Origin of the sequence: Candidimonas nitroreducens (assembly GCF_002209565.1) — a bacterium.
GTDB classification, from domain to species: domain Bacteria; phylum Pseudomonadota; class Gammaproteobacteria; order Burkholderiales; family Burkholderiaceae_B; genus Candidimonas; species Candidimonas nitroreducens.
Genome location: NZ_NJIH01000020.1, coordinates 1 through 81334, shown reverse-complemented (window position 1 = coordinate 81334; position 81334 = coordinate 1). Strand labels below are relative to the sequence as shown.

The window sequence follows — 81334 nt, the reverse complement described above, 5'->3', positions numbered from 1 at the left end:
GCCGGCAAGACCACGCTCATCAGCCTGCTCAGCGGCACGCTCGCGCCCACCGAGGGCGAGGTGTATTTCAAGGGCCAGCCGATCAATGCCATCCCCGCCTACAAGCGGGCACGGCTGGGTATCGGGCGCACCTTCCAGATCATGCGCCCCTTTCCTGGCCTGTCGGTGCTGGACAATGTGGCGGTGGGGGCGCTGTTCGGGCGCGGCGGCGGCGAGAAGAAGCTGCGCGTGGCGCGCGAGAAGGCGCGCGAATGCCTGGACTTCGTCGGCCTGGGCCGGCACATCGAGCAGCGCGCCGAAGAACTGGGCGGGCCCGACCGCAAGCGGCTGGAACTGGCCAAGGCCCTGGCCATGCAGCCGCAGGTGCTGCTGTGCGACGAAGTCATGGCGGGGCTGAACCTGACCGAAATCGACGAAGTCATCGAGGTCATCCGCAAGGTGCGCAGCCAGGGCATCAGCGTGCTGGTCATCGAACACGTCATCAAGGCCATCAAGACGCTGTCGGATCGCATCATGGTGCTGCACCACGGCGAGAAGATCGCCGACGGCGCGCCCGCCGAGGTGCTGGCCAACCAGACCGTCGTCGAAGCCTATCTGGGAAAGAAACGCGCATGAACCCGAGTCCGCAAAGCAATGCCCCGCTGCTGCAGATGAGCGGCGTGTCGGCCGGCTACGGCGAGATGCTGGCGCTGGAAAACGCCAACCTCGAAATCCGCGAATCCGAGATCGTGGCCCTGGTGGGCAGCAACGGCGCGGGCAAGACCACCCTGTTGCGGGTGCTGTCGCGCCTGCTGCCCTGCAGCGGCGAGATCCGCTACCAGGGCCGGCCCATCAACGGCAGCACGCCCGACCAGGTGTTCGAGCAGGGCATGGTGCAAGTGCCCGAAGGGCGGCAGCTGTTCGACCGCATGTCGGTGCAGGACAACCTGCTGATGGGGGCCTACCACCGCAAGAACCGCAGCGAGGTGGCGCAAGACCTGGAACGCATCTACGGGCTGTTCCCGCGCATGGCCGAGCGGCGCAAGCAGCTGGCCGGCAGCATGTCGGGCGGCGAGCAGCAGATGTGCGCCATGGCGCGGGCCATGATGGCGCAGCCCAGGTTGCTGATGGTCGACGAGATGAGCCTGGGCCTGGCCCCGATCATCGTCGACCAGCTGATGGAAGTGCTGCTCAGCATCCGCAGCCAGGGCGTCACCGTGCTGCTGGTCGAGCAGGACATCCACCTGGCGCTGGCCACCGCCGACCGCGGCTATGTGCTGGAAACCGGCCACATCGTGCGCAGCGGCCCGGCCAAGGAACTGATCGACGACCCCGAGCTGCAGAAGGCGTATCTGGGGCTGTAGGCCGGCGAGCGGCGGCGCACTAAGCCCGGCGCTCATCGACCCGCAAATGCGGCCCCTGTTAGTGTGAACAGGCCCTAGAGCACTTTCAGTTCAGGCCTTTACACCCTTCGAGGCATTGCTTCAGACGAGTACCGCGGGAAATCCGTAAACATTTGAGCCACAATCGCTCTAGCGGCCGCCACGGGCCTCGTCCCCAGCGGACTGCGCGTTCAGCAGCAACGCACTGTCCCACAGCGACATGCCGCTTTCATCTTCCATGCCGCGCTTGCGGAACAGCCGGACATCGACCGGCACATCCCAGCTCACATCGCCGGCACGCTGCAGGACACCGTGCTGCAGATCGTCCTGGATGATGCTGGCAGGCAACCACGCTATGCCGCGGCCCTCACGAACCATGGTCAGCAGCAGCACAGCCAGATGCGAGGTGAATACCGTGATCGTCGATACGCGGCCGCGCTTGAGGACGCCGGTGCTCGCCAGAATTCGGTGCAGCCCGGACTCGGGCGCATAGGCCAACAGCGGCAGAGGCTCAGTCGGCTTGCCAGGCAGCTGCCATGCGGCGCTTTGCTGCCCGGCCAACACGGGCACCAGGCAGTCGGTCGCTACGGTCAGAGACTCAAACCGGTGGCTATCCAACAGGCTGGATGCAGAATCATGATGATGGCAGAGCAGGAACTGAACCTCGTCCGCCGCCAAGGCTTCTTCACATTCCTTCATGCTGTGCGAAACGAGGCGGACAGCGCCCAGGCTAGTGAGCCGCTCGAGCCTGCTCAGCCACGTAGGGAAAAAATTGAGCGACAAGGAATGAGTCGCAGCGAAACGCAGCGCCGGCATCGCAGCGCCGGCCAGGCGGCGCGCTTCGAGCCGGCCTTCTTCCAGACGTGACAGGCACTCGTCCACGAAGGTACGGAAGCGCTCGCCGCCCGCAGTCAGGGCAACCGGCTGCACGCCCCTATCGAACAGCTTTGCGCCGACCCATTCTTCGAGGCTTCTGATACGGCGGCTGAACGCTGGCTGCGTCACATTGCGCAGGTCGGCCGCCCTGGAGAAATTCCGAACCCGGGACAGAGTCTCGAAGTCTTTCAAGCTCTCAAGATCCATCCTTCCTCATCCCATGCATCGATTGGATAAAAAATCGGCATTGGCCTTGCAGGATCCAAGCCGACTAGAATTTCCCGCAATATCAAGCGTTGAACGGGAATCCACAAGCTCAGATCGACCATGAAAATTATACACATCCGCGAAAAAACTCTGTCCATCGGCGCCGACATCGCCAACGCCTACATCGATTTCAACAAAATGACCTGCTCGGTCGTCGCCGTCGTCACGGACGTCATGCGCGACGGTCGACCGGTGATCGGTTATGGATTCAACTCCAACGGCAGGTATGGACAGGGCGCCATGATGCGCGAGCGGTTCATCCCCCGCCTGCTGGAAGCGGCCCCGGATGCGCTGGTCTCCCGGACGGAAGACAATCTCGACCCGTTCGCCGCCTGGGATCTGATGATGTCCAACGAAAAACCCGGCGGCCACGGCGAACGTTCAGTGGCCGTGGGAACCATCGACATGGCGATCTGGGACGCCGTGGCCAAGATCGCCGGCCAGCCGCTGTATCGCTATCTGGCCAACAGATACCGCAACGGCGTGGCCGACGACAAGGTCTGGGTCTACGCCGCCGGCGGATACTACCGGCCGGGCAAAGGACTGAAGGGGCTGCAGGACGAAATGCGCAGCTATCGCGACAGAGGCTACAAGGTCGTGAAAATGAAGATCGGCGGTGCGCCGCTGGATGAAGATCTGCGGCGCATCGAAGCCGTGCTCGAAGTCGTCGGAGACGGCAATTGCCTGGCCGTCGATGCCAACGGGCGCTTCGACCTGCAGACCGCATTGCGCTATGCCGAAGCATTGAAGCCCTATGGCCTGTTCTGGTATGAAGAAGCGGGCGATCCGCTGGACTATGCACTGCAGGCGGAAGTAGGCCGCAGCTACGGCAGGCCGATGGCAACGGGCGAGAACCTGTTCTCGCACCAGGATGCAAGAAACCTGCTCAATTACGCCGGGCTCGACCCGGCACGGGATTGGCTGCAATTCGACTGCGCATTGTCGTACGGCCTGGTTGAATATACCCGTACCCTCGAGGTACTGCGGGAGCGGGGCTGGTCGCCGCGCCGCGTGGTGCCGCACGGCGGCCACCAGATGTCGTTGAACATCGCCGCCGGACTGCACCTCGGAGGCAATGAGTCGTACCCGGACGTGTTCGCACCCTTCGGCGGATTCTCGGACGACGCCGCCGTGGTCGACGGCTACGTGGGTTTGCACGACGTTCCGGGCGTAGGCTTCGAAGCCAAGCGCAACCTCTACGAGGTTCTGTCCACGCTCCATCCGGACATCGGCCGAGGCCCCATCATCAGCCTGCCCTCCTTTCCGGCATGAACAGCATACACATCGTCGACACCCACTGCCACGCCTGGGACGATACTTGCAGGTACGTGACGGGCACGGCCTACACGCCGCGGCAAGCCGTGCCGCTGGATGCGCTGCTGGCGCAATGGGACAAACATGGAGTGGCATCCGGGGTACTGGTGCAGCCGAGCTTCCTCGGCACCGATAACGCGTACCTGCTGAACGCCTTGAGCCTCAACCAGAAACGGCTGCGCGGAGTGATGGTCGTCGATCCCTTGCGCGACCTCGCCCGCATCGACTCCCTGCACCAGGCGGGAGTACGCGGCTTCCGCTTCAATCTGATCAGCAGTGGCGCAGCACTGCCCAATTTCACTCAGCCACCGTGGCGCGCATGGATTCGTGCCGCGCAGGGTTGCGGATGGCACATCGTCATGGCCGGTTCATCCCGGCAGCTCGCCGAGACCCTGCCGCAAACGGCCGACACGAATCTGCCCGTCGTCATCGACCACTGGGGGCTGCCCGACCCGCTGTCAGGCACGGCCTGCACACATTGGCGCCGATGCCTCGATCTTGCACGGCGCTACCCGATCTGGTTCAAGCTGTCGGCCCCCTACCGCCTGAACGGGCTGCGCCCCGACGCGCTGCTGCCCGAGATCATCGCCGCGGTGGGCCTGCAGCGCGTGCTGTGGGGCAGCGACTGGCCCTGCACGCGCCACGAAGATCAACGCGACTTCACCGCACTGCTGCGCTTGCCGGATCTTCCGGGTCATGACGCAGTGCCGCTCCTGCAGCACTGCGCCGCCAACGCTGCAACGCTATACCGGATATGACTTCATATCCCGAATGATCTCAGCGGCATCCGCCCGGCCATCGGGGCCGGATGCCACGCCAACCCAGTACAGGAGACAAGCCATGGATATAAGAAAATGGAAACATTGGATGGGGATATCAGCGCTGCTGTTCGCGTGCGCAGGCGCGTACGCGCAACCGCAACCGTATCCGACGCGATCGATAACGCTGGTCGTGCCCTTCAACGCCGGCGGGCCGACGGACACTCTCGCCCGCATTCTCGCCCAGTCCTTGGGCAAACAGTTGGGCCAGAGCGTAGTGGTGGAGAATATCGGCGGGGCCGGTGGTACGCTGGGCGCGGCACGCGTCGCCAAGGCGAACGCCGACGGCTATACCTTGTTGATGGATCACCTCGGGCTGGCCACAGCGCCCACACTCTACAAAAACCTGCCCTACGACACGCGCACCGCCTTCAGCGCAGTCGGCCTCATCACCGAAGCGCCCATGGCGATCATAGTTCGCCCTGCCCTGCCGGCACATACGCTGAAAGACCTGGCAACCCTGATGAAAGAACGGCCCGGCGATATAGTTTTCGGCCACTCGGGCCTGGGCGGAGTCGATCAATTGTGCGGCCTGCTCTTGATGACGGCGGCCCACAGCCGTTTTCAGCTCATTCCCTACCGCGGCAACGCGCCCGTGATGGCGGACATGCTGGGCGGCAGGGTCGACGTCACTTGCAGTCAGCTTGCAAGCGCCGCGGGATACATCACATCGGGCAAAGCGCGCGGCCTGGCCATGACCGCGGCCAAGCGTTCGCCCGTGTTGCCCGACCTGCCCACGACCCGCGAGGCCGGCCTGCCGCAAGTGGATATCACCGTCTGGAATGGACTGTTCGCCCCCCATGGAACGCCCGCGCCCGTCATACAGCGGCTGGCTCAAGGGCTGCAAGCCGCGCTCAAAGATCCCGAACTGTCCGCCCGGTTCCTCAAACTCGGTACCGAGCCCGAAAGCGCTGCCCTGGCCACGCCGGCGGCACTCACGCAGCGCCTGAATCGGGAGATCGACCGCTGGGCTCCCGTCATCCGATCCGCCCAACAGTATGCCAACTGACCAGGGCAGGCGGGACGTTCACCCAAGCGCAGGCGAGACCATGCACGCCTGCGCGGGCACCAGCAGGCTTTCCCGCTATGACGGCCGCACCAGCACCGGATCCGGGCGGTACAGCTTCGGGTACATCTGCTTCAGGGCCCGCACCTTGGGCAGGTCGTTGATCACAATATACGGATAGCTGGGATGGCGCACCAGGAAATTCTGGTGATAGGCCTCGGCCGGATAAAAGCTGCGGCCGCTTTCCAGGCGCGTGACGATGGGCTTGCCGTACACATGCGCGGCGTCCAGCTGCGCAATATAGGCCTGCGCCACCTGGCGCTGCGCCGCATCCACCGGGAACAGCGCCGAGCGGTATTGCGTGCCCGTGTCCGGCCCCTGGCGATCGAGCTGCGTCGGATCGTGCACCACCGAAAAGAAGATGCGCAGCAACGTGCCGTAGCTTACCTGTTGCGGATCGAACGTGACCTCGACTGATTCAGCGTGGCCGGTGCCGCCCTCGCTGACGACCTCGTAATGCGCGGTGTCCGCGGCGCCGCCGGCATAGCCCGAAACGGCGTCGCGCACGCCACGTACATGCTGGAACACGCCCTGTACGCCCCAGAAGCAGCCGCCGGCAAAGACTGCATGCTCTACCGTGGCCCCGCCCGCGGGCTCGTCCTGGGCGGGCTTGGGTACCGCCACTGCACGCTCGGGCATGCCAAAGGAATAGGCCGCGCCCTGCCACGCCAGCAGGCCGGCGCCGGCCGCAATCGCCCCGCCTAGGGCCACACGCAAGAAGCCGCGCCGGCCCACCGGGGCCGCGCCACGCCGTATCGAATCAAAGTTACCCATGGCCATGTACTCCCATGCTTTCAGCCTGCGGCGGCCGACCGGCACGCCTCCTTTGCCCAGACTCTTCAGTGCGGGCCGCAACAAGCGCCGGCCCGCTCCCCGCTAACATACTTCCCTCAACCAGCCTGCCCGCTCCCCCACTAACATACTTCTCTCAACCAGCCTGCCCGCCGACGATTCAACCGAAGGTGAAGGCATACGCCGATACACCCGGATCGAGAAACTCGATGGTGAAAGTATGGTTGGCCACCTCGCCCGGCTGGCGCAGCAACTGGTACAGGCGCTGCTCCGTCACCACACCCGTGCCGTCCGCCGCCACATCGACCCCGTGCGCGGCGCCCGGCGCATGGCCGTCCAGCATTACCTTGAAGCGCACCGGCTTGCCATCGCTGCCCGGCCCCAGCACCAGGTGCAGGTCGCGTGCATGAAAGCGGTACACGATGCGGCCGGTGCCGCCTACCAGCGTCGCGCGCTCGCCGCCTATATTCCACTTGCCCTGCAGCCCCCAGCGATTCAGCCCCAGCAACTGCGGCGTATCGTACGAGGCCGCCACGTCATGCTCGGCCGGCCCCGAGGCAAAGCCGCGCGCCCGTTCGTAGCCCAGATAGGTCTCCGGCGACTTGACGTCGTTCATGTCCGCGGCCTGCTCGATGCCCTGGCCGCGTACCTGGCTCGTGCCCGACGGCACAGCCTGCGCCCCGGCCTCGCGCAGCAGCTGCTGGATCACCTGTTCCGACTTGGCGTAATCGCCCTCGCCGAAATGGTGATAGCGGATACGCCCCTGCGCATCGATGAAATAATGCGCGGGCCAGTACTCGTTGTTGAAGGCGCGCCAGATCGCGTAATTGTTGTCGATCGCCACTGGGTAATCGACCCCCAGCTTGCGCACCGCCCGCTGCACATTGCCGATATCGCGCTCGAAGGCGAATTCCGGCGCATGCACGCCTATTACCACCAGCCCCTGGTCGCGATAGCGATCCGCCCAGGCCTTGATATAAGGCAGGCTGCGCAGGCAATTGATGCATGAATACGTCCAGAAATCGATCAGCACCACCTTGCCGCGCAGGCCCTGCGCGGTCAGCGGCGGCGAATTCAGCCACTGCACCGCCCCGTCCAGCGACGGCATCATGCCCTCGACCGGCAGCGTCAAAGCGGGCGCCGGTGCCGCGGCACGCATCGCGGCGCCACCTTGCATCGCCATCTGCATGGCGGGCGCCGCACCGCCTTGGCCGCCTTCTTGGCCGCTTTGGCCAGCCTGGCTGCCCACCGGATCGCCTGCCTGGCCTCCAGCCTGGCCCGCTGCTTGAGCGCCCACTTGGCCGCCCGCCCGACGCACGCCATGCCCGTCCGCCAGACGGGTCACCAGCGACTGCTCCAGCCCATTGGTAGATGCCAGGGACACCTGCGCCAGCACGCCGGTATCCAGGCCCAGCGCAATCGCCAGCACCCCCGCCAGCACGGCGCCGCCCAGTATCCGCCGCAACCATTCTCCGGCGCCCAGAAAACGCTTCAGTGCCGCCAGCACCCGTCCGCCCAGCAGCAAAGCCACCGCCAGCGACGTCGCTGCTCCCAGCGCATAAGCCAGCAGCAAAGCGGTCGACCCCAGGTTCGCCCCCTGCAGCGCCGCCCCCGTCAGCACCAGCCCCAGAATCGGCCCCGCGCACGGCGCCCACAGCAAGCCCGTAGCTACCCCCAGCAGCAGCGAGGCCCACACACTCGGCTCGCCCCCGCCCTGCCCCGGCCGCGACAAGCGGTCTCCGGCCCGCACCAGCGGATGCGCCAGGCGATCCGCCAGGCGCGGCAACAGCAGTGCCAGGCCGAACAAAGCCAGCAAGGCCAGCGCCAGCCAGCGCCCGTACTGATTGGCCGACACCACCCACGACCCGCCCACCGCGGCCAGCGTCGCCACCAGCGCGAAAGTCAGCGCCATGCCGACCAGCAGCGGCAGGCCGCTGCGCGAAAAACGCTGGCCGCTGCGCGTGAACACAAAAGGCAGCACCGGCAAGATGCAGGGGCTGAGTATGGTCAACACACCGCCCAGATAGGCAAGCAACAGAATCAGCATGGCTTTACGCAGCTCCCGGCTTGAAACTCAGCGCCAACCCATCCATGCAATAGCGCAGCCCCGTCGGCTTCGGGCCATCGTCGAACACATGCCCCAAATGCCCGCCGCAGCGCGCGCAATGCACCTCTGTGCGCAGCATCCCGAACGTCCTATCCTCGTGCGTACCGATCGCACCATCCAGCGGCTTCCAGAAGCTGGGCCAGCCCGTATGGCTTTCGAACTTGGTGCGCGACGAATACAAGCGATTGCCGCAGCCCGCGCACGAAAAAATACCGGCGCGATGCTCATCATTCAAAGGACTGGAATAAGGCGGCTCGGTGCCTTCCTGGCGCAATATCTTGTACTGCGCCGGCGTCAGCCGCGCACGCCACTGCGCATCGGTCAAAGTAAACGGAAAGCGCTGGGCCGGCGCCCCGTCCGCAGCCCGCGCCGCCCCCGGCACCAGCCCCGGAAACAGCACCGCTGCCCCCGCCGCCACCGCGGCCCCTGCACCCGCCAATACAAATTGCCTGCGTGTCGCCATGACATCCTCCGTCGAAACGATGGATCGCGCCCAGTGCACAGGTCGTAGCCAGCGACCTATAGAAACCAGCGATCCCGATGCCCATAATGTACCGCCGCGGCCATTACGAAAACCTCATCGAATATTAAACATTTCGTGATAACTGGCCGCCCCATTCAGGAATTAGCCGCCGGATAGGCGATGATGGGCTGGACACGGGGAACGAGGTTTCGCGCCATAGCCGGGTCGAGCCCTCGGCCAGCAGGAACTTCTGGCCCACACCCGCGCCTCGATCCCCCACGACCGCGGCTGCATCTCCCGAACATATCGGTTGGCGACCGCGGCGGTGCCTTCTGCTGTCGCAGTGGACGTTATTTTCATGGCATGACGCTACTCGCCGGGCCGACTGATCGCGCGTCAATGGCCGCCGCGCTATGTTTGGACGTTATGTTTGGACGTGTACGAAACGGTTGATTCAGGTTAATCTAGCCATAGGGGGATTTTGGGGAAACGTTGGGGAGCCGAAAAAATGCAATGTCCGAAATGCCAGTCGGGGAATGTCCAGCTTTGCTCAATGGCCTATGAACAAGGCACGACTACGACCACAACAAGCGGCACGGCGACGGGCCAGAGCATGGGGTCTTCGACGCAGGGAGGTTTCGGCGTCGCCCAACATAATATCCAGACGTCATCGACCAGCACGACCAGAACCCGCTTTGCCCAAAGGGCTGCGCCACCCAACAACTGGATAGCCGCACCCTTGGTGCTGCTGGTTCTGCTCGGCGGCATCTACGGAATCCTGCTGATTCCCGGCACGCTTCCACCCCAGAACTGGCTGTTGCTGCTCATGAGTCTACCGGCCTATTGGCTGTATCGCCTTATCCGCAGCCCGAAATACCGCGAGGCGCGCGCGTTGGGAAAAGCAGTGGATATGCGCGGCTTGCGGCAATATTTTCGTCCCCGACGACGGTCAATGAGCAGCGGCAGAAACTATCGGCAAGAGCGGAGGGCGAAAATGCTGCAGATTTCAACATTGGCGGCGGCCGCCGTCGGACTGGCTTTTGGAACGGCGACGCAAGCAGCCCCGCCGCATTACCCACAGACAGCGGCAGTCGGCGGCCAGCCGACCGCTGCCGAGACTGCAGTGGTTCGCGGCGTCCTTGGCCGCTCCTTCGGCAAGGAATGGACGGATTACGAAAAGACGGGCCAGCACATCCGTTTCACCGTGGGCCATGCCGATCTCAACGGAGACGGACGGCCCGACCTGCTGGTTTCACTGAACGATTCCGGCTTCGGCTATTGCGGTTCGGGCGGATGCGCGGGCTATGCGATCTTGGCAACGCCGCAAGGCTATGCGCCCAAGGCTATCGAACTCGCCTATTTCTTTGAGAAAGCCATCGTTCTGCCGACCGTGCATAACGGGATGCACGACCTTCGCTATGACAATGCCAGCAAGACCTTCAGGTGGAACGGCAAGGGTTACTCCTGAACCCTTTATGCAGGGCGGGTGCCAAGCCATGGCGGCACAGTGACAAGTGCTTTTCGATCATCCCGACGGGCAAGCCAGAGGGGGCCCCAAATCCAGGCCGCACCGAAAGAACCCGGCCCCCGACGCACCAAAGCATCAGTCCTGCACCCGTCTACAAAACCAGCGGAGAGAACGGGGTGCCTCCCGGAGGTGAGTAGGGTATCGAACCGGAGGGAGACACCCCGTTCTAGGCCGCGTCTGAAGAACCCGGCGCCCCGACGTACCGAAACCCCAAACTACACACTACGACGACTAAACCGACCAAACAAAATCCCAGCCAAAAAACTACGGCCCGTCCAAGAACGGGCCGCAACGCAAAACCACACACCGCCCGCCAGGGCGGTAAAGGCAAACCCTCACTCCTTCCGCACCGCATTATCCACCGCCTCCTGCACCACATCCCGGGTCAGATTCGGCGCCAGCATCTCCAGCAGCACATACACATAATCCCGCAGGAACACCCCCGCCTTCACCGCCACATTCGTCACATGCGTGCCGAACAAATGCCCCGCCGGCAGCCCCACCAGCCCCTTGTCGCGGCGCGGGTCGAACGCCATCCCGGCGATGATTCCTATCCCCATCCCTACGCCCACATACGTCTTGATCACATCCGCGTCGATCGCCTCCAGCACGATATCCGGCGTCACCCCCTTCGCCGCGAACATCTCGTCGATCGTGCAGCGCCCCGAAAACGCGTGGTCGTACGTCACGATCGGATAGCGCCCCAGCTGTTCCAGCGTCAGCTTCTTGGCCGCGCTGGACGTCAGTTCGGCCAGCGGATGATCCGGGCGCACCACAATCACATGTTCCCAGGAATACACCGGCAGCGCCGCCAGCCCGGGCGTCACATTCAGCGTCTCGGTTGCGATCGCCACGTCGGCCTGCTCGTGCAGCAGCATCTGCGCCAGATGCGGCGGATTGCCCTCAGCCAGCGACAGGCGCACCTTGGGGAATTTTTCGCGGAAGGCTGGAATCACCCGCGGCAGAATATAGCGTGCCTGCGCATGCGTGCAGCCGATTACCAGCCCGCCCTCGTCGCGCCGCGCGAACTCGTCGCTGACCTTCTTCAGATTGTCGACCTCGCGCATGATGCGGTCGATCACGTGCGACACCACCGCTCCCGGCTTGGTCAGGCCCTTGATGCGCTTGCCGTGCCGCTCGAAGATCTTGATGCCGAGCTCGTCCTCGAACTCGATAATCGCCTTCGAGACGCCCGGCTGCGAAGTGAACAGCGTGCGCGCCGCTTCCGTCAAGTTGAAATTGCGCCGTATGGTTTCACGGACGAAGCGGAATTGCTGTAAGTTCATAAAAATGGCCCTTTAGGAAGGGCCATTATATGTTATATAAGAATAAATATTAATTATTTTTAGTAATATGTTTACTTCATCGAGATCGTAGTATTCACCTCTTTGTGATGCGCCGCCCAGCGTGCCGTCACCGTCTTGGTCTGCGTCCAGAACAGCACCGCCTGCTTGCCGTTGGGCCCCAGGTCGCCCAGCTTCGACGCGCGCGAGCCCGTGAAGCTGAACCATGCCACTGGCACCGGAATCGGCAGATTGATGCCGACCTGGCCCACGTCGATATTGTTCTGGAAGTAGCGCGCCGCGCCGCCGTCTTGCGTGAAGATCGACACCCCATTGCCGTTCGGATTGCGGTTGATGAATTCCACCGCCTCTTCCAGCGTGTCCACCCCCACCACGCACAGCACCGGCCCGAACACCTCTTCCTTGTAGATCGCCATATCGGCGGTCACATTATTGAACACCGTCGGCCCCACGAAATTCCCCTGGGCATAGCCGGCGACCTCGATACCGCGCCCGTCCAGTACCAGTTCCGCGCCTTCCTTCGTGCCCTGCTCGATCAGCGCCTCGACCCGCTTGCGCGCATTGGGCGAGACCAGCGGCCCCAGGTCGGCGCCGCGATCGACGCCCGCGCTGACCTTGAGCTTGCGCGCCCGCTCGACGAAGTCGGGCAGCCAGTCGCGCGCCTCGCCCACCAGCACCGCCACCGAAATTGCCATGCAGCGTTGCCCGGCCGCGCCGAACGACGCCCCCAGCAACTGATTCAGCGCCGCCTCGCGGTCGGCATCCGGCATCACGATGCTGTGGTTCTTGGCACCCATCATCGCCTGGCAGCGCTTGCCGGCCTCGGAGGCGCGGCGGTAGATATGTGTACCCACGTGCGTCGAGCCGATGAACGACAGCGCCTTGATGTCGGGATGGTCGCAGATGGCGTTGGCCATGTCGGGGCCGCCATGCACCACGTTCAGCACTCCGGGCGGCAGTCCGGCCTCCAGCGCCAGCTGCGCCAGCAGCAGCGAAGAGCTCGGATCCTGCTCGGACGGCTTGAGGATGAAAGTATTGCCCGCCGTGACCGCAACCGGGAACATGAAGCTCGGCAACATGATGGGGAAATTGAAGGCGGTGATGCCCGCGCACACGCCCAGCGGTTGTATCAAAGTATATACATCTATGCCCGTGGCGGCATTCTCGGCATACTCGCCCAGCTGCAGCGTAGCCATCGAGCACGCATGTTCGATGACTTCCAGCCCGCGGCCCACCTCGCCTTCGGCATCCGGCAGCGTTTTGCCGTGCTCTTGCGTGATCAGCTCGGCCAGCCTGGCGGTATTGTCGCGCACCAGCTTCTGCAGGTTCAGCATGACCCGCACCCGCGCGCTCTGGCTGGTATTGCGCCAGGCCTGGAACGCGCGCTTGGAATCGGCCACGGCCAGGTCGAGCTCTTCGCGGGTGGCGAACGGCACCTGCGCCACGACTTCCTGCGTGGCGGGATTGACCACGTCACGCCATTCGCTGGTCTTGGATTGAACCAGCTTGCCTCCGATCAACAGAGGGACACGGGGTACGGCACTCATCAGGGTCTCCTTCGCGCATCGGCGACGCGCTCATCTAGTAGTTGGCGGCGGGGGCCCCAGGGCGGGGCGCCCAGGCTGCACCCCACGCGCTGTGGGATCAGCTCTTCTTCACCAGCGGGCAAGTCGATTGCGACAGCGGTTGGAACGCATCCTTGGCGGGAATGGTCGCCACCAGCTTGGAATAGTCCCAATCGCTCTTCGATTCGGCCGGCGCCTTGACCTCGTACAGGTACATGTCGTGTATGACACGCCCGTCGGGCCGTATCGAGGCGTGGTGCATGATCGGATCTTTGATCGGAAGCTTGCGCATCTCGGCGGCGACCACGTCGCCCTTGGTCGAGCCCGACGCCGCCACGGCCTTCAGGTAGTGCAGCACACTTGAATATACACCCGCCTGGGTCATGGTGGGCTTCAGGCCCTTGTAGGCCTGGGCGAAGCGCGCCGACCACTTGCGCGACGCAGCGTCGAAGTCCCAGTAGAAGCCATCCACATAGGTAAGGCCCTGGGCATTGGCCAGGCCCAGCGCGCGCAAGTCGGACAGGAACACCAGCAGCGCCACCAGGCGCTGGCCCCCCTTGACGATGCCGAACTGGCGTGCCTGCTTGATCGCATTGACCGTGTCCTGGCCGCCGTTGGCCAGGGCCACCACCTGCGCCTTCGAGCTTTGCGCCTGCAGCAGGTAAGAGGCGAAGTCGGCCGTGTTCAGCGGATGCAGCACCGAACCCACTACGGTGCCGCCCAGCTGCTTGACCATCTCGGCCGCGCCCTTTTCCATCGAGTGGCCGAAGGCATAATCGACCGTGAGGAAGTACCAAGACTTGCCGCCCTTGCGCACGGTCGCCTTGACGCCCCCTACCGACTGCGAATAAGTATCGAACATCCAGTGGAACCCCACCGGCGAGCAACTCTTGTTGGTCAAGTCGGTGGTGGCCGGGCCCGAGAACATCGCCACCACGTTCTTTTCCCTGGCCACTGCCTGCACCGCCAGCGCCACCGCCGAATTGGTCAGGTCGGCCAGCGCCGTGACGCCGTCGCGGTCTATCCATTCGCGCGCCTTGGCCGCGCCCACGTCGGCCTTGTTCTGATTGTCGGCCGACACCAGCTCGACGTGCATGCCCTTGCACTCGGCCTTCAGGCAGTCGTCTATGGCCATCCTGGCCGCCGCCACCGAGCCCGCTCCGCCCATAGAGGCATAGGGCCCGGACATGTCCGTGAGCACGCCGATCTTGACGGGTGGAATGGTCTCGGCCTGCGCGCCGGCCGCAAGGCCCAGGCACAGCGCCGCCGTCAATGACAGGGAAAATTTCTTCATGGGTAGTCTCCGTTGTAGCGTTATAGGTCTTGGCAGTACATACCGGACGCCGCCCCGGGAAGGCAGCCGTTATGCCGCAACGGCTCGCCACTGGCCGGCCTGGCGCCCCGCCCGGGCGATCCACAGGTTCGCCGGACAGGACACAGCCGCAGTGTAGTTGTCTAAAAAACTTATGACCATGCAAATATTTGCACATTCCTTGCTAATATTTGCACAAGCAACGCGCCCCCGCGACGCCCCCGGACGGCCCCGCCGATCCGGGCACTGCGGGCGCCATGGCGCCGGCCCGCGGCCGGCATCGGAGACCTATGCTGGATTGGGACGGCCTACGCTATTTCCTGGAAGTGGCGCGCACCCAGCGCGTCAGCGCCGCCGCATTGCGGCTGGGCGTGCAGCACAGCACGGTCTCGCGCCGCGTGCAGGCGCTGGAACAGAGCCTGGACACCGTGCTGTTCGACAAGTCCAAGAGCAGCGGCTTCACCCTCACCGAAGACGGGCAGCGCCTGTTCGCCTATGCCGAGCAAATGGAGGGCGCCCTGCTGTCGGCCCGCGAAGAGCTTTCCGGCATCGGCCAGACACTGTCCGGACACCTGCGTGTGGGCTGCACCGAAGGCTTCGGCAACTACGTGCTGACGCCGCTCATGACCGACTTCCTGGGGCGCTATCCGGGCCTGACCCTGGACATCCTGCCGGTGCCGCGTTTCATCAGCCTGTCCAAGCGCGAGGCCGATCTGGCCATCGCCCTGGAGCAGCCGCAGCGCGGGCCCTACATCTGCACCCGGCTGACCGACTATGAACTCAGGCTCTACGGCACCCACGGCTACCTCGAACGCTGCGCCCCCATACGCGAGCGCGCCGACCTGGCCGGACACATCTTCATAGGCTACGTGGAAGAGCTGGTGTTCAGCGACAAGCTGCGCTACCTGGAGGACGTGCTGCCCAACAGCCGCGTGGTATTCAAGAGCACCAGCGTGATCGCCCAGTACCACGCCGCCTTGCGCGGCGGCGCGCTGGCCGTGCTGCCCTGCTTCATGGCAGCCCAGGACAACCGCCTGCGGCCGGTGCTGCAGGATCAGGTGGTGATTACCCGCAGCTTCTGGATGTACTGCCACGAAGACCTGCGCCGCTCCAAGCGCGTCATGGCGTTGTGGGATTACCTGAAGAGCGCGGTGCAGCTCAATGCGCCGCTGCTGCAGGGCCGCGCCGACCGGCTGCAATACCCGCAGGCCTAAGGCCCGTCGACGCCAAAAGGCCCTAGCCCGCCGGCTCCGCGGCCGGCCCCGGATCCTTCGGTGCCTTGATGCGCAGCTTGCGCCACATCATGTAGATCATCAGCGCGGTGAACAGGGCATGCACCAGCCAGACCCCCAAGCCGAAGCTGAGCTGGCCCTTGCCTATCCAGCCGCGGCATAGATTGATCAGGTTCATGTACAGCAGCGCCACCAGGCCGGCGATCAGCACATCGCCCGAGCGCCCTAGGCGTGGATTCACGGCACCCAGCGGAATCGCCAGCAGCGCCAGGTTCAGCGCCGCCAGCGGCAGCGCCAGGCGCCACATGAGCTGCGAGCGCGCATCGTCGGTATGATCGCTCACCAGCTGTTCGGTGGGCCGCGCCTTGATCTGGCGCTCGGCCATCTCGCGCGCCACCTTCAGCGAGCCCGAATCGTTCTTGCTTTCCAGGCGGAACCCGTAGCGCTTGAAGTCGAACAGCCGCAGATCGGGCTTGCCCGGCTTGAGGTCGTAGCGGTGGCCCTGGCTCAGGATCAGGAAGCGGTCGCCGTCCGGCTCGGTTTCGACGCGCGCGCTGTCGGCCGAGATCACGCTGAGCCATTCGGGGTCGATGACGCGGGCGATCACCTTGCCCAGCTGGTCGCCCGGCTTGGTGGGGTCTTCGGCGAAGAACACCCGCTTGCCGTCCTCGGTCTCGATGAACTGCCCAGCCGTGACCTTGGACAGGTCGGAGCGCTGTTCATAGCGCTGGCGGTACTCGGCGATCTGCCGATAGGCCCAGGGCGAGGCGACCAGGGTCAGGATGGCGATGAGTATCGCGGCCGGCACGGCGCAGCGCAACACCGGCGGCACCCAGTCCTTGAGCGACAGGCCGCTGGTGAACCACACCACCATCTCGGACTCGCGGAAATTGCGGGTGACCGCGGTCAGCACGGCGATGAACAGCGACACCGACAGGATCACGGGCAGCGCCGTGATGCTGGAAAATGCCGCCAGGCCCAGCACCACGTCGGCGCCGATATTGCCGTTGGCCGCCTCTCCGAGCAAGCGCACCAGCAGTACACTGAGCCATACGATCAGCAGCGTGGAAAACACCACGCCGGCATGGCTCATGATCTCGGAGACTACGGAACGCTTGAATAGAGACATGGGAAAATATGCGAGATAATCAACAGCATCTTACAGGCAACCCGCAGCATTACTTGGAAAACGCGCATGGAATTTAGCACACTGACCACCGCATCACTGCACCAGATCAAGACGGCCGCGCTGGCCGTGGGCGCCTACACCGACGGCATGCTGACCCCCGCCGCCGACGTCATCGACCGCGCTAGCCACGGCGCTCTGCGCGAAGTACTGAAAAGCGAATTCCAGGCCAAGCCCGGCAGCCACCTGGTGCTGCGCAAGCTCGAAGGCGTCAGCGCCGCACGCGTCATTTTAATCGGCCTGGGCAAACAGCAGGCATACAGTGCCGCCGTGCATGCCAAGGCCGAGCAGGCCTTCGCCAATTACTGCGTGCAGGCCCGCCTCACCGAAGCCGTGTCCACGCTCGCCGCCACGGAATGCGCCACGGCCGGCCTGGCGCAGCGCGCCCAGGCCGCCGCCGCGGCCGCCGGCCAGGCCGCCTACCACTACGACGCCACCTTCGGCAAACGCGAGCGCAACGATGCGCCGCGGCTCAAGAAGTTCGCGCTGTCGGTCACCCGCGCCCAGAACGCCGAGGCGCAGCGCGGCCTGCACCTTGGCGCCGCCATCGCGCAGGGCGTAAACCTGGCGCGCGAACTGGGCAACCTGCCCGCCAATGTCTGCACCCCCACCTACCTGGGCGGCGTGGCCCGCAAGCTGGCCCGCGAATTCAAGAGCCTCAAGGCCGAGGTGCTCGACCGCAAGCAGATCGAATCCCTGAAAATGGGTTCGTTCCTTTCCGTAGCGCGCGGCTCCTACGAGCCGCCGGCCTTCATCATCCTCAAGCACACCCCGCCGGGCGCCAAGGGTGCCGGCAAGTCGCGCAAGGCGCCGATAGTGCTGGTGGGCAAGGGCATCACCTTCGACGCCGGCGGCATCTCGATCAAGCCCGCGGCCAGTATGGATGAGATGAAGTACGACATGTGCGGTGCGGCCAGCGTGCTCGGCACCCTGCGCGCCGTGGCCGAGATCGGCCTGGAACAAGAAGTCATAGGCCTGATCCCGGCCTGCGAGAACCTGCCCAGCGGCCGCGCCAACAAACCGGGCGACGTCGTCACCAGCATGTCGGGCCAGACCATAGAAATCCTCAACACCGACGCCGAAGGCCGCCTGGTGCTGTGCGATGCCCTGACCTACGCCGAACGCTACAAGCCCGCCGCCGTCATCGACATCGCCACGCTCACCGGCGCCTGCATCATCGCCCTGGGCCACGTCAATTCGGGCCTGTTCAGCACCGACGACGCGCTGGCCGACAGCCTGCTGCAGGCCGGCCGCCAAGCCCAGGACACCGCCTGGCGCCTGCCGCTGGAAGACGCCTACCAGGAACAGCTGCAGTCGAACTTCGCCGACTTCGCCAACATCGGCGGCCGCGCGGCCGGTTCGGTCACCGCGGCGTGCTTCCTGTCGCGCTTCACATCGGCCTACCCCTGGGCCCACCTGGACATCGCCGGCACCGCCTGGCGCAGCGGCGGCAAAGAAAAAGGCGGTACCGGCCGCCCCGTGCCGCTGCTGGTCCAGTACCTGTTGAGCCAGGCCTAGGAGGGCCCATGGCGCGGGTGGATTTCGCCTTCGGTGCGCCCGACCGGCTGCGCATGGCCTGCACGGTGGCGCAGCGGCACTACACGGCCGGGCGCGCCCTGGTGGTGTACAGCCGCGACGCGCTCACGCTGGCACGCATCGACCGCCTGCTGTGGGGCTTCGAGGCCACCGCCTTCCTGCCCCATGTCGCGGCCACGGATCCGCTCGCCCCGGCCACCGTGGTGTGGCTGGCCGACCAGGTACCGGCCACGCCACCGGCCGGCGCCGCCCTGCCGGCCTGGCTCATCAACCTCGACGCCGATTGCCCGCCTGGCATCCAGGCCTACGAACGCGTGCTGGAAATCGTCTCCGACGACCCCGACGACCGGCAGGCGGCGCGCGCCCGCTGGCGCGTGTACCAGGCGGCCGGGCACGATCTGCACGCCCACGACGTGTCGGGCCGGGCCTGACCGCGCGCGGCGGGACGCCAGTGCGCTGCAGCAAATATCGGGAACCAAACCCGCCCGCCGCCCTCTAAGTATTCAAGGGCGGGGACGGCGCACGCGCGCCTCGCGGCCGGTTGCCCGCCGGCACGCAGCCGACGCCTGTCGGCCGTCTCCCGACCCCCCTTCGTTCTTTTGCTGGCTCTCATGCCGGCTGCCGACCATCCGGCCTCGGATGCCGAGGCACAGCCATCGTCGCGGCGCTTGATTGTTCAGCTATTTGTCAGCTATTCTATAGACCATAGCAGCCAAAGTAATAAGTTGTAGACTACGGGGTTGACATGGCGGCACCTCGCCGCTTGCGCACAGCCCCCCACACAAGGACTCACCATGAGCGATTTTCGGCAAGCCCCCCTTCCCTCCCGCAGCGGCTATGGCGCCGCGCCGGGCGAAGTCGTGCGCAACCGGGTGTTGCGCAATACGTACTGGCTCCTGACGCTGTCACTCATACCCACGGTGCTCGGCGCGCTGGTTGGGCTGTATACCGGCGTCAACCAAAGCATGGGGGCCAATCCTGGCACCAGCGCCATCATCTTCCTGATCGGCGCCTTCGGCCTCATGTTCCTCATCGAGCGCAACAAGAACAGTTCGCTGGGCGTGGCCCTGCTGCTGGGCTTCACCTTCTTCATGGGCATCATGCTCTCGCGCCTGCTGGGCGCGGTCATGGGCCTGGCCAACGGCACCCAGCTCATCATGCTGGCCTTCGGCGGCACCGCCGTGGTGTTCGGCGCCATGGCCAGCATCGCCAGCACCACCAAGCGCGATTTCTCGCACCTGCAGAAGTTCCTCTTCATCGGCGCCGTGGTGCTCATCGTGGCGTCGCTGGCCAATATCTTCCTGCACCTGCCGGCGCTCATGCTGACCATCTCGGTCATGGCCATCGTCATCTTCTCGGCCTTCCTGCTGGTCGACCTGCAGCGCGTCATCAACGGCGGCGAAACCAATTACGTCAGCGCCACGCTGGCCATTTACCTCGACCTGTACAACGTGTTCGTCAACCTGCTGATGCTGCTGGGCGTGCTGGGCGGCAACAACCGCAACTAGGGCCGGGCCGGGCGCGGCCCGGTTCGAATACGGCCCCGCCTGCAAGCCCATCCCAAAACGAAGAAGCCCGCATTGCGGGCTTCTTCGTTTCGTGCCAGCACATGCTCGAGACACTATGCGGCCAGGCGCCGGGGCCATGCTGGCCGCTTCAAGCCGGCCGGTGCCGCGCCTCCTTCAGCCACAGCAGCCCGCCCTCGCCGGCAAGCAGCAGCACCGCCATCCAGATGGGTATGTAGGTCAGCCAGGCGCTGGCGGCCACGGGCTCGCCCAGCAGCAGGAAAGCCACCCAGAACAGCAGTACCGGCTCCACATAGCCCAGCAGGCCGAACAGCGCCAGGGGCAGCATGCGGCTGGCCGACAGATAACAGGTCAGAGCCACGGAGCTGAGCACGCCCAGCAGCGGAATCAGCACTAGCAGCCGCGGCGCCGCCACCAGTTGCACCCACAGGCTCGGCTGCTGCGTGGCGATCACGAACAGCGCCGCCGGCGTCAGCAGCAGCATGTCCGACCACAGGCCGGCCAGCGATCCCAGGCGTATCTTGCGCCGCAACATGAAATACGGCGGATAGCCGAACATCACCAGCGCGGTGGCCCAGGAAAACGTGCCCAGGCGCAGCACCTCGTGCACCACGCCCACGGCGGCGGCGGCCACCGCCAGCCACTGGGCGCGGCTGAGGCGCTCGCCGTAGAAGCAGCGCCCCACCAGCACCATCACCAGGGGCATCAGGAAATAGCCCAGCGATACGTCCAGGGCCATGCGATGCAGCGGCGCCCAGGTAAATAGCCAAAGCTGCACGCCCAGCAGCGCGGCGCTGACGAGCAGCGCGCCGCCATAGCGCCACTGCGCCCGGGCGCGCTGGGCGCAGCGCGCCACCTCGCCCCAGGCGCGGCCGCGCGAAATCAGCACGGCCAGGAAAGGCACGGCCAGCAGCACGCGCCAGGCGAAGATCTGCGTGCCGGTGACCGGCGGCAGCACCGTCGAGTAGTAGTACAGCAGGGCGAACAGGCTCGAGGACGCGATCGCCAAGGCTATGCCCTGCTTCATCACGACTGGCTCCTCGTGCGTTTTTGCTGGGCTTGGGCTTCCCCCGGCCTTGCTGCGCCTGGCGGCTTCGGCCGCATTTCGTCCTGCCTGGCGTGGCTGCCTTGTCCACCCTGCCCGCCCTGGCCGTGCCACAGCTTGCGCAGGCGGTACAGGCGCTCGCGCCCCAGCACCTCGTGCAGCGGCGGCGCAGCCTCGATCTGCGCCAGTTCCTGCGCCAGCGATTCCAGGGCGTCGCGCAGCGGCCCGCCATGCGCCGCCCAGCACAACTCCAGGTAGCGGTCGGGCTCGTACAGCTGCAGGCCCAGGCCGCGCAGCTCCCGGCGGTCGAAGTCCTTCAGATTGCGGGTCAGGATGGCGGCAGGCTGCCCTGGCCAGCGGGCCAGCGCGGCGCGGCCCGCGGCGACCACGTGCCAGTCTTTCGGGTCACTGTAGCGCAGGCCTTGCTTGTAGGCCTCGACCTCGCCCAGGTCGGCCTGCGGGAAGTCTCGCTGCAAGGCCTGCCATTGCGCCGCCACCTCGTCAGCCGGCACATCCCAGAGGCGCGCCGCGTTGCGCCGCCACTCTTCACCGATGACACGGCTCCATGCCGGCCGCAGGCAGCCCTGCGCCGCCAAATGCAGCAGCAGCCGACGCAGCACATTGGAAATCAGCACGCAGGTATCGAGCAGCAGCACCGCCGGCGGCGCGGCGCCTGCGGCCGCCCCGTCCGGGGAAGGCGTATCCGGGGCCGGCACGGATATGGCCGCCGGGCGCGCGGCCTCGCGCGGCGTACCGCCTCGCTGCGCCTGGCTGCGCGGCATATCGGGGTTTCGGGCCGGTGACATCGTCGGCATCAGTAGCGCTGCAGTTCCATCAGCACCTTGCGGGTGCGCAAGGGCCGGCCGGCCAGCAGTTCGTCGAGCCGCTCGCGCAGCATGGAGCGCAGGCGCGGCTCGCTGCGCGCGTCCTCGAAATCGGGCTCGGGCGCATCGATGCCGTAGCCGGTCTCCTGCAGCAATATCCATTCGAAGCGGCGCAGCGCCCCGGCCGCCGACGAACCCTGCCGGGCCAGCAGGTCGAGGGCGGTGTCATAGGCGCCGTACAGAACCGGATGCGGATCTTCGCGCGGCAGCAGGCGCAGCAGCAGTTCGTTCATGTACCAGGCCGACATGTGCGCGCGCCCCGCCAGCGGCCTCACGCCCGCGCACTCGGCGCGCGTCAGCGTCTTGACCTCGCCGGCGCCGCTCCAGGACAGATCCAGCGGCTGGAACATGGACAAGACGGGACGCAGCACCGAATACGGCCGCTTGGCGCCCTTGGCCACCAGGGCCACGCAGCCATGGTCGCGGGTGAACGCCTGCAGTATCAGCGAAGTCTCGCGCCAGGGCGCCGTGTGCAGCAAATAGCCCGCGGCCTCGTGCACCCGCGCGCCGCGGCTACTCATAGCCCAATTCGCGCAGCGCCCCTTCGCGGTCGGACCAGCCCTTGCGCACCTTGATGTAGACCTCGAGGTGCACCGGCTTCTCGAGCAGGCGCTCGATGTCCTGGCGCGCCTCGGTGGCGATGCGCTTCATGTGCGCGCCGCCCGTGCCCAGCAGTATGGGCTTGTGGCTGTCGCGTTCCACCACCACGCAGGCGGCGACTCTTGCGCCCTTGTCGGTTTCTTCCCATTGCTCGATGACGACCGTGCAGCCGTAGGGCAGCTCGTCGCCGACCAGGCGGAATATTTTTTCGCGCAGCAGCTCGGCGGCGATGAAGCGCAACGGCCGGTCGGTAAGCGTATCGGCCTCGAACATGGCCTCGCCTTCGGGCAGCCGGGCGGCGATCTCGCCCAGCAGATTGTCCAGCTGCACCCCGCGCAGCGCGCTGACCGGCACCACCGCATCGTAGGGATACTGGCTCATGATCTTGCCCACGTACGAGAACATCTCGTTCTTGTCGCGCAGCGCGTCCACCTTGTTGACGGCCAGGATGGCACGGCGCCCCTTGGGCAGCAGCGGCACCAGCTGAGCATCGCCCGCCGACCATTTGCCGGCCTCGACCACGTGCACCACGACGTCCACGTCGGCCAGCGCCTGGGTCACCACGCGGTTCATCATGCGGTTCATGGCGCCGCCGTGACGGGTCTGGAAGCCCGGGGTGTCGACGAAGATGAATTGCTCGTGGTCGCGGGTCAGCACCCCGTGGATGCGATGGCGCGTGGTCTGGGCCTTGCGCGAGACAATGGAGATCTTGCTGCCGATGAGCGCATTGGCCAGCGTCGACTTGCCGACATTGGGCCGGCCCACGATCGCCACGAAGCCGCAGCGAAACCCTGCGCTCTCGGACGCCGCGGAAGACGAATCGCCTTCGTGCCGCTGCGCGGCGCTCTCTACCTGCGAGGGCGCGCGCCCTGCGGGCGGCCGCACATCACCTTCTTTCATGTACCGCTTTCCTGCGAAACCGCCACCGGCAGGGATAACTGCGCCGACTTGCGGGGGCGGCCGCGCCGCGTCCCCTTGCCCGGGCCCAGGGCCTCGACCGCGGCAATGGCCAGGGTGGCGGCCGACTGCTCGGCGGCGCGGCGGCTGGTGCCGCCAGCCGTCACCTTGATATCGAGCTTGGCGATGGCGCATTCGACCTCGAAGGTCTGATTGTGCGCCGCACCATGCGTCGCGACTACGGTATATACCGGCAGGTCGATCCGGCGCCCTTGCAGCAATTCCTGCAGCAGCGTCTTGGGGTCTTTGCCCAGCGTCTTGGGGTCTATGTGAACCAGTATGGGGGCATACAGCCTGGCTATTACCCGATGCGCGGCATCGAAGCCCGAATCGAGGAACACCGCGCCGAAAACCGCTTCGAGCGCGTCGGCCAGAATGGAAGGACGACGAAAGCCGCCGCTTTTTAGCTCGCCCTCGCCCAGCCGCAGGTACTGCGACAGCGAGAGCTTCTGGGCGATATCGGCCAGCGAGGCCTGCTTGACCAGGGCAGCGCGCAGGCGCGACAGATCGCCCTCGTCGATGCGCGCAAAACGCTTGAACAGCAGCGCGGCAACGGTGAAATTCAGCACCGAATCACCGAGGAATTCCAGGCGCTCGTTGTGGCGCGCGCTGTGGCTGCGGTGAGTCACGGCCTGCTCGAGCAGCGCAATGTCCTGGAACGAGTATTCCAGGGCCGATTCGAGAGAGGCTAGACTGCTGGTCATCTGAAAGTTAGTGAAAAAAGCCTATGCGGCTGGGCTTGCCGAAGTTCATCCAGATGAAAAACGCGCGCCCGACAATGTTGCGATCGGGGACGAAGCCCCAGTACCGGCTGTCGAGGCTGTTGTCGCGGTTGTCGCCCATCATGAAGTAATGGCCCGGCGGCACCTTGCAGCGCACTCCGTTGACCAGATATTGGCAATTGTTACGATAAGGATAATCCGAAATCGGCATAAAGTCTTGAGGGGCCTGCTTGTTCAGCAATATGCTGTGGCTGACCGTCCCCAATTGTTCGGTATAGCGCCCCACGTAGGCCGAGCGATCCGGCTCGAAATAATCGCCGTTGCGCACGTGCGCCACTTCCTTGCCGTTGATCGACAGCACCTTGTTCTGGTAGAAGACCTCGTCGCCAGGCAGCCCCACCACGCGCTTGATGTAGTCCACGCTCGGGTCTACCGGGTAGCGGAACACCATCACGTCGCCGCGCTTGGGCGAGCCGATGTCGATGATCTTCTTGTCGATGATGGGCAGGCGTATGCCGTATTCGAACTTGTTGACCAGGATCAGGTCGCCATCCTCCAGCGTGGGCAGCATCGAGCCCGACGGAATGCGGAAAGGCTCGACCACGAAAGAGCGCAGCACGAACACGAACAAGATCACCGGGAAGAAGCTGACCGAGTATTCCACCCACCAGGAAGGCCGCAGCGCCTTGTCGCGCGCTTCCTGGCGCAGCTGCTCGGCGGCCTGCGCGTCCATGCCCGCGGCACTGTACTGTGCATTGGCCACGGCCTGCTCGGCGGCGGCGCGGCGGCGCGCCCGCAGCACGAATATGTCCAGGCACCAGACCAGGCCGGTGACGACCAGCAGCACGAAAAGAATCAGCGCGAAATCCCAGCTCATACCAAACATATCGTCCTCGTTATTTTTTATACGGGCTTGCAGGCGTGGCGGCGACCGCGTCGACAGAGCCAGGCGCGCAGCCGCAGCCCGTACGACCGGCACGGCCTGCGGCTGCGCCGCCATCTTGGCGATCGAGTATCCGCATTATTTGTCTTCGACCTTCAGGATCGCCAGGAAAGCCTCCTGGGGAATCTCCACGCTGCCGACCTGCTTCATGCGCTTCTTGCCCGCCTTCTGCTTTTCCAGCAGCTTCTTCTTGCGGGTGATGTCGCCGCCGTAGCACTTGGCCAGCACGTTCTTGCGCAGCGCCTTGACGTTTTCGCGGGCGATGACCTCGGCGCCGATGGCCGCCTGGATGGCGACGTCGAACATCTGCCGCGGGATCAGCCCGCGCATCTTCGAGACCACCTCGCGCGCCCGGTAGCGGGCGTTGGCGCGGTGCACGATCATGGACAGCGCGTCCACCCGGTCGCCGTTGATCAGCAGATCGACCCGCACCACGTCGGCGGCGCGATATTCCTTGAATTCGTAATCCATCGAGGCATAGCCGCGCGACACCGACTTCAGCTTGTCGAAGAAGTCGAGCACGATCTCGGCCAGCGGGATCTCGTAGGTCAGGTGCACCTGGCGGCCGTGATAGGCCATATTGATCTGCACGCCGCGCTTGTTGGTGCACAGCGACATCACCGGGCCGACGTATTCCTGCGGCATGAACAGCGTGACACTGACGATGGGCTCGCGGATCTCGGCGATCTGCCCCACCTCGGGCATGCGCGAGGGGCTTTCGATCATCAGTTCCGTGCCGTCGCGCTGCACCACCTCGTACACCACCGACGGCGCGGTGGTGATGATGTCCATGTCGAACTCGCGCTCCAGGCGCTCCTGCACGATTTCCATGTGCAGCAGGCCGAGAAAGCCGCAGCGGAAGCCGAAGCCCAGGGCCTGTGACACCTCGGGCTCGAACATCAGCGAGGAATCATTGAGCTTGAGCTTTTCGAGCGAATCGCGCAGTTGGTCGTATTCGCTGCTTTCCACCGGATACAGGCCGGCGAAGACCTGCGGCTTGACTTCTTTGAAGCCAGGCAGCGCCTGCGCGGCGGGCCGCGCCGCCAGGGTCAGGGTGTCGCCGACCTTGGCATGCTCGAGTTCTTTGATGCCCGCGATCACGAAGCCCACTTCGCCGGCGCGCAATTCCTTGCGTGCCTCGGACTTGGGCGTGAACACCCCGATCTGCTCGCACAGGTGGGTGGCGCCGGTGGCCATCAATAGCAGCTTGTCCTTGGGGCGCAGCGTGCCGTTGACCAGGCGCACCAGCATCACCACGCCCACGTAATTGTCGAACCACGAATCGACGATCAGCGCCTGCAGGGGCGCATCGGCATCGCCCCGGGGGGCCGGCACACGCGCCACGATCTGCTCGAGGATGTCGTCGATGCCCATGCCGGTCTTGGCGCTGGCCAGCACCGCGTCCGAGGCGTCGATGCCGATCACGTCCTCGACCTCCTGGCGCGCGGCGTCCGGGTCGGCCGAAGGCAAGTCCATTTTGTTCAGTACCGGGATGACCTCGACGCCCAGCTCGATGGCCGTATAGCAATTGGCCACGGTCTGCGCCTCGACCCCTTGCGAGGCATCGACCACCAGCAAGGCGCCTTCACAGGCCGACAGCGAGCGGCTGACCTCGTACGAGAAGTCGACGTGGCCCGGGGTGTCGATCAGGTTCAGGTCGTAGGTGCGCCCGTCTTGCGCGCGGTATTGCAGCGCCGCCGTCTGGGCCTTGATGGTAATGCCCCGCTCGCGCTCGATTTCCATGGAATCGAGCACTTGCGAGGACATTTCGCGGTCGGCCAGCCCTCCGCAACGTTGGATCAGGCGGTCGGCCAGGGTGGATTTACCGTGATCTATGTGGGCGATGATCGAAAAGTTGCGGATATGATCCATAAACCGTAAGGGAAAACCCGCAGGCCGCGGGCATAGATTGTGTCGAAGCAAAAAAAGGAGCGCATAGAGTTGCGCTCCTTGCGGCTGATTACAGCATTTTAGCCGTTTCCGACAACAGGGATCATTTTCCTGGCACGATGGTGACCCATTGAGTCTGATCGCCGCGCAGAACCAGCAGCGCCGCCGTGTGGCCGTTCTTCAGCTGCGACACCAGCTTGGAGAACTGCTCGGTGCCGGTGACGTCGACATTGTTGACGGTAAGGATGATGTCGCCCGTCTTCAGGCCTGCGGTGACCGCGGGCTCTTCGACTTCGGCAACCTGCACGCCGCCCTTGAGCTGATCCTTGCTGCGGATGTCGGCCGGCACGGGCTTGACCTTCAGGCCCAGGGAATCGGTGGGTACCGGCTTGGCCTCTTCCGGAACCGCCTTGGCCTTGCTGGGCGTGGCGGGCATTTCACCGACCTTGACGTTCAGATTGACGCTCTTGCCCTTGCGCCACACCTCCATGGCCACGCGGGTGCCAGGCTGGGTCGAGCCGACCATGCGCGGCAGATCGGTCCAGTGCGCGATGTCCTTGCCGCCGAAACGGGTGATGACGTCGCCCGGCTGCACGCCGGCCTGGTCGGCGGGGCTGCCGCGTTCCACGTTGCTGACCATGGCGCCTTCGGCCTTGCTCAGGCCTATGGCCTTGGCGACGTCGTCGCTGACCTGGCCGATCTGCACACCGATGCGTCCGCGCGTCACCTTGCCGTGGGCCTTCAATTGGTCGACCACGCGCATCACCTCATCGATGGGGATGGCCAGGGAAATGCCCATGAAGCCCCCGCTCTGCGAGATGATCTGCGAGTTGATGCCCACCACCTGGCCCGCCAGGTTGATCAGCGGCCCGCCGGAATTGCCGGGGTTGACCGCCACATCGGTCTGGATGAAGGGCAGATAGTCGCCGGTGTCGCGGTTGATGGCACTGACGATGCCGGCCGTGACGGTGGAATCCAGCCCGAAGGGCGAGCCTATGGCCAGCACCCACTGGCCCTTCTTGAGCTGGTTCGAGTCGCCGATGGTCAGCGGCGGCATGTCCTTGGCGTCGATCTTGATCAGCGCGATGTCGGTACGCGGATCGGTGCCGATCACCTTGGCCTTGTATTCCTTGCCGTTGGTGAGCGTGACGAAGATGCCGTTGGAATCGGCGACCACGTGGTTGTTGGTGAGAATATAGCCGTCGGACGAAATAAAGAAGCCCGAGCCGACGCCGCGCGGAACGGTGCGTTCCTTTTCTTTGGGCGTGGGCATCTTGTGGCGGCGCTGCTGCGGCATGCCCGGCATCTGGAAGTCGGGGCCGAAGAACCAGCGGAACATGTCGTACGGGTCGTTGCTGTCGGGGCCTATGCCCTGCGGACGCACCGGCACGGCCTCGGTAGTGCGTATGTTGACCACCGACTTCTCGGTCTTGGCCACGACGGAAGTGAAATCGGGTAGCGCCAGCGTAGGTGCCGCCGGCTGGGCCTGCGCCGCGCCCGCGGCGGAAAATGCCAGCAGCGCGGAGAGCGATGCCGATGCCATTATTCGTCTGATTCTACGGTCGGCTGCTAGGGAGGGAAACATCATAAGACTCCTTTGACTATCAAGGTTGAGGAGCAATCAACGGCACGTATTCGGTGCTCTGGGCGATGCCCCGCAGGGTATCTACCGGAACTTCGCCTATGGCGGTAAGCCAATGGTCGCCGATTCTCGTGCCAAAAATATTCATTGCTCCCTTGTGCACGGCCCCTTTGGGCGGAACCGCGTCGTGCGCGGAGCCCGTGGGCTCGATGAACACCGAAATGGCCGCCAACCCGTCGGACAGCACCAATTGGCTGACCTGCCGGCCCGCCCGCATGGAACGCGTGACCTGGGTGATGGCCTGAAACCCGGGCGGCGCGGGGATGCGCCAGCCCTGCTTGGACAGATCCACGGGCTGCACCGAGGCGCGATGCACCTGCCAGCCCTGGGTCTTCCAGCGTGAATTCAATTCGTCGGCCGAGATGCCGTGGCCGACGCGCAGCGAAGTAAAAGAGACCTGGTCGATGACGGTGCGCTGCGGGCTCAGTGTCTGGGCCTTGAGCAACAGGCTGGTGGTCGCATCGGTGCACAGCCTGTAGCCATAGCGCGCCGCATCCCGGGGGCGCAGCTCGAGCATGTGGCACTCGCGGCCCGCCACGCGGGCCTCGTGGCCCTCTCGCGTCAAGGTGTAGTTGGCCGGGATCGATTTGCCGTCGCCCAGCAGCACGCCGGGAAACTGGTCGGCGCGGCGCGGCAGCATGACGATGAGTTTTTTCTCGGGGATCAGGTACTGCACCTGCTCGTTGTGCCGGATGAACTCGCGCGGCGGGCCGTCCAGCGTATCGAGCAGCTCGCGCTCGCCGGTGCCGTCGACCAAGTGCACCACCCTAGTGGACTGCAGCTGCGCGCCTTCCTGGTAGGTGAACACGCCGGCATAGTCGGTGGATCGCGCCGCATCCTGCACCTTCTGCAGCACGGCGATGATGGAATCGGAATCGCCGCCCGGCTCGGCGGCCGCGGCGCAGGGCCCGGCCAGTGCGCCGGCCAGCGCCAGCAACAGCAGCGGCAGGCAATGGCGCCCGGCCGCGGCCTGGGGCGTACGCCGCGTGGCGCCGGGCTGAAGGTAAGCCGCGTCCGTCATTAGCGGGCGTCCCCGGCGTCGAAGGAAACCTGGCGCACCGGGCCGACACCGGCTATCTGGCTGTGGGCCGCCAGGTAGTCGCGCAGGCTGGCGTCATCGCCGGCGCTGGCCACGACCGGGGCCGAAACCGCCGGCTGCGCCGCCCCGCCGCTGAAATACGGCAGCGCCACCCAGGCCACGGAGGCCACTGCGGCGGCCACCGCCAGCCCGGACAAGCCCAGCCGCACAGGCGTGTAACGGCGGCGCTGCGGCGCCACGATGGCAGGCTCGGCGTCCAGCGCCTTGGACAGGCGCGCGTAGAACAGATCGGTGGGCTTGACCGCCAGCTCTTCGCTGCGCAGCACATCGCCGATCAGATGGTAAGTGTCCCAGACCTGGCGGCCATAGGGGGAATCCAGATCTTCGGGGCGGATCTCGCCGCCTTCACCGTCCATCCACACTGAAACCGACGATTCCCAGGAAAGCTGCTCTTCGTCCCGTATGGTTTTAGCCGCGATTTGCATGTTCATCTCCTTACCAGCGACGTTCGGCATCGTTACCCAGAACGGGACGCAATTGGGCTGCGATGGCCTCGCGGGCACGGAAAATGCGCGAACGCACCGTCCCGATGGGACAGTCCATGCTCTGGGCGATATCTTCGTAGCTCATGCCTTCAATTTCTCGTAACACGATAGCCGTACGCAATTCCTCGGGCAAGGCGTCGATGGCCGCATTGACCGTGTCGACGATCTGGCGGCTTGCCATCATGGATTCCGGCGTACTGATATCGGTTAGGTTGTCGATTTGGCTAAAAGTTTCACCATCTTCGGTTTCAATTACGCTGGGCGCGCTGGGCCGGCGGCCATTGGCGGCCTGCCAGTTGCGCGCCGTATTGATGGCGATACGGTACAGCCAGGTATAAAAAGCGCTGTCGCCGCGGAATTGCGGCAAGGCCCGGTAGGCCTTGATGAAAGCCTCCTGGGCGACGTCTTCGACCTCGCCGGGCTCGCGTATCATGCGCGACAGCAGGCGCATGATCTTGCGCTGGTACTTCAGCACCAGCAGATCGAAGGCCCGCTTGTCGCCACGGCGCACGCGCTCGACCAGTTCGGCATCCACGTCGCGCTCGCTCATGAGGCGCCGCCCTCGGCCCATGCTGCCGGCTGCGCCGGCAGGCAGACGAGCGACAGGCGCAAACGGCGCCAATCGTCGGCCGGCAAGGCAGGTTTCCAAACGGTCAGATCAAGCATGTTTTCCTTTGAGCCGGATCCGCAATCGAGAGATGGGGAAATTGCGCCGCCTCGCCCTGTTGCAGCCGCCGCCCGCGGTTTGGCGCCCCGCCCTTGTTTGCTCGCGGATTCATGTGAGTCGGCCGGCGCCGCGGATGCGAAGCGCAAGGTCAGCCAGCCGCTGGACGGCCAGGCGAGCACCAGCCGTAGCCGGCGCCGCTCGTTACCGCGTTGCAGCATCCAGCCGTGTACCGGGTGCAGTTCCAGATGAGCCCGCTGCCAGGGGCTGCGCCAAGGCCGGCGCAGGCCTAGCCAGGCGGCCGTCGGCACCAGCAGGCAGGCGGCCGCCTGCGGCCCGCAGGCCAGCCCGACCGACGCGAAAGCCGCCGCGCCCACGCCCGCAGCGCCCAACGTCGCCCAGAGCGGGCGTCGCAACGGCCATCGCACGGTACGGGCCACGGTGCGGTTCGGCCTCAGAACCGCCGAACCACCATCGACCCGTTGGTTCCGCCAAAGCCGAAGGAATTCGACAATGCCACGTCGATCTTCAGGTCGCGCGCCTGGTTGGCGCAGTAGTCCAGATCGCACTCTGGATCCTGGTTGAAGATGTTGATGGTCGGAGGCGAAATCTGGTGATGGATAGCCAGGGTAGTGAAAACCGCTTCGATGCCGCCCGCCGCGCCCAGCAGGTGTCCGGTCATGGACTTGGTGGAATTGACCACCAGCTTGTAGGCGTGTTCGCCGAAGGCGAGCTTGAGCGCTTCGCTTTCATTCTTGTCGCCCAGCGGCGTAGAGGTGCCGTGCGCATTGACGTAGCTGACCTGGTCGGCATTGACCCCACCGTTGCGCAAGGCGTTGAGAATGCCATGGCGCGGCCCCTCGCGGTCGGGCGCGGTGATGTGGTGGGCGTCGGAGCTCATGCCGAAGCCGGCGAATTCGGCATAGATGCGGGCGCCGCGCTTGCGCGCGTGTTCGTATTCTTCGAGCACCAGCACCCCGGCGCCCTCGCCCAGCACGAAGCCGTCGCGGTCGCGATCCCAGGGGCGCGAGGCGGTGGCCGGATCGTCGTTGCGTGTGGACAGGGCGCGCATGGCGGCAAAGCCGCCGATGCCCAGCGGCGAAACCGTGGATTCGGTGCCCCCCGCCAGCATGACGTCGGCGTCGCCGTATTCGATGAGGCGGGCCGCATCGCCTATGGAATGCAGGCCCGTGGTGCAGGCCGAGACCACCGCGTAGCTGGGGCCCTTCAGGCCCAGCTGGATGGACAACTGCCCCGCCGCCAGGTTGATCAGGGAGCCCGGTACGAAAAACGGCGAAATGCGGCGCGGGCCGCGTTCCAGATATTCGACCTGCGTATCTTCGATGCGCGGCAGGCCGCCTATGCCTGAGCCCACGATGACGCCGATGCGATCGGCGTTGGCTTCCGTGACTTCGAGGCCGGAGTCATGCCAGGCCTGCTTGCCCGCCGCCAGGCCGTAATGGATGAAGGTATCCATCTGCTTGGCTTCTTTGGCGGAAATGATCTGCGTGATGTCGAAATCCCGGACTTCACCCGCGATGTGGGAAGTGAGTGCCGAAGGATCGAAACGCGAAATGCGCCGGATGCCCGAACGGCCATTGACGATGTTGTCCCAGGCGCTATCGATATCGTTTCCGACCGGGGATACGATGCCCAGGCCGGTAATGACGACGCGTCGCTTCACGTATGACTCCTCTTGAAAGACCAAGGCGGTTCGCAGCGAATATGCGGCCGCCCGCGCAAGGCGCGGTGCAGCGACAGACATATTCTCCGGAAACCGCCCCGGTGAGGCCCGGTCGACCACCGGGCCCGCGCCACGAATTTATTAGACTTACTGCTTGCTATGCGACGAGATGTAGTCGACAGCCTGCTGCACCGTCGTGATCTTTTCGGCCTCTTCATCGGGAATCTCGGTTTCGAATTCGTCTTCGAGTGCCATCACGAGCTCGACCATATCGAGCGAATCGGCACCGAGGTCGTCAAGGAAGGAAGACTCGTTTTTGATCTCGGCTTCGTTCACGCCAAGTTGTTCAGCGACGATCTTCTTGACGCGCTGTTCGATGCTTTCCATGCAGTTCTCCAAATGGGGAAAATTCCCGCGAATTATAGCCAAACGCAAAAATTTATAGTTGTTGGCCTAGATAAAAAAACGGCACTCCGGGCTTGCCCGCCGCGGGCGCCGATAAGGCCCGCCGTCCACCCGGAACCACCCCTTTGGGACGAATTTTACCCCGTCCCGTCCATATCCGGCCGCTGCCGCTTGCAAGCTGCAGCCGTTGCGCGGCGGCGCTGGCATCCAGGACGCCAGCGCCGCCGCATGTCTTACATGTACATCCCGCCATTGACGTGCACCGTGGTGCCGGTGATGTAGGCGGCCTGCGGGCCGGCCAGGAAGGCCACGGCCTGCGCCACGTCGGCGGCCGAACCCAGGCGTCCCAGCGGGATCTGCGCCAGGATGGCCGCCGTCTGCGTCTCGTTCAGCGCGCGCGTCATGTCGGTTTCGATGAAGCCGGGCGCCACGCAATTGACCGTGATGTTGCGGCTGCCCAGTTCGCGCGCCAGCGCCCGCACCATGCCGGCCACGCCGGCCTTGGCCGCGGCGTAATTGGCCTGGCCCGGGTTGCCGCTGGAGCCGATCACCGAGGTGATGCAGATGATGCGCCCCCAGCGGGCCTTCATCATCGGCTTCATGACCGCGCGCGACAGGCGGAAGACCGCCGTCAGATTGGTCTCGAGCACCGCGTTCCAGTCGTCGTCCTTCAGGCGCATGGCCAGGTTGTCGCGCGTGATGCCGGCGTTGTTGACCAGGATCTGCGGGCCGGCGCCGTCTTGCGCCAGCTCGGCCACCAGCCGGTCGCAGGCAGCCGCGTCATTGACGTTGAGCACCACGCCGCGCCCGCCCGAGGCGGCCAGCATTTCGGATATCGATTCGGCGCCCTCGGCAGACGTGGCGGTGCCCACCACCCGCGCGCCGCGCGCGGCGAGTTCCAGCGCGATGGCCTTGCCTATGCCGCGGGTGGCTCCGGTGACCAGGGCCAGCTTGCCCTCGAGTTGTTCGTCGTGCATGGCCTTATCCTCGTAAAGTTTCCAAAGCCGCCTGCAGGGAAGCCGGGTCGCTGATCGCCAGGCCCGTCAGGTCGCGGTCTATGCGCTTGGTCAGGCCATTGAGCACCTTGCCCGGGCCGCATTCGACCACGTGCGTGACGCCGCGGGCCTTCATGGCCTGGATCACCTCGACCCAGCGCACCGGGTGCCAGGCCTGGCGCACCAGCGCGTCCTTGATGGCGGCGGGCTCGGCCGGACTGGCCACATCGACGTTATTGATCAGGGGAACGCGCGGCGCGGCGACCTCGATGCCCTGCAGCGCGCGCTGCAATACGGCCGCGGCGGGCTCCAGCAGCCGCGAATGGAACGGCGCCGACACGGGCAGCACCAGGGCGCGCTTGGCGCCGGCGGCGCGGCATAGTTCGCAGGCGCGCTCGACCGCCGCCTTGTGGCCGGCGATGACCACCTGCGCAGGCGCATTGAAATTCACGGCTTCGACCACTTCGCCCTGCGCCGCCTCGGCGCAGGCCGCCAGCACGGCGGCATCGTCCAGGCCCAGCACCGCGGCCATGCCACCCGTGCCCACCGGTACCGCCGCCTGCATGGCGTCGGCGCGCACGCGCACCAGCGACACGGCGTCTTCCAGGCGCAGCGAGCCGGCCGCGGTCAGGGCCGAGTATTCGCCCAGGCTGTGGCCGGCCAGCACTTCCGGGGCCGGGCCGCCGGCCGCGATCCAGGCCTCGTAGACGGCCATGGCGCTGGCCAGCATCGCCGGCTGCGTATTGGTGGTGAGGTTGAGCTGCTCGGCCGGCCCCTGGGCGATCAGGGCGCCGAGATCCTGTCCCAGAGCCGCCGAAGCGCGATCCAGCACCCCGGCGACGGCTTCGTTGCCGGCCCAGGCGTCGAGCATGCCGACCGACTGCGAACCCTGCCCGGGGAAGACGAAGGCGATTTTCATAGCGTAGCGTTCCGTTGGGGGGCGGTTCACTTATATATTGATATCGTGTCCGGCACGGCGGCGCAGACCTGCAGCGCCCGCGCGGCCGCCCCTGCGCCGCGCCAGGCTTGCCATTCTACATGCGGGCCAGCACCGAGCCCCAGGTGAAGCCGCCGCCCACGCCTTGCATCAGCACCAGGTCGCCGCTGCGCACGCGGCCGTCGCGGCGCGCCGCATCCAGCGCCAGCGGTACGCTGGCAGCCGAGGTATTGGCGTGCTTGTCCAGGGTAACCACGACTTTCTCGGTGGGGATGCCCAGCTTGCGGCTCAGGAAATTGAGGATGCGTACATTGGCCTGGTGCGGAATCATCCAGTCCAGGTCGGACAGCGCCACCCCGCCCTGCGCGCATACGTCGCGCGCCGATTGCGCCAAAGACGTGACCGCCAGCTTGAACACTGCCTGCCCGTCCATGCGCAGGAAGGGGTCGCCTTCCACCTTGCCGTGCGATACATTGCCCGCGGCGCTCAGTATCTTCATCTGGCTGCCATCGGCATTGAGCTGGGCGGCCATTATGCCCGGCTCGTCGCTGGCCTGCAGCACCACCGCGCCGGCGCCGTCGCCGAACAGCACGCAAGTACCGCGGTCGTTCCAGTCGAGGATACTGGAGAAGACCTCGGCACCGATCACCAGGGCCGTGCGCGCCCGGCCGACGCGTATCAGGGCCTCGGCCGTGGCCAGGGCATAGACGAAACCGCTGCACACCGCCTGCACATCGAAGGCTGCACCACCCTTGATGCCCAGGTTGGCCTGCACCAGGCAGGCCGTGCTCGGAAACACGAAATCGGGGGTGGACGTGGCCAGCACGATCAGGTCGACGTCGCCGGGCTGCACGCCGGCGTCCTGCATGGCCAGGCGCGCGGCCTCGGTGGCCAGCGCGCTGGTCTTGACGCCGGGGGCGGCGATGTGGCGCTGGCGGATCCCGGTGCGCTCGACGATCCACTCGTCCGAGGTCTGTACGCCCCGGCTGGCCAGTTCCGCGGCCAGTTCGTCATTGGACACGATGCGGGGCGGCAGGCAGCCCCCCGATCCCGTTATCTTGGCATAGGGCATGTGCGGTCTCATGTCGGCTTGCGCACGCGCGCCCGGAGCAAAATGGAAAAGCCCGGATACGGCGCAGTTGCTGCCGCCCGCGCCGCACCCGGTGTATCGGGGCGGCACGCAGGCAGCGAACGTAGGGATTGTTGCATGTCAGGTGCCCACCCGGGGCACGGGGGATTGCGCCAGCCCGGCAGTGCCGGACAGCGCAGCGGACTGATCCGCGGCGTCCTGCAGGCTCTGGCGCAGATGGCCGATGGCGCTGGTGGTGCCCGAAAGCAGGCCATTCTGCACCGCCTCGTGGGCGCGCTTCAGGGCGCAGCCGAAAGCGTAGACATCGGCCGAACCGTGGCTCTTGATCACAATGCCACGCAGGCCCAGCAGCGCCGCGCCGTTGTAGCGGCGATTGTCTACTTTGTCGCGGAAGCGGTTGAGCACCGGCGTCGCCAGCGCCCCGGCCACCAGCGACAAGGGGTCGCGCTTGAATTCCTGGCGCATCATGTTGGCAACCATGCGGGCCAGCCCTTCGAGCGACTTGAGCACCACATTGCCCACGAAGCCGTCGCAGACGATCACGTCGACAGTGCCCTTGCAGATGTCGTCGCCTTCGACGTTGCCGTAGAAGTTCAGGCCGCTGGCGCGCAGCAGCTCGGCGGCCTGCTTGACCACTTCGTTGCCCTTGATGACTTCTTCGCCGATGTTCAGCAGCCCTATGGTGGGCTGCTCGCGGCGGTCGACGGTCTTGGCCAGGGCGGCGCCCATGATGGCGAACTGCAGCAGATGCTCGGCCGTGCAGTCGACATTGGCGCCCAGGTCGAGCATGGTGGTCGCCCCGCCCGTCTGGTTCGGGATGGAAGTGGCGATGGCCGGACGGTCGATGCCGTCCAGCGTCTTGAGCACGTAGCGGGTGATGGCCATCCAGGCGCCGGTATTGCCCGCGGATATGCAGGCGTCGGCCAGCCCGTCCTTGACGGCCTGCGCGGCAACCCGCATGGACGAGTCTTTCTTGCGGCGCAACGCCACCTCTACCGAATCGTCCATCAAGACGACTTCGGACGCGGGCAGTATCTGGCACCAGTCACCGCTGTCGCGGCCATGCTGGTCGAGCATGGCGCGTATGCGGGCCTCGTCACCGACCAGCAGGAAACGCGTATCCGGATGCTGCTGCGCGAACTGGCGCGCAGCCGGAATCGTGACCGGCAAGCCGATGTCCCCACCCATGCAATCGATAGCGATTCGAATCACGGTTGTAGCCATCGGAAGCGCGTACCGTTGCCGTGTCTCGAAAAGGACACTATGGCCGCGCTCGCGACGTGATTACTCGTCGTTCTTGGTCTTGACGACCTTGCGGCCACGATAGATGCCGTTGGGGCTGATGTGATGGCGCAGGTGTATTTCGCCCGAGGTCGGTTCGACAGCGGTGGCCGGATTGGACAGAAAATCGTGCGAGCGATGCATGCCGCGCTTGGACGGACTTTTCTTGTTTTGTTGAACAGCCATGATGACTCCTGGAAAACAGGCCGCAATTGTACCTGCAAGTTGATCGAAAAAACTCAATTCTTTTTCAGCCTGCCCAGCGCCGCGAACGGCGAGGGCCTGCCTAGACTGCTATCGGGTGCGGCACTGGCCGCGCCGTCGCCGGACGGCTTCGGCGCATCGGGACACTGTTCGTGCTTGGGCACATAAGGCACCGCGAGGATCAATTCGTCCTCGACCAGCGCCAGTACGTCCAGCCGCCGCGAGGCGACGATGCGTTCGACGGGCTCCGCCCCTTCGTCGCCGCCCCCGTCGTCGAGCTGGGCCGCGCTGGCCACCACTTCCAGGGTGCTGGAAGCATCCAGCGGCCACACGAAAGGCGACAGGCAGCGCTGGCATTCCAGCACGATCCCGGCCGCGACGTGCAAATGCAGGAAACGGCGCCCCAGCGCATCCTGCTCGCCGCGCAGCGACCAATCGGCCTGCGCATCGCCCTGGGCGGGCAGCCCTTCGAGCAGACGCGCAAACCGCCGCAACGGGACACGGCCTTCCAGCCGCTGCCCCAGGCGCGTCAGTTCATACGTATCGATATAAGGGTCGGAAACACCCATGGCAGTACTCTGCCTCCCCTGTTTTCTGCCGCCCCGAACTTTTTCAGAAAGAAAGCGGCAAAAACCCAAAGTGGCAAAACCATAGCCATAGCTGCAAAACATATCGCAGCCAAATCGGCAGAAACATTAGATAATAGCCTTTTCCGCCTTTTGCAGTCAAACCAAACCCCCCAGCTTACCCACACCGCATGCATCTCATCCTGGCCTCCAGTTCCCGCTACCGTCAAACCATGCTGGCGCGCCTGCGCGTGCCCTTCGAAGCCATCGCCCCCGAAGTCGACGAGACTCCGCGCCCGGGCGAGCCTCCGGCCAAGCTGGCGCTGCGGCTATCGGCCGCCAAGGCCGATGCGGTCGCCGCGCGCCACCCCGGCGCCCTGGTCATCGGTTCCGACCAGGTGGCCACGGTCGACGGCGAACCCATCGGCAAGCCCGGCGACTTCGAGCGCGCCCGCGCGCAGTTGCAAAGGCTCAGCGGGCGCACCGTCGAATTCCACAGCGCCTTGTGCGTCACCGACGGTCGCCGCCGCGAAATCTCCGACGTGGTCACCCTGTGCCGTTTCCGCACGCTGGACGAGGCCGCCATCGACACCTACCTGCGCCTGGAAGAACCCTACGACACGGCCGGCAGCGCCAAGGCCGAGGGCCTGGGCATCGCGCTCATGGAAGAAATGCGCTCCGACGACCCCACCGCCATCATCGGCCTGCCGCTCATCGCCCTGGCCGGCATGCTGCGCTCGTTCGGCTTCGATCCCCTGCGGGAGGCCCGGTGAACCAGTCCGCGCCGCAGCCCGCACAAGACGCCCCGGCCGCCAGGCAAGACAAGCCGCGCGGCACCCTGCACCTGATTCCGGTCGGCCTGGGCGAGGCCGCGCCGGAACTCTGGCTGCCGCAGGCCGCCCGCGAACTCGCCGCGGGCCTGAACACCTATATCGCCGAAAACGCCAAGACGGCGCGCGCCTTTCTCAAGCTCATCGGCACCCACGCGCCGCTGCAGGACATCACCATCCACACCCTGGATCGCAAGACCGATGCCGCGCAGATGCGCGCCTGGCTGCAGCCCCTGCTGGCCGGCGGCGACATCGGCCTGGTGTCCGAGGCCGGCTGCCCGGCGGTAGCCGACCCGGGCGCGCGCGTGGCCGCGCTGGCGCATGGCATGGGCCTGCGCGTGCGCCCCTGGGTCGGCCCTTCCTCCATCCTGCTGGGGCTGATGGCCAGCGGCCTGGACGGCCAGCGCTTCGCCTTCCACGGCTACGCGCCGGTCGACGCCGCCGAGCGCGCGCAGCGCCTGCGCGCCTGGGAAGACGCCTCGCGCAAGCAGGAACAGACCCAGATCATGATCGAAACCCCCTACCGCAACGCCGCGCTGTTCGAGGCGCTGTGCCACACCCTTAAAGGCAGCACCCGGCTGTGCGTGGCACGCGCCCTGACCACCCGCGACGAATGGATCCAGACCCGCGCCGTGTCCGACTGGAAGAACCGCCCCGCCCCGGAACTGAGCAAGCTGCCCACTCTGTTCCTGTTCCTTGCGGCGCGCTAGGGCCTGTTGACGCTAAGGAGGCTATCCATGGGTAAGGGCACGCCGGCCATGCTCGCCCGCGCACTGCGCGGCCTGGCGGCAGCCGGCCTGGCGGCACTGCTGGCCGCCTGCGGCACCGTACACCAGCCCGCCCTGCGCATAGACCACAGCATCCAGGCCAAGAGCCAGGACAGCCGCGTCAGCGTCATCGTCCTGCACTACACCGTGGCCGGCAACGCCGCCGCGCTGGACATCCTGTCGCGCGGCAACGTCAGCAGCCACTATCTGATCACCGACGCGCCCACACCCCACGTCTACCAGCTGGTCGACGAAAACCGGCGCGCCTGGCACGCGGGCGTAAGTTCCTGGTACGGCCGCAGCGACCTCAACGCCAGCTCCATAGGCATCGAGATCGTCAATCGCGGGCCGCTGGGCGACGGCCGCTGGGCGCCCTATAGCCGCGCGCAGATAGCCACCCTGACCACCCTGCTGCACGGCATCATCCGGCGCCACCAGATCAAGCCCTTCAACATCGTGGGCCACAGCGACATCGCCCCGCAGCGCAAGACCGATCCGGGCCCGGCCTTTCCCTGGGCACAGCTGGCCCGCGCTGGCATAGGCCGCTGGTACGACGCCGACCAGGCACGCCAGTACCGCCTGCGTTTCGAACAAGAGGGGCTGCCGCCCATCGACTGGGTGCAGCGCCAGCTGCGCCGCGTCGGCTACGACGTGCCCGACAGCGGCCGGCTCGACCCGGCCACGCGCCGCGTCATCGCCGCCTTCCAGATGCACTACCGCCCCGCCGACTACAGCGGCGAGCCCGACGCCGAGACCCTGGGCATATTGCAGGCGCTGCCATAGCGCCGTAGACACCTGAGTCAGAGTCTGTTGACATCCAGGCCCTGCAGGCACCGGGGCCTGCCCCCCAAAAGCAGCACCCCACTAGGACGAACAGGCCTCAAGACGGATCCGCGGCCGGAAGGCTTCGTGCAAACCCCATGCGCTCGAAGTGCGCGCGTGTTTCGGCGCTGCCCAGGAACTCCCCGAACTCGCGCGCCGGCTCGCTACTACCCGTGGCCAGGCCGGCGGCATAGGTCGTCAAGCGCTGCAGGCCCTGCGGCAGCATGCCGGCCAGGGCCACGTCGGCGCTGGCAAGAATGATGGAAGACTGCGTCGCCCCCATTTCAACACTGCCCTGGGCGACCTTTTCCACGACCTCGACGCCCAGGCGGGCCAATACCGTCTTGCCGGCCAGCTCGGGGCCTATGCCCAGTTTCTCGATGACCCAGGAGAAATGGGTGCCGCTGGAATCGCCGTGGGCGGGATCCCCGTATGTCAGCGAGCCCGCGCCCAGCAAGGCCTGGCGCAAGGCCGCCGGGCTCGATACGTCGGGCAAGGGGCGGCCTTTGCGCACGACCACCCCGACCCCGGTCGTGCCTATGTCGAAAATCGTTCCAGGCTCGACCAGCCCGGCCTGCTCCAGCTCTTCCAGGGTTGGACGGCTGAGTATGAACATGTGCACGCGTTCGCCCGCGAGAGCCTTGCGCTTGAGCCCGCCCGCTGGGCCGAAAGTGCAATTCAACTTGAGCCCGCGCCGGCCCTCGAACTCCGCGGCCGGCGCGGCCAGCGCCGCCTTCGCCGCACCGGCGCAAAATACTTCGATCTGTTCCACGGATACTCCTGTGTAGTGTGCCCCAGGCACCCGGCATGGCGGGCCGCCCCAGCCCCGCACGGCCGCAGCCAGGCTCATGAGCTATAGACTGGGAATCTTGGGCTATAAGACTGGGAATCCTGGGCTATAGACTGGGAATTTTGGCGTCGTCGACGATCTTCGCATACTTCTGGATTTCATCCCGCAGATAGCGTTCGAACTCGCCACGGCTCATCGACATGGCGCGCACGCCCACGCCGGCCCAGGACTGGCTGAGCTTTGGCGAGCCGGTAATCGACGTCACCGCGGCGTTCAATTTGTCGAGTATTGGCGCCGGCGTGCCGACCGGCGCCGCCAGGCCGACCAGCACGGTTGCCCGATAGCCCTTCAGGCCGGCCTCGTCCAGGGTGGGCACGTCGGGCAGCACCGCGGAGCGCGACGGGCCCGCGGTCGCCAGGGCGCGCACCTTGCCTTGCTTGATGGACGAAGCCATGGTTGCGACCGAATCGAACATATAGGCCACCTGGCCCGACAACACCGCCATTCTGGCTTCGCCACTGCTCTTGTAGGGCACGCGCGTAACGTTGATGTGCGCCATGGACTTGAACAGCTCGCCGGCCAGGTGATAGGGCGTCCCGACGCCCGCGCTGGCGTAATTCAGCTTGCCCGGCTCGGCCTTGGCAAGAGCGATCAGATCGCCCACGGTATGCACCTTGAGCTTGCTGTTGACCACGAGCACCAGATCGGCCTCGTTGATCGGCGCCACGGCCGTGAAGTCGCGCAAGAAAACATAAGGCCGGTTTTTCCTTAAAGACTCGCCGATGAGCTGGGCGTTTCCGGTCGTCAACAAGGTGTAGCCATCCGGCTTCGCGTGCGAGGCGTAAGCGGTGCCCACCACGCCCCCGGCCCCCACTTTGTTTTCGACAATGAAAGGCTGGCCCAGCTTGCGCTGCAGTTCAGCCGCCACCACACGCGTGTACTCGTCGGCGGAACCGCCGGCGCCGAACGGCACCACGATCGTCACAGGATGATCGGGATAAGGCCCCGCCGCATGCGTGGGCGCCGACAGGACAGCCGCCCCGGCCGCTAGCGACGCAAACATCAAATTCCGGAATTTCATGTGCATCTCCTTTAGATCCGTATGGCCGGCTCGGGCCATTCATGCTCACAAGACAGGTGCAGCCTCGTGGAAACCCGTGGCCTGCTCGAAAGCGTGGGCGACGTGAAGCAACTTCCCTTCCTGAAAAGGGTGGCCAAGCAATTGAAATGCAAGCGGCAGGCCGGCGCGGCAAAAACCCGCGGGCACACTGAGCGCGGGCAGGCCCAGAAGATTGACGGGCCGGGTCAGCAGATTCATCTGCGCCCGAATCCGCATCGCCCGGGCATCATTGGCGCCGGCGTCGAGATCTGCGATTTTCTGTACCGGATCCGGCAAGACCGGCATATGCAGTACATCCACGCCGCCCATGGCCGAGCGCAGGAACTGCGCCAGCAGGCGCGGACGCAGGCGCAAGGCATCGAGATACAAGTGCACCGGAACAAAGAAGCCCGCCTCGGAGCGGGACAGAACCTGCGGCGTATAACTGCTTCGGTACTCGCCTAGCCAGGGCCGGTGCATGCTGGCCGCCTCGCATTTACCGATCAATTCGGCAATGCGGAACATGGGTTCCATGTCGACCGCCCCCAGCGGGACGATCACGGCCCCCAAGCCCTTCAGAACCTCGAGGCTCGCATCCAGCGCCCCCTGAACCTGCGGATCTATGGAAATTGCGGACATATCCGGCACTCCCACCCGGATACCCTTGATCGGCCCATCGAGCTGCGCAAGATAATCGGGAACCGGCCTGGCGCTGGCCGTCGCATCGCGCGTGTCGCCCCCCGCAATCAGGCCGAGCACCAGGGCACAGTCGGCGGCGCTGCGCGCCAGCACGCCTATGTGATCCAGGCTCCAGAACCGGGGCATGCAGCCATAGCGGCTCACCCTGCCGTAGGTGGGCTTCAGGCCGAGCACGCCATTGGCCGCCGCCGGCACGCGCACGGATCCCCCCGTATCCGACCCGAGCGCCGCATATACCAGCCTGGCGGCAACCGCCGTCGCCGATCCGCTGGAGGAGCCGCCCGCGATATAGTCTTTATTCCAGGCATTGCGACAATGGCCGTAATGCCCGTTATGGCCGGTCGGATTGGCGGCGAACTCCGACATATTGAGCGTGCCCACTTGTATGGCCCCGGCCGCGTCCAGGCGAGCCAGTACGGTGGCCGTTCTATCGGCGCGCCAATTGCGGCGGATCGCGCTGCCCCCCGTCGAAACCTCTCCTGTGCGATAGAACAGGTCTTTGTGGGCCAGCGGCACGCCATGCAGCGGCCCCAGCGCTGCGCCGCCGGCCTCGCGCAATCGATCGCATTGCTGCGCGCGTGCCAGTGCCGCGTCCCGATCGAGGCGAATGAAGCAATTGCGGGATGGCTGCCAGGCATCGATGCGGTCGAGACTGGCCGCCAGCACGTCTTGCGCCCGCAGCGCCCCCGACGCGATCAGGCGGGACACCGACACCAGGTCGAGGCTGGTCGCGTCGCTGTCTGCGGAGCTCACGGCGCATGCTCCTCGAGCATGCTCAAAAAGGCGGCAGGCTCGTCATCGAATTCCAGGGGCGATTCCATCGATGCGGCAGCGCTGGCCACCGCCTCGCACAGCGGCCCAAGCTCTTGCGCAAGCTGGGCGGCCCGTTCAGGCAAAATCGCATAGCCCAGCACGCCCTCGGCCATACTGCTTATGGTCGCGGCATCGGGCGCCACGCTGGCACGGGAATCAGGCCGCGTCATAGCCTTGGCGCCTCGGCCGCCTTCACGTAGACGCGATAGCCGGAACGCACGTGCGGCCAGAAGTCGGAAATGACCTTGTGCAGCGTGCACCGGTTGTCCCAGAACGCGATCGAATGGGGCTGCCAGCGGAAGCGGCACGACCATTCCACGCGTACGCAGTGATCGAACAGGAATTGCAGGATGTGGCGGCTCTCTCTGTCGGACAGGCCGTTTATCTTCGTCGTGAAGCCAGGATTGACGAATATCGCCTTTTTGCCGCTGTCGGGGTGGCGCACGATCACCGGATGCGAAGTGGCCGGCGAACCTTCGCCGTACGAACGCGCGCCGTCATGCACGGCCGTCAAGCCTTCCAGATAGTGCTGCATGCGCTCGGACAAATCGTCGTATGCCGCATACATGTTCATGAAGAGCGTGTCTCCCGCCCCGTCGGGCGGAATCGTGTGGTTGTAGAGCACGCTCACGGCCGGGGGAATCTCGGCACAGGACTGATCGCTGTGGAATTCACGCTCGGTGACGCGCTTGGACGTTTCGTCGAAATGGTAGCGCCTGACGAACGGATTGTCGGTAGGCTTGCTGTTCGACCTGACGCCGACGTGGCCGGCAAGCTCGCCGAAGTACTGGCCGGCCCGCACCAGATCGTCGAACGAAATTTTCTGGTCGCGCAGGAAAATGACCTGGTAGCGCACAAGCGCGCGCCGCAACTCGTCCCGCTGCGCCGGCGACAAGGGCCGGGTAAGATCGACATTGCCTATCTCGGCGCCTATCTTGGGCGACATCGGGGTCACGGATATCAATTCGTATTCCATTTTTCCCTCTCTTGCCGGCCGGGCGCACGCCCATCGGGCACGCGTGAACGAACAGGCAGCACGATGGGCGCCGCACCCCGGCCTTTCGGCCAGGCCTAGCGAACCCGGATGTGATACGACGTGGCCGCCGCCACATTGCCGGCAATACTGGCATCGACCAAAGCGGCAAAATCCTTGCCCACAAGGTCGCCAGGCGTCGAAGACAGGTTGGCAATCAGCTTGCGCATCGCGGGCGTCTTGAGCGCCGCCGCGGCCACGGCTTCGAGGCGGTGCTTGACATCCTCGGGCACCTTGGACGGCGCAAACAGGCCCCACCACTGCTCCGCGGCAAACCCCGGCACGCCCGCCTCGGCCACTGCCGGCACCGACGGAATCAAAGGCGAACGCTCGCGCGTGGAAATCGCAAGAGGCCTGACCTTGCCCGCTTCGATCAGCGGTATCGCGTTGGACATGGGAGCAAAGATGAAATCCACGCTGCCGTTCATGACCGCGTTCAAAGCTTCGGGGGTTCCCTTGAAGGGAACGTGGACAGGGTCGTTGATATGCGCCATGGCCGAGAATGTGGCGGCCTGCATGTGCTGCGCGCTGCCGACCCCCGCCGTGGCAAAGCTCAGTGCATGAGGCTTGGCGCCGGCATCGATGAGCTGCTGCAGGGAATGATAGGGGCTGTGAACCGAAACCAGCACCACGTTTGCCGTGCGGGCAAGCAGCGCCAGCGGGGTGAAATCTTTCTTGACGTCATAGGGCAGCTTGGAATAAATAGCCGGCGCAATAGAGTAGCCGTCGGAATGGACAACCAGCGAATAGCCGTCCGGGGGCGCCTTCAATGCCTCGTTCAGCGCCAGGATGCCCGCGGCTCCGGGCCGGTTTTCCACCACGACCGACTGCGACCAGGTCTGCGTCATGTATTTGGCCAGGCCGCGCGCGAGCAGGTCAGTGGAGCCTCCCGGCGAGAACGGGACACTGATGCGGATGGGCCTGGACGGATAGCCGCCCTCGGCACCCGCCGGGCCCGCAACACAGATCAAAGCCGCGGCGAAAGCGCCCGCCGCTACGCACTTCAAGATAGAAAAACAATTCGTCGACATTGCTACCCTTTCCTCCTGAAAGACAAGCACGCCCTCGCACGGGCGGAAAATTTACGTATCCTTCTCCATCAATTTGCGGATCGGCTTCGTCCAACGGCCTGCGGGCACTATCTCCAGCATGGGGAGATTCGGAATCCGGAATTTCACGCGCACGTCTCCCGGAGGGCTGATGACTTTGCCGCCCCAGCTTTCGACCTTCTGAATGAATTCATCGGGGTTCTCTACCTCCATCCCGAAGTGATGGATATGGGGCTGCGCGTTCGGGGACTTTTCCGACCCGCCGCCTTCGCCGTAATAAAGCAGCGTCAGATCCAGATTGCCATCGGTCAGGTGGCAGGAAATATGGTCGCCGTCGAAGCCGGTCGTATGCGCGGTTCTTACATGCCGGTAGCCGCATACTTCCTCATAAAATGCCCGCGCTTGCTCCAGGTCGGTAACGTTGACTGAAATATGTTTGATAAGCATCGACATGACTGCACTCCGGATTGCACATCGGGGATCGGCGGCCCGCCCGCCTCGGGCGGGGCTCTCGCCGCACATACACTTGACTTGCTACTTGGCTACCGCACCGCTCCTGTTTATCAGGCGTTCGGCCACCTGGCTCTCGGAATCGATGAACTTTTGGAACTGGGCCGGCGAGCCGCCGCCGGCGTCCATCGACAGGTTCTTGAAGGCTTTTTCCGTCTTGGGCTCTTTCAGCACGCGCGCAATTCCGGTATTCAATTTTTCGATGACGCTGTGCGGAGTGCCCGCGGGCGCGAATACCCCGAACCAGGAGTTGACTTCGAACCCCGGAAAGCCCAGCTCGGCAACCGTCGGTATATCGGGCACAGTCGGAGAACGTTCGGCCGAAGATACCGCCAAGGCCCGGATTTCCTTGCTGCTGAGCATCGGCAGCGCCGTGGAACTGAGCACGAACATGGCGTTGATCTGATTTGCAAGCAGCGCATTGGCCGCGGGGCCTGCCCCCTTGTACGGAACGTGGATCATTTTGATGCCCGCCACTTCCTGGAGCATTTCGCCCGCCAGATGGCTGGGCGTGCCGAAGCCCGAGGAACCAAACGTCACCGTGCCGGGCTTGGCCTTCGCCATGGCGATGAGCTCGGCCAGGCTCTTGATGTCGGACTTCGCATTCACGGCCAGGATATTGGGCAGCTTCGCAACCAGCGCGACGGGAACCAGATCCTTCAAGGGCTTGTAAGTCAGATGCTTGTATATATAGGGGGCGGCCACAATGCTGGCGGCCTGCGCCATGATCAAGGTGTAGCCGTCCGGCTTGGTCTTGGAAACCATGCTGCCGGCGATGGTGCCAGAAGCGCCGGGCTTGTTTTCGATCACGATGGGCTTGCCCAGCAAACGGGCAAGCTCGGGGCTTATGAAGCGTGCCAGGAAATCCGCCCCGCCCCCCGGCGACGAAGGCACGATCAGGGTGATCGGCCTGCTGGGATAAGCCTCTTCCGCTTGTGTGTAGCCGCCGCTCAGCATCGCGCAGACGCACAGGGCCGCCAATATGCATTTTTTCATGTCTCCTCCGATGGGCTTTGTAGCCACATTTGGGTACTACACTCGCCGGCTCGCCACGACGTGCCCGGGAGTGTTTCCCAAGCACTTCACACGAGGCGCGGCTCGGCCGGAATTGCATGCCGCGCAGGCCCCGGGCCGCTGTCCGGGGCGCCTTGCACCGTCACCCTTTTTTATAGGGTAGATAGTCGTAGACCCCCACCCCCTGGATGATGACGAAACGACAGACGCCAGGGCCAGGGTTGATGGGCCGGTGGGCCGTTCCCACGTCGACCCTGGCCGAATCGCCCACCCCCAGCTCCAGGCTGGGCAGCGGCTCGCTCGTGCGCAGGTCTATGCAGTCGACACGCAGCTGTCCCTGCACACAGTAGAAGACGTCGAAGACTTCCGTATGGCTATGCCACGGCACCTCTTCGCCTTCCCGTAGCGTGAACTCTTTGACATAGACGTCGCTGCCCTTGGCGATCCACTTGCGGGATGACACCGAGTAATAGGTGCTCTGCTCTTCTCGAGCAGTGAAATTTTTTGCTGTAGCCATGTGCTCACCTTGCCGGATAGGGGCTCGAACCGTACGGATTCAATTGCTTGCCTGGGCGGGCAGCCGATTCGCGTCTCTGCGCTGCTCGTAGGCCTTCAAATGGGTATAGGCAACGCGGTGCAGCAGATCCGGCAGGCCGGCTTCCCGGCACTTGCCGAGCATGTAGCCGATGATCTGCTCGGACTCGATGCGGCCGCCGCGTTCCAGGTCACGCTCCATCGAGGCCTCGTACATGGAGTCCTTCTGGGCGAACAGTTTGTGGTAGTTCTGCAAGAAACTTGCATCGGGGCGATACCCCGCGTGCGCCGCGATGTCCGCATTGAGCTGCAGGAAATCATTCAGCAGCTCGGTACCCTCGGGGGTGCGGGCGATTTCCCCGAGATTGGCGCGCATCAGGCAGGTCATGCCGGCAACCGTGGACAGGTGCACGAGCTTCATCCACAGATCCCGCAGGATGTTGTCCGACACCTTTACCTCGACCGGCGTCTTGGCAAACAGCGCCGCAAGTTCCGTTACGCGCGGCGACGGGGTGCCGTCCTGCTCGCCGAAAGTGATGGTCTGCCAGTCGTTCAATTGGCGCACCACCCCTTCGGGTGTCAGCTTCAATTGAATGCGCGCCGAACCGGGGACGACACGCCCGGCGCCGAACTCGTGATTAAGCCGCTCGACATGCGCCAAACCGTTGAGCAGCGGCAGCACCGCGGCCGAACCCGCCATCGCGGGACGTATGGCCTCGATGGCCGAATCCAGGTCATAGGCCTTGCACGCCAGCATGACGAGGTCGTAGTCGGGCCGCAGTTCCGACGCCAGCCGGGTTTCGACCGCCAGCGTCGCGTCGCCGAACTGGCTCTCGATGCGCAGGCCCTGCTCGGCCAATTGCCGCTTGCGGTTCTCGCGCACCAGAAAGGTGAGATCCGCGCCCGCCTGCACCAGGCGGCCGCCGAACAGGCCGCCGATACCGCCGGCGCCGAGAACCAGTATTTTCATTTTTGAACCCATTATCTCGCTTCCTTGATTTGCGATGAGGCGGTCTCCGCCGCGTCTGCCGCGGAGTTCTCGATGGTGTTTTTGGCCGCCCGCGGCTCTATGGCGGAATTGGCCTGTCGGAATACGGCCGGCGCCATCGGCCTTTCATCGACCAGCAAGGTGAAGACATCGGGCCGTGCATAGTGCCCGGACACGTCGAAATCGAACTTGCCGCGGGCGATGTCGCCCAGATCCAGAGTGGCGGTCAGCACGCACTCGCCTTCGTAATCCGGCCCGGCCAGGATGTCCCCCATGGGATTGATGATGCAGCTGCCGCCGCGCGACATCACCGTCTCGGCGCCATCGCCGAACTCGGAGTCATACTCGGCCGGATAATCGCCGCGCCGCGCGAACTGGTTGCACGACAGCACAAAGCAGCGCCCTTCCACCGCAATGTGGCGCACCGTGGCCAGCCAGGTATCGCGGCTATCGGCCGTGGGGGCGAGGTAGATCTGCACCCCTTTCGCATAATGGGCGGCGCGCATCAGCGGCATGTAGTTTTCCCAGCAGATCAGAGCGCCCATCCTGCCCAAAGGCGTGTCGAAGACCGGCATCGTGGATCCGTCTCCATAGCCCCAGATCAGGCGCTCGGAGCCAGTCGGCATGAGCTTGCGGTGCTTGCCCAGGTAACTGCCGTCCGGGCCGAAGAACAACACGGTGCAATAAAGTGTGCCGCCGCCCCGCTCTATGACCCCGGTTACCAGATAGACGGAATGGCGCGCCGCGATGTCCGCCAGGCGGGACACGGCCGGGCCCGGAACGTCGATGGCGCCTTCCCAGTACCTGCGGAATTCCTCCCGCCCCTGCGCGCTGCGGCTGCCCACCGTGGCCCCGAAGGACAGGCCGCGGGGGTAGCCGCCGACGAAAGCTTCCGGGAACAGCACCAGCCGGGCCCCCTGCCCCGCGGCCTCTGCGGTTCTGGCTTCGACTTTGTCCAGTGTCCTGGCCGGGTCGAACGCGATCGTGGCCGCCTGCACCACTGCTACCTTGACCGAGTCTTGCTTTTTCATATGCACCTTGATCCAGCGATACTTTTATTAATCTGTATACAATATACTGGATAAGATACTCTCAGGCATGTAAATCGTCAAGCATGCGGGCGCGGAATCGCCATTGCCTCGCGTCCACCCGGCTTGGCTCTGTTACGTATGCGGTATATTAGATAAAGCGCGCCAAGCTAAAATTGCCATGGTGGAATCGACGGGAAGCCGAGGAGAAAATGTCTTGAACCTGGATAGCTACGCGGTGGGGGTGGCGCGCAACGCGCCGACGGTAACCGAACTCATAGTCCAGGCGCTGCGCCGGGCCATACTCGAGGGCGCGCTGCCGGGCGGAGCCACCGTGCACCAAGAGAAAGTCGCGAAGCAGTTCGGGGTCAGCCGCGTTCCTATCCGCGAGGCCCTGCTCAAGCTCGAAGGCGAAGGCCTCGTCGAGACGGTGCCGCGGCGTGGCGTAGTGGTCACGACGCTGTCGGCCGAGGGGTTCGAAGAAATCCTTGAAATGCGCATTGCCCTGGAATCGCTGGCGCTCGAGCGCGCGGCGCCGCGTTTCACCGACGCCGACAAAGAAGCCGCGCTGATGTGGGTACAGAAGGCGCGCGACGATATGCTCGCGTCGGCAAATCCGGACACCAACAAGGAACTTGCCTCACGCTGGGGCGAATTGAATTGGGAATTCCACCGGCGCCTGTACGAACCCGCCGACCGGCCACGACTGCTGGCAAGCATCGAAAACTTGCAGCAATTGTTCGCGCGCCATCTACGCATGCGCATGTCCATCGACTGGGAAACCCCGCAGGAAGGCGAGTCCTCCGACGCGGCGCCGCATAAGAAAGTCGCCGCCAATTTGCGGGATTGGGCAACCGTCCTGGAAGAGCACGAGCAAATGGTGCTGGCCTGCTCGAGGCACGACGCGGCGGCGGCGATCGCCCTGCTCAAGCACCATATCGCCGATCACGGCGCCCGGCTCTTGCAGCGGCTGCGCGATGTAGGCCAGGGCGGCAAAACCTCGGCGAACTGAAGCAGGCCAGGCCAGCCTAGGGCCTGTACCTGCACACACTGGTGCCGGCCGCGCTCATGCCTGCGACATGTCGATGGCCTGGATGGGCTTCGTCCACCGTCCGGCCTGGACGATCTCCATGGTGGGCAGGCCCGGGACTTTGAACTTCACCCGCGCGGCGCTGTGGCGGATCAGAACCTTGCCGCCCCAGGGTTCGATTTTTCGCAAGAACGCCTCGATGTCTTCGACTTCCATGCCGAAGTGATCAATGCCCGGGGTAGCGCTATGCGCGGCTTCGGGCTCGGCGGACTCGCCAAAATACTCGAGCGCCAGATCGACGCTGCCGTCCGTCATGTGGCAGACGACATAATCGCCATCCAGCCCGGTCGAATTTCCTGTCCTGATGTGCTTGTAGCCGAGCACTTCTTCATAAAACGCACGTGCCCGCTCAAGATTGCCAACCTTGAGCGACACGTGCTTGATAAGAATCGCCATGCGTTTTCTCCGGTGTCAAACACCCGGCGCCCACGAGTCATACGTCGGCAGCCATAAAAATGCGCGCAATACGGGATGAATTGCGCGCACGGCCATTTTCAGCCGCCTCACCATACAATATTCTGAACACAGTATACAGCTCTGGACAAGCGTGCTCAAGCACACTAACATACCGTATTAAATATCCCGTATACAAATTTTATAGCTGCTTTCGGCGGCGCCAGCCGCCGGGGCGGATCAAGGAAGAGACATGATCAAATCCTTTTTACTGGCCCTGAGCGCCTGCGCGACGCTGCTGGGCGCAGCCGCGCAGGCGCAAGAGTCGTACCCAGACAGAACGATCAAGCTGATCGTTCCCTCTTCGCCGGGCGGCGCCGCCGATTTCCTGGCGCGCATCATCAGCCCGGGCCTTTCTCACCTGCTGGGCCAGACGATCGTCGTGGAAAACAAGCCCGGCGCCTCGGGCACTATCGCCGGCAGTATGATCGCCAGATCGAAACCGGACGGCTATACGCTGGACATGGCGCAGGCCGCCAGCATCGTGGCCGCCCCCTATATATATAAGCAGCTGCCCTACGACCCCTCCAAAGATCTGGCCCCTGTCGCGCTGGTTGCGAAGTTTCCCTACATTCTGGAAGTCAACGCCAAGTCCGATATAAAAAGCCTGGCCGACCTCGTTGCGAAAGCGAAAGCCAAGCCCGGCACGATAACTTTCGGCTCGGCGGGCCTGGGCACCCCCAGCCACCTGGCCGGGGAAATGCTCCAGGAAATGGCGGGCATCAAAATGATCCACGTGCCCTACAAAGGGGCCGGCCCGGCGTCCAATGCGCTGCTCGCCAACCAGATCAATGCGGTGTTCGTCGTCAGCTCATCGGCCATACCCATGCTGAAAGGCAAAGAAGTCCGGGCCCTGGCGATATCCACGGCACAACGCAAAGCCAGCGCGCCCGGCATACCGACGATAGCCGAGCTGGGCTATCCGGGCTTCGACATCACCTCGTGGTTCGGGGTGTTCGCGCCGGCGGGCACTCCGCCCGCCGTCATCGCGAAGCTGAACAAGAGCATTGCCCAGACGCTGAAGGATCCGAAAGTGGACGAATACTTCAAACGCTTGGCCATCGACGCCGGCGGCGGCTCGCCCGCGCAATTCGCCAAATTCATCGAAGCCGAGGGCCGGACGGCCAAACGCCTGATCGTCGGAGACAAGGCCGCCGGGGCCAAATGAGGCCAGCCGCCGAAGCCGCCCGCATCCAGCCGCTGCGAACCCTTGTTGGCCGCCGCGGGCTGCAGTTGCGGCCTCGGCCGCAGCAACTGTGACCCGGCGCGATTCCCGCAATACACATATCCCAGTTCTACCAACAAGGAGCAAGGCCAATGGCCGCAACACGCAAGACCTACCGCATCGCCGTCATCCCGGGCGACGGTATAGGCAAGGAAGTCGTTCCAGAGGGTATCCGCGTCCTGAACGCCGCCGCCCGGCGGCACGGCTTCACGCTGGATTACACACACTATCCATGGAGCTGCGAATACTATCAAGAACAAGGCATGATGATGCCGGCCGACGGCCTGGATCAACTGCGCGCGGCCGATGCCATCTACCTGGGAGCCGTCGGCTTTCCCGGGGTTCCGGATCACGTTTCGCTGGGCGGGCTGCTGCTGCCCATACGCCGGGGCTTCCAGCAATACGCCAATGTGCGGCCGGTACGCCTCATGCCTGGCATAACCGGGCCCTTGCGCGGGCGTTCGTACGGCGACATCGACTTCATTGTCGTGCGCGAAAACACCGAGGGGGAATATTCCTCGATCGGCGGCATGATGAACGAAGGCACGGACGAGGAAGCCTGCCTGCAGGTTTCGACATTCACTCGCCGCGGCGTCGACCGCATCCTGCGCTACGCCTTCGAACTGGCCGGCACGCGCCCCGCCCTGCACGTCACCTCGGCCACCAAGTCCAACGGCATCGCCATCACCATGCCCTATTGGGATCAGCGCTTTGCGGCCATGGCGGCGCAGTATCCGGACGTGCGTACCGACAGCTACCACATCGACATTCTCAGCGCACACTTCGTCCTGAACCCGGATCGTTTCGACGTGGTGGTCGCCTCGAACCTGTTCGGCGACATTCTGTCCGACCTCGGCCCGGCCTGCACGGGAACCATCGGCATCGCGCCCTCTTCGAACCTGAACCCCGAGCGCGAATTCCCGTCGATGTTCGAGCCGGTGCACGGCTCCGCGCCCGACATCTACGGTCGCAATATCGCCAACCCCATCGGGCAGATCTGGTCCGGCGCGCTGATGCTGGAGCACCTGGGCGAAAAGGAAGCCGGCCAGGACATTGTCCGGGCAATCGAAGAAGTTCTGAAGAACGGCCCCCGCACCTTCGACCTCGGAGGTTCGGCCGACACCACCGCAGCCGGCCAGGCCATCGCCGAGATCGCCGGCAAGGCCTAGCGTCGTGACGCATTATTTGCGTCACACAAGAATAGAACAGCGCCCTCCCCCGTGCAGCGTTGCTGACGCACCTCGGACGGCATGCTGGCCCATGTGCAATGAGCCAGCATGCCGCCCGATTTTGTGCGGCGGGGCGCCGCCTATTGGGCCTGGATGTGGGCCTGCTTGATTACCTCGCCCCAGAGCGCGGCATCGTGCGCCATATCGTTCCCTAGTTCCTGCGGCGTCGACGTGCGGGCGTTGACGCCCAGGGCGGCCAGGGCCTTGATGGTTTTGGGCATGCGCACGATCTTGTTGACGGCCGCGTTCAGGCGCTGGACGATGTCCGGGGGCACGCCCGCCGGCCCGGCAAGCGCGAGCCATACCGCGGAATGATAGTCGGGCACCCCGGCTTGTTCCATGGTCGGCACGTCGGGCAGCTGGGGCGCCCGTTTCGCGGCGATCAAGGCCAAGGCGCGGATCTTTCCGGCCCGGATCTGCGGCAAGGCATTGGAAAGCGCAGCGAAACTGCTTTGCACGAACCCGGAGGCCAGGTCTTCCATCGCGACCGCGCTACCGCTGTAGGGAACGTGATTTATGGGTGCCCCGGTCTTGGAGGCAAACAAGGCCCCCATCAGATGCTGCGAACTGCCGATGCCCGAGGAAGCGAAGTTGATGGTGTGGGGCTTGCTTTTGGCCAATGCCACGAACTGCTTCACGGTATGCACGGGAAGCTTGGCATTGACCACCAATACGTAGGGGGCCTCGGCAAACTCGACGATGGGCGTAAAGCTCTTGATGGGATCGTACGGCAGGTTTTTGTGAAAATAATTGCTGATCACATTGGTGGTGGTCAACATGACCAAGGTATAGCCATCGGGCTCAGCCTTGGCGGCGTAGGCCGCGCCGCGCACCGTACCCGCCCCCGGCTTGTTCTCGACAATGAAAGACTGGCCCAGCATGGTCGTCAGCTCGTGCGTGACGACCCTGGCGCCCACATCGGCAAAGCCGCCCGCGGCAAAGGGCACAATGACCCTCACGGGTTTGTCCGGGTACGTGCCCGCGGCCCACGTACAGGCCAGCGGCCCCCACGAACCTATTACCACGCATGCTCCGCAAAGCAGCGGCTTCCATCGCATCACATTCATTATGGGCTCCTAGGCCAGACAATCGAATTTGCCGGAAAACCTGCGCTTAATACCCGCCGCGGCGTGCTCAGGGATACTGCGACTCGGGCATCGAGAAGAAGCCATGCAGCAGGTGATAGACCCGTTGATAGTTTTTCTGCTGGAAGCTTGCGTGTGAAATTCCGGACATCACCGAGAATTGCTTGTCCATATTCGGCAAGCGCTCGAAGAAGCGAACCAGATCGTCCATGCCGGCGATCCCGTCGTATTCGCCGCGCAGGATCAGCGTCGGCGCAAGGACTTTTTCCGGATCGACCAGGGGCAGCTTCGAACACATGTCGACATAAGTGCCGGTGGGCACGGAATCGTCCAGTGTGAGTATGGCGTCGGCAAATGCATCCACGACCCGGTCTTCGGCCGTGCCCGGATGGTCGCGGGTGAAAATACTGTGTACGAAGGCCTGGTCTATGGGCCGCCGGTTCTTCTGCCGGAATTCAGGCAGCTTCTTGGCGCGTTCCTTCAGCGTCGGGCTGCCTTCGCCTGTCCATACGAAAGCGTCCAGCGCCAGGCGTGCAACCCGCTGCGGATGGCGCTGCGCGAACAGCGCCGCCTTCAAGGCTCCCGATGAGATGCCGTACACCAGCAAGGGGCGCCCGCCATTGTGGGACAAGATGTATTCGCTGCCCGCAGCGAGGTCGTCGGCGCCATTGCTGATGTCGCAATTGATAGGCCGGCTCTTGTCCGAGCGGCCATAGCCTTCGTTGTCCATGCACCAGGTGTCGAAGCCGCGTTGCGCGAACCAGTCCATCACCGAAGAGTCCGGCCTGCCCGGTACGCTTAAGTCGAACGTGGGCTGCGAAGCCATAGAAGAACCGTGCACGAAAAGAATGGTTCCTTTCGACGGAGCATCGCCGGCCGCCTTTTTCTCCCAAAGGAAAAGCTTTATGTCGCTTTTCTTGGCCCAGTGCTCGACACCGCCCGACCATACAACTTTGCCCACAGATTGTCTCCTAATTGGTATAATTTGTATCGTATATTGTATACAAATATTAGCAAATTAGCTAGACAATATCAATACCTTTCTAGAACCAAAATAGATCCACACGTACTTTTTGGCATCTTCGGCAGTTCGCGGCCGGCCAGGAACGGCGCGCGGGCGGCCCAGCGCGCACCATAGCTCCGGCCCGCAACCGCACGCATCCCTACGGTGCTTGTGCCGGACGCGATATCCGAAGCGTGAAACTATCTGGAAGCCTGGCCAGAGCATTTTCAGTTCAGGTATTTACATGCTTCGAAGCATTGCATTAATGTGAAAGAAGCCTCTTTCATCCTCGGGGGTGGCCGCAACTGCCATCCTCGTTAGGCAAGCGCCACGAAAACCCGGTAAACACTTGAGCCAAACTTGCTCTAGAGCCTGTGCACACCCAAAAGAGCGGCGCCCACTTTTTTTATTGTTTTAGTGTGCAGGCCTGGCCAGGCTACTGTCGTACCGTTCCAGTGTGAACAAGCCTGACAAGGGTGCTCAAACCCGCTGCAGCAGCCAGGCTTGTAGATCCGCTACGCTGGGCAGCATGGCCAGCGGCCGGGATAGAAGCAGGGTTTCACGGTCGTGGGCACCGTACTCGACAGCCACACCGTCGACCTGGGCCGCGTGCGCCATCTCGATGTCGTGCGCCGTGTCGCCCACCATCACCATGTGCTCGGGCGCCACATCCAGTTCCTGCATCAGTTCCAGCAGCATGCCGGGATGCGGTTTGCCGTAAGATTCGTCGGCGCAGCGGGTCGCGGCGAAGGCTTCCCGCAGGCCCAGCTTGGCCAGCGCGCGATCCAGGCCCACCCGGCTCTTGCCGGTGGCCACGGCCAGGCGCACGCCGCGCCCGCGCAGCGCCTCGAACAAGGCGGCAATGCCGTCGAACAGGGCCAGATCGGGGTCGAGCCGCAGGAAATGAGCCCGATAGCGCTGCAGGAACAGCGGGTATTGCGCGGCGGTAAGCCGCGGCACGGCGCGGCGCAGGGCACTTTCCAGCGACAGGCCGATCACCCAGCGTGCCTCGGAGGCAGGCGGAATCGGCAGTTCGAGGTCGGCGCAAGCCCCCTGGATGGAGGCCACGATGCTGTGGGTGGAGTCCATGACGGTGCCGTCCCAGTCGAACACCACGACGCGATATGGCTTCACGAATGGGGCTCCAGGTGCTGCAGACGCGCCAGCACCTGCTCGCAGGCCGGCGGCAGGCTGGCTTCCAGCGCCAGAGGCGTGCCGGTAATCGGATGCGGGATCTCCAGGCGCCAGGCGTGCAGGAACATGCGCCGCAGCCCGAGCCGGGCGAATTCGGCGCGCACCTCGTCCGGCCCGTATTTTTCGTCGCCGACGATGGGATGGCCCGCGTGCGCCAGGTGCACCCGGATCTGGTGCGTGCGGCCGCTGCGCAGTTCGGCCTGCACCAGGCTGTAGGCGCCGTAGCGCCGGCGCAGGGTGATAATAGTGTGGGCCGGCCGGCCCTCGGGGTCGACCCGCACGCGCCGCTCGCCCGAGGCGGTCAGCCACTTCAGCAGGGGCTGGCGCAGATGCTGCTTGTCGTTGACCCAGTCGCCGCAAACCAGCGCCAGGTACTGCTTATGGCCCAGCCCCTCGCGCAGCATGGCGTGCAGCGCCACGAGCGCCTTGCGCCGCTTGGCGATCATCAGCAGGCCGGAGGTTTCCCGGTCGAGGCGGTGGGCCAGTTCCAGGCTTGCTCCCGGGTATGCCGCGCGCAGCTGTTCGATGACCCCGAAAGACACCCCGCTGCCGCCATGCACGGCGACGCCGGCGGGCTTGTCCACCACCAGCAGGCTGTCGTCTTCGTAGACCACCGGAAAGACGGCCGGCGGCACGGGCCTGGCCGCGCCCGGCGCGGGCAGGCGCATGGGCGGCACGCGTACGCTATCGCCCTCTTGCAGGCGATAGTCGGCGCCGATGCGTCCCTTGTTTACCCGCACCTCGCCATTGCGCACCGCCTTGTAGACGTGGCTTTTGGGCACGCCCTTGCACAGGCGCAGCAGGAAATTGTCGATGCGCTGCCCGGCCTGCTCGGCGTCGACCCGCAGCATGCGCACGGCGGGTAAAGACACTGCGGTCGGGTCTGGTTTGCGCATAGACGAAAGCGGAAATATAATCACGTCAGCCTATAGAAGCTGAAAAATGCCGGCGTAGAGATGCAACGGATGCGTCTCCGTCAGGCAAAGAAGGGCCATTGTACTGCTTGTATTTCAGCTTCTGGGTCATTAGGTCGCCGGGGTAATTCAGCCTTGCCCGACGGCGGCGCGGCATAGCGCCGCGCCCGTCATGGCAGGCATCTGCACCCCGCGTGCGACGCTGAAAGCTACGCAAGTCCAGTCTCGTTTTATGCACCAGTCGCGTCCAATCCATCGCGCCTGTCGTTCCAGCACTCGCTTCGTCAACCACAAATACTGTGAACCTGACCATTCTGCTGATTGAACTGCGTGCCCTGCGGTACGCCGTGCCTACCTGACTCCCGGTGGGCCACGCTGACATAATCAGCCTATCCCCCCTTGTTCTGCTCGCTTGCAGCGTCACACACCGAGTGACCCGCGGTCGCGCGCCGATGAACGGCGCGCCATGACTACGGAGAAAACCACTCATGAAACGGATGCTGTTCAATGCGACGCACCAAGAAGAATTACGCGTCGCAATCGTCGACGGCCAGAAACTCATAGACCTCGACATCGAATCCGCCGGGCGTGAACAACGCAAGGGCAACATCTACAAGGGGATCATCACTCGCATCGAACCGGGCCTCGAGGCCTGCTTCGTCAACTACGGCGAAGACCGCCACGGCTTCCTGCCCTTCAAGGAAGTGGCCCGCGGCTACTTCAAGGAAGGCGTGGACGTGCGCAGCGCGCGCATCCAGGACGCCCTGGCCGAAGGCCAGGAACTCATCATCCAGGTCGAAAAAGAAGAACGCGGCAACAAGGGCGCGGCGCTTACCACCTTCATCTCGCTGGCCGGACGCTACCTGGTGCTGATGCCCAACAACCCGCGCGGCGGCGGTGTCTCGCGCCGCGTCGAGGGCGAAGACCGCCAGGAACTGCGCGAAACCATGGAGCGCCTGGAAGTCCCCTCGGGCATGAGCATCATCGCGCGCACCGCCGGCATCGGCCGCAGCGTCGAAGAACTGCAGTGGGATCTTTCCTACCTGATGCAGCTCTGGAACGCCATCGACAGCGCCGCGCGTGACAACGCCGCGCCGATCCTGATCTATCTGGAATCCAGCCTGGTCATCCGCGCCATACGCGACTACTACTCGCCCGAAATCGGCGAGATCCTCATCGATACCGACGACATCGCCGATCAGGCCAAGGCCTTCATGAGCGTCGTCATGCCCGACAACGTGCAGCGCGTCAAGGTCTACCGCGACGACGTGCCGCTGTTCTCGCGCTTCCAGATCGAGCACCAGATCGAGACCGCCTATTCGCGCACCGTGCAGCTGCCCTCGGGCGGCGCGGTGGTCATCGACCACACCGAAGCGCTGGTGGCGGTGGACGTGAACTCGGCGCGCTCGACGCGCGGCGCCGACATCGAAGAAACCGCACTGCGCACCAATCTCGAGGCCGCCGACGAAGTAGCCCGCCAGTTGCGCCTGCGCGACCTGGGCGGCCTGATCGTCATCGACTTCATCGACATGGAAGAAGGCAAGAACCAGCGCGCCGTCGAAACGCGGCTGCGCGACGCCCTGCACTTCGACCGGGCTCGCGTACAAATGGGCAAGATCTCGCGCTTCGGCCTCATGGAGCTGTCGCGCCAGCGCCTGCGCCCGGCTCTGAACGAAGGCTCGCACATCACCTGCCCGCGCTGCAACGGCACCGGCGTGATCCGCGACGCCGAATCCAGCGCCCTGCACGTGCTGCGCCTGCTGCAGGAAGAAGCCATGAAGGAAAACACCGCCGCCCTGCATGCCCAGGTGCCGGTGGACGTAGCCACCTTCCTGCTCAACGAGAAGCGCGCCGACATCACCAAGATCGAATCGCGGCTCAAGGTCAACCTGGTGCTGATTCCCAACAAGTACCTGGAAACCCCGCATCACCACATCGAGCGCCTGCGCCACGACGACCCGCGCCTGGAAGAAATCAAGACCAGCTTCGAGCTCGCGCAAAGCCCCGATACCGAAGTGGTCTGGGCACCCAAGGAACACGAAACCAAGCCGCGCCCCGAGGCGCTGGTCAAAGGCATCACCCCGGCCCAGCCGGCGCCCACTCATGTCGAGCCCCCGGCGCCCGCCGCACAGCCCGCACCCGCAGCTACGGCTGCAGACGGCGCCGGCGGAGGGCTGTTCCGCCGCTTCATGAACTGGGTTACCGGCGCGGCGCCCCAGCAGCCGGCAGCCGCCGAGGCCCCCGCCGTCGAGCCAGCCCGCAGCGAACGCCCGTCCGGCTCGCATTCCCGCGGCCGCAACGCACGCACGGGCGACAGGCGCGAGCGTAGCGACGGCGAACGCGGTCGCCAGCGCCGCGGCGCTGGCAGCCGCCGCAGCGAATCTTCGGAAGGCATGGAAGAAATCCGCCGCCCGCAAGGCCGCAATAACCGGCGCGCTGACACCGAAGCGGCAAACGCCAACGCCGCAGCCGGCTCCGAACGACAAGCGCCCTTCGCCGAAGGCGAAGAGCGCGGCGACGCCGGTCAGGCAGGCCGCGGCTCGCGCAATCGCCGCGGCCGCAGTCGCCGCCGCGAAGACGCGGCACCCGAAACTCAAGCCCAGGAAACCCAAGAGCTGGATAGCGCCACGGTGCCGGCCGCAGCCGCTGTCGCGGCAACGGCAGCCACGGCGGCGGTCGTAGCCGAACTCACCGCTGAGGCCCCCGCGGCCGCTCCGGCCACCCTGGCCACTGAGCCGGCCATGGCCGATGACGCAAGCCAAGCCACCGCGGTCGCCGCAGAAGGTGCGTCCGAGGCCGAAGGCGAACAGTTCGACCCGGAGCGCCGCCGCCGTCGCCGCCGCAGCCGTCGCGGCCGCCGTGGCACCGATGCCGCAGGCACCGAGGCCAGCGAGACCGATACGCAAATCGCCGCGTTCGTGCCGCACGAAACCCCCGCATTCGATCCGGCCACCCTGCCGGCAGCGGCCGAAACCATGGGCGCCTTCCCCGAACCCGCCCATGAACCTGCGCCGCTCGCGGTCGCCGAAGGCGAGCCCGTGCGGGAAGTGGCGCCAGCCGCCGAGGCACAGGAAGCCGTCCAGCAGGCCCAAGCCACCGCCGACCTACCAGCCGCATCCGGGCAGGGCCACGAGGCACACGCCGAGACCGAGGCCGTGGCCGATGCCGGCAGCGAGGTCGCTGCAGAAGCCGTATCCGCGACAACGGCCGTGGCCGCCGGTGCCGAGCCGGCTCCAGTCGCAGCAGCCGAAGAGTCCGTGGCCCAGGCAGACGCAGCCCAAGTAGCCCAGGCTCAGGAGGCAGCGGCCCAGGCCCCCGCAGAGGCCGAAGCCCAGCCCGTGGCCCAGGCACGGCCTGCTGCTGTCGAGGACGCGCCTATCGCCCCCGCTGCTATAGACGCAGCGCCGCCTCAGGCAGAACCTCAGCCCGAAGCCGTTGCGGCCGAGCCCCAGCCTGTCGCTGCGGTACAGCCGCAGGCGGCCCCGGCCACCCAGCCGCAATCGCGCAGCCCCTTGCGGGAAATCATCGAGGCCGCGGGCATGGAATGGATCGAAACGCGCCAGAGCCTGCCCGCTGCGCCCCCGCCCGCCCCTGTCAAGCTGGGCCGGGCTCGCAAGCCGGCACACGTGGCGGCGGCCGAGCCTCTGGAACAGGTCGAAACCCACCACGCGGGTTCCTGACCGGCTCCTCGGTTCGTACAGCCCAGCCTGCCCGGCCAGGCTGTGCGCTTTCTTTGGCTTCGGGCCGCCTGCAAACACATGCAGGCGGCCCGAAGTCGCATCAGCATGCAGCGCCGTGACGCCTGATGCGGGTTTGCGCTCAGAACGACAACCGTGTTGAGCAAACAAGGCGCGAAGCCCGAGAACAATACAAAAATACGGCAAGGCGAAGCAACGCCGTTATATTTTTGATCGAGAACCCGTATCGGAGAATGCTCAGGCCCGCGCCAGCGGCTCGGCCAGGCGCGCCTGCAAGGCAAGCGCGCGAGCGCCGTCCCACCAGAACACGCGCGTCACCGGCGCCAGCCGGGCGATCTGCGCGGCCTGCGCCGCATCGCTCTCGATGAAATGGGTATGGCAATGCGCCAGTATCGACTCGGCCTTGAAGCGCGCGGTGTCGGTCGTGGCATAGCGCGCCGGGTCGCGCATCAGCAGCGCCCCGCCAAAACCGTGCCGATCCAGCCACGCGCGGGTACGCTGCCGATCCTGCTCGGGCCTGCCGGTGATTACCGCGGCATGCGCCAGGTTCAGCGGTGGCAGCACCGAGCTCGGGGCCAGCAGGTCGCGCAGCGACAGGGCCAGGCCCAGATCCTGCTCGTACAGCCGCACGGGCAGATCGGGCACGAGTATTCCGTCCAGATCCACCGCCCAGGAAGCGTATTCATGTTCGGGGCGCGCCGGCATATTGCCGGTGGCCGCGAAAGCCGGCGTCACCGACTCGCGCTCCCAGGGGAAATGAGCGCCGTACCCCGGCGGCACGCGCAGGCCGAAGTCCGGCACGATGCGCGACTGCTCGTCGTGGGCCAGCGTGAATATGCGCAGCTCGTGGCCCTGCGCCAGCAGATAGTCGCGGCAGTCCAGCAGCGTGGTACCGCGCCCGGCCACGTCTTCCACCAGCAACAGCCTGGCCCCCGGCTTGGGCCGTTCGGCGGTGAACCAGCCCACCTTGCGCCCGCTGCGCGCATAACTCAGCGCGTACAAGGGCAGCGACAAGGCGCTGGCCGCCATGCAGCCGGGCATCAGTCCGCCGCGCGCAATCGCCACCACGGCATCAAAGCCCATGCCGCGCCAGGCCGGTACATAGGCCATGACCTCGGCCTCGACACGGCCGTAATCGTAGGGAAAGGCTATACGCATGGCAGGCGCGCGCCGGGCAGGGCCGGCCCCGCGTCAGGACGCCTTGGCCACCGCGTCGGCCGGCTGGCGGGTCAGCAGCGCCAGCAGGTGCGCCAGTTCGGTGCGCATCTGGCGGCGGTCGACCACCATGTCTATGGCGCCCTTCTCCAGCAGGAATTCAGAGCGCTGGAAGCCTTCCGGCAGCTTCTCGCGCACGGTCTGCTCGATCACGCGCGGCCCGGCGAAGCCGATCAAGGCCCTGGGCTCGGCCATGACGATATCGCCCATGAAGGCGAAGCTGGCCGACACCCCACCCATGGTCGGGTCGGTAAGAATGCTGATGAAGGGCAGGCCCGCCGCCGACAAGCGCGTGAGCATGGCATTGGTCTTGGCCATTTGCATCAGCGAGAACAGGCTCTCCTGCATGCGTGCGCCACCCGAAGCCGCGACACAGATGAAGGGCGTACGGTTTTTCAGCGCCGCCTGCACCCCGCGGGCGAAACGCTCGCCCACCACCGAGCCCATGGAGCCGCCCATGAAATCGAATTCGAAACACGCCAGCACCACCGGCATGGCCAGGATGGCGCCGCTCTTGACCACGATTGCGTCGGTCTCGTCGGTCTGCTTGGCGGCCTCGGCGACGCGTTCGGGATACTTGCGCGTGTCCTTGAACTTCAGCGGATCGACGGGACGTATATCGGCGCCGATCTCGACCTGGCCCTCGGCGTCCAGCAGCGCGGCAATGCGCGCCCGCGAGCCGATGCGCATGTGATGGCCGCACTTGGGGCAGACATGCAGGGTCGCGGCCAAGTCTTCGTTGTACAGCACCGACTCGCAGGACGGACATTTCACCCACAGGCCTTCGGGCACGCGGCGCGCGCCCGGATCGGTGCTGCGATTGATGCGTGGCGGCAGAATCTTTTCAAGCCAGGTCATTCTTCTGTGTCCCTCTGTATAGCCGGATGCCCGAGCGCATCCGCCCCATGATTATTTCGTAGCGCCGCGGCGCGGGGGCAGCCAAGCGCCTGCCACGGCGGCAGGATCATGCCGCATCCAGCGCGCGGCGTATGCCGCCCAGCCATTCCCCGGCGGCCTCGACCGCTGCCCGGTCGCCGTCGGCGCCCGGCCCGGCCGCGGCCGCCGCGGCCTCGATCGTCTCGATCAGCTTGGTGCCTATCACCACCGCGTCGGCTACTGGCGCCAGCCGCGCCGCGCTCTGCGCGTCGCGTATGCCGAAGCCCACGCCCACCGGCACCGAGACATGCCGGCGTATGGCGGCAAGATGCCGGGCGACATCGTCGGTGTCCAGGTGGCCCGCACCCGTGATGCCCTTCAGCGACACATAGTACACATAGCCGCGCGCGATCTGGCCGACACGGCGTATGCGCTCTTCGGTGGAAGTGGGCGCCAGCAGGAAGATCGGCGCCATGCCCGCCTGCGCGAGCCGCTCGCCGAAATCGCCGAATTCCTCGGGCGGGTAATCCACCACCAGCACGCCGTCGACCCCGGCGGTCTGAGCCGCGGCGATGAACGCATCCTGCCCCATGCATTCTATGGGGTTGGCATAGCCCATCAGCACCACCGGCGTGGCCGCGTCGCCGCGGCGGAATTCCGCCACCATGTCCAGCACCTGGCGCAGGCCCACGCCGCGGGCAATGGCCCGCTCGCCGGCGCGCTGTATCACCGGCCCGTCGGCCATGGGATCGGAAAACGGCACGCCCAGCTCGATGATGTCGGCGCCGGCTTGCACCAGCGCGTGCATCAGGGCCGGCGTGACCTGTACCGACGGATCGCCCGAGGTGATGTAGGGAATCAGGGCCGTGCCGCCGGCGCGCCTGGCAAACGCGGCCTGGAAGCGATCGGTCTTGGTGTTCATTTCACTGCGTCCTTGTGTTCTGCTTGTGTCTGCCTGCATCTGCTTATTTCCGACGGCCTGCGGCTTGCAGGCCAGCGCCTGCCACAGCCCCGGCCCACTTGCCCTACAGGGTGATGCCGCTGAATTCAGCCACGGTGTGCATGTCTTTGTCGCCGCGCCCCGACAGGTTGACCAGAATGATCTTGTCCTTGCCTAGCGTGGGCGCCAGGCGCACCGCATAGGCAATGGCGTGGGACGATTCCAGCGCCGGCATGATGCCCTCGGTGCGGCAGCAGTCATGAAAGGCGGCCAGCGCTTCCGAGTCGGTAACCGAGTCGTACTGGGCCCGGCCGCTGTCCTTGAGCCAGGCGTGCTCCGGCCCCACACCGGGGTAGTCCAGCCCGGCCGAAATCGAATGCGTGCCCATGATCTGGCCGTTTTCGTCCTGCAGCAGGTAGGTACGGTTGCCGTGCAGCACGCCCACCACGCCGGCGTTCAGCGAGGCCGCATGGCGGCCCGTGGCCAGGCCTTCACCGGCCGCCTCGACGCCCACCAGGCGCACCGCCTCGTGCTGGATGTAGGGGTAGAAAATGCCCATGGCGTTCGAGCCGCCGCCCACCGACGCCACCACGTAGTCGGGCTGGCGCCCGGCGCTCTCGGGCATCTGCTGCAGGCATTCGTCGCCGATCACCGACTGGAAATCGCGCACCATCATCGGATAAGGATGGGGGCCGGCCACGGTGCCGATCAGGTAGAAAGTATTCTCGACATTGGTCACCCAGTCGCGCAGCGCCTCGTTCAGGGCGTCCTTGAGCGTGCGCGTGCCCGATTCCACCGGCACCACCGTCGCGCCCAGCAGCTTCATGCGGTAGACATTGGAGGCCTGGCGGCGCACGTCTTCGCTGCCCATGTACACCACGCATTCCAGCCCGTAGCGCGCCGCCACCGTGGCGGTGGCCACCCCATGCTGCCCGGCGCCGGTCTCGGCGATGATGCGCGGCTTGCCCATGCGCCGCGCCAGCAAAATCTGCCCGATGCAGTTGTTGACCTTGTGCGCGCCGGTGTGGTTCAGGTCCTCGCGCTTGAACCAGATCTGCGCCCCGCCCAGTTTCTCGGACCAGCGCTTGGCGTGGTAGACCGGGCTGGGCCGCCCCACGAAATGCTTCAGCTCGTACTCGAATTCGGCACGGAACTGCGGATCGGCGCGGCAGGCGTCGTAGGCATCGCGCAATTCATCGAGCGCATACGCCAGCGTCTCGGCGACGAAAGAGCCGCCATACGGGCCAAAATGCCCCTGGCTGTCGGGCAAGCTGTAAGGTTTCAAGGAAACATCCCCTGGTTTTGCATAGAAGGCGTGGCGCGCCGGGCAAGTGTACGAGACCTGCCCGGCGGCGCAGCCAATCGGCCATTTTAGCAGCGTGCGGGCCGCGCAGCAGAGCCGCCGCGTCGATCGGCACTGCACAGGGGCCTGTCGTCGGAAGCGTTTTTTCGGCTCGCGTCGGCCCCCAGGGCCCCTTTTTTCCAATCCGCGCAGGCTTCCGAAGGCCCGTACGCGCCGCGGTTCCAGGGCGCCGAGGGCTACTGGCGGCTGGCGCTCACCCCCGCCAGTTCGTTCAGCGCGGCCAGCGCCCGGCCGATCTGCTCGCCGTTCTTCACCTCTACCGTGAAGACCATGTGCGCCAGCGAACGGCGGCTCTGGGTATTGACCCCGACCACGCTCAGCCGCAGGCGCGCGAACACCTCGGAAATATCGCGCAGCAGGCTGGGGCTGTCGTTGGCCCGTATGCTGATGTCCACCGGATACACCGTATCGCCGGTATCGCCCCAGTCCACCTCGATGGCCCGTTCCGGCTGGCGCTCGACCAGGGCCGCATACGCGGGGCAGTCGCGGCGGTGGATCGACACCCCGCGCCCGCGCGTCACGAAACCGGCAATGTCGTCCGGCGGCGCCGGACGGCAGCAGCGCGCCAGCTGGGTCATGAGCGAATCCACGCCCACCACCAGCACCCCGCTCTTGCCCGCCGGCACCTCGCGCGCCTGGGCACTGGGGTAGGCCGGGCGCGGCGCCGCCTCGGCTGCCGCCTGCACCGGCTGGTTCAGCACATGGTCGATCTGCCGCAGGCTGAATTCTTCCTTGGCCACCGCCACATACAGATCGTCGGCGCGGGCAAAGCCCAGCTGCTGCGCCAGCTGCTCGAGATTGACCGCCGTCTTGCCCAGCCGCTGCAGCTCTTTTTCCACCAGCGCCTGGCCTTGCGCAATACGCTGTTGCAGCTCGACCGCGTTGAACCACGCCCGCACCTTGGAACGCGAACGCGGGCTGGCCAGGTAGCCCAGCTGCGGATTGAGCCAGTCGCGCGACGGGCCACCCGACTTCGCGGCAATGATCTCCACCGTCTGGCCCGTGGCCAGCCGCGTCAGCAGCGGCACCATCTGCCCGTCCACCCGCGCCCCGCGGCAGCGGTGCCCGAGGTCGGTGTGCAGATAATAAGCAAAGTCCACCGGCGTGGCCCCCGCCGGCAGCTCGATCACCCGCGCCTGCGGCGTCATCACATAAATATGCTCGTCGGCCGCCGCGGCAGGCGCGGGCGCGGAAGACGATGCCGGCACCGCGCCGCCCCGCCGGGCCTGTGGAGCCGCCCTGCCGGCCCCCGCCGTCCCCGCCGTCCCCGCCGTCCCCGCCGTCCCCGCCGTCCCCGCCGTCCCCGCTGCCCCTGTCGCCCCTGCGGCCCCTGCAGCCCCGGCCCCGGCGGCCGCCGCCGCATCCGGCGCCGCCTCATCCTTGTCCCAGGCCAGCAACTGGCGCATCCAGGCAATCTTGCGGTCATAGCCGCCCGACGCCGCCTGCAGCCCACCGCGCGCGCCCGCCTCTTTGTAGCGCCAGTGCGCCGCCATCCCGTACTCGGCGAACTGATGCATCTCGTGCGTGCGGATCTGGATCTCGAAAGAACGGCCCTGCTCGTCGGCCACCACCGTATGCAGCGAGCGGTAGCCATTCGGCTTGGGCCGCGCAATATAGTCGTCGAACTCATCGGACACCGGCGTCCACAGCGCATGCACAATCGCCAGCACCGCATAACAGGCGCGCTCGTCGTCCACAATCACCCGCAGCGCCCGCAGATCGAACAGCCGCTCGAAGCTCAGGTGCTTGATGCGCATCTTGTTCCAGATGCTGTAAATGTGCTTGGGCCGCCCAGAAACCTCGGCGGCAATGTGCGCGTCGTGCAGCGCCGCCTGCAGCTGCGCCACCACCGCTTCGATGAATCCCTCGCGCTCCTTGCGCTTCTCTTCCAGCCGACGGGCAATATCCTTGTACGTCTGCGGCTCCAGGAAGCGGAACGCCAGGTCTTCCATTTCCCACTTGAGCTGCCAGATCCCCAGCCGATTGGCCAGCGGCGTATACAGCTCCATCGTCTCGCGCGCGAACTCCGGCGGACACGGCGTACGCGTGCTCGCATACCAGCGCAGCGACTGCAGCCGCGACCCCAGCCGCATCAGCACAATGCGCAGATCCGCCGCCATCGCCAGCAGCATCTTGCGCTGCTTCTCTTTCTGCTCGCCCCCCGCCGCCGCGCTGTCGCTGGACTGCCCCGCCAGATTCCCCAGACGCAACAGCGCCCGCGTCCCCTGCACCAGCGACATCACCTCCGCCCCGAACGCCTTGAGCAGCGGATCCGACGCCCCCCGGGCCAGCGAACCCGAAGACTGCGGCGGCAACAACGTCAGCAACGCACTGGCCCGCGTCACCGCGTCCGTGCCCAGCTCCGCCAGTATTCCCACCACCGCCGCCCCGTGCGCGGCCAGCGGCTCGCCCGTACTCGCCTGCAGCCCCTGCAGCGGCTCGCGCACCCACTGCACCGCGCGGTCGAGCAAACCTGCCCCCGCCTCGTCCAGGCCCGTACAGGCGCGCGCCCGCCAGCCCGCGTCGAAGGGCGCAACATCATCAGTGGAAGACACTATCGAAGACATGAAGAGACGAAAACAAATGCCGCAAATACGGAAAACAAATGTCGCAAATACAGCAACACCGGCACGAGCGACGCTGTCCTGCGGCAGCACATAGGCGATACTACCGTAGTCCGCCACGCCATGGCGAATCGCCCCACCCGCAGCCCGGATCCAGCCCTTGCCCGTTCCAGCATGCGCAATCGAATCACCATGAACACGCCCGACACCAAGACCCTGCTCATCGTATGGCATTCCCGCACCGGCGCCGCCCTGCAGATGGCACGCGCCGCCCGCCGCGGCGCCCAGGCCGTGGCGCAGGAACTACAAGCCGACATCCAGGCCGGCCCACACCTGCGCATCCTGTTCCGGGCCGCGGCCCGCGCCCGCCCCGCAGACGTGCTGGCCGCCGACGGCATCCTCTTCAGCGCCCCCGAAAACCTCGCCGCCCTGAGCGGCGCCATGAAAGAATTCTTCGACCGCTGCTACTACCCCGTGCTCGACCGCATCAACGGCCGCCCCTACGCCCTGATGATCAGCGCCGGCAGCGACGGCGCCTCGGCCGTGCGCCAGGCCGAACGCATCTGCACCGGCTGGCGCCTCACCTCCATCGCCCCCGCCCTCATCGTCTGCACCCACGCCCAGACCCCCGAACGTATCGCCGCCCCCAAACGCATCACCGCCGACGACCGCGCCCGCTGCGAAACCCTGGGCGGCACCCTGGCCGCCCTGCTGCTCTGAGCCGAGGCACTGCCCCTTACCCCCATTCTGGGCCGCGCCAAAAGAACTCGGCGCCCCAATCTGCCGAAGCCACAAGTCCGTCACCCGCCTACGAAACCAGCGGAGAGAACGGGGTGCCTCCCGGAGGTGAGTGGGTCATCGAACCGGAGGGAGGTACCCCGTTCTAGGCCGCGTCTAAAGAACCTCACCCGCCGACGCACACCAGCGCCGCCGCCACCGCCACCGCCACCAACGACAAAGGGGCCGCAACCGCGGCCCCCCAACCACCAGCGACAAAAGAACCCTACAACGCCGCCGTCACCACAATCTCGACCTTATAGTCGGGACTCGCCAACCGAGCCTCCACCGTAGCCCGCGCCGGCGCATGCCCCCCCGCCACCCACGCATCCCACGCCTTGTTCATCGCCGAAAACTCGGCAATATTCGCCACGAAAATCTGCGCGCGCAGAATCCGCGTCTTATCCGTACCCGCCTCCGCCAGCAGACGATCGATCGTCGCCAGCACCTGCTTCGTCTGCCCTTCCATATCCAGGCTCGCATCATCGGCCACCTGGCCCGCCAGATACGCCACCCCATTGCACACCGTCATGTCCGACATGCGCTTGCCCACATTGAAACGCTTGATCTCACTCATCGTGCACTCCGCAACCGTTTATCAAAAAGAAAAAACAAGACCCGCGATCTTATTCCATTTCCACAAGCCGCGGCACAGACAGTCCGCACCGGCCGCAACCATGCGCCATACGCCGTATCGGCTGCATGAAAAACGCGCTGCGCGCTAGGGCTGCCCTGGGGCTGCCCCGGGACTGCCCGACAGCCGGCCGCACCTGCCACGAACGGCACGTGCGGCCCACCAGGCACTACACCGGCGGCAGCTGAAACACCTGGCGCAAATACGCCAGATACGCCGGATCGTCGCACATCGTCTTTTCCGGCGCATCCGACACCTTCGCCACCGGCTGGTCATTGCAGCGCACCATCTTCATCACGATCTGCAAAGGCTCGTGCCCCAGATCATTCGTCAGGTTCGTGCCTATGCCGAACGACACCTTGCAGCGGCCCGCGAAACGCTGCGCCAGCTCGATCGCGCGCGGAATCGTCAGGCTGTCCGAAAACACCAGCGTCTTCGTGCGCGGATCGGCGCGGTTGGCCTGATAATGCGCCAGCAAGCGCTCGCCCCATACGAACGGATCGCCCGAATCGTGCCGCGCCCCATCGAACAGCTTGCAGAAATACATGTCGAAATCGCGCAGGAACGCATCCATGCCGTAGACATCCGACAGCGCAATGCCCAGATCGCCGCGGTACTCCTTGGCCCAGACCTCCAGCGCGAACACCTGCGAATCACGCAGCCGCGGCCCCAGCGCCTGGCAGGCCTGCAGGTACTCGTGGCCCATCGTGCCCAGCGGCGTAACGCCGTGCCTCATCGCCAGCAGCACATTGCTCGTGCCGGCGAAATTCGGCCCCATCTGCGCCTTCATCGTGGTCACGACCTCTTCGTGCCACTTCTTCGAGAAGCGGCGCCGCGTGCCATATTCCGCTACCCGGAACGCCGTCATCGCCGGATCGTCCGTCACCAGATGCATCTTCGACTGCAGGCGCTTGCGCCCTTCCTGCCAGTCGGGCTCGCGGCATTCGTTGCGGAAATAAACCTCGTTGACGATGGCCAGCACCGGTATCTCGAACAGAATCGTGTGCAGCCACGGCCCCTTCACAGTGATGTCGATTTCCCCTGGGACGCTGCTGTGCGTAACCGTAATGCACTTCTCGGGCATATGGAACAGCCCGAGAAAATCCACGAAATCGCTCTTGATGAAACGCAGCCCGCGCAAATAGGCCAGTTCCGCATCGGTGAAGCGCAGCTTGCACAGCGCCTTGATCTCGGCGCGGATCTCGTCAATATAGATGCCGACGTTGATGCCCGGATTGCGGCACTTGTAGCGGTACTCTACCTGTGCAGCCGGGAAATGATGCAGCACCACCTGCATCATCGAGAACTTATAGAGATCGGTATCGAGCAGCGAGGTGATAATCATCGGAACACGCGGGTGGTTTTGGCTACCATAGCACATTGCCCGAACCAGCTCGGGGCCCGGCGGCGAAAAAGGGCCCCCCACGCTGCGCCTTCGGCTTGCTGCCCCCCCAAGGGGGGCGCTTTTTGCCTTGGGACGGCCCGGCGGCAAAAAAGTACCCTCCACGCTGCGCCTTCGGCTTGCTGTCCACCTCGCGGCTTTGCATGCCGCTCGGATTCGCCAGGCACGGCACAGTCCGCAGGGACTGTGCCGTGTCCGGGCTCATCCCCCAAGGGGGCGCTTTTTGCCTTGGGGCGGCCCGGCGGCAAAAAACCGGCAGGCACGGAAGGTCTATGCCGGGTGGCCGATACATATTGGGTAAAATTCATTCGTGCGTGTACCGCACGACCATGATTGCCGCTGGAGCCCCACATGACGCACGTCGTGACTGAAAACTGTATCAAATGCAAATATACCGACTGCGTCGACGTATGCCCCGTGGATTGCTTCCGCGAGGGCCCCAACTACCTGATGATCGATCCTGACGAGTGCATAGACTGCGCTGTTTGTGTGCCCGAATGCCCGGCCAACGCCATTTTCGCCGAAGAAGACGTACCCCAGGATCAGGTGCCGTTCATCGCCCTCAATGCCGAAATGGCTCCCGGCCTACCCACCATCAACCGCTCCAAGAAGGCGCCCGAAGACGCCGACGAATGGAACGGCGTCGAGGACAAGCTGAAGTACCTCGAGCGCTGACGCACCGCGCCCCATAGCGGCTCCGTGGCTCGGCCACATATGTTGCAATACAGCAACACCTGAGGTCGTTACAAACTTCCCGGCCTGCCGCATGACGCAGGCATTGGCGCCCTGCCCGCCGGCAAGACAGCGCTGCGCATGCAAGGCCGCCCGCAAGTCATCTGGCACGCCGCGTGCCGGCTTACCCTGCCACCCTTGCGCGGCCGCCCCATGCCCTGCCCATAAAACCTTGCAGCCCGCACCGCAGGCGCGTATCGGCGGTTGACCGCCGGTGTCGGCGAACCGGAAATACCGGGCGGCGCGAGCCCTGCCTCGCCGCATCGCAAAACTACGGCGGCACGCTCGCCGGTGGTGGAGAAACCAGCCTTCCAACAGGGTTTTCGAGCCGATACTGCAGGCAACTTCGGGAATTTCTCGGTAGAAAACGATAGTCAATTCCGCTAATTTGGTATTTGTAAATTTTGTATTTGTATTAAGCTTGTTAACCAGCGTAGTACCTCCTGGCCTATCGAAACCGCCCCGTATGCCATAAGACACCCAGGGTGAGCTGCGATCCGCCCATGAGGCCGATACCCGGCCCACATGCGCAGCCGGCACAAAAAAACCACTCCCACGAGGGGCCCCTATGTCCATGCTGTACCAGTTTTACGATCTCCAGCGCTCGTTCCTGACGCCGCTGGCCGCATTCACCGATACCGGCTCCCAGCTGTTTTCGCACCCCTGCAGCCCACTGGCCTACACCCCCGTGTCACGGCAGATCGCCGCCGCCTACGAACTGGTGCACCGCCTGGGCAAAGACTACGAAAAACCCCAGTGGGGCATAGACAGCGTCGCGATCGCCGGGCGCAAGGCCGCGGTAAACCCCTGCACCGCCGTGGACAAACCCTTCTGCAAGCTGGTGCACTTCGAATGCGAGCGCCCGGCCGCGGCCGGGCCGGCGCCGGTGGTGCTGCTGGTGGCGCCGCTGTCGGGCCACCACGCCACGCTGCTGCGCGACACCGTGCGCAGCCTGCTGCCGGAACACGACGTCTACGTCACCGACTGGGTCGACGCGCGCATGGTGCCGCAGTCGGAGGGCCCGTTCCACCTGAACGACTACGTCCACTACATAGAAGACTTCATCCGCCTGCTGGGCCCCGACGTGCACGTCATGTCGGTCTGCCAGCCCACCGTGCCGGTGCTGGCCGCCGTATCGCTGATGGCGGCTCGCGGCGAAACCTGTCTGCCGCGCAGCATGATCATGATGGGCGGGCCCATCGACACGCGCCAGTCGCCCACCCAGGTCAACCGCTTGGCTACCACGCACGCTTACTCCTGGTTCGAAGACAACCTGATCCATCGCGTGCCCACCCGCTATCCCGGCGCCGGACGCAAGGTCTATCCCGGCTTTCTGCAGCACGCCGGGTTCATGGCCATGAACCCCGACCGCCACTTGCGCTCGCACTACGACTTCTACCTGCATCTGGTGCGCGGCAGCAACGACGACGCCGAGGCGCATCGCCGCTTCTACGACGAATACAATGCCGTGCTCGACATGCCCGCCGAGTTCTACCTCGACACCATCAAGACCGTCTTCCAGGAACACCAGTTGCCGCTGGGCACCTGGGAAATCGACGGCCAGCGTGTCGATCCCGGCGCCATCCGCAACGTCGCCCTGCTGACCATCGAAGGCGAACTCGACGACATCTCGGGCCTGGGCCAGACCCACGCCGCCCTCGATTTGTGCAGCCACATCGCCAAAGACCGCAAGCAGCGCTACACCGCGCCCAACTGCGGCCACTACGGCATATTTTCCGGGCGGCGCTGGCGTGAAACAATCTGCCCTAAAATAGCCGAGTTCATCCGGCAGTCGGCCTAACAGCCGCCCGCGGCAGCAGCCGCTGTTGCAAAGCGTGGCGCCGCAAGCGCCATGCAAAGCGCAGGCGGCGATGCCGCAGCATCATCACATCGCGGCAGCCCATGGCTGCCGCATTTCATTGCCATGCATCCATCGTCGCTGGTCGAGCGCATCGACGCCATTCTGCCCCAGACCCAATGCACCAAATGCGGTTACGAGGGCTGCAGACCCTACGCCGAGGCCCTGGCGCGGGGCGGAGCCGACATCAATCGCTGCCCTCCGGGCGGCACGGCGGGCATACAGGCGCTGGCCACCCTGCTCGGCCGCCCGGCGCGGCCGCTCGACCCCGAGTGCGGCGAGCACCGCCCGCTGCGGGTCGCCGTCATCGATGAAGCCCATTGCATAGGCTGCACCCTGTGCATCCAGGCCTGTCCGGTCGATGCCATCGTCGGCGCCGCCAAGCTGATGCACACCGTGCTGGCCGACGCCTGCACCGGCTGCGACCTATGCGTGCCGCCCTGCCCGGTGGACTGCATCGCCATGGTGCCCGCCGGGCACGACTGGACGGCCGAGCACGCCGACCGCGCCCACCAACACTACGAAAAGCGCCAGGCCCGCCTCGCCGCGCAGCACCACGAAAACTCGACACTGGCCGCCCGGACGCTGGCCAACAAGGCCGTTGTGGCCAGCGCCGCCCACAACGACGCCGAGGCCAAACGCCAGATCATCGCCGATGCCCTGGCCCGGGCCCGGGCGCGCCGTCAAGCGAGACACGCATGAATCCAGCAAAACGCAGGGAAATCTTCGCCCGCCTGCAGGCCGCCGACCCTGCTCCCACCACCGAGCTGCATTACGCCAGCCCCTTCCAGCTGCTGATCGCCGTCGTGCTCTCGGCGCAGGCCACCGACAAATCGGTCAATCTCGCCACCCGGCATTTCTTCCCGCAGCACGGCACTGCCCAGGGCCTGCTCGACCTGGGTCTGGAGCGCCTGACCGACTACATCAAGACCATAGGGCTGTATCGCACCAAGGCGCGCAACGTCATCCGTACCTGCCAGATACTGGTCGAGCAATACCAGGGCGAGGTGCCGCACGACCGCGCCGCGCTCGAGGCCCTGCCCGGCGTGGGCCGCAAGACCGCCAACGTGGTGCTCAACACCGCCTTCGGCGAACCCACCATCGCCGTCGACACCCACATCTTCCGCGTCGCCAACCGCACCGGGCTGGCCCCCGGCAAGAACGTGCTCGAGGTCGAGCGCAAGCTGGAAAAATTCGTGCCGCCCGAATACCGGCTCAACGCCCATCACTGGCTGATCCTGCATGGTCGATACATATGTATCGCCCGCAAGCCCAAGTGCCCGCAGTGCGGCATCAACGATCTCTGCGAATACCGGCACAAGACGCCCGCCTGAAGCTTAAGGGTTTTCCATAAACCTATGTAAAACCCCCATGTCAATTTACAGGGGGCAATTGCATACTCATGCCTGTTTAATTGCTTCCTTCGTAACGTCTTCCGGTAACCCGCGGGCATGAGCGATTTCATCTTAGAAACCAGGCATCTCGTCAAAGAATTCCGAGGCTTCGTTGCCGTCAACGACGTCAACCTGCAAGTCACCCGCGGCCATATCCACGCCCTGATCGGGCCCAATGGGGCGGGCAAGACCACCTGCTTCAACCTGCTCACCAAATTCCTCACCCCCACCTCGGGCAGCATACTGTTCGCGGGCACCGACATCACCTCCGAATCCTCGGCGCACATCGCGCGCCGCGGCATCATCCGCTCGTTCCAGATCTCGGCCGTGTTTCCGCAGCTGTCGGTGCTCGAGAACGTACGCATCGGCCTGCAGCGCCCCACCGGCCTGTCCTACCATTTCTGGCGCAGCGACAAGATCCTGAACCGCCTGAACGACCGAGCCATGGAGCTGCTGGCCGAAGTCGACCTGGCCGACTTCGCGCACGAAAGCACCGCCAACCTGCCCTACGGGCGCAAGCGCGCACTCGAAATCGCCACCACGCTCGCCATGGAGCCCGAGCTCATGCTGCTGGACGAACCCACCCAGGGCATGGGGCACGAAGACGTCGACCGCGTCACCCGCCTCATCGAGAAAGTCAGCGCCGGGCGCACCATACTCATGGTCGAACACAATATGAACGTCGTGGCCTCGATCGCCAATCGCATCACCGTGCTGGCGCGCGGCGCAGTGCTGGCCGAAGGCAGCTACCAAGAGGTATCGCGCGACCCGGCCGTCATGGAGGCCTACATGGGTACGACCGAAGGCGAACTGGAAGGAGCCCACTAAATGGCGAATGGACGACCCCCACGCTCACCACGTTCGCTGTCCACCTCGCGGCCTGCATGCCGCTCGGATTCACTAGGCACAGCACAGTCCGCAGGGACTATGCTGTGTCCGAGTTCATCCCCCAAGAGGGCGCGTCAGCTCCTTGGGAGCGGCCCGGCGGAGCTGACATGACTCACGCACTCGAAATCTCCGACCTGCAGGCCTGGTACGGCGAGTCGCATGTTTTGCACGGCGTCAACCTCGAGGTGGCGCAGGGCGAGGTCGTCACGCTGCTCGGGCGCAATGGCTCGGGGCGCACCACCACGCTGCGCGCCATCCTCGGCCTGACCGGCTCGCGCAAGGGTTCCATACGCATCCGCGGCACCGAGTCCATCGACCTGCCCACCTACAAGGTAGCCCACCTGGGCGTGGGCTACTGCCCCGAAGAACGCGGCATCTTCGCCGGCCTGTCCTGCGAAGAAAACCTGCTGCTGCCGCCCGTGGTGGGCGAAACCCTGGGCGGCGGCATGTCGCTGGCCGAAATCTACGAAATGTTCCCCAACCTGCTGGAACGCCGCCATTCCCCGGGCACGCGGCTGTCGGGCGGCGAACAGCAGATGCTGGCCGTCGCCCGCATCCTGCGCACCGGCGCCAACCTGCTGCTGCTGGACGAAATTTCCGAAGGTCTGGCGCCCGTCATCGTGCAGGCGCTGGCACGCATGATCAAGACCCTCAAAGAAAAAGGCTACACCATCATCATGGTCGAGCAGAATTTCCGCTTCGCCGCGCCGCTGGCCGACCGCTTCTACGTCATGGAGCACGGCCAGATCGTCGAACAGTTCAGCGCGGCCGAACTGCCGGCCAAGCAAGACGTGCTCAACACACTGCTGGGCGTCTAGCGCGACAACAAGACAAGAACTACATATCGACCGGGTCGTCCGGTATAACAACAGCAAGGAGATCTTACCCATGAAACTGCGCACACTATCCGCAGCATTCGCCCTAGCCGGGCTCTGCCTTACCGGGCCGAGCCAGGCGGCGGGTATTTCCACCAACACCATCAAGATCGGCTTCATCACCGATATGTCCGGCGTGTACTCCGACATCGACGGCAAGGGCGGCGCGGAAGCCATACGCATGGCCATCGCCGACGCCGGCGGCCAGATCGAGGGCAAGAAAATAGAGCTGCTGGTGGCCGACCACCAGAACAAGGCCGACATCGCCTCGGCCAAGGCGCGCGAATGGATCGACCAGCAGCACATCGACCTGCTCATCGGCGGCACCAACTCTGGCACCAACCTGGCCATGGCGGGCGTGGCCGCGGCCAAGCACGTCCCCTTCATCGCCGTCGGCCCCGGCTCGTCGGCCCTGACCAACGAGCACTGCACGCCCTACACCATCCACTATGCCTACAACACCGTGGCGCTGGCTCGCGGCACTGGCTCGGCCATCATCAAGAACGGCGGCAAGTCCTGGTACTTCCTGACCGTCGACTACGCCTTCGGCCACTCGCTCGAGGCCGATAGCGCCAAGGTCGTCAAGGCCGAAGGCGGCAAGGTGCTGGGACAGGTGCGCTTCCCGCTGGGTACTTCCGACTTCTCCTCGTACCTGCTGCAAGCCCAGGGCTCCAAGGCCCAGGTGCTGGGCCTGGCCGATGCCGGCGGAGACTTCATCAACTCGGTCAAGGCCGCCAAAGAATTCGGCCTGACCAAGACCATGAAGCTGGCTGGCCTGCTGGTGTTCATCAACGACGTGAACTCCCTGGGCCTGGACGCCACGCAGGGCCTGTATCTGACCACCGCCTGGTATTGGAACCAGAACGACGAATCGCGCAAGTGGGCGCAGCGCTTCTACGACCAATTCAAGCGCATGCCCTCCTTCGTGCAGGCCGGCGACTACTCCGCCGCCTCGTTCTTCCTGAAAGCCATGAAGGCCACCAAGACCGACGACGGCGAAACCAACATGAAGTGGATGAAGTCCAACAAAATCCACGACATGTTCACCGCCAATGGCTACGTACGCCCCGACGGCCTGATGATGCATGACATGTTCCTGGCCCAGGTCAAGAAGCCCTCGGAATCCAAGAAGCCCTGGGACTACTACAACATCCTGCAAACCCTGCCGGCCGAGAAGGTCTATGGCCCGCTCAGCGAGTCGACCTGCAAGTTCGTCAAAAAATAATCGCACGCCTCGACAGGCACGCCTTCTGCTACAGCGGAAGGCGTGCTTGCGCCCATTAACGGCGCAAGTTCTTGCCATGGATTCTGCCTCTATATGACTGAGATATTCGGCATACCGATACAAGCTTTCCTGGGCCAGCTGCTGCTGGGCCTGGTCAACGGCTCGTTCTACGCGGTGCTTTCCCTGGGCCTGGCGGTCATATTCGGCCTGCTCAACATCATCAATTTCGCTCACGGCGCCCTGTACATGATGGGCGCCTTCGTCACCTGGATGGGGCTGCAGTACCTCGGACTGAATTACTGGCTCATGCTGATCATCTCCCCCATCGTCGTGGGAATATTCGGCATCATCATCGAGCGCCTGCTGCTCAAGCATCTGTACAAGCTCGACCACCTCTACGGCCTGCTGCTCACCTTCGGCCTGGCCATGCTCATCGAAGGCCTGTTCCGCAGCCTTTACGGCGTTTCGGGCCAGCCCTACAACACGCCACCGGCCCTGCAGGGTGCGCTGAACCTGGGCTTCATGTTCCTGCCCGTGTACCGCGGCTGGGTCATCGTGGCCTCGCTCATCGTCTGCTTCGCCACCTGGTTCGTCATCGAGAAAACGCGGCTCGGCGCCCTGTTGCGGGCCGGCACCGAAAACCCCAAACTGGTCGAAGCCTTCGGCGTCAACGTCCCGCTGGTCGTCACCATCACCTACGGCTTCGGCGTCGGCCTGGCGGGCTTCGCCGGCGTGCTCGCCGCCCCCGTCCTGCAAGTCTCGCCGCTGATGGGCTCCAACCTCATCATCGTTGTCTTCGCCGTCGTGGTCATCGGCGGCATGGGCTCCATACTCGGCTCTATCGTCACCGGCCTCGGGCTGGGCGTCATCGAAGGCCTGACCAAGGTGTTCTGGCCGCAGGCGTCCAATACCGTCGTCTTCATCATCATGGTCATCGTGCTGTTGCTGCGCCCGGCCGGACTGTTCGGGAAAGAGAAATGAATCGTCAACTGCTCGCCTACGCACTGGCCGTCATTGTCATTGCCCTGCTGCCAATGCTGGGCGCCTACCCCATCTTCGTCATGAAGGTGATGTGCTATGCCCTGTTCGCCTGCGCCTTCAACCTGCTGCTGGGCTACACCGGCCTGCTGTCCTTCGGCCATGCCGCCTTCCTGGGCGGCGCCGCCTACGCCACCGGCCAGGCGCTCACCGCGTGGGGCCTGCCCACCCTGGCCGGCCTGATATTCGGCACCGCGGTCGCCACCGTCATGGGCCTCATCATGGGTATCTTGGCCATCCGCCGCAGCGGCATCTACTTCGCCATGATCACCCTGGCCATGGCGCAAATGGCCTTCTTCTTCTTCCTGCAGGCGCCCTTCACCGGCGGCGAAGACGGCCTGCAGGGCATACCGCGCGGCACGCTGTTCGGCTTCGACCTCAAGAACGACCTGCACCTGTATTACGTCGTCATGGCCATCTTCGTGCTCAGCTATGCCCTGATCTGGCGCACTATCAACTCGCCCTTCGGCCAAGTGCTCAAGGCCGTGCGCGAAAACGAGCCGCGCGCCATCTCGCTGGGCTACAACGCCAACGGCTACAAGCTGCTCGCCTTCGTGCTGTCGGCCGCCCTGGCCGGCCTGGCCGGCGCCACCAAGGCCCTGGTGTTCGTCTCGGCCACCTTGTCCGACGCCACCTGGCAGATGTCCGGCCTGGTCATCCTCATGACCCTGATCGGCGGCATGGGCACCTTCACCGGCCCCGTGGTCGGCGCTTTCATCGTCGTGCTGCTCGAGAACAAAGTCGGCGACTTCGGCCGCTTCTTGACGCAGCTCAGCGGCCTGAGCTGGTTCCAGTCCCTGGGCGAATCGGTCACCATCGTCATCGGCCTGATCTTCATCATCTGCGTCATGGCGTTCCGCCGCGGCATCGTAGGCGAGATCATCCGCCTTTACCGTCCGAAGAAAGCAAGCTAAGACAGGCCCCGGGCTGTGCCGGGGCGAGGCGCTAGCGTTCTGCTCTTGGCTTGCGCCGCGGTCGGCTTCGTTTTTGTTCTTGACCCGTGCCGTGGGTGGCCTGGCTTTTTGTTCTTGGCCTGCGTCGCGGGTGGCTCGGATTTTTGTTCTTGACCCGCGCCGCGGGCGGCCTGGGTGGTGCAGCTCCATCGGCTCGGTCCCGGCCCTGCGGGCCGGGACTACCGGCGGTCGAGACCCGTTTCGGGGCGGTCGGCAAACTCGCGTCGCGCATAGCCCCCCGGGCTATGCGCAGACTTGACGCTCAAACTGTTGTGGTCAAGTTTTAGTAGACAGTTTAAAGCGAGTTTTTTGGGCTTCTACTTGCTCATAGGCGTCGGGGGCTAAGTACCCCAATGTGGAATGTATGCGAACGGGGTTATAAAACAG

Annotated in this window: 78 protein-coding genes; 27 read left to right on the top strand and 51 right to left on the bottom strand. The window is 65.1% G+C overall.

Annotated elements, in window-relative coordinates:
- Together CEY11_RS24445 and CEY11_RS24440 are read left to right on the top strand one after the other, a co-directional pair.
- A partial coding sequence (locus CEY11_RS24445; protein WP_088606040.1) for an ABC transporter ATP-binding protein occupies nt 1-615 on the top strand: 615 nt, incomplete at its 5' end.
- Entirely contained in the window at nt 612-1343 is a 732-nt protein-coding gene (locus CEY11_RS24440; protein WP_088606039.1) for an ABC transporter ATP-binding protein, read from the top strand. The genes CEY11_RS24445 and CEY11_RS24440, both read left to right, overlap by 4 nt.
- A 168-nt stretch (nt 1344-1511) precedes the next feature.
- Here the strand turns inward: CEY11_RS24440 and CEY11_RS24435 are convergent, their stop codons facing one another.
- Entirely contained in the window at nt 1512-2444 is a 933-nt protein-coding gene (locus CEY11_RS24435; RefSeq protein WP_088606038.1) for a LysR family transcriptional regulator, read from the bottom strand.
- A 120-nt stretch (nt 2445-2564) separates the two neighbouring features.
- On the opposite strand from CEY11_RS24435, the gene CEY11_RS24430 reads away from it, so the two are divergent.
- From CEY11_RS24430 to CEY11_RS24420, 3 genes are all read left to right on the top strand, one after another.
- Nucleotides 2565-3776: a mandelate racemase/muconate lactonizing enzyme family protein gene (locus CEY11_RS24430; protein WP_088606037.1), complete on the top strand. Its 1212-nt coding sequence runs from the start codon at nt 2565-2567 to the stop codon at nt 3774-3776.
- Entirely contained in the window at nt 3773-4576 is an 804-nt protein-coding gene (locus CEY11_RS24425; RefSeq protein ID WP_088606036.1) for an amidohydrolase family protein, read from the top strand. The genes CEY11_RS24430 and CEY11_RS24425 overlap by 4 nt, the downstream gene beginning before the upstream one ends.
- An 82-nt stretch (nt 4577-4658) precedes the next feature.
- Nucleotides 4659-5645, top strand: coding sequence for a Bug family tripartite tricarboxylate transporter substrate binding protein (locus tag CEY11_RS24420; RefSeq protein WP_198958983.1), 987 nt, complete (start codon nt 4659-4661; stop codon nt 5643-5645).
- Nucleotides 5646-5720: 75 nt separating this feature from the next.
- Here the strand turns inward: CEY11_RS24420 and msrA are convergent, their stop codons facing one another.
- The 3 genes from msrA to msrB form a co-directional block, all read right to left on the bottom strand.
- Nucleotides 5721-6476 (bottom strand): peptide-methionine (S)-S-oxide reductase MsrA, encoded by a 756-nt coding sequence (gene msrA / locus CEY11_RS24415; protein WP_088606054.1) that lies wholly within the window; start codon nt 6474-6476, stop codon nt 5721-5723.
- 178 nt (nt 6477-6654) lie between these two features.
- The gene (locus CEY11_RS24410) at nt 6655-8541 is read right to left on the bottom strand and encodes a cytochrome c biogenesis protein DipZ (RefSeq protein WP_088606034.1); all 1887 of its coding nucleotides are present in this window, start codon (nt 8539-8541) and stop codon (nt 6655-6657) included.
- A 4-nt stretch (nt 8542-8545) separates the two neighbouring features.
- Nucleotides 8546-9064 (bottom strand): peptide-methionine (R)-S-oxide reductase MsrB, encoded by a 519-nt coding sequence (gene msrB / locus CEY11_RS24405; protein ID WP_088606033.1) that lies wholly within the window; start codon nt 9062-9064, stop codon nt 8546-8548.
- Between the two features lie 553 nt (nt 9065-9617).
- Here msrB and CEY11_RS24400 point away from each other — a divergent pair.
- Nucleotides 9618-10532, top strand: coding sequence for a hypothetical protein (locus tag CEY11_RS24400; protein WP_143323042.1), 915 nt, complete (start codon nt 9618-9620; stop codon nt 10530-10532).
- Nucleotides 10533-10927: 395 nt separating this feature from the next.
- Here the strand turns inward: CEY11_RS24400 and CEY11_RS24395 are convergent, their stop codons facing one another.
- From CEY11_RS24395 to CEY11_RS24385, 3 genes are all read right to left on the bottom strand, one after another.
- Complete coding sequence (locus CEY11_RS24395; RefSeq protein WP_088606031.1) at nt 10928-11878, bottom strand: CysB family HTH-type transcriptional regulator; 951 nt, start codon at nt 11876-11878, stop codon at nt 10928-10930.
- Between the two features lie 71 nt (nt 11879-11949).
- Complete coding sequence (locus CEY11_RS24390) at nt 11950-13443, bottom strand: CoA-acylating methylmalonate-semialdehyde dehydrogenase (protein ID WP_088606030.1); 1494 nt, start codon at nt 13441-13443, stop codon at nt 11950-11952.
- Nucleotides 13444-13540: 97 nt separating this feature from the next.
- Nucleotides 13541-14755: an ABC transporter substrate-binding protein gene (locus CEY11_RS24385; protein ID WP_088606029.1), complete on the bottom strand. Its 1215-nt coding sequence runs from the start codon at nt 14753-14755 to the stop codon at nt 13541-13543.
- 308 nt (nt 14756-15063) lie between these two features.
- Here CEY11_RS24385 and CEY11_RS24380 point away from each other — a divergent pair, with 308 nt between their 5' ends.
- The gene (locus CEY11_RS24380; protein ID WP_088606028.1) at nt 15064-15987 is read left to right on the top strand and encodes a LysR family transcriptional regulator; all 924 of its coding nucleotides are present in this window, start codon (nt 15064-15066) and stop codon (nt 15985-15987) included.
- A gap of 22 nt (nt 15988-16009) precedes the next feature.
- Here CEY11_RS24380 and lptF read toward each other — a convergent pair whose 3' ends face one another.
- Complete coding sequence (gene lptF / locus CEY11_RS24375; protein ID WP_088606027.1) at nt 16010-17134, bottom strand: LPS export ABC transporter permease LptF; 1125 nt, start codon at nt 17132-17134, stop codon at nt 16010-16012.
- A gap of 66 nt (nt 17135-17200) precedes the next feature.
- Between lptF and CEY11_RS24370 the strand changes: the two genes are divergently transcribed.
- From CEY11_RS24370 to CEY11_RS24360, 3 genes are all read left to right on the top strand, one after another.
- The gene (locus CEY11_RS24370) at nt 17201-18709 is read left to right on the top strand and encodes a leucyl aminopeptidase (RefSeq protein ID WP_088606026.1); all 1509 of its coding nucleotides are present in this window, start codon (nt 17201-17203) and stop codon (nt 18707-18709) included.
- Between the two features lie 8 nt (nt 18710-18717).
- Nucleotides 18718-19158: a DNA polymerase III subunit chi gene (locus CEY11_RS24365; protein WP_088606025.1), complete on the top strand. Its 441-nt coding sequence runs from the start codon at nt 18718-18720 to the stop codon at nt 19156-19158.
- Between the two features lie 363 nt (nt 19159-19521).
- A complete protein-coding gene (locus CEY11_RS24360) occupies nt 19522-20235 on the top strand; it encodes a Bax inhibitor-1/YccA family protein (protein WP_088606024.1) in 714 nt (237 codons plus the stop codon).
- Nucleotides 20236-20383: 148 nt separating this feature from the next.
- Here the strand turns inward: CEY11_RS24360 and rarD are convergent, their stop codons facing one another.
- From rarD to CEY11_RS24260, 20 genes are all read right to left on the bottom strand, one after another.
- Nucleotides 20384-21280, bottom strand: coding sequence for an EamA family transporter RarD (gene rarD, locus CEY11_RS24355; protein WP_088606023.1), 897 nt, complete (start codon nt 21278-21280; stop codon nt 20384-20386).
- Nucleotides 21280-22104: a PIN domain-containing protein gene (locus tag CEY11_RS24350; RefSeq protein WP_233155060.1), complete on the bottom strand. Its 825-nt coding sequence runs from the start codon at nt 22102-22104 to the stop codon at nt 21280-21282. The genes rarD and CEY11_RS24350 overlap by 1 nt, the downstream gene beginning before the upstream one ends.
- Nucleotides 22105-22112: 8 nt before the next feature.
- The gene (gene recO / locus CEY11_RS24345) at nt 22113-22703 is read right to left on the bottom strand and encodes a DNA repair protein RecO (protein ID WP_088606021.1); all 591 of its coding nucleotides are present in this window, start codon (nt 22701-22703) and stop codon (nt 22113-22115) included.
- Complete coding sequence (gene era / locus CEY11_RS24340; RefSeq protein WP_088606020.1) at nt 22696-23682, bottom strand: GTPase Era; 987 nt, start codon at nt 23680-23682, stop codon at nt 22696-22698. Before era ends, recO begins: the two co-directional genes overlap by 8 nt.
- Nucleotides 23679-24443: a ribonuclease III gene (rnc, locus tag CEY11_RS24335; RefSeq protein WP_088606019.1), complete on the bottom strand. Its 765-nt coding sequence runs from the start codon at nt 24441-24443 to the stop codon at nt 23679-23681. Before rnc ends, era begins: the two co-directional genes overlap by 4 nt.
- A 7-nt stretch (nt 24444-24450) precedes the next feature.
- Nucleotides 24451-25338 (bottom strand): signal peptidase I, encoded by an 888-nt coding sequence (lepB, locus tag CEY11_RS24330; RefSeq protein ID WP_088606053.1) that lies wholly within the window; start codon nt 25336-25338, stop codon nt 24451-24453.
- Nucleotides 25339-25482: 144 nt separating this feature from the next.
- A complete protein-coding gene (gene lepA / locus CEY11_RS24325) occupies nt 25483-27276 on the bottom strand; it encodes a translation elongation factor 4 (RefSeq protein WP_088606018.1) in 1794 nt (597 codons plus the stop codon).
- Between the two features lie 121 nt (nt 27277-27397).
- Nucleotides 27398-28879 carry a DegQ family serine endoprotease gene (locus tag CEY11_RS24320; RefSeq protein ID WP_088606052.1) on the bottom strand — a complete coding sequence of 494 codons (1482 nt, stop codon included), beginning with the start codon at nt 28877-28879 and terminating at the stop codon, nt 27398-27400.
- Between the two features lie 19 nt (nt 28880-28898).
- On the bottom strand, nt 28899-29957 hold the full coding sequence (locus tag CEY11_RS24315; RefSeq protein ID WP_088606017.1) for a MucB/RseB C-terminal domain-containing protein: 1059 nt from the start codon (nt 29955-29957) through the stop codon (nt 28899-28901).
- Nucleotides 29957-30460 (bottom strand): sigma-E factor negative regulatory protein, encoded by a 504-nt coding sequence (locus CEY11_RS24310; RefSeq protein ID WP_088606051.1) that lies wholly within the window; start codon nt 30458-30460, stop codon nt 29957-29959. Before CEY11_RS24310 ends, CEY11_RS24315 begins: the two co-directional genes overlap by 1 nt.
- 10 nt (nt 30461-30470) lie before the next feature.
- Nucleotides 30471-31070, bottom strand: coding sequence for an RNA polymerase sigma factor RpoE (rpoE, locus tag CEY11_RS24305; RefSeq protein WP_088606016.1), 600 nt, complete (start codon nt 31068-31070; stop codon nt 30471-30473).
- Nucleotides 31067-31624 (bottom strand): hypothetical protein, encoded by a 558-nt coding sequence (locus tag CEY11_RS25480; RefSeq protein WP_158215434.1) that lies wholly within the window; start codon nt 31622-31624, stop codon nt 31067-31069. Before CEY11_RS25480 ends, rpoE begins: the two co-directional genes overlap by 4 nt.
- Before the next feature lie 14 nt (nt 31625-31638).
- The gene (gene fabF, locus CEY11_RS24295) at nt 31639-32868 is read right to left on the bottom strand and encodes a beta-ketoacyl-ACP synthase II (RefSeq protein WP_088606050.1); all 1230 of its coding nucleotides are present in this window, start codon (nt 32866-32868) and stop codon (nt 31639-31641) included.
- Between the two features lie 147 nt (nt 32869-33015).
- Nucleotides 33016-33255, bottom strand: a complete 240-nt coding sequence (gene acpP / locus CEY11_RS24290; protein ID WP_013742768.1) for an acyl carrier protein — start codon at nt 33253-33255, stop codon at nt 33016-33018.
- Nucleotides 33256-33506: 251 nt separating this feature from the next.
- On the bottom strand, nt 33507-34250 hold the full coding sequence (gene fabG, locus CEY11_RS24285) for a 3-oxoacyl-ACP reductase FabG (protein ID WP_088606014.1): 744 nt from the start codon (nt 34248-34250) through the stop codon (nt 33507-33509).
- Between the two features lie 4 nt (nt 34251-34254).
- Nucleotides 34255-35187, bottom strand: coding sequence for an ACP S-malonyltransferase (gene fabD, locus CEY11_RS24280; protein WP_088606013.1), 933 nt, complete (start codon nt 35185-35187; stop codon nt 34255-34257).
- Between the two features lie 115 nt (nt 35188-35302).
- Nucleotides 35303-36289 carry a beta-ketoacyl-ACP synthase III gene (locus CEY11_RS24275; protein ID WP_088606012.1) on the bottom strand — a complete coding sequence of 329 codons (987 nt, stop codon included), beginning with the start codon at nt 36287-36289 and terminating at the stop codon, nt 35303-35305.
- A 126-nt stretch (nt 36290-36415) separates the two neighbouring features.
- Nucleotides 36416-37507: a phosphate acyltransferase PlsX gene (gene plsX, locus CEY11_RS24270; protein WP_088606049.1), complete on the bottom strand. Its 1092-nt coding sequence runs from the start codon at nt 37505-37507 to the stop codon at nt 36416-36418.
- A 72-nt stretch (nt 37508-37579) separates the two neighbouring features.
- The gene (gene rpmF, locus CEY11_RS24265) at nt 37580-37762 is read right to left on the bottom strand and encodes a 50S ribosomal protein L32 (protein ID WP_088606011.1); all 183 of its coding nucleotides are present in this window, start codon (nt 37760-37762) and stop codon (nt 37580-37582) included.
- Between the two features lie 53 nt (nt 37763-37815).
- Nucleotides 37816-38349 (bottom strand): YceD family protein, encoded by a 534-nt coding sequence (locus CEY11_RS24260; RefSeq protein ID WP_088606010.1) that lies wholly within the window; start codon nt 38347-38349, stop codon nt 37816-37818.
- 188 nt (nt 38350-38537) lie between these two features.
- On the opposite strand from CEY11_RS24260, the gene CEY11_RS24255 reads away from it, so the two are divergent.
- The 3 genes from CEY11_RS24255 (at nt 38538) to CEY11_RS24245 (ending at nt 40726) form a co-directional block, all read left to right on the top strand.
- Nucleotides 38538-39119 (top strand): Maf family nucleotide pyrophosphatase, encoded by a 582-nt coding sequence (locus CEY11_RS24255; RefSeq protein WP_088606009.1) that lies wholly within the window; start codon nt 38538-38540, stop codon nt 39117-39119.
- 65 nt (nt 39120-39184) lie between these two features.
- Nucleotides 39185-39886 carry an SAM-dependent methyltransferase gene (locus CEY11_RS24250; RefSeq protein ID WP_088606048.1) on the top strand — a complete coding sequence of 234 codons (702 nt, stop codon included), beginning with the start codon at nt 39185-39187 and terminating at the stop codon, nt 39884-39886.
- A gap of 27 nt (nt 39887-39913) precedes the next feature.
- Nucleotides 39914-40726: an N-acetylmuramoyl-L-alanine amidase gene (locus tag CEY11_RS24245; protein ID WP_269845308.1), complete on the top strand. Its 813-nt coding sequence runs from the start codon at nt 39914-39916 to the stop codon at nt 40724-40726.
- A 97-nt stretch (nt 40727-40823) separates the two neighbouring features.
- Here CEY11_RS24245 and CEY11_RS24240 read toward each other — a convergent pair whose 3' ends face one another.
- The 11 genes from CEY11_RS24240 to CEY11_RS24190 all read right to left on the bottom strand — a co-directional run bounded on the left by CEY11_RS24240 (nt 40824) and on the right by CEY11_RS24190 (nt 50325).
- Complete coding sequence (locus CEY11_RS24240) at nt 40824-41537, bottom strand: molybdate ABC transporter substrate-binding protein (protein WP_158215433.1); 714 nt, start codon at nt 41535-41537, stop codon at nt 40824-40826.
- A 124-nt stretch (nt 41538-41661) separates the two neighbouring features.
- Nucleotides 41662-42636, bottom strand: a complete 975-nt coding sequence (locus tag CEY11_RS24235) for a Bug family tripartite tricarboxylate transporter substrate binding protein (RefSeq protein WP_198958982.1) — start codon at nt 42634-42636, stop codon at nt 41662-41664.
- Between the two features lie 45 nt (nt 42637-42681).
- Entirely contained in the window at nt 42682-44106 is a 1425-nt protein-coding gene (locus CEY11_RS24230; protein WP_088606007.1) for an amidase, read from the bottom strand.
- On the bottom strand, nt 44103-44336 hold the full coding sequence (locus CEY11_RS24225) for a hypothetical protein (protein WP_088606006.1): 234 nt from the start codon (nt 44334-44336) through the stop codon (nt 44103-44105). Before CEY11_RS24225 ends, CEY11_RS24230 begins: the two co-directional genes overlap by 4 nt.
- Nucleotides 44333-45142, bottom strand: a complete 810-nt coding sequence (locus CEY11_RS24220; protein ID WP_088606005.1) for a TauD/TfdA dioxygenase family protein — start codon at nt 45140-45142, stop codon at nt 44333-44335. The genes CEY11_RS24225 and CEY11_RS24220 overlap by 4 nt, the downstream gene beginning before the upstream one ends.
- 95 nt (nt 45143-45237) lie before the next feature.
- Complete coding sequence (locus CEY11_RS24215) at nt 45238-46230, bottom strand: Bug family tripartite tricarboxylate transporter substrate binding protein (protein WP_088606004.1); 993 nt, start codon at nt 46228-46230, stop codon at nt 45238-45240.
- 51 nt (nt 46231-46281) lie between these two features.
- Nucleotides 46282-46701: a VOC family protein gene (locus tag CEY11_RS24210; RefSeq protein ID WP_158215432.1), complete on the bottom strand. Its 420-nt coding sequence runs from the start codon at nt 46699-46701 to the stop codon at nt 46282-46284.
- Between the two features lie 81 nt (nt 46702-46782).
- Nucleotides 46783-47754, bottom strand: a complete 972-nt coding sequence (locus CEY11_RS24205; protein WP_088606002.1) for a Bug family tripartite tricarboxylate transporter substrate binding protein — start codon at nt 47752-47754, stop codon at nt 46783-46785.
- A 160-nt stretch (nt 47755-47914) separates the two neighbouring features.
- The gene (locus CEY11_RS24200; RefSeq protein ID WP_088606001.1) at nt 47915-48289 is read right to left on the bottom strand and encodes a cupin domain-containing protein; all 375 of its coding nucleotides are present in this window, start codon (nt 48287-48289) and stop codon (nt 47915-47917) included.
- A 39-nt stretch (nt 48290-48328) separates the two neighbouring features.
- Complete coding sequence (locus tag CEY11_RS24195) at nt 48329-49276, bottom strand: 2-dehydropantoate 2-reductase (RefSeq protein ID WP_088606045.1); 948 nt, start codon at nt 49274-49276, stop codon at nt 48329-48331.
- 11 nt (nt 49277-49287) lie between these two features.
- Nucleotides 49288-50325 (bottom strand): nitrilase-related carbon-nitrogen hydrolase, encoded by a 1038-nt coding sequence (locus tag CEY11_RS24190; protein ID WP_088606000.1) that lies wholly within the window; start codon nt 50323-50325, stop codon nt 49288-49290.
- Between the two features lie 214 nt (nt 50326-50539).
- Here CEY11_RS24190 and CEY11_RS24185 point away from each other — a divergent pair, with 214 nt between their 5' ends.
- On the top strand, nt 50540-51334 hold the full coding sequence (locus CEY11_RS24185) for a GntR family transcriptional regulator (RefSeq protein WP_158215431.1): 795 nt from the start codon (nt 50540-50542) through the stop codon (nt 51332-51334).
- A 54-nt stretch (nt 51335-51388) separates the two neighbouring features.
- On the opposite strand, the gene CEY11_RS24180 is transcribed toward CEY11_RS24185, so the two are convergent.
- Nucleotides 51389-51808: a VOC family protein gene (locus tag CEY11_RS24180; protein WP_088605998.1), complete on the bottom strand. Its 420-nt coding sequence runs from the start codon at nt 51806-51808 to the stop codon at nt 51389-51391.
- A 250-nt stretch (nt 51809-52058) separates the two neighbouring features.
- Between CEY11_RS24180 and CEY11_RS24175 the strand changes: the two genes are divergently transcribed.
- Both CEY11_RS24175 and CEY11_RS24170 read left to right on the top strand, forming a co-directional pair.
- On the top strand, nt 52059-53033 hold the full coding sequence (locus CEY11_RS24175) for a Bug family tripartite tricarboxylate transporter substrate binding protein (protein ID WP_088605997.1): 975 nt from the start codon (nt 52059-52061) through the stop codon (nt 53031-53033).
- 149 nt (nt 53034-53182) lie between these two features.
- Nucleotides 53183-54259, top strand: a complete 1077-nt coding sequence (locus tag CEY11_RS24170) for a tartrate dehydrogenase (protein ID WP_088605996.1) — start codon at nt 53183-53185, stop codon at nt 54257-54259.
- A 140-nt stretch (nt 54260-54399) separates the two neighbouring features.
- Here the strand turns inward: CEY11_RS24170 and CEY11_RS24165 are convergent, their stop codons facing one another.
- From CEY11_RS24165 to CEY11_RS24150, 4 genes are all read right to left on the bottom strand, one after another.
- Nucleotides 54400-55386: a Bug family tripartite tricarboxylate transporter substrate binding protein gene (locus CEY11_RS24165; RefSeq protein ID WP_233155058.1), complete on the bottom strand. Its 987-nt coding sequence runs from the start codon at nt 55384-55386 to the stop codon at nt 54400-54402.
- A gap of 67 nt (nt 55387-55453) precedes the next feature.
- Complete coding sequence (locus CEY11_RS24160) at nt 55454-56365, bottom strand: alpha/beta hydrolase (protein ID WP_088605995.1); 912 nt, start codon at nt 56363-56365, stop codon at nt 55454-55456.
- Between the two features lie 522 nt (nt 56366-56887).
- Nucleotides 56888-57541 carry an HAD-IA family hydrolase gene (locus CEY11_RS24155; protein WP_088605994.1) on the bottom strand — a complete coding sequence of 218 codons (654 nt, stop codon included), beginning with the start codon at nt 57539-57541 and terminating at the stop codon, nt 56888-56890.
- Entirely contained in the window at nt 57538-58497 is a 960-nt protein-coding gene (locus CEY11_RS24150) for an RluA family pseudouridine synthase (protein WP_088605993.1), read from the bottom strand. The genes CEY11_RS24155 and CEY11_RS24150 overlap by 4 nt, the downstream gene beginning before the upstream one ends.
- Before the next feature lie 506 nt (nt 58498-59003).
- On the opposite strand from CEY11_RS24150, the gene CEY11_RS24145 reads away from it, so the two are divergent.
- Entirely contained in the window at nt 59004-62195 is a 3192-nt protein-coding gene (locus tag CEY11_RS24145; protein ID WP_088605992.1) for an Rne/Rng family ribonuclease, read from the top strand.
- 255 nt (nt 62196-62450) lie between these two features.
- On the opposite strand, the gene CEY11_RS24140 is transcribed toward CEY11_RS24145, so the two are convergent.
- The 5 genes from CEY11_RS24140 to CEY11_RS24120 all read right to left on the bottom strand — a co-directional run bounded on the left by CEY11_RS24140 (nt 62451) and on the right by CEY11_RS24120 (nt 69174).
- A complete protein-coding gene (locus CEY11_RS24140) occupies nt 62451-63371 on the bottom strand; it encodes a phosphoribosyltransferase (RefSeq protein ID WP_088605991.1) in 921 nt (306 codons plus the stop codon).
- A gap of 33 nt (nt 63372-63404) precedes the next feature.
- On the bottom strand, nt 63405-64286 hold the full coding sequence (gene accD / locus CEY11_RS24135) for an acetyl-CoA carboxylase, carboxyltransferase subunit beta (RefSeq protein ID WP_088605990.1): 882 nt from the start codon (nt 64284-64286) through the stop codon (nt 63405-63407).
- 106 nt (nt 64287-64392) lie between these two features.
- On the bottom strand, nt 64393-65226 hold the full coding sequence (gene trpA, locus CEY11_RS24130; RefSeq protein WP_088605989.1) for a tryptophan synthase subunit alpha: 834 nt from the start codon (nt 65224-65226) through the stop codon (nt 64393-64395).
- 103 nt (nt 65227-65329) lie between these two features.
- On the bottom strand, nt 65330-66529 hold the full coding sequence (gene trpB / locus CEY11_RS24125) for a tryptophan synthase subunit beta (protein WP_088605988.1): 1200 nt from the start codon (nt 66527-66529) through the stop codon (nt 65330-65332).
- A 254-nt stretch (nt 66530-66783) separates the two neighbouring features.
- On the bottom strand, nt 66784-69174 hold the full coding sequence (locus CEY11_RS24120) for a RelA/SpoT family protein (protein ID WP_088605987.1): 2391 nt from the start codon (nt 69172-69174) through the stop codon (nt 66784-66786).
- Between the two features lie 189 nt (nt 69175-69363).
- On the opposite strand from CEY11_RS24120, the gene CEY11_RS24115 reads away from it, so the two are divergent.
- Nucleotides 69364-69891 (top strand): flavodoxin family protein, encoded by a 528-nt coding sequence (locus tag CEY11_RS24115; protein ID WP_088606043.1) that lies wholly within the window; start codon nt 69364-69366, stop codon nt 69889-69891.
- A 283-nt stretch (nt 69892-70174) separates the two neighbouring features.
- On the opposite strand, the gene CEY11_RS24110 is transcribed toward CEY11_RS24115, so the two are convergent.
- Together CEY11_RS24110 and pncB are read right to left on the bottom strand one after the other, a co-directional pair.
- Nucleotides 70175-70525 carry a RidA family protein gene (locus CEY11_RS24110; protein WP_088605986.1) on the bottom strand — a complete coding sequence of 117 codons (351 nt, stop codon included), beginning with the start codon at nt 70523-70525 and terminating at the stop codon, nt 70175-70177.
- Between the two features lie 226 nt (nt 70526-70751).
- Nucleotides 70752-71927 carry a nicotinate phosphoribosyltransferase gene (gene pncB / locus CEY11_RS24105; protein WP_088605985.1) on the bottom strand — a complete coding sequence of 392 codons (1176 nt, stop codon included), beginning with the start codon at nt 71925-71927 and terminating at the stop codon, nt 70752-70754.
- A 408-nt stretch (nt 71928-72335) separates the two neighbouring features.
- On the opposite strand from pncB, the gene fdxA reads away from it, so the two are divergent.
- The 9 genes from fdxA (at nt 72336) to CEY11_RS24060 (ending at nt 80908) form a co-directional block, all read left to right on the top strand.
- Nucleotides 72336-72659, top strand: coding sequence for a ferredoxin FdxA (fdxA, locus tag CEY11_RS24100; protein WP_088605984.1), 324 nt, complete (start codon nt 72336-72338; stop codon nt 72657-72659).
- Nucleotides 72660-73290: 631 nt separating this feature from the next.
- Nucleotides 73291-74517, top strand: coding sequence for a polyhydroxyalkanoate depolymerase (locus CEY11_RS24095; protein ID WP_088606042.1), 1227 nt, complete (start codon nt 73291-73293; stop codon nt 74515-74517).
- A gap of 123 nt (nt 74518-74640) precedes the next feature.
- The gene (rsxB, locus tag CEY11_RS24090) at nt 74641-75276 is read left to right on the top strand and encodes an electron transport complex subunit RsxB (protein ID WP_088606041.1); all 636 of its coding nucleotides are present in this window, start codon (nt 74641-74643) and stop codon (nt 75274-75276) included.
- Nucleotides 75273-75908, top strand: a complete 636-nt coding sequence (gene nth, locus CEY11_RS24085; RefSeq protein ID WP_088605983.1) for an endonuclease III — start codon at nt 75273-75275, stop codon at nt 75906-75908. Before rsxB ends, nth begins: the two co-directional genes overlap by 4 nt.
- Before the next feature lie 117 nt (nt 75909-76025).
- Nucleotides 76026-76796 carry an ABC transporter ATP-binding protein gene (locus CEY11_RS24080; protein WP_088605982.1) on the top strand — a complete coding sequence of 257 codons (771 nt, stop codon included), beginning with the start codon at nt 76026-76028 and terminating at the stop codon, nt 76794-76796.
- A 167-nt stretch (nt 76797-76963) separates the two neighbouring features.
- Nucleotides 76964-77674, top strand: coding sequence for an ABC transporter ATP-binding protein (locus tag CEY11_RS24075; protein WP_088605981.1), 711 nt, complete (start codon nt 76964-76966; stop codon nt 77672-77674).
- 70 nt (nt 77675-77744) lie between these two features.
- Complete coding sequence (locus CEY11_RS24070) at nt 77745-78956, top strand: ABC transporter substrate-binding protein (protein WP_088605980.1); 1212 nt, start codon at nt 77745-77747, stop codon at nt 78954-78956.
- Between the two features lie 93 nt (nt 78957-79049).
- The gene (locus tag CEY11_RS24065) at nt 79050-79937 is read left to right on the top strand and encodes a branched-chain amino acid ABC transporter permease (RefSeq protein ID WP_088605979.1); all 888 of its coding nucleotides are present in this window, start codon (nt 79050-79052) and stop codon (nt 79935-79937) included.
- Complete coding sequence (locus tag CEY11_RS24060; RefSeq protein ID WP_088605978.1) at nt 79934-80908, top strand: branched-chain amino acid ABC transporter permease; 975 nt, start codon at nt 79934-79936, stop codon at nt 80906-80908. Before CEY11_RS24065 ends, CEY11_RS24060 begins: the two co-directional genes overlap by 4 nt.
- Nucleotides 80909-81334: the final 426 nt, after the last annotated feature.

What these genes read in the sequence shown, in the direction of transcription:
- CEY11_RS24440 (WP_088606039.1), top strand. Translation starts at nt 612, where the DNA reads ATGAACCCGAGTCCGCAAAGCAATGCCCCGCTGCTGCAGATGAGCGGC.
- CEY11_RS24435 (WP_088606038.1), bottom strand. Translation starts at nt 2,444, where the DNA reads ATGGATCTTGAGAGCTTGAAAGACTTCGAGACTCTGTCCCGGGTTCGG.
- CEY11_RS24430 (WP_088606037.1), top strand. Translation starts at nt 2,565, where the DNA reads ATGAAAATTATACACATCCGCGAAAAAACTCTGTCCATCGGCGCCGAC.
- CEY11_RS24425 (WP_088606036.1), top strand. Translation starts at nt 3,773, where the DNA reads ATGAACAGCATACACATCGTCGACACCCACTGCCACGCCTGGGACGAT.
- CEY11_RS24420 (WP_198958983.1), top strand. Translation starts at nt 4,659, where the DNA reads ATGGATATAAGAAAATGGAAACATTGGATGGGGATATCAGCGCTGCTG.
- msrA (WP_088606054.1), bottom strand. Translation starts at nt 6,476, where the DNA reads ATGGGTAACTTTGATTCGATACGGCGTGGCGCGGCCCCGGTGGGCCGG.
- CEY11_RS24410 (WP_088606034.1), bottom strand. Translation starts at nt 8,541, where the DNA reads ATGCTGATTCTGTTGCTTGCCTATCTGGGCGGTGTGTTGACCATACTC.
- msrB (WP_088606033.1), bottom strand. Translation starts at nt 9,064, where the DNA reads ATGGCGACACGCAGGCAATTTGTATTGGCGGGTGCAGGGGCCGCGGTG.
- CEY11_RS24400 (WP_143323042.1), top strand. Translation starts at nt 9,618, where the DNA reads ATGGCCTATGAACAAGGCACGACTACGACCACAACAAGCGGCACGGCG.
- CEY11_RS24395 (WP_088606031.1), bottom strand. Translation starts at nt 11,878, where the DNA reads ATGAACTTACAGCAATTCCGCTTCGTCCGTGAAACCATACGGCGCAAT.
- CEY11_RS24390 (WP_088606030.1), bottom strand. Translation starts at nt 13,443, where the DNA reads ATGAGTGCCGTACCCCGTGTCCCTCTGTTGATCGGAGGCAAGCTGGTT.
- CEY11_RS24385 (WP_088606029.1), bottom strand. Translation starts at nt 14,755, where the DNA reads ATGAAGAAATTTTCCCTGTCATTGACGGCGGCGCTGTGCCTGGGCCTT.
- CEY11_RS24380 (WP_088606028.1), top strand. Translation starts at nt 15,064, where the DNA reads ATGCTGGATTGGGACGGCCTACGCTATTTCCTGGAAGTGGCGCGCACC.
- lptF (WP_088606027.1), bottom strand. Translation starts at nt 17,134, where the DNA reads ATGTCTCTATTCAAGCGTTCCGTAGTCTCCGAGATCATGAGCCATGCC.
- CEY11_RS24370 (WP_088606026.1), top strand. Translation starts at nt 17,201, where the DNA reads ATGGAATTTAGCACACTGACCACCGCATCACTGCACCAGATCAAGACG.
- CEY11_RS24365 (WP_088606025.1), top strand. Translation starts at nt 18,718, where the DNA reads ATGGCGCGGGTGGATTTCGCCTTCGGTGCGCCCGACCGGCTGCGCATG.
- CEY11_RS24360 (WP_088606024.1), top strand. Translation starts at nt 19,522, where the DNA reads ATGAGCGATTTTCGGCAAGCCCCCCTTCCCTCCCGCAGCGGCTATGGC.
- rarD (WP_088606023.1), bottom strand. Translation starts at nt 21,280, where the DNA reads ATGAAGCAGGGCATAGCCTTGGCGATCGCGTCCTCGAGCCTGTTCGCC.
- CEY11_RS24350 (WP_233155060.1), bottom strand. Translation starts at nt 22,104, where the DNA reads ATGTCACCGGCCCGAAACCCCGATATGCCGCGCAGCCAGGCGCAGCGA.
- recO (WP_088606021.1), bottom strand. Translation starts at nt 22,703, where the DNA reads ATGAGTAGCCGCGGCGCGCGGGTGCACGAGGCCGCGGGCTATTTGCTG.
- era (WP_088606020.1), bottom strand. Translation starts at nt 23,682, where the DNA reads ATGAAAGAAGGTGATGTGCGGCCGCCCGCAGGGCGCGCGCCCTCGCAG.
- rnc (WP_088606019.1), bottom strand. Translation starts at nt 24,443, where the DNA reads ATGACCAGCAGTCTAGCCTCTCTCGAATCGGCCCTGGAATACTCGTTC.
- lepB (WP_088606053.1), bottom strand. Translation starts at nt 25,338, where the DNA reads ATGAGCTGGGATTTCGCGCTGATTCTTTTCGTGCTGCTGGTCGTCACC.
- lepA (WP_088606018.1), bottom strand. Translation starts at nt 27,276, where the DNA reads ATGGATCATATCCGCAACTTTTCGATCATCGCCCACATAGATCACGGT.
- CEY11_RS24320 (WP_088606052.1), bottom strand. Translation starts at nt 28,879, where the DNA reads ATGTTTCCCTCCCTAGCAGCCGACCGTAGAATCAGACGAATAATGGCA.
- CEY11_RS24315 (WP_088606017.1), bottom strand. Translation starts at nt 29,957, where the DNA reads ATGACGGACGCGGCTTACCTTCAGCCCGGCGCCACGCGGCGTACGCCC.
- CEY11_RS24310 (WP_088606051.1), bottom strand. Translation starts at nt 30,460, where the DNA reads ATGCAAATCGCGGCTAAAACCATACGGGACGAAGAGCAGCTTTCCTGG.
- rpoE (WP_088606016.1), bottom strand. Translation starts at nt 31,070, where the DNA reads ATGAGCGAGCGCGACGTGGATGCCGAACTGGTCGAGCGCGTGCGCCGT.
- acpP (WP_013742768.1), bottom strand. Translation starts at nt 33,255, where the DNA reads ATGGAAAGCATCGAACAGCGCGTCAAGAAGATCGTCGCTGAACAACTT.
- fabG (WP_088606014.1), bottom strand. Translation starts at nt 34,250, where the DNA reads ATGCACGACGAACAACTCGAGGGCAAGCTGGCCCTGGTCACCGGAGCC.
- fabD (WP_088606013.1), bottom strand. Translation starts at nt 35,187, where the DNA reads ATGAAAATCGCCTTCGTCTTCCCCGGGCAGGGTTCGCAGTCGGTCGGC.
- CEY11_RS24275 (WP_088606012.1), bottom strand. Translation starts at nt 36,289, where the DNA reads ATGAGACCGCACATGCCCTATGCCAAGATAACGGGATCGGGGGGCTGC.
- rpmF (WP_088606011.1), bottom strand. Translation starts at nt 37,762, where the DNA reads ATGGCTGTTCAACAAAACAAGAAAAGTCCGTCCAAGCGCGGCATGCAT.
- CEY11_RS24260 (WP_088606010.1), bottom strand. Translation starts at nt 38,349, where the DNA reads ATGGGTGTTTCCGACCCTTATATCGATACGTATGAACTGACGCGCCTG.
- CEY11_RS24255 (WP_088606009.1), top strand. Translation starts at nt 38,538, where the DNA reads ATGCATCTCATCCTGGCCTCCAGTTCCCGCTACCGTCAAACCATGCTG.
- CEY11_RS24245 (WP_269845308.1), top strand. Translation starts at nt 39,914, where the DNA reads ATGGGTAAGGGCACGCCGGCCATGCTCGCCCGCGCACTGCGCGGCCTG.
- CEY11_RS24235 (WP_198958982.1), bottom strand. Translation starts at nt 42,636, where the DNA reads ATGAAATTCCGGAATTTGATGTTTGCGTCGCTAGCGGCCGGGGCGGCT.
- CEY11_RS24225 (WP_088606006.1), bottom strand. Translation starts at nt 44,336, where the DNA reads ATGACGCGGCCTGATTCCCGTGCCAGCGTGGCGCCCGATGCCGCGACC.
- CEY11_RS24220 (WP_088606005.1), bottom strand. Translation starts at nt 45,142, where the DNA reads ATGGAATACGAATTGATATCCGTGACCCCGATGTCGCCCAAGATAGGC.
- CEY11_RS24215 (WP_088606004.1), bottom strand. Translation starts at nt 46,230, where the DNA reads ATGTCGACGAATTGTTTTTCTATCTTGAAGTGCGTAGCGGCGGGCGCT.
- CEY11_RS24210 (WP_158215432.1), bottom strand. Translation starts at nt 46,701, where the DNA reads ATGTCGATGCTTATCAAACATATTTCAGTCAACGTTACCGACCTGGAG.
- CEY11_RS24205 (WP_088606002.1), bottom strand. Translation starts at nt 47,754, where the DNA reads ATGAAAAAATGCATATTGGCGGCCCTGTGCGTCTGCGCGATGCTGAGC.
- CEY11_RS24200 (WP_088606001.1), bottom strand. Translation starts at nt 48,289, where the DNA reads ATGGCTACAGCAAAAAATTTCACTGCTCGAGAAGAGCAGAGCACCTAT.
- CEY11_RS24195 (WP_088606045.1), bottom strand. Translation starts at nt 49,276, where the DNA reads ATGAAAATACTGGTTCTCGGCGCCGGCGGTATCGGCGGCCTGTTCGGC.
- CEY11_RS24190 (WP_088606000.1), bottom strand. Translation starts at nt 50,325, where the DNA reads ATGAAAAAGCAAGACTCGGTCAAGGTAGCAGTGGTGCAGGCGGCCACG.
- CEY11_RS24180 (WP_088605998.1), bottom strand. Translation starts at nt 51,808, where the DNA reads ATGGCGATTCTTATCAAGCACGTGTCGCTCAAGGTTGGCAATCTTGAG.
- CEY11_RS24175 (WP_088605997.1), top strand. Translation starts at nt 52,059, where the DNA reads ATGATCAAATCCTTTTTACTGGCCCTGAGCGCCTGCGCGACGCTGCTG.
- CEY11_RS24170 (WP_088605996.1), top strand. Translation starts at nt 53,183, where the DNA reads ATGGCCGCAACACGCAAGACCTACCGCATCGCCGTCATCCCGGGCGAC.
- CEY11_RS24165 (WP_233155058.1), bottom strand. Translation starts at nt 55,386, where the DNA reads ATGAATGTGATGCGATGGAAGCCGCTGCTTTGCGGAGCATGCGTGGTA.
- CEY11_RS24150 (WP_088605993.1), bottom strand. Translation starts at nt 58,497, where the DNA reads ATGCGCAAACCAGACCCGACCGCAGTGTCTTTACCCGCCGTGCGCATG.
- CEY11_RS24145 (WP_088605992.1), top strand. Translation starts at nt 59,004, where the DNA reads ATGAAACGGATGCTGTTCAATGCGACGCACCAAGAAGAATTACGCGTC.
- CEY11_RS24140 (WP_088605991.1), bottom strand. Translation starts at nt 63,371, where the DNA reads ATGCGTATAGCCTTTCCCTACGATTACGGCCGTGTCGAGGCCGAGGTC.
- accD (WP_088605990.1), bottom strand. Translation starts at nt 64,286, where the DNA reads ATGACCTGGCTTGAAAAGATTCTGCCGCCACGCATCAATCGCAGCACC.
- trpA (WP_088605989.1), bottom strand. Translation starts at nt 65,226, where the DNA reads ATGAACACCAAGACCGATCGCTTCCAGGCCGCGTTTGCCAGGCGCGCC.
- CEY11_RS24120 (WP_088605987.1), bottom strand. Translation starts at nt 69,174, where the DNA reads ATGTCTTCGATAGTGTCTTCCACTGATGATGTTGCGCCCTTCGACGCG.
- CEY11_RS24115 (WP_088606043.1), top strand. Translation starts at nt 69,364, where the DNA reads ATGAACACGCCCGACACCAAGACCCTGCTCATCGTATGGCATTCCCGC.
- CEY11_RS24110 (WP_088605986.1), bottom strand. Translation starts at nt 70,525, where the DNA reads ATGAGTGAGATCAAGCGTTTCAATGTGGGCAAGCGCATGTCGGACATG.
- pncB (WP_088605985.1), bottom strand. Translation starts at nt 71,927, where the DNA reads ATGATTATCACCTCGCTGCTCGATACCGATCTCTATAAGTTCTCGATG.
- fdxA (WP_088605984.1), top strand. Translation starts at nt 72,336, where the DNA reads ATGACGCACGTCGTGACTGAAAACTGTATCAAATGCAAATATACCGAC.
- CEY11_RS24095 (WP_088606042.1), top strand. Translation starts at nt 73,291, where the DNA reads ATGCTGTACCAGTTTTACGATCTCCAGCGCTCGTTCCTGACGCCGCTG.
- rsxB (WP_088606041.1), top strand. Translation starts at nt 74,641, where the DNA reads ATGCATCCATCGTCGCTGGTCGAGCGCATCGACGCCATTCTGCCCCAG.
- nth (WP_088605983.1), top strand. Translation starts at nt 75,273, where the DNA reads ATGAATCCAGCAAAACGCAGGGAAATCTTCGCCCGCCTGCAGGCCGCC.
- CEY11_RS24080 (WP_088605982.1), top strand. Translation starts at nt 76,026, where the DNA reads ATGAGCGATTTCATCTTAGAAACCAGGCATCTCGTCAAAGAATTCCGA.
- CEY11_RS24075 (WP_088605981.1), top strand. Translation starts at nt 76,964, where the DNA reads ATGACTCACGCACTCGAAATCTCCGACCTGCAGGCCTGGTACGGCGAG.
- CEY11_RS24070 (WP_088605980.1), top strand. Translation starts at nt 77,745, where the DNA reads ATGAAACTGCGCACACTATCCGCAGCATTCGCCCTAGCCGGGCTCTGC.
- CEY11_RS24065 (WP_088605979.1), top strand. Translation starts at nt 79,050, where the DNA reads ATGACTGAGATATTCGGCATACCGATACAAGCTTTCCTGGGCCAGCTG.
- CEY11_RS24060 (WP_088605978.1), top strand. Translation starts at nt 79,934, where the DNA reads ATGAATCGTCAACTGCTCGCCTACGCACTGGCCGTCATTGTCATTGCC.